The sequence below is a fragment of the Frigoribacterium sp. CFBP 8751 genome (genome assembly GCF_014841545.1).
Taxonomy (GTDB): Bacteria; Actinomycetota; Actinomycetes; order Actinomycetales; family Microbacteriaceae; genus Frigoribacterium.
In genome coordinates this window covers 846,117-958,641 of the sequence record NZ_JACYUB010000001.1, presented here as the reverse complement: position 1 = coordinate 958,641, position 112,525 = coordinate 846,117, and the positions used below count along the sequence as shown (strand labels likewise).

The following is a 112,525-nucleotide window of genomic DNA, read 5'->3' as shown; positions in this document are numbered from 1 at the left end:
GGCGACCGGGTCAAGATCGCCAACCAGGCGCAGCTCGTCAACGTCATCGCGCCGATCCGCAGCGAGGCCGGCGGGCCCGCGTGGCGCCAGTCGATCTTCTGGCCGTTCGCCCGCATGGCGGCGCTCGCGACCGGGCAGATCCTGCGCACCCTCGTCACGAGCGACAAGGTCGACACCGAGAAGTACGGCGACGCCGACCTGGTCGACGTCAGCGCGACCTACGACGAGGAGGCCGGCACGGTCGCGTTCTTCCTCGCGAACCGCGGTCTCGACGAGGCCGCCGACGTCGAGGTCGCCCTGCGCGGCTTCAGCGGCGGACGCGTCACCCGCGCCGAGGTCCTGGCCGTCCCCGAGGGCGGCGACCGCTTCTCGTCCAACACCGAGCAGGCGCAAGACACCGTGGGGCTCGTCCCGCTGACCGGCGTCACGGTCGACGGCGGCATCGCGCGCCTGCGCCTGCCCGCCCTGTCGTGGGCGGTCGTCGAGCTCGAGGTCGGCAAGGCCTGACCCACCGCTCGACCGCAGGAGGCGCGGTGCCGGTCACGACCGGCACCGCCCCTCCTGCGTCCGGTCGCGTCGGGCGCACGGCTCGTCCGCGAGCCCTCGGCTCAGCCGCCGACCTCACGCCCAGCAGCCCGGGCCCGGCTCAGCCGCGGGGCTTGAAGAGGCGAGCGATGCTGTCGCGCACCGACTCCTCGATGGTGTCGGTGAAGCCGTTCGAGAAGCCGAGGGCGTCGTTCGGGGCCGACGCGGCCGTCATCGACTCGACGACGCGCTGACCGTGGTGGGCGCGCGCCTCGCGAACCGACGCGAAACCGAGGCCGAGGTCGGTCGCGGCCCGGGCCAGCAGCCCTTCGCGGTCGTCGTCGGTGCTCGTCTGCGCCTCGGCGAGCGCGAGCACCGAGAGGTCGTCCACGCCGTCGGCCACCCATCGCGCGGCGCGCCCCGGGAGCACCCCGGACGGCAACAGGCCGAGCCGGCGCTGAGCCTCGCTGTCGCGGATCTCGGCGCGGGCGACGGACGGGTCACGGGGCGTCGGGTCGAGGGTCACGACGACCACGATACCCGCGGGCATCCGCGGCGGCTGCCCCGCCTTCGGGTCGTGCGCTCAGCTGAACAGCCGTGTGGGCGTCGAGAGGTCGAGCTCGCTCACGCGCGCTTCCTCCCCCGACGGACCGTCGCCCGCGCCACCGTCGTCGAGGCTCCGCTCGATGCGCCCCTTCTCGGCGATGCTCGACCGGATCAGGGGCAGGCCGCGCTGGATCGCGTGACGGATGCGCTCCTGCAGCAGCGGGGCCGTGACCGCGTACTTCTCCGCGCCCCCGGTCGCCGTGAAGTCGGTCGTGTGCGCGTACACGCCGAGCGGCAGCGTGAGGGCCTGGAAGAACCCGAACAACGGTCGCAACGAGTGCTCGATGATCAGCGCGTGGCGCTCGCTGCCGCCCGTCGCGGCGAGCAGCACGGGCACGTCGACGAGCGCGTACTGCTCGACGAAGTCGAAGAGGTGCTTGAAGAGCCCGGTGAAGGAGGCGCGGTAGACGGGCGAGGCGACGATCAGCAGGTCGGCGGTCTCGATGGCGACCAGCTCGCGCTCGACCCGCTCGTCGAGCTGGTCGCGGGTGAGCGCGCCGGCGAACAGGGGCCCGAGTTCGCTGACCCGGATCACGTGCGCCTCGATCGGCAGGACGTCGCCCAGCGCCGTGACGATCTCGTGCACGAGGGCGTCGGTCTTGGACGGCGTGCTGAGGGTGCCCGACACGGCGACGACCCGCAGGGGCCGGGTCGGACGCGGGGACGCGGGGGTCGGAGGCAGCGTGGAAGTCATCCCGTCCATGCTGCGCCCGAGGCCGACGTAACACAGGGTGTGTGACGGATCGTGACGTGCGACAGTGTCCCGGTGACACATCGACCACTCCAGGAGGGGTTCGACCAGGCCGCCCACGGCTTCGACCCCGCACGACCCGATTCCGACCTCGCCGCCTCGTTCGGGCTGGCCGCCGACGTCTACGAGAGGGGTCGCCCGTCGTACCCCCTCGAGGCCGTCGACTGGCTGCTGCCCGAGGGCGCCTGTCACGTGGTCGACCTGGGGGCCGGCACGGGCAAGCTGACCCGCCTGCTGCTCGACCGCGCTCCGTCGGTCACGGCCGTCGAGCCCTCGCCCGGCATGCGCGCCACCCTCGAGCAGGTCGTCCCCGGGGCGACGTCGGTCGCGGGGGCCGCCGAGAGCATCCCCCTCGGGGACGACTCGGTCGACGCCGTCCTCGTGGCGCAGGCCTGGCACTGGGTCGACACGGACCGGGCCGTGCCCGAGATCGCCCGCGTGCTCCGCCCCGGCGGCACGCTCGGCCTGATCTGGAACATCCGCGACGAGTCGGTGCCGTGGATCGCGGAGCTCAGCCGGGTGATGCACCAGCCGCGCGAGCGCGACATGGGGTCGGACGCCCCGGTCGTCGGTGCACCCTTCGGCACCGTCGAGCGACACGACGTCGCCTGGGTGCACGAGCTGGGTCGCGACGAGTTCCTCGCCATGATCGCGTCGCGCAGCTACGTCATCACGCTCTCGCCCGACGACCGCGCGGCCCTGCTGGGCGACGTCGAGCGGCTGCTCGACACCCACCCCGACACCCGCGGCGTCGAGCTCATCCGCCTGCCCTACGTGGCGCGGTGCTCGCGGGCCGTCCTGCCCTCGTAGGTCGCGCCTCCTCCGCCCATCCCCACCCCGGGGCCCGCCTCGTCGTCCCCGGACGCGGGCGGGCCTGCAGGGCACGGGCAGCACGCACGAATAGGGTCGGGTCATGGACCAGGAGGCGCGGCTCGTCACGGTCGACCACGCCTGGTCGGGCCGGTGGTCCGGTCGCAGCCTGTTGCGGCTCGACGCCTACGGCGTCGTCTTCGCCGGGTCGGCCGACGCGCACGACGCCGACACCCTGGCCGGTGCCGAGCTGCCGCACGTGCCGGGCACCGTGCTCGCCCCCTTCACCGACTCGCACGTCCACCTCGGCCTGGTCGACGCCGCGCAGCTTCCCGTCGGCGGCATCTCGCGGGTCGTCGACCTCGGGTGGGACCCGGCGATCGCGCAGGGCTGGCTCGGCCGGTCCGGGCGGGACGGCTGGCCCGAGGTGACCATCGCCGGCGGGCTGATCACCGCACCGGGCGGGTACCCGAGCCGGGCGGGCTGGGCGCCGCCCCGCGCCTCCCTCGCGGCGGGCGGCCTCCGTGCCTCGACCCGGCTGCGCCGCGCGGCCCGGCTCGTCGAACGGCAGCACGCCCTCGGCGCCTCGATCGTCAAGGTCGCCCTGAACTCCGACGTCGGCCCCGTCCTCGACGACGCGACGCTGGGCGCCGTCGTCGACGCCGCGCACGGACTCGACCTGCTCGTGGTGGCCCACGTCCAGGGCATCGGCCAGGCAGCACGCGCGGCCGACGCCGGGGTCGACCGGCTCGCCCACACCCCCTTCAGCGAACGGCTCGACGACGACCTGATCGCCCGGCTGGCCGCCTCGACGACGTGGGTGAGCACGCTGGACATCCACGGCCACGGTCTCGGTGGGGTCGCGCACGAGACGGCGGTCGACAACCTCTCGCGGTTCCGTGCCGCGGGGGGCCGGGTGCTCTACGGCACCGACCTCGGCAACGGCGACCTGCCGCTCGGCGTGAACGAGCGCGAGCTGCGTGCCATGGGTCGGGCCGGCTTCGGGCTGGCGGGACTGCTCGACGCCCTCGCCCCCGACGTCGCCGAGCCGGCCGGCGGCGCACGCCTGCCGTTCACCCGCGTGACCTGGATCGCCGACGCGCCCCGCGCCTCCGCGTCCTCCGACGAACGGGCCGCCTGGCTCGCCCGTGCGACCGCACTGACCGCCGACGAGCTGCTCGCCGTCGCCCTCGAGGAGAAGACCCGATGACCGATCCGCTCGCCTACCCCGTCGACTCCACCGACCCCGACGAGCAGGCCTCGGCGCATCCGGCCGGCCCGCTCGACGCCGCCGACCCGCTGGCGTCGTTCGTCGACCGGTTCGTGCCGGCCGTCGACGTGGTCTCGTACCTCGACGGCAACTCGCTCGGGCGGCCCGTGACCGCCACGCTGTCGCGACTGTCCGAGTTCGTCGAAGGCGCCTGGGGCACGCGGTTGATCCGCTCGTGGGACGAACGCTGGATGGCCCTGCCGACCGAGCTCGGTGACCGCATCGCGGCGGCCTGCCTCGGTGCCGCCCCGGGTCAGACGGTCGTGGCCGACTCGACGACCGTGCTGCTCTACAAGGCGATCCGCGCGGGTCTGCGGGCCCGGCCCGACCGCCACGAGATCGTCATCGACGACGACCAGTTCCCGACCGACCGCTTCGTCGTCGAGGGCATCGCCCGCGAGCACGGGGCCACGATCCGCTGGATCTCCGTCGACAAGGCGACGGGCGTGACCGTGTCGCAGGTGCGCGACGTCGTGGGGCCCGACACCGCCCTGCTGCTGGTGAACCACGTGTCGTACCGATCGGGCTGGTTGGTCGACCTGCCCGCGATCACGACGCTCGTGCACGAGGCGGGCGGGCTCGTGCTGGCCGACCTCTGCCACAGCGTCGGCGTCGTGCCGATGCAGCTCGACGAGTGGGGCGTCGACCTCGCCGTCGGCTGCACCTACAAGTACCTGAACGGTGGGCCGGGTGCCCCCGCGTTCGTGTACGCCCGCGCCTCGCTGCTGCCCGAGCTCGACCAGCCGATCCAGGGGTGGATGGGCGCGGCCGACGTGTTCGCCATGGCCGACGGGTACGAGGCGGCGGCCGGCATCCGGCGCTTCGTCAGCGGGACTCCCCCGGTGATGGGCATGCTCGCGATGCACGACATGCTCGACCTGATCGACGAGGCCGGCATCGACGCGATCCGGTCGAAGTCACTCGCCCTGACCGACTACGCGTTCGACCTCGTCGACGCCTGGCTCGTGCCGCTCGGGGTGACCGTGGCGACGCCCCGGGCCGCGACAGAACGCGGCAGCCACGTCACGATCACGCACGAGTCGTTCCGCGGGATCGTGGCCCGCCTCTGGGACGCCGGCGTCGTGCCCGACTTCCGCAACCCCGACGCCCTGCGCATCGGACTGTCGCCGCTCAGCACCTCGTTCGCCGAGGTGCGCATCGGCATCGCCGCGATCCGGGCGGCGTTGCTCGCCGACTGAGCACGCACCCGGCACACCGCCGAGTGGGCAGGACACCGCGGCACGAGGCGGTGCCTTGTCCAGTTCCGCGTGCTCTCGCGGACGGACGCCCCCGGCGCCGGGTGGGCGCAGTCAACCGGGCCCTGCGCCTTTCGCCCGCCCCGCGCCCGTGCCCGCCCTCGTGCCGAACCCGACCGCCCCGCGCCCGCCCCCGCGCCGAACCCGACCACCCCGCGCCCGCCCCCGCGTACCGCGCCGAACCCGACCGCCCCACGCCCGCCCCCGCGCCGAACCCGACCGCCCCACGCCCGCCCCCGCGCCGAACCCGACCGCCCCACGCCCGCCCCCGCGCCGAATCCGACCGCACCACGCCCGCCCCCCGCCCGCGTCCCGCGCGCCGAACCCGACCGCCCCACGCCCGCCCCCGCGCCGAACCCGACCGCCCCGCGCCCGCGTACCGCGCCGAACCCGACATCCAGCGTGGACGAAAACGTTTGCGGCCGAAGATGAGCAGCGTGTCGTCCCTCGACGGTCGCGAATTGCACACCGGAGCAGAGCGAGGACGAGCGGACGCAGAACAGGCGCCGCCCGGGGTGGGCGACGCCTGCTGCGTGGTGCGGGGGTGGGTTAGAAGTCCCAGTCCTCGTCTTCGGTGTTGACGGCCTTGCCGATGACGTACGACGAGCCCGACCCCGAGAAGAAGTCGTGGTTCTCGTCGGCGTTCGGCGAGAGCGCGGACAGGATAGCCGGGTTCACGTCGGTCGTCTCTTTGGGGAACATCGGCTCGTAACCGAGGTTCATCAGCGCCTTGTTGGCGTTGTAGTGCAAGAACTTCTTGACGTCCTCGCTGAGGCCGACGCCGTCGTAGAGGTCTTGCGTGTACTGGATCTCGTTCTCGTACAGCTCGAAGAGCAGGTTGAACGTGTAGTCCTTGATCTCTTGCTTGCGCTCGTCGGACGCGCCCTCGAGACCCTTCTGGAACTTGTAGCCGATGTAGTACCCGTGCACGGCCTCGTCGCGGATGATGAGGCGGATCAGGTCGGCCGTGTTGGTCAGCTTGGCGCGCGACGACCAGTACATCGGCAGGTAGAAGCCGCTGTAGAACAGGAAGGACTCGAGCAGCGTCGAGGCGACCTTGCGCTTCAGCGGGTCGTCGCCCGTGTAGTAGTCGAGGACGATCTGGGCCTTCTTCTGCAGGTTGACGTTCTCGGTCGACCAGCGGAAGGCGTCGTCGATCTCGGGGGTCGACGCGAGGGTCGAGAAGATCGACGAGTAGCTCTTGGCGTGCACCGACTCCATGAACGCGATGTTCGTGTAGACGGCCTCTTCGTGCGGGGTGATCGCGTCGGGGATCAGGCTGATCGCGCCGACGGTGCCCTGGATGGTGTCGAGCAGCGTCAGGCCGGTGAAGACCCGCATCGTCATCTGCTGCTCTTCGGGGGTCAACGTGTTCCACGACTGGACGTCGTTCGACAGCGGGATCTTCTCGGGCAGCCAGAAGTTGTTGACCAGCCGGTTCCAGACCTCGACGTCCTTGTCGTCGTGGATGCGGTTCCAGTTGATCGCACTGACCGACGAGATCAGCGGGACCGACTTGCCGGTGGCGTGCACCGGATCGGTGATGGTCATGACGTGCCTTTCAGAGGGAAGAGCGTGAGTTCAGGAGGCGCGGGCCGGTCGTCGAGACCGGCCCGCGCCGGGTGGCGCAAGGACTCGGGGCGCAGGGCCTAGAGCATGCAGCTGACGCAGCCGTCGACCTCGGTGCCCTCGAGTGCGAGCTGGCGGAGACGGATGTAGTAGATCGTCTTGATGCCCTTGCGCCATGCGTAGATCTGCGCCTTGTTGATGTCGCGCGTGCTGGCGGTGTCTTTGAAGAAGAGCGTGAGCGACAGGCCCTGGTCGACGTGCTGCGTCGCCGCGGCGTAGGTGTCGATGATCTTCTCGGGCCCGATCTCGTACGCGTCGGTGTAGTACTCGAGGTTGTCGTTCGTCATGAACGGCGCCGGGTAGTACACGCGGCCGAGCTTGCCCTCTTTGCGGATCTCGATCTTCGACGCGATCGGGTGGATCGACGAGGTCGAGTGGTTGATGTACGAGATCGACCCGGTCGGCGGCACGGCCTGGAGGTTCTGGTTGTAGATGCCGTGCTGCATGATGCTGGCCTTGAGCGCGAGCCAGTCGTCCTGCGTGGGGATCGCGACGCCGGCGTCGGCGAACAGTGCCGCCGCCCGCTCGGTCTCGGGCTTCCACTCGGTCTCGGTGTACTTGTCGAAGAAGGTGCCCGACGCGTAGGTCGAGTCCTCGAAGCCCCCGAAGGTGACGCCACGCTCGATCGCGATGGTGTTCGAGGCGCGCAGGGCGTGGAACAGCACCGTGTAGAAGTAGATGTTCGTGAAGTCGATCGCCTCGGGCGTGCCGTAGTGCACACGCTCGCGGGCCAGGTAGCCGTGCAGGTTCATCTGGCCGAGGCCGATGGCGTGCGACTGGTCGTTGCCGACCTCGATCGAGCGGACCGACGTGATGTGGCTCATGTCGCTGACGGCGCTGAGGCCGCGGATCGCGGTCTCGACGGTCTTGCCGAGGTCGGGCGCGTCCATCGAGAGGGCGATGTTCATCGAGCCGAGGTTGCAGCTGATGTCCTTGCCGATCTCGTTGTACGAGAGGTCTTCGTTGAACGTGGTGGGCGTGTTGACCTGCAGGATCTCGGAGCACAGGTTCGACATGTTGATGCGGCCCTTGATCGGGTTCGCCTTGTTCACCGTGTCTTCGAACACGATGTAGGGGTAGCCCGACTCGAACTGGATCTCGGCGATCGTCTGGAAGAAGTCGCGCGCCTTGATCTTGGTCTTCTTGATGCGCGAGTCGGCCACCATCTCGCGGTACTTCTCGCTGATCGCCACGTCGCCGAAGGGGACGCCGTAGACCTTCTCGACGTCGTACGGCGAGAAGAGGTACATGTCCTCGTTGTTCTTGGCGAGCTCGAACGTGATGTCGGGCACAACGACGCCGAGGGACAGCGTCTTGATGCGGATCTTCTCGTCGGCGTTCTCGCGCTTGGTGTCGAGGAACCGCATGATGTCGGGGTGGTGTGCGCTGAGGTACACCGCGCCGGCACCCTGACGGGCACCGAGCTGGTTCGCGTAGCTGAAGCTGTCTTCGAGCAGCTTCATGACGGGGATGATGCCGGAGGACTGGTTCTCGATCTGCTTGATCGGCGCGCCGGCCTCGCGGATGTTCGAGAGCGACAGGGCGACGCCGCCACCGCGCTTCGACAGCTGCAACGACGAGTTGATGCCGCGCGAGATCGACTCCATGTTGTCTTCGATGCGCAGCAGGAAGCAGCTGACGAGCTCGCCGCGCTGGGCCTTCGCGGTGTTGAGGAAGGTCGGCGTGGCCGGCTGGAAGCGGCCCGCGATGATCTCTTCGACCAGGTCGACGGCGAGTGCCTCGTCGCCCTGGGCGAGACCGAGGGCGGTCATGACGACTCGGTCTTCGAAGCGCTCGAGGTAGCGCTTGCCGTCGAACGTCTTGAGCGTGTACGAGGTGTAGTACTTGAACGCACCGAGGAAGGTCTGGAACCGGAACTTCTTCGAGTAGGCGAGGTCGTTCAGCTTCTCGATGAACGCGAAGTCGTACCGCTCGATGGTCGCGGCCTCGTAGTACTCGTTCTCGACGAGGTAGTCGAGGCGCTCGCGCAGGTTGTGGAAGAAGACCGTGTTCTGGTTGACGTGCTGCAGGAAGTACTGCTTCGCCGCCTCGCGGTCCTTCTCGAACTGGATCTCGCCGGACGGGCCGTAGAGGTTCAGCATCGCGTTCAGGGAGTGGTAGTCCATCCCCGAGCTGAGCCCTTGCCCCGGTGCGGCGATCACTTCGAGGTCATCGACTGCTGCGTCCAAAATTCTTCCAATCCTGTGTGTACGGCTTGTACGTCGTCTGGTGTTCCGAAGACTTCGAAACGGTAGAGAAGGGGAACGTCACACTTGGCCGAGACGATGTCGCCGGCCAGGCAGTAGCCCTCTCCGAAGTTGGTGTTGCCCGCCGCGATCACGCCTCGGATGAGGCGCCGGTTGCCCTCGTCGTTGAGGAACCGGATGACCTGCTTCGGGACGGCGCCTCGCCCCTCGCCGCCACCGTAGGTCGGCAGGACGAGGACGTAGGGGTCTCGGACGTGGAGCGGCGGCTCGGACGGGAACAGCGGGATGCGCTGGGCCGGCAGACCGAGCTTCTTGACGAAGCGGTCGGTGTTGCCCGAGACGCTCGAGAAGTAGACGAGTTCGTTCGTCACGTCGAGTCATCGCCTCCGAGGTGAGGTGGGGCCGGGCCCCGGGTCACGGTCCTGCTGGTCGGGCGCGGGGCGCCCGGTCGACTAGTCGACCTTGGCGGCCAGGGCGGCGATCTTGTCGGGGCGGAAACCGCTCCAGTGGTCGTCGTCGGCGATGACCACGGGGGCCTGCATGTAGCCGAGGGCGCGGACCTTCTCGAGGGCGGCGTCGTCGGCGGTGACGTCGAGCACGTCGTACTCGATGCCCTTGTTGTCGAGGGCTCGGTAGGTGGCCGTGCACTGGACGCAGGACGGCTTGGTGTAGACGGTGATGGCCATGGGATCCCCTGTGTTCTGGCCGGCCCCTGAGGCCGGATCGGTGGTTCGTGAGCCTCGGGGCGTAGTGCCCGTGGCGACTCTTCGATACTACATCTAGTGGCCCGGAGTTGCCCCCACAACTAGATGCGGTGTTACACGCCTGTAGTTCGTCTCACGGAGTTCTCCACAGGGAACCGCACACGTTTTGCACAGAACGAGGGCGGTTCTCCCCGGTTCTGGGCTGTTCTCCACATGTTCGTCCCCACCACCGACACTCGTCGATCCGTGTCCCCAATTCGGGACCACGGCGTGTCGCGCACCCTGGCCCCACTCGTAGACTTGTCCCCTCGTGAGCACCTATTCGACCCTGCTGAAGACGCCCGGCGTCTCGCGCATCATCGCGGCCCAGCTGACCGCGCGCTTCCCGTTCGGCATGCTGTCGCTCGCGTTCCTGCTGCACGTCGAGCACGTGCACCACTCGTATGCCGCGGCCGGCCTGGTGCTCGCCGCGACGAGCATCGGCCAGGCGATCTCGGGCCCGCTCACCAGCCGCTGGATGGGTCGGTGGGCGATGCGCCCCGTCCTGACCCTGACGCTGATCGTCTGCCTGATCACGATGGTCACCTTCACCCTGTACGACTTCTCGGTGCCGGTGTTCATGGCGCTCGGTTTCGTGACCGGCCTCAGCGTGCCGCCCGTCCAGCCGGCCGTCCGCACCATCTACCCCAAGATGGTCACCTCGAACCAGCTCACTCCCCTCTTCTCGCTCGACGCGTCCGCGCAAGAGATCATCTGGGTGGCCGGCCCGGTCATCACGACCTTCGTCGGAACTCAGATCGGCACCCGAGAGGCCATCTGGCTCGCCGCGGCCTTCCTGGTGGGCGGCGGCATCTGGTTCATCGCGTCGCCCGAGGTCGGACGCGTCCGCATCCCCCGCAGCAAGCGGGCCTTCGGCAAGGTGCTCGCGCGGCCGACCGTGCTGCTCGCGACCGTCGCCGGATTCCTGCTCATCGGTGCCTGCGCCGCGGTCGAGGCGGGAGTCGTCGCGCTCTTCGGCGAGGGCAGCGCCGACTCGGGCATCGCCCTCGCGATCTTCGCCGCGGGGTCGTTGGTCGGTGGCCTCGCCCTCGGGCACGTCCCGGTCGGCCCGTGGGCGCTCGCCCGCCGCATCGCCATCGTCTTCGCGGGCATGACCCTCGCGATCTTCGCGACGGGCCTCTGGCCGATCAGCATCACGCTGCTGATCGCGGGCGTCGGCATCGCCCCCGCCCTCGCCGTGATGTTCGCGATCGTGTCGTCGAGCGTGAAGTTCAGCGACACGGCCGAGGCCTACGGGTGGGCCGGCACGGGCCAGCTGATCGGCTCGGCCCTGGGTTCGGCCATCGCCGGCTTCGCGATCGACCACATCGGCGGCCAGGGCGGACTCATCGTGGCCGCCTGCTTCGCCTTCGTCGGCATGGTCGTCGGCGCCGCGTTCCACAAGGCCCTGCCCGACCTCCGCGGCCGCGACGCGAGTCCCCTGCCCGACACCGAGCCGGTGCCGGTCCAGACGAGCTGACCCGCGCCTCCTCGTCCACGGGGCGACGGGCCAGGCACGCAGCGTTCACCGGACGGTCGCCCGGGCCCGGCGACACGGGTGGGTCGGACGCTGGCAGAGTTGAGGGCATGCCCTCCATCGACGTGCCCCAGATCACCCTCAACGACGGCCGCACGATCCCCCAGCTCGGTCTCGGCGTCTACAAGGTCGCCGACGACGAGGCCGAACGGGTCGTCGAGACCGCCCTCGGCGAGGGCTACCGCCACCTCGACACCGCCGAGTTCTACGCCAACGAGACAGGCGTCGGACGTGCCCTCGCGGCGTCCGGCGTTCCCCGTGACGAGGTCTTCCTCACGACCAAGGTCTGGAACACCGCGCAGGGTTACGACGAGACGCTGCGCTCGTTCGACGAGAGCCTGACGAAGCTCGGCACCGACCACGTCGACCTCTACCTGATCCACTGGCCCGCCCCGAAGCAGGACAAGTACGTCGAGACGTACCGGGCCCTCGAGACGATCCGGGCCGAGGGCCGGGCGCTCTCGATCGGCGTGAGCAACTTCCAGGTCGCCCACCTCGAACGCCTGATGGCCGAGACCGACGTCGTGCCGGCCATCAACCAGGTCGAGGCGCACCCGTGGTTGCAGCAGCACGAGCTGCGCGCCTTCGATGCCGCCCACGGCATCGTCACCGAGGCGTGGTCGCCCCTGGCGCGAGGGCGCATCCTGGACAACGCCGCGCTCGTGCGCATCGGCGCGAAGCACGGGGTCACCCCGGCCCAGGTGACGATCCGCTGGCACCTGCAGCAGGGCCTCGTCGTCATCCCCAAGTCGGTCACGCCGTCGCGCATCCGCGCCAACCTCGACGTCTTCGGCTTCGAACTCGACGCGGGCGACCTCGCCGCCATCGCGGGCATCGAGACCGGCGAGCGCACGGGCTCGCACCCCGACCACATCGGCTGACCCGGTCGACCGCGACACCGCCGCCCGCACCCGACACCGCTGCAGGAGGCGCGGGTCCGGTCGGTCGCGCCCGGCACGTTACCGTGGACCGGCAACCCGTCGACGCAAGGAGCACCCCGCATGACCATCACCGCCGCAGCAGACGGATCGGCCCTCGGCAACCCCGGCCCCGCCGGATGGGCCTGGTACGTCGACGACGAGCGATGGGCCGCCGGCGGCTGGCCACGGGCGACGAACAACCAGGGCGAGCTGACCGCCGTGCTCGAGCTGCTGCGCGCCACCGCCGGCACCGACGACGACCTGCACATCCTCTGCGACAGCCAGTACACGATCAAGGCCTGCACCGAGTGGATGCCCGGCTGGAAGCGCAAGGGCTGGCGGAAGGCCGACGGCAAGCCCGTGCTGAACGTCGAGATCCTGAAGGAGCTCGACGCCGCCCTGGCCGGCCGGAAGGTCCGCTTCGAGTGGGTCCGCGGCCACGTCGGCCACGAGATGAACGAGGCGGCCGACGTGCGGGCCCGGGGCGCGGCCACGGCGTTCCAGAACCGCACCGAGGTGCCGTCCGGGCCCGGGTGGCCGGGAGCACCGGTCGCGACGACCGACCCGATCGCGGCGCCGGCGACCCCGCCCGCGCCTCCTGCGACGCTCTTCTGATCGCGCGACGCACCGCACCGCGAATCGTGCACCGCACCTGATCCGGACGCGGTGCCGTGCACGAAACGCCGTGCCGTGGTGTGCCGTGCCGTGCCGCGGCACGGCGCGGCGCAGCTACATCGAGGGGTGCGTGCTCGACAGTCCGCCGTCGACGACGAACTGCGCGCCCGTCGAGAAGGCCGAATCGTCGCTCGCGAGGTGCAGGGCGAGCCCGGCGACCTCGTCGGGCTTGGCGAGTCGACCCCGCGGGCTCATCGCGCGGAACGCGTCGAGCACCTGCGGCTGGGCCTCGACCTGGCGGCGGAACAGTGCGGTGTCGGTCGGGCCGGGGTGCAGCGAGTTGATGCGGATGTTCCAGCCCTCTTGGGCGGCGTGGGCGGCACTCGACCGGGTGAGACCGACCAGGGCGTGCTTGCTCGCCGTGTAGGCCGCGTCGTCGCCGAAGCCGAGGAAGGACGTCGCCGGGGCCAGGTTGATGATCGACCCGCCCTCGCCGTCGGGGTTCGCGCGCATCTGCTCGATGGCGAAGCGGGTGCCGAGCATGACGCCGGTGACGTTGACCGCGAAGACGCGGTTCCAGCTCTCGAGCTGGGTGACGTCGATCGACTGGCCCGAGACGATGCCGGCGTTGTTCACCAGGACGTCGAGTCGACCGTAGTGCTCGGCGATGCGGTCCATGACACGCTTCCAGTCGCCGCCGTTGGCGACGTCGTGCTGCACGAACTCGGCCCCCGTCTCGGCCGCCACGGCCGCCCCGTCGACGATGTCGGTCGCGACGACCCGGGCCCCCTCGTCGGCGAACCGACGGACGATCGCCTCGCCGATGCCCGAGGCTGCCCCGGTGACGATGGCGACTTTGCCGGACAGACGAGACATGGCGACCTCTTCGTGGTGGAACGCGGGTGGAGCTGGTCGGCTGCCGGGGTGGGGCAGGACCCTACGAGATTACCCCTCGACGGGTGACGGTCGGCTCCGTTCGGAGGCCTGCCCGACGGCCGTGACCGTCACGACGGCCTCGCCCCGCTCGTCGCTCGAGGCGAGGTCGACGACGGCCGAGATGCCGAAGTCGTGGTCGCCCTCGGGATCGGCCAGGATCTGCCGCACCCGCCACACCGTGGGCAGCTGCTCGACCTGCAGCATCTGCGGCCCCCGGGCCTCGGCGTCCGTGCCGATGGAGTCGTACTCGTCGTAGTACCGGTCGAGGGCCTCGCCCCAGCGGTCGGCGTCCCAGCCCGAGCCCGCGTCGAGGGCGCCCAGGGCGTCCGCGTCGTCCCGGGCGGCGAGTTCGACGCGACGGAACAGCTCGTTGCGCACCATGATGCGGAACGCCCGGGCGTTGGCGGTGAGGTTGCGCAGCGTCGGAGGCACGATCTCGTCGTGGGCCTCGACCTCGCGCGGGTTCACCATCTCTTCCCACTCGTCGAGCAGGCTCGAGTCGACCTGCCGCACGAGTTCACCGAGCCACTCGATGACGTCGACCAGCTCGTCGGTCTTCGCCTCGTCGGGCACGGTCTGGCGCAGGGCGCGGAAGGCGTCCGACAGGTAGCGCAGCACGAGGCCCTCGGAGCGGGCCAGCCCGTAGAAGTTCACGAAGTCGCCGAAGGTCATCGCGCGCTCGTACAGGTCGCGCACGACCGACTTGGGGCTGAGCGCGAAGTCGCCGATCCAGGGCTGGGAGGCCGCGTACGTCTCGAACAGGGCCGTCAGCAACTCGTCGAGCGGCTTGGGCCAGGTGACCTCCTCGAGCAGTTCCATGCGCTGGTCGTACTCGATGCCCTCGGACTTCATCGCGGCCACGGCCTCGCCCCGGGCCTTGAACTGCTGTTGCGACAGGATCGGCCGCGGGTCGTCGAGCGTCGCCTCGACCACCGAGACCATGTCGAGCGCGTAGGTGGGCGACTCGACGTCGAGCACCTCGAAGGTCGCCAGGGCGAAGGGCGACAACGGCTGGTTCAGGGCGAAGTTCGCCTGCAGGTCGACCGTCAGGCGGATGGTCGGGGCTCCCCCGTCGGGCGAGGCCTCTTGCACGACGACCTCGGCGGTGCGCAGCGTGCGGTAGATCGAGATGGCCTGCCGCGCCATCGCGTACTGCTTGGCGAGCGGCTCGTGGTTGTCGAAGACCAAGGAGCGCACGTTCGCGAAGACGTCGCCGCCGCGCCCGATGACGTTGAGCAGCATGGCGTGGGTGACCTGCATGTGCGAGGTCAGGGCCTCGGGCTCGGCGGCGATCAGCTTGGTGAAGCTGGGCTCACCCCAGGACACGAACCCGTCGGGCGCCTTCTTGCGGACGATCTTGCGCTTCTTCTTCGGGTCGTCGCCCGCCCGCTCGATCTGCTTGAGGTTGTCGATCTCGTGCTCGGGTGCCTGCAGGGTGACCGTGCCCGACGTGTCGTAGCCCGCGCGACCGGCCCGTCCGGCGATCTGGTGGAACTCGCGTGCGCTCAACTGACGCATGCGGGTGCCGTCGAACTTGGTCAGCGCCGTCAACAGCACCGTGCGGATCGGGACGTTGATGCCGACGCCGAGGGTGTCGGTGCCGCAGATGACCCGCAGCAGGCCGCGTTGCGCGAGTTGCTCGACCAGGCGACGGTACTTGGGCAGCATGCCCGCGTGGTGCACGCCGATGCCCGAACGCACGAGACGGTTCAGCGTCTTGCCGAAGCCCGTGCTGAACCGGAACCCGCCGATCAGCTCGGCGATCTCGTCCCGTTGCTCACGGCTGGCGACCTTGATGCTCGAGAGCGCCTGCGCCCGCTCGAGCGCCGCGGCCTGCGAGAAGTGGACGACGTAGACGGGGGCCTCGCCCGTCGAGAGCAGCTCTTCGACCGTCTCCTGCACGGGTGTCTGCGCGTAGAAGTAGTGCAGCGGCACGGGACGCTCGACGCCGGTGACCCGCGCGACGGGCCGCCCCGTGCGCCGCGCGAGGTCGTCCGTGATGCGGGTGACGTCGCCGAGGGTCGCCGACATCAGCAGGAACTGCGCGCGCGGCAGCAACAAGAGCGGCACCTGCCAGGCCCACCCGCGCGACTGGTCGCCGTAGAAGTGGAACTCGTCCATGACGACCTGGTCGACGTCCGCGTCGGCCCCGTGCCGCAGAGCCAGGTTCGCGAGGATCTCGGCGGTACAGCAGATGATCGGCGCGTCGGCGTTCACCGACGAGTCGCCGGTCACCATGCCGACGTTCTCGGGCCCGAAGAGCTCGACCAACGCGAAGAACTTCTCGCTGACCAGCGCCTTGATCGGGGCCGTGTAGTACGACCGTCCACCCTGGCTCAGGGCGACGAAGTGGGCGCCGGCCGCGACGAGCGACTTGCCGGTGCCCGTCGGCGTGCTGAGGATCACCGACGCGCCTCCGACGAGCTCCATCATCGCTTCGTCCTGCGCCGGGTAGAGGGGCAGCCCGCGCGACTCGGCCCACTCGGCGAAGGCCGTGTACGCCGTGTCGGCGTCGTACGAACCGGCGCCCGGCGTCGACGGGAGCAGGGCGGCGAGGGGGGCGACGGGAGCGGGCGACATGATGAGTCAACCCTGCACCATCGACCGGGCCGCCGGCGACGATCACAGGCGGGTCGTCCGGCCGCGGGGGCGGGACGGCGCCCCCGCGACCGGCCCCCTGCCTCGTGCCCTGAACCTCCACGAGGTGAGGGGATCTCAAGTAAATCACGAGGAGGCGCGGTGCGCGACCCGGAGGAGGCGCGCTCCACGACGACGGCAGGGAACAGGCACGAGAAGAGGGCACGCCCCGGTCGACGAGCAGAACTCGGACCAGGGCGTGCCCACCGGACCCACGGCCGAGAACCTCACGAAGTCGGATCAGGAGACCACGCTGCGTTCGACGGCCGCTTGTCGGGAACGGGCGCCCCGGTAACCAGCCGGTGAGCGCACTACACCGTACCTCGGACAGCCCCCGCGGGGGTGGGTGACTTCCAGGTGATTGGAAGACCTCGTAATCCGGATGAAACACCCGACGGCTACGGTCGCGGATGAACCACTTGGTTCACATCTCACGACGGGAGCCCCGATGACCCGCACCACGTCGCTCGCCCCGGTCGAACGCTCGGCGTTCGCCGCCTTCCCGAGCGGGGTCGCCGCGCTCGCCGCCACCGGGATCGACGGCCCGGACGGCATGGTCGTCTCGAGCTTCACGGTCGGGGCGTCCTTCGACCCGCCGATGGTGACCTTCGCCGCACGTCAGGACTCGGCGACGTGGGCCCGCCTGCGCACGGCACCGAGCCTCGGCGTCTCGGTGCTCGCCGCCGACCAGGGTCTGCTCTGTCGCCAGCTCTCGTCTCGCACCCGGGCCGCCCGCTTCGCCGACGTCGACCACGTCGTCACCGACGACGGGGCCGTCCTGGTGTCGGGCACCCCGTTGCGGCTCGAGTGCGTCGTGCACCGCGAGGTGCCGGCCGGAGACCACGTGGTCGTCATCTTGCAGGTGCTCGGTGCCGAGGTCGACGACACGGCGGCACCGCTCGTCTACCACGGCACCGCCTTCCACTCGTTGCAGCCGATCGGCTGACGGGCCGAGGGGCCGACGGCTCAGGCGATGCGCCCAGGGCCTCCGAGCAGACCGTCGACCTGGTCGACGGCGCCTTCGACGGCGGCCTCGTCGGCCGGGGACTCGCCGTTCAACTCGACCTCGTCGGGGCTGTCGCCGTGAACGGCGGCCGGGTCGGTGCGCGCGTCGGCGTCGTGGTCAGCGGGGTTCGTGGGCGTGCTCATGGGGGCCTCTCTCGGGGGCCGACGCTCGACCCCGGTGCGCCCGAACCTACCCCGGCACCTCCGAGACGGCTCCCAGCGCGTCGGGACCGGCACCGCGCCTCCCGGGAGTCGAGAGGGAGTCGGGAGGGAGTCGGGAGACAGTCGAGCCGACCACCCGCGTCCGACCACGGACGGCCGCCGACTAGTAGAAACGAGGGAGGCGCGCAGCCCCATCCCCGCACCTCCAGACCCGCCGGGCGCCCGGCAGAAAGGGCCGACGATGTCGTCTCCCCGCACCCCCACCACCCGTGTCGCCGTCACCGGCGGCAGCGGCAAGCTCGGCCGTGCCGTCGTGCGCGACCTCGCCGAGCACGGCTACGAGGTCGTCCTGCTCGACCGCGTGCCCAGCCCCGACCCCGTCGAGGGCGTCGTCTTCGTCAAGGTCGACCTGACCGACTACGGCCAGGTCGCCCAGGCCCTCACGAGCGTCGACGACCGGTACGACCACATCGACGCCGTCGTGCACCTCGGCGCGATCCCGGCCCCGGGCCTCGTGCCGAACGCCGCCCTCTTCACGAACAACGTGACCTCCAGCTACAACGTGTTCGCCGCCGCCCGCGCCGCGAAGATCCGCAACGTGGTCTGGGCCTCGAGCGAGACCCTGCTGGGCATCCCGTTCGACATCGACCCGCCCTACCTGCCGCTCGACGAGGAGTACCCCGTGCGACCCGAGTCGTCGTACTCGCTCGGCAAGGCCGTCGAGGAAGAGATGGCGCGGCACTTCACGCGCTGGGACCGTCAGCTCAAGCTGATCGGCCTGCGGTTCTCGAACGTGATGGACGACGGCGACTACTCGGAGTACCCCTTCGACGAGACGCCCGAGAAGCGCACCTTCAACCTGTTCTCGTACATCGACGCCCGCGACGGCGCCCAGGCCGTGCGGAAGGCGCTCGAGAGCGACCTCGTCGGCTTCGAGGCGTTCATCATCGCGGCGTCCGACACCGTGATGAACACGCCGACGGCCGTGCTCGCCGAGCAGTACTGGCCGCAGGTCGAGAAGCGCCGGGCCGTCGAGGGCGTCGAGCCGCTGCTCAGCAGCGACAAGGCCCGCGACCTGCTCGGCTTCGTGCCCGAGTTCTCGTGGCGCGAGTGGGGCGAGCGCACGGGCAACCACCGCGGCTGACGCTCGCCGCCCGCACCGCCGACCCGCGCCTCCTGATCCCCCGGACCAGGAGGCGCGGGTCGCGTCACGGGGCGCGCCTCACCCCTCGAGCACCACCGTCGCCTCGAGCGGCAGCTCGGCCACCGACGAGCCGACGTGCAGCGTGAACGCACCCGGCTCGTGGGCCCAGGACCCGTCGCGCCAATCGGCGAAGGCCCGGGCCGGGACGGTCACCTCGACACGGCTCGTCCCCCCGGCCGGCACGACGACCGGCGCGAATGCGACCAGCCAGAGCACCGGACGGTCGACCACGGAGTCGGGGCGCGAGGCGTAGACCTGGACCACGTGCTTGCCCTCGCGAGCGCCCGTGTTGGCGACGTCGACGGCCACCTGCACCGCGCCTCCCGCGGTGACCGACGGGGTCGTGTCGAGGCCCGACAGCGACCAGGTCGTGTAGCCGAGACCGTGCCCGAACGGGTAGGCCGGCGTCGTCCCGGCCTTGAGCCAGGCGCGGTAGCCGATGTGGATGCCCTCGTCGTAGACGACCTCGCCGTCGACGGGGGTGACGTCGATGACGGGCACGTCCGCCTGGGTGGCGGGCCAGGTCGTGGGGAGGCGGCCGCCGGGCTCGACGGCACCGGTGAGGACGTCGCCGAGCGCGTGGCCGTACTCCTGACCGCCGAACCAGGTGAGGAAGAGCGCGTCGACCTCGTCACGCCAGGGCATGGTGACCGGCGAGCCCGCGTTGACGACGACGACCGTCGTCGCGGCGGCCGCGGCCACGCGCGAGACGAGCTCGTCCTGACGGCCGGGCAGGCCGAGCGAGGTGCGGTCGAAACCCTCGGACTCGACCTTGCTGTTCGTGCCCACCACGACGATCGTCAGGTCGGCGGCCGCCGCGGCCGCGACGGCCTCGTCGATCAGCCCGGCCGGGTCGCCGTCGTCGGGCTCGATGCCGAAGGTGTAGCTCAGGGCTCCGCCGAGTGCGCTCGCCCCGATGGTGTGGTCGACGACGACGTCGATCGGCCGCCCCTCGACGACCGCCACGGCGGCCGACTGCGACGGCGGCGCGAGGAACGCCGCACCGAGGTCGTCGCCGACGGCCTCGCTCGTGCCGTCGAGCACGACCTCGCCGTCGACCCGGATGACCGAGTGGCCGACCGAGGCCACGCCGAGCAGGATCTCGCCCGTGACCTCGGGCGTGTACCGGGTCGAGAACCGCACGGTGTCGCTGCGCTCGACGGGTGCGTCGCCACCGAACCAGACGAGCGCGGTGGCCCTGCGGTCCTCGGCGAACAGTTCGTCGTCGCCCGAGCGGAACGACACGCGCACGCCGGGTTCGCCCGTCTCGGGGTTGGTGATGCGGTCGAGGGGCAGCTCGGCCACCCCTTCTTGCACGACGGCACCGACCGAGTACGTCACGGCCGCGTCGGGGAAGGCCTCCTCGATGCCCTCGACGGGCGTGACGACCTTCTCGGGCAGCACGGTGGCGCTGCCGCCGCCCTGGGTGCGGGCGAAGCGGGCGTTGTGGCCGACGACCGCGATCGACCGGACGGTCGAGGGGTCGACCGGCACCGCGCCTCCTCGGTCGTGGGCCAGGACGGTGCCGGCGGCCGCGGCCTCGCGGACGAACGCGATGCCGTCCTCGACGGTGGTCGGCGTCGCGGCCACGGGCTCGAAGCCCTCGAGGGCGCCGACGCGGGCGGCGAGCTGCAGCAGGCGCAGCACCTTGCGGTCGATCGCGTCCTCGGACACCTCGCCCGCGCGCACGGCGGCGACGAGGGCGTCGCCCCAGGGGCCGTCCGGGCCGGGCATCACCAGGTCTTGCGAGTGCTTCGCGCTCTCGACGCTGCGGACGCCCGTCCAGTCGCTGACCACGACGCCGTCGAAGCCCCACTCGCTGTTCAGCGGGGTCTCGAGCAGCTCGTTCTCGGTCGCCGTGACGCCGTTGATCGAGTTGTACGACGACATGACCAGCCAGGCGTGCGCCTCGGTGACGGCCTTCTCGAACGCCAGCAGGTAGAGCTCGCGCAGGGCCCGGTCGCCCACCACGGTGCTCGCGGTGAAGCGGTCGGTCTCGTAGTCGTTGGCGACGTAGTGCTTGGGCGTCGCGCCGACGCCGTTGTCCTGCACGCCGTGGACGTACGCCGCGGCGAGCTCGGCGGTGAGCACGGGGTCCTCGCTGAACGCCTCGAAGTGCCGACCGCCGAGGGGCGACCGGTGCAGGTTGATGGTCGGGCCGAGCACGACGTCGACGCCCTTCCGGCGCGCCTCGACGGCGGCCGCGGCACCGTAGCGGCGGGCCAGGTCGGGGTCCCAGGACGACGACAAGGAGGAGGCGCTGGGCAGGTTCAGAGACGGCGAGCGTTCGTCCCACACCTCGCCGCGCACCCCGCTGGGGCCGTCGCTGACCAGGATGCGCCGCAGGCCGATCTTGTCGTTCGGGTGGGTCGTCCAGAAGTCGCGGCCGGTGAGCAGCTGCACCTTCTCGTCGAGGGTGAGCCGCCTGAGGAGCTCGGTGAGTCGTGCCTGGTCGTGTCGTGTATGGTCGTCGGCCGCGTCGCCGTCGCTGTGGAGGGTCATGACGTGACGCTACCAGCGAAAACCGAGCGACGGTGGGTTTCGGGGCGGACCCGTGACGGTCGCGCTAGCCTGACCGCATGGCACAACGGGGTTCGTACGCGAAGGGTGTGGCCAAGCGGACGGAGATCCTCGACACGGCGCTCGACGTGGTCGCCCGCAACGGCTTCCGCGGCACGTCGGTGAAGGAACTCGCCGACTCGGTCGGCCTCAGCCAGGCCGGGCTGCTGCACTACTTCGACAGCAAGGACGAGCTGTTCACGGCCATCCTCCGTCGACGCGACGAGGTCGACCTCGCCCTCGCCGACCCCCACGCGGACATCGTCGAGCAGTTGATCACCGTCATCCGGCACAACGCCGACGTGCCCGGGCTGGTCCAGCTGTTCGCCAGCATGTCGACGGCCGCGACGAGCGACCCGAGCCACGCCGCCCACGCGTACTTCGTCGAGCGGTACGCGTCGATCCGAGCCCAGGTCGCCGCGGCGATCACGCTCCGACAGGAGCGGGGAGATGTGCCGTCGGGCGTCGACCCCACCCGCCTCGCGACCGTGCTGCTCGCGGTCAGCGACGGCATGCAGATCCAGTGGATGCTCGACCCCGCCACCGACATGGCCGAACACGTCGAACTCGTCTGGCGCCTGGCGCTGGCCGCGGTGGCGACCCCGGCCTGACCCCGTCCGGCCGGCGCCCGGGACGGCACACGCCCGACCGACTCAGGCCCGCAGCATGCCCGTCGTCACCAGTTCGCGGACCTGCGGCAACAGCTCCGACCGCAACGCGGCCTCGTCCGCCCCGAGCAGCTGGGCGAGAGCGCCGACGATCGCGCCGACGCTGAGCTCGCCGTCGCAGGCGCCGACCAGCGCCGACAGGGCCGTGCCCGAGTCGACCGTCCGGGCGAAGCCGCCGCCCTGTCTCAACGAGATGACCGTGGGGTCGTCGTTGCCGGGCCAGTAGTGTCGCTCCTCGGTGACGTCCCCCGCGACGACCAGTCGGCGCGCGGCCAGCTGCTCGTCGTCGAGGTCGCGCAGCAGCTCGATCGCGTCGAGCGTGCCGAGCAGGTGGGCGCCGAGACCGACGTCGTTCTGACCGAGACCGCCCAGGAGGCGCTCCGTGCGCACCACGGGCCGGCTCGCGTCGTCCACGGGCCGCCGCACCGTCAGGTAGCCGAAGCCGACCTCGACGACGCTGCGGGCCTCGAAGTCGCCGAGCCACGCCTCATAGAGGCGCTCGAAGTCCGCGGAGCCGGGACGGGTGCCGCCGTCTCGGATCCAGGTCTCGGAGTACGCGGTCGGGTCCTGCACCTCGCGCTCGACGACCCAGACGTCGACGGGCACGCCACCACGGGCCGCCCAGTCGGCGACCGAGTACGCCCCCTTCTTGCCGGCGACCGCACCCGCGCCTCCGGACTCCCAGTTGCCCAGCAGCTGGGCGACGCCGCCCGGTGCGAGGTGGCGCCCGAGGCCCTCGACGACCGAGGCGACGAGGTCGTCGCCGACCATGCCGCCGTCGCGGTACTCGTACTCGGGCACGCCCTCGGCCCGCGGCGTGATGACGAACGGCGGGTTCGAGACGATGTGGTCGAAGGCCTCGCCGGCGACGGGCTCGAACAGGCTGCCGAGGCGCAGCTCGATGCCGTCGACCAGGTTGAGCGCGGCGTTGAACGCGGCGTAGTCGAGGGCGCGCTGCGAGATGTCGGTGGCCACGACGTGCCGCGCGTGCCGGGCCGCGTGGAGGGCCTGGATGCCACAGCCCGTGCCGAGGTCGAGCGCCCGGTCGACCTGGCGCGAGATCATCAGGCCGGCGAGCGTGGCCGAGGCTCCCCCGACGCCGAGCACGTGGTCCTCTCGTAGAGCCCCCTCGACGACGAGCTCGCCGAGGTCGGAGGCGATCCACCAGCTCGCCTCGCCCGAGGCGTCGACGAAGGCGTACGGGCGGAGGTCGACGAGCGCACGGACCGAGTCGCCCTCGCTCGCCACGAGCCCGAGGGCGGCCGCACCTTCGACGCCGATGGTCGGCAAGGCGTCGACGACCGCGTCGACGTCCTGCGGGTAGCCGAGCACGAACAGCGACGCGAGCGTGGCGGCCGGACGCAGCGACTCGTCGCGCGCGGCACTGCGGGCGAGGGCACGACGGGCGGCGACCCGCTCGCCGCGGAAGAGTGCGGCACCGGCCTGCGAACCCCAGGCGTCGGCTCCCTGCAGCCGCTCGACCGTGAACCCGGACGACGCCAGGTCGGCCCTCAGCCGTGCGAGCGCCTCGGGATCGATCGAGAGGTGGGGCGTCGAGTCGTCGGTGGGGGTCGTCGGAGGCACCCGACCATCATGGTGCAGGAGGCGCGGCGCCGGTCACCGGGACGCCACGGAGCCCCCGTCGTGGGACGACGGGGGCTCCGGCCGGTGGACGCGGGACGGGTCAGCTGGTGAAGACCACGTCGTCGTAGTCGAACGACGGCGACATCTGGAAGACGATCTGGTCGGCGTCGGCCACCGAGAACACGATGCGGTAGGTGATGGTCTGGCCGGCCGGGACGACCGTCGTGGGCGAGCTCTCGATGTCGGAGTCGTAGACCTTGCTGGCCTCGACGCCGCCCGAGGTGGCCGTCTCGTAGGGCATCGGCTCGAAGTTCGCGTCGGTGCCGTTCTCGATCGTCACCGTGAAGACCACGGAGGCCGCCTGGTCGGCGCCGCTCGAGTACTCGCCGGGCGTGTACGCCTCGGGGGCCGAGACCGTCACGGCGACGCCGTCGTCGTAGGTGAAGGTGTCGCCGAAGGCGTTGTTCTCGGCCGAGGCGTCGCTGTCGGCCGAACCGGAGTCACCCGAGTCGATCGAGCCGCTCGTGGGCAGGGAGTCGTTGACGGCCTGGACGGAGGCGAGCCCGATGACGAGTCCGACGATCACGACGGCGAGGCCGATGAGCACGCCGAGGCCCGACACGATGGTGCCGATCAGGGCGAGCATGCGCGCGCCCTTCTTCTTCACGAGCGCGATGATGCCGAGCACGAGGCCGACGATCGCGAGGATCACGCCGAACCCGATGAACGACAGCAACAGCCCGACGCCACCGACGACGATCGACGCGATGCCGAGCCCGTTGCCGCCCTGCGGCGACTGCGGGGGCGCGCCGTAGGCCGGAGCTCCGGTCGGGGCGGCACCGTAGGGCGCCTGCTGGCCGCCGTACGGCTGCTGCGACTGCCCACCGTAGGGCTGCTGCGGGGCACCGTAGGCAGGCTGGGGTGCACTCGGCGGGGGCGTCGTGCCGTACGTCGGCTGCGGAGGCACGGGTGCCGACGGAGGAGGCGTCTGGTCGCCGCGTCCGTTCTCGTCGCGGGGGTCACGGGGTTCGTCGGACGAACCGTAGGGCGGCTGCGGAGTGCTCATGAGGCAAGCATGTCGTGACTTCGGGGATCCGACGGGCCGAACAGGCTGTGCGACCGGTTTTCGTTACCGATCTGTCGTATTTGATTCACCCTGCGCAACCTCTCGGCGGTCACGCGCCCCTCAGGGTCGATCAGGCCGGCAGCACCGAGATCTCGAACTCGCCGTACATGTGGGCTGCGTCGCGCAGGTGGTGCAGCGCCTCCTCGGCCTCGGATCGGGAGTGGTACGGCCCCCGGGCCGGCGCGCCGGGCAGGGCGCGGGCGTACGAGTACTGCAGGTACCAGACGGGGTGATCGTGTTCGTCGTGCTGCACGATGCTGACTGCGAGGGACATGCCCGGATGCTACGACCGCCCCGCCCCTGCCGCGCCCGCTCACAGCGGATACATCAGGTCGCGGGCCGCGGCGCCGAGGCGAGACCCCAGGAAGTCGCCGAGACCACCGGACGCGTCACGGGGTCTCGGCGAGGTCGTGGGGTCTCGGCGAGATCGTGGGGTCTCGGCGGCAGCCGGCACGAGAAAGGCCCGGGTCGTGATCGACCCGGGCCTGATGTGGTGGAGCTAAGGGGATTCGAACCCCTGACCTTCTCATTGCGAACGAGACGCGCTACCAACTGCGCCATAGCCCCAGAAACTGCTCTGCCACGATAGCACCTCGTCGACCACCGGAAGAACCCGGGCCGGGCGCTCCGGGGGTCAGACGGCGCGACGGCGCTGCAGCGCCTCGTCGAGCGAGAAGTCCGACTGCGGCAGGTCGTCGATGATGCCCATGCGGGCGAAGCGACTCGGGGGGCGAGGGGGTGCGACCGGCTCGACCCGCGCCTCCTCGGCGGGGACGGCGGGAGCCGCGACGGGGGCAGGAGGCGCGGTGCGGGCCACGGACGCGCGTCGCGTCGACTGCAGCGCGGCCTCGGCCCGGGCGGCCTCGCGCAGGGCGTCGTGCTGCGCGGAACGCAGCGACTCGACCGAGCGCCGGGAGTCCTGCTGCATCACGGCTGCCGCGTCCTCCGCCGACGCGGCGTCCGCCGACGTGGCGGGGGCGGGACGCTGTCGCCCGCGTCGCAGGTAGAGGGGCTTCGGGACGGGCACGGGCGTCCACAGCCGGGACTCGGCCGAGGCCTCGTCGTCGCGGACGACGACACCGTCGCCCATGACGCCCGAGAAGTCCTTCAGCGGCTGCGCCACGGGTGCGACGACCGCCCGGCGAGCGCGCGCACGCGACACGGCGGCCAGCTGCGTCAGCATCGCGACCGCGCCGGCACCGAAGACGAGGCCGGCGACGACCACCACCCACGACGACGTCAGACCCGCGGCGACGCCGCCGACGACGGCGACGACGCTGACGGCGAGCACCACGGTCGAGACCAGGCGCGAGCGCCGGAGCCGACGGGCGGCGAGGGCGGGATCGCGGTCGGCGGCCCGCAGCACGGGGGCGGCCGCGGCGAGCTCGCGGGTGACGGCACGCTGCCGCGCCGCCTCGTGCGCACGCCTCAGGGCCTCGCGCCGCGCCTCCTCGTGTCGCAGGATCTTCTGCGCGTCGGCGACCGAGCGGGCGTTCGCCTCGATGCGCACCTCGTCGGGGACCTCGGCCGTCTGGGCGAGGATGCGCAGGGTCTGCTGCAGCCGCACGGCGTTGCGTTCGGTCGCGAGGTACTCGCGTCGACGCTGCCAGGTGGGCACGAGGTAGACGAGCCAGAGCGCGGCGACGAGAGCGAGGACGACGCCTCCACCCCACGACTCGATGTTCATGGTGACCAAGGTATGAGCGGGCGGGCCCCGGAGGCCGCTGATCGACAGGTGTGTCCGCGTGTCGCGGGACGGATCCGCTTCGCGGCCCGACGGAGGACCCGAGCGGGCGGAGTCGCTACAGCGGCAGCGTGCGTCCGGCCTCGGCCAGGGCGTCGGCCGGCACGCTGCCCTGCCCGACCGGCACGGTTCCCGTGGTCCAGCGACGCAGGACCCCCTCGGGCACCTCTTCGGCGACCAACGCGAAGCAGAAGTGGTCGCGCCACGACCCGTTGATGTGGATGTACCGCCGCCGCAGACCCTCGTAGCGGAAGCCCAGCTTCTCGACGACGCGCAGGCTGGGGGCGTTCTCGGGCCGGATGCAGATCTCCATGCGGTGGAGCCCCAGCGCCCGGAAGCAGTGGTCGGTCGCGAGGGCCACCGCGATCGGCGTCGCGTTGTGGCCCGCCGCCGCCTGGGTCACCCAGTAGCCGATGGTGGCCGAGCCGAGCGAGCCGTAGGCGATGCCCGAGACGTTGAGCTGGCCGACGAACCGGCCGTCGAGCTCGATGGCGAAGGGCAGACCGAGCCCCGCCCGGGCGTTGGTCTGCAGCGACCGGATGCTGCCGCGCACGTCGTGGCTGGTGAAGCCGTTCGGGTTGGTGGCCTCCCACTGCCGCAGCCACGACCTGTTCTCCATCAGGGCCTGGTCGAGGTCGCGGGTGTCACGGAGACGGAGGGGGCGGATGGTCACCGCCCCCTCCGTCAGCGTGGGGATGTTCGTCACGGAACGTGTCGCCTGCTTACTTCTCGAGCCCGGCGGTGAACTCTTGCAACCACGGGCGCAGTTCGCCACCGATGTCGTCCCGGTCGGAGGCGAGCTGCACGATGGCCTTGATGTAGTCGAGCTTGTCACCGGTGTCGTAGCGACGGCCACGGAACACGACGCCGTACACGCCGCCGGTCCACTCTTCGGCGCCGGCCATCTTCATCAGGGCGTCGGTCAGCTGGATCTCGCCGCCCTTGCCCGGCTCCTGCTTCTCGAGGACGTCGAAGACCTCGGGGCGGATGACGTAGCGGCCGATGATCGCCAGGTTCGAGGGCGACTCGCCCTGTGCCGGCTTCTCGACGAGGCCGGTGACCTTGACGACGTCGTCCTCGTCGGTCTTCTCGACCGTGGCGATGCCGTAGAGGTGGGTCTGCGAGGGGTCGACCTCGAGCAGGGCGATGACGGTGGCGTTCTTCTGCCCCTGCACCTCGACCATGCGCGTGAGCAGCGGGTCGCGGGCGTCGATGATGTCGTCACCGAGCAGGACGGCGAACGGCTCGCGCCCGACGTGCATCTTGGCGCGGAGCACCGCGTGGCCGAGGCCGAGCGGGTCGCCCTGACGCACGTAGTGCATGTCGGCGAGGTCGGTCGACTGGTTGACCTTGGCGAGCTTGTCGTGGTCGCCCTTCTTCTTCAGCGTCTCTTCGAGCTCGCTGACGTGGTCGAAGTGGTTCTCGAGCGCGTTCTTGTTGCGGCCCGTGATCATCAGGACGTCGGTGAGGCCGGCGTTGACGGCCTCTTCGACGACGTACTGGATCGCCGGCTTGTCGACGACCGGCAGCATCTCCTTCGGCATTGCTTTCGTGGCGGGCAGGAATCGTGTCCCCAGGCCCGCGGCGGGAATGACTGCTTTAGAAATCGTGAAGCCCATGCGGGTCAGCGTATCCATCCCCGACGTTTCGCGGAGGTTAATAGTCGGACGGTTAAGCTCGTCGTCATGACTGACGACGTCGGCAACGCCAAACGCGCCCTGCGAGCCGAGATCCGCCAGAAGCGTCGCACCCTGGGTGCACACGAGAGGGACCAGGCCACCGAGGGCATCACCCGGCACCTCACCGACCTCGCCACGGGTCTGTCGGTGCGCTCGATCGCGGCCTACCTGTCGACCGACGTCGAACCGAACACGCGACCGTTCCTCAACTGGGCCTTCGCGAACGGCGTCCGGGTGCTGTTCCCGATCACCCGGGCCGACGGCCTGCTCGACTGGGCGGTGGGCGACGGCGAGAGCGAGACCCGCGGCCTCTTCGACCTGCCCGAGCCCGTCGGCGAGGTGCTCAGCCCGATGGCGGTCAACGACGTCGACCTGATCGTCGTGCCCGCGGCGTCGATCGACCACGGCGGCATGCGCATGGGCTGGGGCCGGGGCTACTTCGACAAGACCCTCGGCTCGATGGAGCGCCGCCCGCCCGTCTATGCTGTGGTGTTCGACCCCGAGTACGTCGAGTCGGTGCCCCGAGAGCGGCACGACCAGCCCGTCGACGGCGTCGTCACCCCCTCCGGCATCCACGAGTTCTAGACTCGCCTTCCCTCAGGAGCGCCTCCGTGCCCACCTACTCGTACCGCTGCACCGAGTGCGACAACGCGTTCGACATCGTGCAGTCGTTCACCGACGACACCCTCACGGTCTGCCCGGTCTGCGAGGGCAAGCTGCGCAAGGTCTTCAGCCCCGTCGGCGTGACCTTCAACGGGTCGGGCTTCTACCGCACCGACTCGCGCTCGAAGAGCACGTCGGGCTCGGGGTCGTCCGGCTCGGGCGACAAGGGATCGTCGTCCGGCTCGTCCGAGAAGACCTCAGGAGGCGCGAGCGGCTCGTCCTCGTCGGGCACCTCGGGCAGCGGGTCGGGTTCGTCCTCGTCCGGCAGCGGCTCGTCGGGCTCCGGCTCGTCGGGCTCCGGCTCGTCCGGCTCCGGCTCGTCGGGCTCCGGCTCGTCCGGTTCGAGCTCGTCGGGCGGTTCGTCCCGCTCGTCCTGACCGCGCCGAAGGCGACCGACGGGATCACCCGCGCGCGCCTCCGTGGTTTGCTGGACGTCGAGAACCTCATCTCGTCGGATCAGAAGGAGTCGCCCGTGAAGGGTTTCAAAGAGTTCATCCTGCGCGGCAACGTCATCGACCTCGCCGTCGCGGTCGTCATCGGTGCGGCCTTCACGGCCATCGTGACGTCGCTCGTGACCAACGTGTTCAACCCGCTGATCGGTGCCGCGTTCAACGCGACCATGCTCGACGAGGCGCTCATCGTCACCATCCCGACGCTCGACGGCGGCGAGGCCCAGCTGAAGTTCGGCGCCGTCATCGGGTCCGCGATCCAGTTCCTGATCATCGCGGCCGTCGTCTACTTCGTGCTCGTGTTGCCGGTGAACAACCTGCTCAAGCGCACCTTCGCCAAGCAGAAGGCGGAAGAGACCCCGGCCGACGTCCCGCCGACCGACGTCGAACTGCTCAGCGAGATCCGCGACCTGCTGCGTGCCCAGGCCGCACCGGCCGTCGGCGGCGGCTCACACGCCGCACCCGTGCTCGAGTCGCGCGACCCGCACAGCGAGAACGGCCCGCTCGGCAGCCGCTGAGCCTGACGCGACGAACCCGCCACGAGATCTCGTGGCGGGTTCGTCGCGTCACCGTGGACGACGACTCAGCCCCAGTGGGGTGGGACGTCGGCACGCAGTCGCTGGTCGTTCTCGCTCGATCCCTGCCGCGCGGGTTCGGGAGCGGGCGTGGGGTCGCTGCCCGGCACCGGGTCGGTGCTCACGCGACGCCCGGCCCGCCGACGCACCACCAGGGGGCTCGGCTCGGCCGCCTCGAGGGCGTGAGGGGCGTCGCCCTCGGACGCCGCGCCTCCCGGGGTCATCGCCGGTTGACGTGCTGGCTGGCCGACAGGGCCGGCACCTCGTGCGTGTGCGAATCACCGATTCCGAGCACCTCGGCGACGCGCTCGGCGACGGCGTCGGGGTCGGTGAAGAGCTGGAACGCGTGCACGCGGATGTAGTGCCAGCCGAGCCGCCGCAGCACCTCGGGACGCGAGCGCAGCGACTCGCGCAGGCTGGTGCGCGAGAGCGTCGTGTCGGTCTCGATCGTGACGCAGACACCGTCGTGGGCGGCCACGAGACCGAGTTTGCCCCGGTGCCCGAGCGCGACGGGGATGCCCTTGACCTCGAGCCGGCGAGCAAGGTCGACGAGCATGGGCTCACTGTCGTCGGGGACGTGCTCGGCCGACGTCCGGGCCTGCACCTCGGTGAGGATCTCGCTGAGCGCGACCGTCCCGTGGCCCATGCGACTCGAGTCGATGTCGCCCGGTTGGAAGCAGGTGACGATGACCATCGACCGACGCGCCCGCGTCATGGCGACCGCCAGCAGGCGCTCGCCTCCCGGCTGGCCGAGCGGACCGAAGTCGCTCAGCACACGACCGTGCGGGGTGCGGCCGTAGCCGATCGAGAACACGACGTGGTCGCGGCTCTGGGCGACGCTCTGCTCGAGGGTGGCGATCATGAACGGCTCGCTGCGGTCGCCCACGACGAACTCGGTCAGGTCTTTGTGCCCCGAGACGGCGGTCAGCACGGCCTGCTGGACGCGGATGGCGTGCTTGGCCGACGCCGTCAGCACCATGAGCGACTCGCTCGGACGCGTGCGGGCGTGCTCGAGGACGAGGGACACGACGCGGTCGACCTCGGCGTCGACGCTCTCGACGGCGCCGGACTCGGGGTCGGGGACGGCGGTGCCGCCCGAGACGTAGTCGAGCGCGATGCTGCCGTGGCCGAGGAAGCTGCCCGCCCAGGGCAGGGACTCGATGCGCCCGCCGTAGAACCGGCGGTTGACGAGTTCGGCGAGGTCTTCTCCGCCGGCACGGTAGCTGCGCGTGAGGGAGAGCGTGGGCAGCAGGGTCGCGAGGCGCGCCAGGGCGCTCTCGGAGTGCGACGTGGCCAGGGCCTCTTCGTCGGCGTCGACGGGCGGCTTGCCCGGCACGACGCCGATGTCGAACTCGGACGGGGTCTGGGTCACGGGGTCGCCGAAAGCCACGGTCTGCTTGCCGCGGCGGATCGCCCCGACGTTCTCGGCCAGGGTCGTGGCCCCGGCGTCGACGAGCACGACCGTGTCGAACGGCACGGTGTCGGCGATGGTGTGGACCTCGTACGGGGACGCGACCCAGACGGGAGCGACGGCGCGCGACAGGTGCGGGGCCGCGTCGTGCAGCAGACGAGCGGTCAGGTGGCCCTGACGCAGGAGGTTCTTGAGCGCCGACGCCTCGTCGGGCCAGTCGACCAGCCCGATCTTCCAGTTCTCGGCCAGCAGCCACGCGAGCAGCTGGGCGCTGCCCGCGGCGTGGGCCTCGTCGACGAGGCGGAAGTCGGCCTCGAGCCGGTCGAGCATGGCGGTGTTGGCGCCGAGCAGGGCACGGTCGGCCTCGAGCAACGACTCGAGTGCCGAACGCCACCAGGCGAGCTCGAGTTCGGCGGCGACCTGGTGCTCGGGCACGTGGCGGTTGGCCAGGTCGGTGATGAGCGGGGTCAGTTCGAGGTCGCGCAGGGTCGTCATGAGCTCGGTGCGCTCTTGGAGGTTCTGCAGGACGTCGCTCTCGGCGGCGAGGGCCTCGAGCCGCTGCTGCAGCTCGACGATGCCGATCTCGGTCAGCCCGTCGTCGCCCGTCAGGCCGAGGGGGCCGTCGAGTCGTTCGAGGTCTTGCGACACCTGCTGGTGGAGCACGTGCGTGTCGGCGATGCCCGTCGGCACCTCGGGCGGGGTGCCGGCCGACACGTAGCGCTGCCACACGACGCGCTGCTGCTGGATGCGCTGCAGCGCGCCGTGCAGGTCGGCGATGTGGACGCCGGGTCGCACGTACTCGCGGGCGAGCTTCTTGAGTCGACGACGGTTGGCGCTCGACATGTCGGGCGCCTCGCGCTTGGGTGCCGTCGCGGCGACGAGCTCGGCGACCGATCGGTCGAACACCACGGGCATGAACTTGTCGAGGGTGTCGCGGATCTCGGTGAGCAGGCGCAGGTAGACGCCGAGCTCGGAGACGCTCTCGAACGGGCGCATGCGGGTGCTGCCGATGACCTCTTCTGCGCGCTCGAGGAGGCGGGGCAGGTCGCGGTGATGCAGGTTCTTGGCGAGCTGGTGCGCGTCACCGGCCCCGACGCTCTCGGTGAAGCGGGCGCCGTACCAGGGCGAGTCGCCCGGGCCGTACTTGAACTCGCCCAGGTTGGCGGCACCGACCATCGTCTCGGCGACGCGGCCGCGACCGTCGACCATGGCGGCGATGCTGCGCCGGCTAAGGCGGGCGGTGGTCGCCGGGGCCGCGGGCAGCAGGGCCAGCCGCGAGAGCTCGGTGAGGCAGTCGAGGACCGAGACGCCGAGCTCGGGGTCGCGGCGGCTGAGGGCGCCGCGGTAGTCGACGAGCACCTTGCGGAGGCGCACGAGGGCGTCGTCGACTTCTCCCATCTGAGGGTGGGTGGCCTTCTCGTTGCGGGAGATCGACCGGATCACGTCACGGCGCAGGGTGGTCGGGCTGACGGCGACACCCGGCAGGCCGACGTCGGTGAGGCGGCTCGTGATGCCCCGAAGCGTCGCCCGGCGGGCGCTCACCACGAGGACGCGCTTGTTCTGCGACACGAGACGGCCGACCGCGTTGACGATCGTCTGGGTGCCGCCCGTGCCCGGGAGGGTCTTGACGACGACCGAGTTGCCCGCGGCGATCTGCGCCACGACGTTCTCTTGTTCGGGGTCGGCGTCGAGCAACAGGGTGTCGGTCTCGGGGCTGCGCTCGTCCTGCGGCGTCGCCGTGGTGGGTCGGTAGGCCTCTTCGACCTGACGGATGGCCATCGGGTTGCCGGCGAGCGCGTCGAGCACCGGGTGCCCGAGCTCGCGGGCGTCGAGGGCCATCTCGGTCGAGACCTCGGCGAAGGTCGAGACCACGAGTCGCGGCTGGACCGTGAACCACTCGAGGTGGGCGGTCAGCCCGCGGAGGCGGTCGATGACCGGGTTCGGCGTGAACGACCCCTCTCGACTGGCGAGCGAGACGAAGGACTCGGCGTCGAGCGTGATGCCGAACTGGTCGTGCAGGGCGTCGACCAGCGCCGGGTTGAGGAAGGGCTCGCCGAGCAGCTTGACCTCGAAGTCGCGACCGTGGCGCCGGATCGCCAGCGGGCGCAGCAACACGGGGGCCCGGAAGTCTTCTCCGGCGAAGGACCAGGCGGCGACGCCGATGGCCAGGTGCACGGCGTCGATGCCGCGGACCGTGCTCAGCTCGAGCCCCTTCGCGGCGATCTCGCCGGCTGCGGCGCGGGCCGTGCGCAGGGCGAGGTCGTCACGGATCAGGCTGGACAGCAGGGTCGTCTTGCCCGTGATGAACTGGGCGAGGCCACCGGGGTGGGTCGTGCTCAGCTCGATGCGCGACCGCTGCGAGTCGCCGAAGTGCAGCAGCGTCGAGGAGCCGCCCACTCGTCGGAGGGACTCGCGCCAGGTGTTCCAGACGGGCTCGGCCACGTTGCCCAGGGAGTGACCCGGGTGCCCGAGGCTGACGGCGTGGGGTGTGATCACGCCCGTGGGCGCGCCGGTCGGGACGGCGACGGAGTCGTTCTCGTCGTCGTCGTTGTCATGCTGTCTGTCGGCTCGCCACACCCTGACACCTTAAGCGGTCCGCCTCGACAACACCCGGAGGACGGGCGGTTCCGTCGCGAGTCGTCACGCCGGGCCGTCCTCACGTCGGTGGACCCCTCGGCGACACATGATGCCCATCGATGTTGGTGTTACGTCATCCGTCATGATGCGCGACACGATCGGTTACGTGAGTTGTCGTCATAACCGAGCGCTCCCACGTGAACGTACAGTACGGTCATCACGGGGGCTATTCAATGAGCTGACACGACACCGTGTCTCGACACCAGGAGCGCACATGCCTTTCGAACAGAAGTACAGCGACGAGACGCGAGAGAAGTCGCTCGCCCGGGTGCTCGAACGTCGCGAGGCCGAGCCGGGCAACCGGGCGATCATCCGCGAGACGGCGTCCGAGTTCGAGGTCGGCGAGCAGTCCCTGCGCGGATGGATCCGGGCCCACGAGCGGTCGATCACCCCGACGCCGGCACCCGACGACGCGGTCGAGAGGGAACTCGACGTCACCTCGGACGACGACGAGGCCGCCCCCACGACCGCCGCGACCCCCCGCCGGGGTCGGCCCCCGGGTTCGGGGTCGACCGCCACGGCCGAGCGCGTCGCCGAACTCGAGGCCGAGGTCGCCAAGCTGCGCCGCGACCGCGAGGCCCTGAAGGGCGCGATGGCGGTCTTGCTGGCCGACTGACGCGGCACCTGACCCCCGGGCCGTCGCCCGGGAACGACGAGAGCGCCCGACACCGCGACTGCCATCCGGGGCCGGGCGCTCTCGTGTGCTCGGTGCGAGACCGAGACGGACCGGTGCGGCCGCCCGGTCTCGGAGGGGGGACGAGACTCGCGGGCGGCCGCACCGACTCATCCAGTATGTCACGTGGCATTTCACATGTCAAACGGTCGGTGTGACCGCACACGAGGAGGCGCCGGTCGGCTCGGCGACGCGGGTCGCCCCTCGGTCGGGGCGCGGCCCTATGCTGTCGCCACGCAGAGCGCGTGCACCACTTCGTGCAAGGGGACTCCCATGGCAGGCACCTTCGTCATCACCCAGGACACCTCGGGCGAGTACCGCTTCGTCCTGACGGCAGGCAACGGCGAGGTCCTCGCCTCGTCCGGCGGCTACAAGCAGAAGGGCGCGGCGATGAACGGCATCGACGCCCTGCGCCTCACGGCCGTCGACGCCGTGGTCGACGACCGGACGGACGTCCCCGTCCCCGGTCACGCCGACTGACCGCGGCCCCGTCCCTCGGTCACCCGGGGCGGCCGCCGGTGGCGACGGGGCGCGTGGGGTCGTTCGACCAGGCGCTCCACGATCCGGCGAAGAGCACCGGGTCGAACCCGGCGATCGTCGCGGCCAAGGCGTTGTGGGCCGCGGTGATGCCCGAGCCGCAGTAGACGGCCACCGGTGTCGCGGGCGTGACCCCCGCCTCCTCGAACCGGGCGCGCAGCGCGGTGGCGTCGACGAACCGACCCGTGGAGTCGAGGTTGCCCGCCGTCGGCAGGTTGACGGCACCCGGGACGTGACCGGCCCGCGGGTCGACGGGCTCCACGTCGCCGCGGTAGCGCTCGGCGGCCCGACTGTCGACCAGCACACCGGTGCGCGACCACGAGGCGGCCGCGTCGGCGTCGATCACGGGCCACGGATCGTCGCCGAGGGTGACGTCGCCGGGCACGACGTCCGCGTCGCCCTGCTCGAGGGGAAGGCCCGCGTCCGTCCAGGCCGTGAGCCCGCCGTCGAGCAAGCGCACGTCGGCGATGCCCGAGGCCCGCAGGAGCCACCACGCGCGAGCCGCCGACTGCCCGCCGAGGTCGTCGTAGACGACGACGGCATCCCCGTCGCGCAGCCCCCACCGGCGGGCGGCGGCCTGCAGGTCGGCCCGGTCGGGCAGCGGATGCCGCCCCTCGACGGGCGCGCCGTGCCGGGCGAGCTCGGTGTCGAGGTCCACGTAGACCGCGCCGGGCAGGTGCCCCTCGCGGAAGGCGGGGAGGCCGTCCGGGCGGTCGAGCCGCCAGCGGACGTCGAGAAGGCGCACCGCTCCCCCACCCGTGAGGGTCGCGTCGAGCTCGGCAGCGGTCACCAGGGGATGGCTCATGCCGACGAGGCTAACGGGCACCCCACACGTGAGGTCTGCTCGATGTCGAGGGATCGCGCGGACGGGGACCGACCGGTCCCCTAGCGTGAGCCCCATGACCGACCACATCGTCCTCGCCGGAGCCAGCGGCTTCATCGGGCAGCACCTCGCGGCCGCGTTCCGCGCCGAGGGTGCCCGCGTCAGCCTGATCGGTCGCCATGGACCGGACGCGTCGTGGGGCGACACCGCCGGCATCACCGCCCTGCTCGACGGGGCCGACCTCCTCGTCAACCTCGCGGGCAAGAGCGTGAACTGCCGCTACGGCCCCGAGAACCGCGCCGAGATCGTGCGGTCACGCGTCGAGACCACACGCGAACTGAAAGAGGCGGTGCTCGCGTGCGCCGCGCCTCCTCGGGTCTGGATGAACTCGTCGACGGCGACGATCTACCGCCACGCCGAGGACCGCCCGATGACCGAGTCGGGCGGCGAGATCGGCTCGGGGTTCTCGGTCGACGTCGCCACCGCGTGGGAGGCCGAGTTCTTCGCGGGCGAGCTGCCCGCCACCCGTCGCGTCGCCTTGCGCATGGCGATCGTGCTGGGCGACGGCAGCGCACTCGTCCCGCTGATGAACCTCGTGCGGGCGGGCCTCGGCGGGCCGCAGTTGGACGGCCCGTGGCCGGCCACCCGGGCACGGCTCGCGGCCGGGACGTACCACCACGAGGGCCGGGGCGGTGGGCGGCAGAAGTTCAGCTGGATCCACGTCGACGACGTGCTCGGGGCGATCCGGTTCGCCCGCGACGACAAGTCGGTCGCCGGTGTGCTCAACCTGTCGTCGCCGAACCCGAGCGACAACCGCACCGTGATGCGCACCCTGCGCCGCGTGCTCGGCGTGCCGTTCGGCCTGCCCGCCTGGCGGTGGATGCTCGAGCTCGGCACGGCCGTGCTCCGCACGGAGACCGAGCTCGTGCTCAAGAGCCGGTGGGTGCTGCCCGAGCGCCTCGTCGACGGCGGGTACGAGTTCGTCCACCCGCACCTCGACGAGGCCCTGAAGAGCATCGTCGCCGGGAGGCGCGGCGCGGCCTGAGCGCGGACGTCGCGGTCCGCGGGCACCGGGTCAGCGGAGGACGGAGCTGAGCAGCAGGCTCGTCTCGCTGTTGACGACGCCCTCGACGCTGCGGATGCGGGCCAGCACGCGATCGAACTCGCCGAGCGACGACGTGCGCAGCTCGGCGACGAGGTCCCAGCCGCCGTTCGTCGTGTGGAGAGACGCCACCTCGGGGAAGCCCCGCAGCTGCCGGATGACGTGGTCGGTCGACCGCCCCTCGATCTCGATGAAGCCGATGGCACGGATCAGGTCGGGGTCGTCGGCCTCGCGCACCCGCACGGTGTAGCCGAGCACCGTGCCCGTCGCCTCGAGCCGGTCGAGCCGCGAGGTGATCGTCGCCCGCGTCACGCCCAACCGCCGCGCGAGGCTCGCCGCCGACTCGCGCGCGTCGACCCGCAGGGCCGCCAGGAGGCGCCGGTCGAGTTCGTCGAGATCCGCCATGACCCGAAACGTACAGCACGACCGCGCAGAACGCGTGATCGGACGAGCGGAATGGCGCTGGATGGTGATTGTGGCTGCACATCGCCCAGTCCTAACGTGGTGCCACCCGGACGCGACGACCGAGCCGGGCCGAGCAGGAGGAGGTCGCCGTGGTGCGCTTCGTGGACGTGCAGAACATGATCCGATGGGTCACCGACCGCGGGGTCGGCCCGATCACCAGCGGCATGGTGACCGCCCTCGAGCGGGACTTCGCCCGGTGGCCCGCCTTCGACAAGTCGCCCCGCGTCGCCTCCCACAGCCCCATCGGCGTCATCGAGCTGATGCCGGCCAGCGACAGCGAGACCTACGGCTTCAAGTACGTCAACGGCCACCCGTCGAACCCGGGGCGCGGTTACCAGACCGTCACCGCCTTCGGCGTGCTCGCCGACGTCGACACGGGCTACCCGACCTTCCTCGCCGAGATGACGATCCTGACGGCGCTCCGCACCGCCGCCACGAGCGCCATGGCCGCCAAGCGCCTCGCACGGGCCGACTCGCGCGTGCTCGCCCTGATCGGCGCCGGTTCGCAGGCCGAGTTCCAGGCCCTGGCGATGCGCGCCTCCCTCGGACTCGAGACGGTCCGCGTGTTCGACGTCGACCCCCGCGCCACCGCGAAGTTCGTCCGCAACCTCGAGCCGCTCGGCTTCGACATCACGGTGTGCGCGAGCCCCGGCGAGGCGGCCGACGGCGCCGACGTCATCACGACCTGCACGGCCGACAAGCAGAACGCGATCGTGCTGCCCGACGAGGCCGTCCGCCCCGGCGTCCACGTCAACGCGATCGGCGGCGACTGCCCGGGCAAGACCGAGCTCGACCCCGCGACGCTCCGCCGGGCCGACGTCTTCGTCGAGTACCCCGAGCAGACCCGCGTCGAGGGCGAGATCCAGCACCAGCCGGCCGACTTCGCCGTCACCGAACTGTGGCAGGTCGTCGCCGGGCAGCGCCCCGGGCGGACGAGCGACGAGCAGATCACGATCTTCGACTCGGTCGGCTTCGCCATCGAGGACGTCTGCGCCCTCAAGTACCTGCGCGAGGACGTCGTGGGCACGGACTACGCCGTCGAGATCGACCTCGTCGCCGATCCCGACGACCCGAAGGACCTCTTCGGCCTCGTCGCCGCCCGTCGGCCCGTCGGCGTCTGAGGCCCGGACCGCCCCGAACCGCACCCACCGCAGAAGCCGTGCCGAGACCGTCGTGACGACCGTCGCTCCCCCGCCCCGCGCCTCCTCGTCCCCGGCCACCGCCGCGGCGACGTCGGCGGCGTCCCCCGCACTCCGCGCCTCCTCGCGCACCCGAAGCGCCGACGAGGAGGCGCGGACGGCCGTCCAGTCGCCCGCCGCGGTCGTCATGGTGCGGCCGCACCACTTCACGCCGAACCCGCAGACCGCGGCCGACAACGCGTTCCAGACCGACCCGGCCGAGGTGGACGCGACCCGGGCCCAGCTCGCGGCACGTGCGTTCGACGAGGTGACCCGGGCGGCCGAGGCACTGCGCGCGGCGGGCGTCACGGTGCACCTCGTCGACGACGAGCGGACCGACCGGCCCGACGGGGTGTTCCCGAACAACTGGTTCTCGACCCACGACGACGGCCGGGTGGTGCTCTACCCCATGCACTCGCCGAACCGCCGGGGCGAGCGACGGACGGACGTGGTGGACCTGCTGCGCGAGCGGTACCTCGTGACCGAGGTGCTCGACCGTTCGCCGCTCGAACGGCGCGGGATCGTCGTCGAGGGCACCGGGGCGCTCGTCCTCGACCACGTCGGGCGCGTCGCCTACGTCGCGCTCTCGCACCGGGCCGACCGGGCGGCCGTCGCCCTGGTCTGCTCAGACCTCGGACACGAGCCCGTGACCTTCACCGCCACCGACGCGACCGGCGTGCCGATCTACCACACGAACGTCATGATGAGCGTGGCGTCGCGGTTCGCCCTGGTCGGCCTCGAATCGATCGAGTCGACGAGCGAACGGAGGCGCGTGGTCGAGCGCCTGACGGCCTCCGGACGCGAGGTGGTCGCCCTCACCCGCGCCCAGCTCGGCGAGTTCGCCGGCAACGCGCTCGAACTGGCGGGGGCCGACGGACCCGTGCTGGCGATCTCGGCACGCGGCTGGGCGTCCCTCACCCCGTCGCAACGCCGCACCGTGGCGCGGCACGCCCGGCCGCTGCCGCTCGAGGTGCCGACGATCGAGCTCGCCGGCGGGTCCGTGCGCTGCATGCTGGCCGGAGTGCACCTGACGCCCCGGTCGTAGCCGGGGCACCTCCTGCCTCGGTGCCGGCCGGGGCATTGGCCACCCCGGTGACGTGGGGGCGGGCCTTGCACGCACTGCAGCTTCTCAGCACTGTCACGGTCGCTTGAGGGCACGCCCCCAGCGGACCCCCACGTACCGTCTTCTCAGGAGCCTTCTCCGCTGTCCGGCCGCTCGTGCCGCTCAGCCCGACCCGCCTCATCAGCCCGACCCACCCGGAGCATCCCCGTGGACGTCTCACTGACCACCTGGCTCATCACGATCGCCGTCACCATCGCGTTCTTCGTGTTCGAGTTCTTCACCCACGTGCGCAAGCCGCACGAGCCGACGATCGGCGAGTCCGCCCGCTGGTCGGCGTTCTACATCGGTCTCGCGCTGCTGTTCGGCGTCGGCATCGGCTTCGTCAGCGGCTGGGGCTTCGGCGGCGAGTACTTCGCCGGCTACCTCACCGAGAAGGCGTTGTCGATCGACAACCTGTTCGTCTTCCTGCTGATCATGACCGGGTTCGCCGTGCCGCGCATGTACCAGCAGAAGGTGCTGATGATCGGCATCGTCATCGCGCTGATCATGCGTGCGGGCTTCATCGCCGCCGGCGCCGCCCTGATCGAGAACTTCTCGTGGGTCTTCTACCTCTTCGGCGCCCTGCTCTTCGTGCTGGCCTACCAGCAGATCAAGGGCGACCACGGCGGCAACGCGGCCGACAACGCCTTCGTCAAGATCGCCCGCCGCGTGCTGCCCGTCGACGACGAGTTCCACGAGGACAAGTTCACGGTCAAGAAGGGCGGCAAGCGCTTCGTCACGCCGCTGCTGCTCTGCGTCATCGCGATCGGCTTCGTCGACCTGGTGTTCGCCCTCGACTCGATCCCCGCGATCTACGGGCTCACCAACGAGGCCTACATCGTCTTCACCGCCAACGCCTTCGCCCTGATGGGGCTGCGCCAGCTGTACTTCCTGATCGGTGGACTGCTCGAGCGTCTCGTCTACCTGTCGCAGGGTCTCGCGATCATCCTCGCGTTCATCGGCGTGAAGCTCGTCTTCCACGCCCTGCACGTCAACGAGGTGCCGTTCATCAACGGCGGCGAACCGCTGCTCTGGGTGCCCGAGATCCCGATCTGGTTCTCGCTGCTGTTCATCGGCGCCACCATCACGGTCGCCACGATCGCCAGCCTCGCCAAGACCCGCGGCGACGCCCAGAAGGCCAAGCGCGACGAGATCGACGGCGAGAAGGTCACGGTCGCCAAGGACTCGGACGACCCGACCCGCCACTAGGCGGCGGCTCGAACAGCACCGCGTCTCGTGCACCGCACCGCGACTGGTCGGGGTGCGCTGCACGAGACGCGGTGTGGGGTGTCACCCGCGAGCGCGCGGCACCAGGCGCTCGAGCTGGGTGACGTGCCGGGGCTCGAGTTCGTCGAGGGAGTTGACCCCGAGCAGACGCATCGTGCGGGCGATCTCGACCGACAGGATCTCGATCGCCCGGTCGACGCCCTCGCGTCCGCCGGCCATCAGCCCGTACAGGTAGGCCCGGCCGATCAGGGTGAACCGGGCCCCGAGCGCGACCGCGGCGACGATGTCGGCACCCGACATGATGCCCGTGTCGAGATGGACCTCGGTGTCGGCGCCGACCTCCTTCACGACGTCGGGCAGCAGGTGGAACGGGATCGGCGCCCGGTCGAGTTGACGCCCGCCGTGGTTCGACAGGATGAGCGCGTCGACGCCGAGATCGGTCACGCGGCGGGCGTCGTCGACGGTCTGCACGCCCTTGACGACGAGCTTGCCCGGCCACTGTGATTTGATCCAGGCCAGGTCGTCGTAGGTGACCGTCGGGTCGAACATGGTGTTCAGCAGCTCGGCGACCGTGCCCGACCAGCGGTCGAGCGACGCGAACGCGAGCGGCTCGGTCGTGAGGAAGTCCACCCACCACCACGGCCGGGGCAACGCGTCGATGATCGTCTTCGGCGTCAGCGAGGGCGGGATCGTCATGCCGTTGCGCGAATCCCGGAGGCGCGCCCCCGCGACCGGGACGTCCACCGTCACCAGCAGCGTGTCGAACCCGGCCTTCGCCGCCCGGTCGACCAGCGCCATCGATCGGTCGCGGTCCTTCCACATGTACAGCTGGAACCAGTTCCGGCCCCCGGGTGCGGCGGCCGCGACGTCCTCGACGCTCGCCGTGCCCATCGTCGACAGGCTGAACGGGATGCCCGCGGCGGCGGCCGCGGCGGCACCCGCCTTCTCGCCCTCGGTCTGCATCATGCGGGTGAAGCCGGTCGGTGCGATCCCGAACGGCTGCTCGACCCGCCTCCCGAGCACGTCCCACCCGGTGTCCACCGTCGCGACGTCGTGCAGGATCGCCGGGTTGAACTGCACGTCGCGGAACGCCTGTCGTGCGCGTCGCAGCGAGATCTCGGCCTCGGCGCTGCCGTCGGTGTAGTCGAACGCCGCCGTGGGCGTCCGCCGCTTCGCGATGCGCCGGAGGTCCTCGATCGTCAGCGCCTCGCGGAGGCGCTTCGCCTTGAGGTCGAAGGTGGGCTTCTTGAACTGCATGAGCGGCGCGAGGTCGTGGAACTTCGGCAGGCGGCGGTCGACCATGGGGACGGTCCTTCCGGGTCGGTGGGGAGGGAGGAGATCAGGAGGCGCGGGCGGCGGCCGAGGACGCTCCCGACCGCGGGCGGTACGTCACGGGGGCGGACGAAGCGGCCACGAGCGCGCGGAGCGACTCGAGGGAGGACGAGCGGTCGACGAGACCGGCGGCCCGCGCCTGGACGAGTACGTTGCCGAGGGCGGTCGCCTCGACGGGACCGGCGAGCACGGTGCGGCCGGTGCGGTCGGCGGTCAGCTGGCAGAGCAGCTCGTTCTGCGACCCGCCCCCGACGACGTGCACGGTGCGGACCGTGCGGCCCGAGAGCCGCTCGGCGTCCCGGAGGGTCGCCGCGTAGGCCGCCGCGAGAGACTCGAGGATGCTCCGCACCGTCTCGGCCCGGCCCCGCGGGGGCGCGACGTCGTGCTCGACGCACCACGTCTCGATGCGTGCGGGCATGTCGCCGGGCGGCGTGAAGCGGGTGTCGGTGGCGTCGAAGACCGGGACGGGCCGGGTGACGGCGGCCGCCTCGGCGAGGAGGGCGGCGAGGTCGCTGCTACGCTCGGCGGCCGAGGTCCCCGAGCGGCTCCAGGCACGCATCGACTCGCTGAGCAGCCAGAGGCCCGAGACGTTCTTGAGGAAGCGCACGCGGCCGTCGACGCCGCCCTCGTTCGTGAAGCCGGCAGCCCGCACCTCGTCGCCGAGGAGGGGCGACGGCAGCTCGAGACCGACGAGCGACCACGTGCCGCTCGAGACGTAGGCGGCGTCGTCGCCCGCGAGCGGCACGGCGACCACGGCCGAGGCGGTGTCGTGCGAGCCGACGGCCGTGACCCCGAGGGAGGCCGGCGCCCCGATCGCCGCGGCGACCGAGGGCAACAGCGCCCCGAGTGAGGCACCCGGGTCGACGAGGGGTGCGAACAGGTCGGTCGCGAGGCCGAGACGACCGAGCAGCTCGACGTCCCACTCCCCCGTCACGGGCGAGAGCAGCCCCGTCGTCGACGCGTTCGTGCGCTCGGTGACGGCGGTGCCGGTGAGCCACCACGAAACGAGGTCGGGCACGAGCAGGGCCCGATCGGCGGGCTCGAGCACCCCGGCGGCGCGGTCGGCCGCGAGCTGGAAGACCGTGTTGAACGGCAGGTGCTGCAGACCCGTGCGGGCGAAGAGCGCGGCGGGCGGCACGACGGCGTGCACGGCCTCCACGCCGGCCGCCGACCGCTCGTCCCGGTAGTGGTAGGGGGCGCCGAGCAGGCGTCCGTCGCGGAGCAGGCCGTAGTCGACCGCCCACGAGTCGACGCCGACCGAGGCCGTACCGGGTTCGTCGCGGAGTGCCTGCGCGAGCCCCGCGGTGACCGACCGCCAGAGCCCCGTGACGTCCCAGTGCAGACCGACCCGGCCCGCGCCTCCGGCACTCGTGCCCTGACCGACGGGCCGTCCCTCGGGCAGCGTGACCGGCTCGTTCGCGAAGCGGGCGACGTGCTGCAGCCGCACGCTGTCGCGGTCGACGTGGCCGAGCACGACGCGCCCGCTCGTCGCGCCGAGGTCGACCGCGGCGACGACGCCACCCGCGACCGGCCTGGCGGGCCTCATCGCAGACGAGTTCATCGCAGACGCGTTCATCGCAGGAAGGCCGCGGCGACCCCCGCGTCGACCGGCACGTGCAGCCCGGTCGTGTGCGAGAAGTCGCTCGTGCAGATCGCGTAGACGGCGGCGGCGACGTTCTCGGGCACGACCTCGCGCTTGAGGATGGTGCGCTGGGCGTAGAACGCACCCAGATCCTTCTCGTCGACGCCATAGGTCGCCGCACGGTTGGCGCCCCACCCGCTGGCGAAGATGCCCGAGCCGCGCACGACCCCGTCGGGGTTGATGCCGTTCACGCGGATGCCGTGCTCGCCGAGCTCGGCTGCGAGCAACCTGACCTGGTGGGCCTGGTCGGCCTTCGTGGCGCTGTAGGCGATGTTGTTCGGCCCGGCGAAGACCGAGTTCTTCGACGAGATGTAGACGATGTCGCCGCCGAGGCCCTGATCGACGAGCACCCGCGCGGCGTTCTTCGCGACGAGGAACGAGCCCTTCGCCATGACGTCGTGCTGCAGGTCCCAGTCGGCCTCGGTCGTCTCGAACAGCGACTTCGACAGGCTGAGCCCGGCGTTGTTGACCACCAGGTCGAGCCCGCCGAACGCGAGCAGCACCTCGTCGATCGACGCTTTGACCGCGGCCTCGTCGCTGACGTCGGCCGCGACGCCGCGGGCCACGTCGGGGCCGCCGATCTCGGCGGCGGCGGCCTGCGCCGCAGCGAGGTCGAGGTCGGCGACGACGACGCACGCCCCTTCGGCGGCGAGGCGGGTGGCGATGGCCTTGCCGATGCCCGACGCCGCGCCCGTGACCAGCGCGACACGCGTCGCGAGGGGCTTCGGCGCGGGCATCCGCTGCAGCTTCGCCTCTTCGAGGGCCCAGTACTCGATGCGGAACTTCTCGGCCTCGTCGATCGGCGCATAGCTCGAGACGCCCTCGGCGCCGCGCATCACGTTGATCGCGTTGACGTAGAACTCGCCGGCCACGCGGGCGGTCTGGGCGTCCTTGCCGTACGAGAACATGCCGACGCCGGGCACCAGCACGATGAGCGGATCGGCCCCGCGGATGGCCGGGCTGTCGGCCGTCGCGTGGCGGTCGTAGTAGGCCTGGTAGTCGAGGCGGTACCGCTCGTGCAGTTCGCGCAGTCGGACGATCGACTCGTCGATGCCGGCATCGGCGGGCAGGTCGAGCAGCAGCGGCGTGACCTTCGTGCGCAGGAAGTGGTCGGGGCAGCTGGTGCCGAGGGCGGCCAGGCGAGGGTGCTCGGCGCTGGACAGGAAGTCGAGCACCTCGGCACTGTCGGTGAACGAGCCGACCTGGGGCTTGTCGGTCGAGACGAGCCCGCGCAGCACGGGGGCCAGTGCCGCCGCCTTCGCCCGGCGTTCGGCCTGCGGCAACGCGGTGTAGCCGTCGAGCTCGGGGCCGAACGGTTCGGGCCGCGAGTGCCGGTCGAGATGGGCCTGCGCGGTCTCGATGATCCACAGCGAGTTGCGCTCGGCTTCGTCGCTCGTGTCGCCCCACGCGGTGATGCCGTGACCGCCCAGGATGGTGCCCCGCGCCTCCGGGTGGGCTGCCTTGACGGCGGCGATGTCGGCGCCGAGCTGCCAGCCCGGCCGACGCCACGGCACCCAGACGACGGCACCGCCGAAGATCTCGGCGGTCAGGCGCTCGCCGTCGGCGGCGGTCGCGATCGCGATGCCGGCGTCGGGGTGCAGGTGGTCGACGTGGGCCGCGTCGACCAGCCCGTGCATGGCCGTGTCGATCGAGGGTGCCGCGCCGCCCTTGCCGTGCAGGGCGTAGTCGAAGGCGGCCACCATCTCGTCCTCGTGCTCGACCCCGCGGTACACGGTCGCGAGGCCGCGCAGCCGGTCGAGGCGCAGCACCGCGAGACCCGGCTCGGTCAACGTGCCGAGGTCGCCGCCGCTGCCCTTGACCCAGAGCAGCTCGACCGGCTCGCCCGTCGCCGGGTCGGTCGCGGTGCCCTTGGCCGAGGTGTTGCCGCCCGCGTAGTTGGTGTTGACCGGGTCGGCACCGAGGCGGTTGCTGCGTGCGATCAGGTCGGCGGGGGTGGTGGTGCTCGTGGTGGTCATCACTCGTTCTCTCTGGGACGTCGGTGGTCGGTGCGGGGTGCGGCGGCTCAGGTCCAGCTGAGCTGCTTGCCGCCGACGCGCTCGGCGGCGAGGCGTTCGGGCGTGCCGCTCGCGAGGTAGGCGGCCATCGGGTCGCGGGGCAGGCCGCGCGACTCGCGCCAGTCGGCGAGGGCCGGGCGGACGTCGGTGTAGAACGCGTCCATCAGCACGGCGTTCGCGCCGAGCACGTCGTGGGAGGCACGGGCGGAGTCGAGCGCCGGACGGTCGACGAGCAGGGCGCGCGCCGTCATCTCTTGCACGTTCAGGACGCTGCGGATCTGGCCGGGGATCTTGTCCTCGACGTTGTGGCACTGGTCGAGCATGAACTGCACCGGCGAGCCGACGTCGAGTCCGCCGCCGTCGACGACCTCGAACAGGATGCGGAACAGCTGGAACGGGTCGGCCGCCCCGACGATCAGGTCGTCGTCGGCGTAGAAGCGAGAGTTGAAGTCGAACGAGCCGAGCTTGCCGAGGCGCAGCAGCTGCATGACGATGAACTCGATGTTGGTGCCCGGGGCGTGGTGGCCGGTGTCGAGGCAGGTCAGCGCCCGGTCGCCGAGGGCGCTCACCTGGGCGTAGCTCGTGCCCCAGTCGGGCACGTCGGTGTGGTAGAACGCCGGCTCGAAGAACTTGTACTCGAGCACGAGCCGCTGCTCGTCGCCGAGGCCGGCGTAGATCTCGGCGAGCGACTCGGCCAGGTGGTCCTGCCGCTGGCGCAGGCTGTCCTGCCCGGGGTAGTTCGTGCCGTCGGCGAGCCAGATCTTGAGGTCGCGCGAGCCCGTCTCGTGCATGATCTCGAGGCAGCGCAGGTGGTGGTCGACCGCCTTGCGGCGGACGGCCGCGTCGCTGTGCGCCAGGCTGCCGAACTTGTAGGCGTCGTCCTGGAACGTGTTGGAGTTCACCGTGCCGAGCGAGACGCCGAGCCCGGCCGCGTACGAGCGCAGGGCGCCGAAGTCGTCGACCTCGTCCCACGGGATGTGCAGCGCCACGCTCGGTGCCAGGCCGGTGTACTCGTGCACGCGGGCGGCGTCGGCGATCTTCTCCTCGGGCGTGCGCGGGGTGCCCGGCGTGCCGAACACCTTGAACCGCGTGCCCGAGTTGCCGAAGGCCCAGCTGGGCAGCTCGATGGCCTGGCGCTCGAGCGTCGGGGCGATGGACTCGAAGGTGGTCATGATGCTTCTTCCGTCGTGGTGGTGTGCGTGTGCGGGGTGCGGTAGCGGCCACCGCCGGCGAGACCGAGTTGGGCCTCGAGGTTGAAGACCTGCGTCAGCAGCTCGAAGCCCTCGTCGGGCGGGGTGCCGTCGAGCGAGGAGAAGAACTCGGCCATCGAGGCCTGCCAGCGGGCGTTGACGTCGGTGCGGGCCATGGCGGCCTGGGCGGAGTCGAGCGAGAGCGCCTCGACGTAGCCGACCAGCAGCCCGTCGGGTGAGGCGAAGAGCGAGTACGAGTGCCACCCACTGTCGTGCAACGCCTGCAGCATCTCGGGCCAGACCTCGGCGTGACGTCGCGCGTACTCGGTCAGGCGGTCCGGAGACACCTGCAGGCGGAAGGCGTAGCGCTCGTGGCCGTCGGCGGTCATGCCGGCTTCTCCGTCGGTCCGAGGCTGCGGGCGAACCCGTCGGCGTCGTCGAACGGAGCCGAGACGTGCCGGTGATCGATGCCGAGCAGAGAGGCGGCCGCGGCGACCTCGCGGGCGACGTGCCCGACGCAGAGCCCCCAGTGGTGCCCGATGCCGGTGCGCGACCACTGGTCGACCCACTCACCGGGGTCGCCGCCGAAGTCGACGCGCGAGGTCGTGTTGCCGATCGCGAGCAAGGGTCCGGGGACGACCTCGCCCTCGCTCGTGACGAAGGACAGCGCCCCGTCGCGGTCCTGCCCGAGGCCGAACGTCGTGACGGGCCCCGGTTGCACGTCGAACTCGACGCTGACCCCGTAGCCGCGCTTGCCGTGGAAGACGCCGAGACCGCGGAGGATCGGCCGCGACGACGAGATCGCGAGGTGCGCCGGACCGTCGTGCCCCATCTCGACCACGTCGTCGTCGAAGTTGATCGCCTGGATCTCGGTGAACGAGCCGCCGACCCCGAGGGCCTGCGCCGCGAGCATGGCGACCGACGTGCGGAGTTCGTACTCCCCCACCGCGGGCAGCCCGCGGGCGTTGAGCAGGGAGGCCCCGAGGATCATCCCGGCCCCGAGCCGCTCGTGCTGCTCGCCCTCGAGCCCCCGGTGGTAGTAGGCGAGCGAGTCGAGGTCGAAGTCGGCCACCAGCCGGTCGAGCCCGACCGAGACGCGGGCGCCCCAGTCGAAGTCCTCCTGGTCGACCGACGCGTCGACCTCGAACACCTCGCGCGCCAGGCCGACCCGCTCGCGCACCTCGGCGTCGGTGACCGCGTCGACCCGTACCCGCAGGTCGTCGAACTCGAGGACCTCGACGTGCGAGCCGAAATGCGTGGAGAGCAGGGTCAGGTCGGTCGAGACGTCGAGCATGCCCGGGTACAGGTGGCCCATCAGGCCGTGTCGCGCCTCCCGCAGCCGGGCGCGGACGCCGGCGGCGTGCACCCAGCGCTCGATCCGGGCCCAGGCTCGTTCGCTGCGCAGGTGTCCGGTCACCGAGCGGAACTCGATGCCGGCCCGGCGGAACACGTTGGCGACCTCGGGCACCGGGCACTGACCGCAGTAGGCCAGCCAGAGGCCCGTGTCGAAGCGGTCGTGGTCCATCTTCTCGCTCGGCTGCAGGTCGATCGCGAGCACGGGCACACCGGTCCGCTGCGCGATCGGCAACACCATGGACGAGGTCAGGTAGGTGGTGAGGAAGACGACGATCAGGTCGCAGTCGGCCGTGCGCAGCGTGTCGGCCGCGACCCGCGCCTCCTGGGCGTCCGAGATGAATCCGGTGTCGACCACCTCGGCGTCGAGGCCGCCGAAGCGGTCGACGACGTAGCGGGTGGATTCCTGCAACTGGGGCAGCAGCCCGGGGAACTGCGGCCAGTAGGTGCCGAGCCCGCCGGCCACCAGACCCACGCGCGTGCGACGGCGGCGGAAGGGGGGCAGCAGGTCGCCGACCGGCGAGGCGGTGGTGCTCATGGGTGATCGCTCCGATGCGACGGCGCCGAGGAGGCGCGGGTCCGGTGTCGAGGGAGGGTGCCCGGAGGCGGCGGGTCGGGTGGTGACCCCGCCGCCCCGGTCACCGATGACGACTAGAAGTCGTAGTCGTCGATGTTGTCGGCGGTGAACTCGGTCGGCGGTCCGACGATCACGATGCCGTCGGCGCCGACGGTGCGCTCGCCGAGGTCGCCCGCGGTGAACGTGTCACCCTCTTCGCCGGTGATGGTGCCGTCGACGAGTGCCTGTCCGGCGTAGGCCGCGACCTCGCCGAGCTGGGCAGGGTCCCACAGGGCGAACGCCGTGACGGTGCCGTCCTTGACGAACTCGCGCATCTCGTTGGGCAGGCCGAGGCCGGTCAGGGCGACCTTGCCCTTGTACTCGGACGTCGACAGGTAGCGGGCCGTGGCGGCGATGCCGACCGTGGTGGGCGAGATGATGCCCTTCAGGTCGGGGTTGGCCTGCAGCAGGCCCTGCGCCTCCTGGAAGGACTTGGCGTCGTCGTCGTCGCCGTACACGGTGCTCACGATGGTGATGCCCGCGTAGTCGGGGTTGGTGTCGACCTCTTCCTGGATGTACTTGATCCACTCGTTCTGGTTCGTGGCGTTCGCCGTCGCGGAGAGGATCGCGATGTCGCCCTGTCCGCCGATCTGTTCGCTCATCTGACGGATCTGGATGAGGGCGACGTCCTTGGCCTCGACCTGGCTGACGAACACGTCGCGGTAGTCGGGGTTGGTGTCGGAGTCGAACGCGACGATCTTCGCCCCACCGTCACGCGCCTCCTTCAGGGCCGGCCCGACCGCGTCGGGGTCGTTCGCCGCGATGACGATCACGTTCGTGCCCTGCTGCGTCAGCGTGTTGAGGAAGGTCACCTGCGACGAAGCACTGGCCTCGAGCGGACCGACGACGCTGTAGTCGTAGCCGATCGCCTTCGAGGCCTCCTCGCCGCCGCCGAGCACGACGTCGGTGTACGGGTTGTTGAGCTGCTTCGGCACGAACGCGATCGACTCGGTGCCGCCCGAGCCGGAGCCCGAGCTCGCGTCGTCGCTGCCGGCCGTCAGGGCGCAGCCCGAGGCGACGAGCGTGACGGTGGCGAGGGCGGCGACGGTGGCGGCGGCGCGCCTCAGGGTGCGGCCGCGGGGGAAGGTGGGGAACTCCATCGTTCTGTCCTTTGCTGTGGGTGGGAATCGGGTGGCGGTGGGCGGGAGGGAACGGTCAGGAGTGCGCGGCCGAGGCCGCCAGCACGTCCCTGGCTGCTCGTCGCGCCCGGGATCTCTCCCGGGCGACGGCGATCAGGCTCGGGGTGACGACGCTGCCGACGAGCAGCAGACCGGTCACCACGTTGAGGACGACGTCGCTGATGCCGCCGAGCCGCAGCGCGTAGCTGATGCTCGAGATGATCAGCACGCCGGCGACGACGCCCGGGATCGACCCGCGCCCGCCGAAGATCGAGACGCCGCCGAGCAGCACCGCGGCGATGACGGCCAGCTCGATGCCGGTGGCGTTGTCGCTGCGGGCGCTCGAGTAGCGCAGCGTCCAGTAGATGCCGACCAGGGCCGAGACGACGCCGGTGGCGACGAACATCCAGAACTTGGCCCGACCGACGTGGACTCCGACGAAGCTCGCGGCCTCGGTGCTGAAACCGATCGCGGGCAGGGCCCGGCCGAACGAGCTCTTGTGCAGCAGCACCCCGAAGAACACGATGATCGCGAGCACGCCGACCATGACCGTGGGGATGCCCGTGCCGCCGAGCTTCGACGTGAAGAACGACGTGAGGGCGGGCGGGAAGTTCGCGACCGCGTTGTCGCCGATCACCACGAGGGCGAGACCGCGGTAGAGCGCCAGGGTGCCGATCGTCACCGCCAGGCTCGGCAGCCCCACCGTGGTGACGAGGGCACCGTTGACGGCACCGCACACCACGCCGATCAGCACGCAGACGACGAAGATCTCGGGGATGCCCCAGCCCGCGGCCCAGAGCACGCCCATCACGGCACTGGTCAAGCCCGCCGTGCTGGCCACCGAGAGGTCGATCTCGCCGGTGATGATCACGAGGGCCATCGGCATCGCGATCATCAGGATCGGGATCGCGTCGAGCAGCAGGAACCCCGTGGTCTGCACGCTGGCGAACCGCGGCACCGTCAGGGCGCAGACCAGCAGCGTCGCGAGCAGCGCGTAGACCATGATCGCGCCGCGACCGGTCAGCAGCCGACGCCGGCGCAGCACCTTCTCGGCCGCCGACTCGGTGTCTCGCGCACCCGAGGGCGGACGCGACGAGGAGGCGCGGGTGGCGTCGACGGCGGGAGCCCCCGTCACCGCGGCGGTCGTGGTGGTGGTCCGGTCAGGCATTGGTGGCCTCGCTCGTGCGCAGTCGTCGGGCGGTGCGGATCGAGGCGATCCGTTCGACGAGGATGGCGGTCAGGATGAGGATGCCGACGATGGCCTGCTGCCAGAACTTGTCGACGCCCAGGGCGGTGAGGCTGCTCGTGATGGTCGTCAGCAGCACGGCGCCGATCGCCGCACCGACGACGCTGCCCGAGCCGCCGAAGATCGCGATGCCGCCGACGACGGCCGCCGCGACGATGTCGAGTTCGAGGCCCGTACCGGTCGTCGCCCCCACCGAGTTGAAGCGCGAGGCGTAGAGCACGCCCGCCAGTCCGGTCAGCGTGCCGTTCAGCACGAAGGCCGTCAGCACGCGCTTGCTCACCTTGATGCCGAACAGGCGGGCAGCCTGGTCGTCGGAGCCGATCGCGTAGAGGTCGCGGCCGGGGCGGGTGCGAGCCAGGAAGATCGCGACGAGCACGACGACGACCACGGCGATGATCGTGATGATCGGGATGCCCAGCACCGTGTCGACCGACAGACGACCGAAGGCCGCGGGGCGGTCGCCGGCGAAGTACTGCTGCCCGCCGGCCCAGGCGTTGTTGAGGCCGCGGTAGATGTAGAGCATGCCGAGGGTGATCACCAGCGAGGGCACCCGCGCCACCGTCACCAGGAACCCGTTGACGGCCCCGAGCAGGGCACCGATCGCGAGCCCGATGAGGAACACGAACACGAGGGGGATGCCCGGCGCGGCGTTGAACACCGTGCCCGTGGCGAAGGCCACGAGACCGAGGATCGAGCCGACCGAGAGGTCGATGTTGTTCGTGATGATGACGGTGCCGAGACCGACGGCCATGATCACCGTGATCGTCGCGTTGAGCATGAGGTCTTTCACGCCCTGCGGCGACACGAACAGCGGGTTGGCGATCGTCGTGACGATCACCAGCACGATCAGGGCCGAGGCGACGGGCACCTCGCGCTGCTTGACCAACGACGCGAACGGGCTGCGGCCCGTCGTGGGGGCGAGGGCGTGGGACGTGGTCATCGGGCGGCCTCCGTGGTCGGGGTCGGGGTGGCGGTGCCGGTCGGGATGGCGGTGCCGGTCGGGTCGGCGGTGCCGGTCGGGGCGTGCTCGGTCAGGTCGGTCGCACCCGAACCGGTGGCCGCGTGCATCACGCGCTCGGCGGTGGCCTCCGCCCGGTCGAGCGTCGCGGTGAGGCGGCCCTCGTGCATGACGAGCACGCGATCGGCCATGCCGAGCACCTCGGGCAGCTCGGACGAGATCATCAACACGGCGATGCCACGCCCGGCGAGGTCGCTGATGAGCCGGTGCACCTCGCTCTTCGTGCCGACGTCGATGCCGCGGGTCGGCTCGTCGACGATCAGGAAGGTGGGATCGGTCGCCAGCCATTTGGCCAGCACGACCTTCTGTTGGTTGCCGCCCGACAGGGTCGACACGGGCAACTCTTGGCTGCCGGTCTTCACCTGGAGGCGTGACGACCAGTCGGCCGCCGCCTCGCGCTCGCGGCGGGCACTGACGAGGCCGAACCGGCTGAGGGTCTTGCGCAGGGTGAGAGTCGTGTTGCGGCTGACCGACATGTCCATCACGAGCCCCTGCTTGCGGCGGTCCTCGGGCACGAAACCGATCCCGGCCGTGATCGACGCCATCGGGTCGCGCTTCGGCAGCGGACGCCCTGCGATCGTCACGCTGCCCGCGTCGTAGCGGTCGATGCCGAACACGGCCCGGGCGACCTCGGTCCGGCCCGCGCCGACGAGCCCGGCCAGGCCGACGATCTCGCCTGCCCGCACCTCGAACGAGACGTCGTGGAAGACGCCCTGCCGCGTCAGACCGTCGACGCTGACGACGGTGTCGCCGACCCGCGCATCCTGCTTGGGGAAGAGCTGGTCGACGTCGCGCCCGACCATCGCGCGGACGATCTCGGCGGTCGTGACATCGCCGGTGGCGTGCTCCGAGATGAAGGCGCCGTCGCGCATGACCGTGATGCGGTCGCTCAGGCCGAAGACCTCGTCGAAGCGGTGGGAGATGAACAGGATCGCGCTGCCGCGGTCGCGCAGTGCCCGGGCGACGCCGAACAACCGCTCGACCTCGACCCCGCTCAGAGCGGCCGTCGGCTCGTCCATGATCAGCACCTTGGCGTCGAGCGAGATGGCCTTGGCGATCTCGATGATCTGCTGGTCGGCGATCGAGAGGCCCTCGGCGACGCGGTCGGGGTCGATCGGCACGCCGAGACGCTCGAACAGGGCGCGGGCGTCGGCACGCATGGCGGCCCGGTCGATGAACCCGAAGCGCGAGGTGGGCTGGCGCCCGACGAAGATGTTCTCGGCCACGGTCAGGTCGGGGAAGAGCGTGGGCTCCTGGTAGATGACGCTGACGCCCGCAGCCTTGCTCTCGGCCGGGCTGCGGAACACGATCGGGTGCCCGTCGAAGAGGAAGTCACCACTGTCGGGCTGGTGCACGCCGGCGAGGATCTTGACCATCGTCGACTTGCCCGCGCCGTTCTCGCCGACCAGCGCGTTGATCTCGCCGGCCCGGAGCTGCACGCTGCCGCTGGCCAGGGCGACCACGGCACCGAAGGTCTTCCGTGCCCCGCGCAGTTCGAGGACGGGAGCCGTCGGCGAGAAGCCGGGGGGCGTCGGGTCGATCGTCATCGATCGTTCTCCTCATCGAGAAATGAATCGTTTCAAAGTGGGTCGGGGACGACACTAGGGGCAGGGCCGGACGGCGTCAAGCACCAGTTCCGTCACGGGCGCGTCGCACCCCGACGGCGCTGCCCCGACCCGGCGGCACCGCCCGCCCCGACGGCGCCGCCGCCGCCTAGACTCGGCCCGGTCGGCCCGGTGTCGACCCCCCGGCCGTCGGCCGGCGCGAACGGCCACGATCAGGAGGCGCGGGTGGAGTCGGTCAGCATCCGCGACGTCGCGACGACGGCGGGGGTCTCGGTCGGGACCGTGTCGAACGTGCTGAACCACCCGGCCAAGGTGAGCCCGGCCACCGTCGACCGGGTGCACGCGGCCATCGACCAGCTCGGTTTCGTCCGCAACGACGCCGCCCGCCAGCTGAGAGCCGGCGCCAGCCGCGCCGTCGGGCTGATCATCCTCGACGGCAGCAACCCGTTCTTCAGCGACCTGGCACGGGGCGCCGAGACCGCTGCCGAACAGGCCGGTCGGGTCGTACTGCTCGGCAACAGCGACCAGCAAGGACAGCGCGAGGCGCATTACCTCGACCTGTTCGAGCAGAACCGCGTGCTCGGCATCCTCATCTCACCCGTGGGCGACGTGACCGAACGCCTCGCGAGGTTGCGTCGGCGCGGCACGCCCGCCGTCCTCGTCGACCGGCAGGCAGGGCTGACCCCGTTCTCCTCCGTCTCGGTGGACGACGTGCGAGGGGGACACCTCGCCGTCGAGCACCTCGTCGAGATCGGAAGACGGCGTCTCGCGTTCGTGGGTGGGCCCCTCGGCCTGCAACAGGTCGCGGACCGCCTCGACGGCGCCCGGGCGGCCGCGCGGTCGACGGATGCCGAGGTCACCCTCGAGGTCGTCGAGGTGCCCGGCCTCACCGTCGAACACGGGCGGGCCGCAGCCGCCGAGCTGATGGCGAGGCCCAGGACGGAACGCCCGGACGGCATCTTCGCCGCGAACGACCTCGTGGCGATGGGCGTCCTGCAGTCACTCGTGATGCTCGGCGACCTCCGGGTGCCCGGCGACGTGGCACTGATCGGTTACGACGACATCGACTTCGCCCGGGCCGCCGTCGTGCCCCTGAGCTCCATCCGCCAACCCAGCACCCTCATCGGTCGGACCGCCATGGACATCCTCCAGGACGAGATCGACGACCCGACCCGCGAACCACGCCGCGTCGTCTTCGCGCCCGAGCTGGTGGTCCGGGCGAGCACCGTGCCCGGGTCCCCGCCGACGTCCTGACGGCGGGGCCCGACCTCGACCTCGACGGGTCAGGCCGTGCCGACCTCCTCGGCGACCGGGCAGGTCAGCTCGTGGCGCCCGTGCCCGACCTCGAGAACGGTCCCGTCCGGCAACGAGACCTCCCCGGTGGTCCCCACGGGCAGCGTCACCGTCAGGTGGAACGCCTCGCCCGCCAGTCGCCAGGCCGCCGAGACCTCGCCGTACGGCGAGAGGTGTCGGCCGGACGCGTGCGTGAGCCCCCCGCCCGGGCGTGGAGCGAACCTGACGCGTCGCCACCCGGGCGCCGCGGGCGCGAGGCCTGCGACGGTCGCGTGCATCCAGTCGGCCACGGCACCGAGCGCGTAATGGTTGAAGCTCGTCATCTCTCCGGGATTGACCGTTCCGTCGGGCAGCATGCTGTCCCAGCGCTCCCAGATCGTCGTGCCACCCATGTCCACCGTGTACAGCCACGAGGGGCACGAGCGCTCGAGCACCAGGTCGTAGGCCCGGTCCACGTGCCCCGCCCCGGTCAAGGCCGGAGCCACGACGGGTGTCCCCGCGAAACCCGTGGCGATGCGGTTGCCGGCGGCGGTGACGAGCTCGGCGAGACGGTCGCCGGCCGTCCGGGCATCGTCTCCTCGGACGAGCCCGAACTCGAGGGCGAGGCCGAGGGCAGTCTGCGCATCGCTCGTCGTGCGACCCCGGCCGTCGGTGTAGCGACCGACGAACGCGACCCGCACCTCGTCGGCGACGGTGTCGTAGTGGGTCGCGTCGGCGGTCCTCCCGAGGACCCGTGCGGTCATCGCGAGGTGCCGGGTCGACCAATAGAGATAGGCCGTCGCGACCAGGTGGCGGTCGGTCAGCGCGTCGGCCGGGTCGTCCGGAGGCGCAGCGGGGTCGAGCCAGTCGCCGAGTTGGAAGCCCTCGTCCCAGATCCGGTCCTCACCGGCCCTCGAGACGATCAGGTCGACCCAGGCCTTGGCGGAGTCCCACTGGCGAGCCAGTACCCCCGCGTCGCCGAAGCGCTCGTAGAGGGTCCAGGGCGTCAGCACCGCGGCGTCACCCCAGACGGCCCCCGGCTCGATCGGCTCCCACGAGGGGCCGCCGGGGATGCGCGGCACGAACCAGGGCACCGTGCCGTCGGGAAGCTGGTCGACGGCGAGGTCCTGCAGCCAGGAGCCGAGCATGCCCGAGCAGTCGTACAGGAAGGAGGCGGTGGGCGCGAAGACCTGGATGTCACCCGTCCAGCCGAGTCGTTCGTCCCGCTGGGGACAGTCCGTCGGGATGTCGACGAAGTTGCCCCGGGTGCTCCAGAGCACGTTCTCGTGGAGACGTTCGAGACCGGGGTCGGAACACGAGAACCAGCCCGTCCGCTCCATGTCGGTGTGCAGCACGCGGGCGACCACCGCGGTCGGATCGAACTCACCCGGCCAGCCCTCGATCTCGGCGTATCGGAAGCCGTGGACGGTGAAGCGGGGCTCCCAGGTGACCGGCCCGTCACCGCGCAGCGTGACGACGTCCTCGGCGGCGGCCAGCCGCAGGGTGCGTCGGTAGAGCTCCCCGTCCTGCAGCACCTCGGCGTGACGCAGGGTCACGACCCGACCCGCCTCGCCGTCGACCGTGATGCGGAGTCGACCGACGAGGTTCTGCCCGAAGTCGAGCACGACGGTGCCCCGGGGGGTGATCCGGTGCGCCACGGGGGTCAGCTCGTCGGTGCAGCGCACCGGGGGCTGCTCGGGCGCGACGAGAGTCCGGGGGTCGCGCTCCCCCACGGTCACAGGGGTCCATCCCCGGCCGTCGCCCCCGACGGAGGACCATGCGTCATCGTCGAGGCGGAGGTCGTGGCGCTCACCGTCGTAGAGCCCACTGAACGAGATCGGACTCGCTTGCGCCTCCCACCGGTCGTCCGTCGCGACGACCACGCGCCTTCCGTCGGCGAGTTCGACCTCGAGCTGGGCCAGGAACGCGAGATCGGTCCCGTAGAGGTCGTGGTACCCGCCGTTGAAGCCGAGTCGTCCCCGGTACCAGCCGTCGCCGAGCCACGCCCCGAGGACGTTCTCGCCGGCGACCAGGAGGTCGGTGACGTCGTGGGTGCGGTACCGCAGGCGGCTGCCGTAGGAGGTCCATCCCGGCGAGAGTTCGTCCGAGCCGACCCGTGTGCCGTTCAGTTCGGCCTCGAACACACCGTGGGCCGTGGCGTAGAGCCGGGCCGAGACGACATCGCCGTCGAGCTCGAACGAGCGCCGGACCCGGGCGGGCCGCCGGTCGGTACCCGCCTCCTCGTCCCACGAGCCGCCCACCGGCCGGGCCTGCCAGTCGGACGGTGCCAGGAGGCCGGCCTCGAGGGCCGTCGAGGCGCTCCACGGCGACACCGAGCCATCGGCGCCCGAGACCCGGACGCGCACCTGGACACGCTGCCTCGATGCGAGGTCGGCGAAGGGCCAGGGCACGAGCACCTGATCGCGCGTCGAGATGACGGCCGTGGCCACTCGTCGCGCACCGGACTCGAGGGCGATCTCGACGGACTCCTGTCGCCAGCCGGTCGGCCCGTCGAGCTGCCAGCTCAGACGGGGACGCGGAGTGCCGAGACCCAGGGCCTCACGAGTGTGCTCGACGCGGAGGTCGATGACCGTCGTGCTCATCGTCATCCCTTGACCGCCCCTGCGGTCAGACCCTTCTGCACTTGCTTGTTGAGGAACAGGTAGATCACGAGGATCGCCCCGACGTTGAGGCAGATGGCTGCGAAGAGCGGTCCGTACTGCACCGATCCGAACTGGCCCGTGAAGTTCAGCAGGCCGACCTGCAGCGTGCGGAGCGAACCCGAATTGGTGAAGGTCAGCGCGATCAGAAGGTCGTTCCAGAGCATGAAGAACTGCACCAGCCCGACGGTGAAGAGCGCATTCCGCACCATGGGCAGCCCCACGAGGAAGAACGACCGGATGAGTCCGGCGCCGTCGAGGGTCGCTGCCTCGAAGATCTCGCGGGGGACGGCGCGGAAGAACGTCGCCATGAGGAAGACCGCCAGAGGCAGGCTCGTCGCGGTGTACGTGATGAGCAGCGGCCACAGTGTGCCGGTGAGGCCGAGACGGAAGTACGCCGCGAACAGCGGCAACAGGATCATCTGGGTCGGCACCATGATGCCGGCGAGGAACGTGATGAGGATCGCCCCGCGTCCCTTCCACACGAGGACCTCGAGGGCGAAGCCGGCCATCGAGCCGAAGAGCAGCACGAGCAGCAACGACGGGAAGACCGTCAGGACGGAGTTGAGCGCGTACTGCGCGAAGTTGCCCTGAGTCCACGCGAAGACGTAGTTGTCGAGATTCCATTGCCGGGGCAGGGCCCAGACGGGCTGTTCGAGGAACTCGGTCTGCGTCTTGAACGAGCCGAGCAGCATCCAGACGAGCGGCCCCAGGACGATGACGAGGAGGAACGCCACGAGCACGCCGCTGACGACCTGCCCGAGGCGTCGTCGCGGGGCCCGACGCCGACGCGGTGCGGGACGACGGAGGGGCGTGGCCGCGGGAGGGAGGGAGGTGTCGACTGAGGTCATCGGTCAGTCCTTCGTGAGGTCGCGTCGATTGGCGCGGAAGATGAAGACGGTCACCAGCAGCGACACGATCGTGAGCAGGAACGCGACGGTGCTGCCGTAGCCGTACTGGCCGAAACGGAACGACGTGTCGAACATGTAGATCGTCAGGGGGCTGGTCGACGTGCCCGGGCCGCCGTTGGTGAGGGCGAGGATGCTGTCGAAGACCTTCAAGGTGCCGTTGGCGGAGAAGATCAACGACGAGACGAGCACGGGCAGCGAGAGGGGCAGGACGATCCGACGGACCAGGCCGAAGCCGGACGCGCCGTCGATGCGGGCCGACTCGAAGACCTCTTCCGGGATGTCGAGCAGACCGGCGTAGAGGAGGACGCCGTAGAACCCCATCGACCGCCAGACGTCCATGACGATGATGACGAGGAAGGCCGTCCCTCCGTCCCCGAACCAGTCGACCGATGACAGCCCGACCGCTTCGAGAGCGGTGTTGACGAGACCGTTCTGAGGGGCGATCGCGAACATCTGCTGGAAGAGCAGCGCGACGGCGACGGTTGGCAGGACGACGGGGAAGAAGACCAGCGTGCGGACGGCGCTCGACCATCTCCGCAGCACGAAGACGTAGAGCAGCGACAGCAGGTAGCCGAAGCCGACCTGCAACACGGTCATCAGCACGGCGTACCGGATCGTCACGAGCAGGGCGTCTCGGACGCGCGCGTCGGAGACGAGCCGGACGTAGTTGTCGAACCCGGAGAACGTGAACCCCGTGATGGCGTTGCCGGTGGTGAAGGTGTAACCGAACGAGGCGACGATCGGGACGAGCATGACGACGGAATAGATGAGCAGGGCGGGACCGATGAGGATCAGGGTCGCGCGCCGGTCGCCGAGCAGGGGATTCATGAGTGGCCTTCGGGACGAGGGGCGGATCGGGTCGGGCGCGACGGGACGGGGACGCGGCCGACGCGCCCCCGTTCCGTCGGGACGTCAGCCCAGGTCGCCCTGGACGAGCGTCATGAACTCCTCGGCCGTGATGGCGCCGGTGACGAGCTGCGCCGCGTTCTGCTGGGAGGTGGTCGTCGCCTGCGTGCTGAAGTACGCCTCGAACCACGGGATGGTGGTGTCGGTCGCCGCGATCCGGTCACGGACCTCGGTCGTCAGCGCGTTGCTCGCAGCGTCGCCCGAGACGGTGAAACCCGAGATCCGGCTGCTGTCCTCGAGTGCCACCTGACCGTAGTTCTCGGCGATGCAGGCGATCCACGCCTTGCTGTCGTCGTTCAGCACGCTCGGGTTGACGGTGAACGGCAGACCGACGTTGGCCACGAGCTGGCTGCTGTCCCCGTCGCCGCCGTCGACGTCGGGGAACGGGAGGTAGCCGATGGAGTCCTCGCCGATCTGGTTCGCCGTGTCGTCGGCGAAGTTGCTCAGGACCCAGCTACCCATGTAGAGCATGGGCGAGCTGCCGTTGAGGAACTGGTTGATCGACGTGTCGTAGTCGATCGAGCCGACGCCCTCGCCGAAGTAACCGGAGGCACCGAGGTCGGCGACCTGTTGGGCAGCGGCGACGTATTCGGGGTCGGTGAGCTCGGCGTCGCCGTCGGCGACGGCCTGCAGGGCGTCGGGTCCGAGCTCGCGCTCGATGAGGTTGCCGACCAGGCGGGTCAGCGGCCAGCCCTGCTCGCCACTCGCGGCGAAGGGGGTCAGACCGGCGTCCTGGAAGGTGCCGGCCGCGGCGACGACGTCGTCCCAGCTCTCGGGGACGCCCACACCGTTCTCTGTGAACAGGTCCTTGTTGTACCAGATGCCCTCGATGTTGTACTCGGTCGGCAGTACCAGGAACTCACCGTCGTAGAGCGACTCGACGGTCGACCGCGCGGCGGGCTCGATCGAGTCGGCCACGCCCAGCTCGTCGAAGAGCTCGTCGAAGTGGGCGACGAAGCCGGCGTCGTCGAGCTGCTGGACGAGCTCGTTCGTGTCGACGGCGTACATGACGGGCAGTCCGCCCTGTCCGGCGAGGAGCTGGACCTGCTGGTTCAGGTTGGTCTGCGGAACGGTCTCGACCTTGAGCGGCATGGCCTCGTTCTCCGCCGCGCAGGCGCCGCCGGCGAGAGTCTGAAGCGTTGCAGGGACGACCTCGTTCTCGACATTGCCGAGGACGGTGAACTCGGTGGCGGCCTGACCCGATCCTCCACCGGAACATGCGGCGAGACCAGCGATGGTGAGGCTGGCGACGGCGAAGGCGGCAGCACGGCGTGAGGTGCGGGACATCATTCCTCCTTGAATGGTGAGCGCTTCAAATAGTTGAAGCGCTTCATAATCAACCGAGAGGTTCGCGCTTGTCAACCGCGAGTTCCGTCGAGCCGAGAGCTAAGCTCGACGACACCATGAGCACCTCGTCCCCTCCGTCGTCGCGACGCCCCCCGGTCATGGCGGACGTCGCGCGGCTGGCGGGTGTGTCTCTCGGCACCGTGTCGAACGTGATCAACTCCCCGTCGAGGGTCAAGCCGATCACCCGGCGGCGCGTCGAGGACGCCATCGATTCGCTCGGGTTCGTCCCGAACAGCTCGGCTCGCACCCTCGCGGCCGGACGGGGCACCCTGGTCGGCTTCGTCGCCGTCGACCTGGGCAACTCGTACTTCCTCGACATCGCCCGCGGTGTCGAACGCGAGGCGGATCTCAGCGGCCAGGCCGTCCTGCTGGGCAACTCCGACGTCGACATCGACAAACAGACGGGCTACCTCCACCTCTTCGAACGCGCCCAGGCGGCAGGCATCGTGCTCGCGCCCTTCGACGGCCCGTTGGACGAGGCGCGCAGGCTGCGTCGCCGGGGCCTGCGCGTCGTCTACGTCAACTGGCCCGGCGAGGCCGACGAGAGTTGTGGCGTGGTCGTGGACGAAGTGCTCGGCGGTCGACTCGCGGCGCGACACCTCATCGAGCAAGGACGTCGAGACCTCGCCTTCGTCGGGGGGCCGCTCGACTTGACGGCAGTCAGACACCGGTTCGAGGGCGCCTCCGCGGCCGCCCGTGAGGCCCGGGTCCCCCTTCGACTCCTGCCGACGACGGCGCTCACCGTCCGCGCAGGCCTCGCCGTCGGTGACGACCTGCTCGCGCAGGGTGCCCCACCCAGGCCTGACGGCATCGTCGCCGCGTCCGACGCCCTGGCGTCCGGGATCGTGCAGTCACTTCTGCTCGGTGGCGTGCGAGTACCCGCCGACGTCTCGATCACGGGCTACGACGACAACCACTTCGCGCAGAGCACGGCGATGCCCTTGACGACCGTCGGACAGCCAGGGGTCGAGATGGGCGTCCAGGCGATGCGCCTGCTTCGCGACGAGCTCGAGAACCCGCAGACCCATCATCACGTGTCACGCATCCTGCCGCCCCGACTGATACCCCGCGAGAGCTCCCACCACGGCTGAGCACGACTGCGGCGGAGACGCCCTCGAGACCCTCGTCATGCACGGCACCGCGTCCCCACGACGCGGAGCCCCGGCCCCGTCACCCGCTGATCACAGGCGACGGGAGTCGTCGGGCCCGGCGAGACGTCACGACGTGCCGCTCAGGTGTGGACGTGAGCGGCCTGTCGTGACACCTCGGCGGGCGTGCGGGCGGCTACGCGGCCTCGAGCCGGGCGCGCAGGGCGGCCAGCTCGTGGCGCAGCGCGTCCGGCAGGGTCGAGCCGAAGCGGTCGAAGAACTCGTCGGTGAGGTCGCACTCGGCGAGCCACGCGTCCGTGGGCACCGCGAACGACTCGGCCAGCGCCTCCTCGGTGAGGTCGAGGCCGGTCAGGTCGAGGGCTCCCGGTGCGGGGGCGAGGCCGAGCGGCGTCTCGACGGCGTCGGCGGTGCCCGCCAGGCGACCGGCGATCCAGGCGATCACCCGCGAGTTCTCGCCGAAGCCGGGCCAGAGGAACGAGCCGTCGGCACCCTTGCGGAACCAGTTGACCTGGAACACCTGCGGCGCCCGATCGCCGAGCTCCGCCCCGAGCCGCAGCCAGTGCGCGAAGTAGTCGCCCATGTCGTAGCCGCAGAACGGCAGCATGGCGAACGGGTCGCGCCGCAGCTCGCCGACGACGCCCTCGGCCGCCGCGGTCTGCTCGGACGCCACCGTCGCGCCCACGAACACGCCGTGCCGCCACGACCGCGCCTCGGTCACCAGCGGCACGTTCGTCGCCCGTCGCCCGCCGAAGACGATCGCGTCGAGCGGCACGCCCTCGAACGCGTCCCAGTCGGGACTGAGCGAGGGGCACTGTTCGGCCGGCGCGGTGAAGCGCGAGTTCGGGTGGGCGGCCGGGGACGAGGAGGCGCGGGTCCAGTCGTTCCCCTGCCAGTCGGTCAGGTGCGCGGGCGCCTCGTCGGTCAGCCCCTCCCACCAGACGTCGCCGTCGTCGGTCAGCGCCACGTTCGTGAAGATCGTGTTCGCGTGCAGGGTGCGGACGGCGACGGGGTTCGACGCCTCACCCGTGCCGGGGGCCACCCCGAAGAAGCCGGTCTCGGGGTTCATCGCCCACAGACGGCCGTCGGCGCCGGGCTTCATCCAGGTGATGTCGTCGCCGAGGGTCTCGACCCGCCAGCCGGGCAGGGTGGGCTGCATCATCGCGAGGTTGGTCTTGCCGCAGGCCGAGGGGAACGCGGCGGCGACGTGGACGGCCCGACCCTCGGGGCTGGTCACCTTGATCAGCAGCATGTGCTCGGCCAGCCAGCCGTCGTCGCGCCCCATCGTCGACGCGATGCGCAGCGCGAAGCACTTCTTGGCCAGCAGCGCGTTGCCGCCGTAGCCCGAGCCGAACGACCAGATCTCGCGCGTCTCGGGGAACTGGGTGATGTACTTCGTCTCGTTGCACGGCCACACCACGTCGTCCCGCGCGGTGCCGTCGGCGTCGCGCAGGGGGTAGCCGACGCTGTGCACGCCGCGCACGAACGGCACGTCTCCGTCGGCACCGCCGAACGCGGCCAGCGGCTCGGAACCGACGCGCGCCATGATGCGCAGGTTGAGCACGGCGTAGGCCGAGTCGGTCAGCTGCACGCCGAGCTGCGACAACGGGCCGCCGACCGGGCCCATGCTGAACGGCACGACGAACATCGTGCGTCCGCGCATCGAGCCGGCGAAGAACGGCCGGAGCTCGCGCCTCATGGCCCCGGCCTCGCGCCAGTTGTTGGTGGGGCCGGCGCCCGCGGGATCGGTCGTGCAGATGAAGGTGCGGTCCTCGACGCGGGCGACGTCACCGGGGTCGGTCCGGGCGAGGTGGCTGCCGGGACGCAGGTCGGGGTTCAGCGGGATCAGCGCCCCGGTCGCGACGAGGTCGGCCGTCAGCCGCTCGGCCTCGGCGTCCGAGCCGTCGATCCACTGCACACCGTCGGGCTCGAGCAGGTCGACCTGCTCGGCGACCCACGCGACCAGGGTGCGGGGAGCCCACGACGGGGCGGGCACGTGGCGTCGCCGCGCGGCCCGTGCCCAGTCGGTCGTGGGTGCCGGAGGCAGAGCCGAGGAGGCGCGGGTCGCGTCGCCGAGGACGCCGGGGTCGAGGGGTCGGGTGGTGATCATCGCGTGGCCTCCAGGGTCAGGTCGAGCAGGTCGTCGGTCGGTGCTGAGGTGGCGCGGGTCGGACGAGGCAGGGACGGGGGCGTTCCTCCGGCGAGGTGCTCGAGCAGGCGGACGACCTGGCAGCTGTAGCCGAACTCGTTGTCGTACCAGACGTAGAGCACGACCCGGCGGCCCGAGCCGTGGTCGCCCGCCCCGTCGCCGTCACCGTCCCCGTCCCCGGACACCACCGTCGCGAGCCCGTCCACGACGCCCGCGTGGCGCGAGCCGACGAAGTCCGTCGACGCGACCTCGGGCGACTCGACGTAGTCGATCTGGCGGCGCAGGGGCGAGTCGAGCGAGGCCCGACGCAGGTGCGCGTTGAGCTCGGCACGGTCGACGGGCGTCCTCAGCCGCAGGTTGAGCACCGCGACCGAGACGTCCGCCGTGGGCACGCGGATCGCGCTTCCGGTCAGGCGCCCGGCGAGCTGCGGCAACGCCTTGGCGACGGCCTTCGCCGCTCCCGTCTCGGTCAGCACCATGTTGAGCGACGCCGACCGACCCCGCCGGTCGCCGGGGTGGAAGTTGTCCGTCAGGTTCTGGTCGTTCGTCACCGCGTGCACGGTCTCGACGTGTCCCGACTCGACGCCCCAGCGGTCGTCGAGCACGGCCAGCACCGGCGTGATCGCGTTCGTCGTGCAGGACGCCGCGGCGACCACGACGTCGTCGCCCGCCGTCTCGTGGTTCACGCCGAACACGACGTTCGGGATCGCGCCCTTCCCGGGGGCCGTGAGCAGCACGCGTGACGTGCCCCGCGCCTCCAGGTGTCGTCGCAGCGACGGCTCGTCGCGCCACCGGCCCGTGTTGTCGACGACGATCGCGTCGCGGATTCCGAACCGCTCGTAGTCGACCGTCGCGGGGTCGTCCGAGTAGATCACCTGGATCGTCGTGCCGTTCGCCACGATCGTGTCGGCCGTCTCGTCGACGACGATCGTGCCCGCGAACGGGCCGTGGATCGAGTCGCGCCGCAGCAAGCTGGCCCGCTTGACGAGGTCGTCGGCCGCCCCCCGACGCACGACGACCGCCCGGAGCCGCGCACCGCCGCGCTCGACGGCGTGCTCGATCAGCAGCCGTGCGACGAGCCGACCGATGCGGCCGAAGCCGTAGAGCACGACGTCGCGGGGCGGGGGCCCACCGTCGCCGCGGCGTCCGACCACCTCGGCGAGTTCGACGTTCACGACGTCGACGAGCGACCTCTCGGGCTGCTCGACGAGGGCGGCCCGGTGCCGGGCGCTCAGCCGGGCGAGGTCGATCGACGCCGGGCCGAGCTCGAGGCCGTCGAGCAGCTGCAGCACCTTCAGGGTCTCGACGGGATCGAGAACGTGGTCGTCGAGCTGGCGGGCGAAACGGTGCAGCTTGAGCACGCCGACCGGCGACCGGTCGAGGAGGCTGCGTCCGTGGATCGACACGACCACGCCGTCTCGACGCCACAGCCGACCGATCACCGGGATCATCGCCTCGGCGAGCGCCACGCGCCCGGCCCACTCGTCCTGGCGGTCGTCGTACCGGGCGGTGGTGTCGTCGAGCGGTTCCGTCGCGGCGGTGGGGGCCGATGCCATGATCTCTTCTCTCGTCGTCGAAAGGGGTGTTTCTCCACGATGAACGCCCACACCCTTGATCTGCAGATGCCCGATGCGTAAAGATCGGGTGTTCTTTCGCTCTCGTCAAAGACGACCTCCCGAGAGGGGTGCCCCGTGGTCGACGCCGACCCCCTGCTGCTCGGCCAGGCGGTGCGGCACGCCCGCACGACCCGGGGCCTGACCCTCGATCAGCTCGCGGCTCGGGTCGAGGTCAGCGCCAGTCAGCTCTCGCTCGTCGAGACGGGTCGTCGCGAGCCCAAGATCGGTCTGGTCCGAGCGCTGTCGGACGCCCTCGACGTGCCCCTCGCGACGTTGCTGGCCGCCGAGCCCCCGAGCGAGCGGGCGGCCCTCGAGATCGAGCTGGCGCAGGCGCAGCGCGGGTCGCTGTACCGCTCTCTCGGCCTGCCCGACGTGAAGGCGAACAAGGGCATGAGCACGCCGGTGCTGCAGACGATCCTCGGGCTGCACCGCGAGCTCGCCCGTCGGCACAGCGAGGCCAGCGCCACCCCCGAGGAGGCGCGGCGGGCGAACACCGAGCTGCGGCTCTGGATGCGCGGGCGTGACTCCCACCTGCCCTACGTCGAGGAGGCGGCGGCCGACCTGCTCGGCACCGTGGGCCACACCTCGGGCGCCCTGTCGCACAGCAGCGTGAGCCGCATGGCCCGGAGCCTCGGGCTCGAGATCATGCACGTCTCGGACCTGCCGCACTCGGCCCGCTCGGTGATCGACCTGGCCAACGGGCGCATCTATCTGCCACCCGCCTCGATCCCGGGCGGTCACGGCCTGCGGGCGCTGGCCCTGCAGGCGATGGCGCACCGTCTGCTCGGCCACGAACGACCCTCGACCTACGCCGAGTTCCTCAAGCAGCGGCTCGAGATCAACTACTTCTCGTCGGCCTGCCTCATGCCGCTCAGGGCAGCGGTCGAGTCACTGCAGAAGGCCAAGGCACAGCGCGACCTCTCGGTCGAGGACTTCCGCGACGGCTTCGGCGTCACCCACGAGGCGGCGGCGATGCGCATGAGCAACCTGCTGACGTCGCACCTCGGCATCCGCATGCACTTCCTGCGGGTGACGGGCGACGGAGCGATCGCCAAGGCGGCCGAGAACGACGGGCTGCCCCTGCCGACCGACGTCACCGGGGCCGTCGAGGGCCAGCTGGTCTGCCGGCACTGGGCCGCCCGCACGGCCTTCGCCCGGACGAACCGCACCACCGAGCACTACCAGTACGACGACACCCCGGCCGGCACCTTCTGGTCGGCGTCGCAGACCGGCACGTCCGAGCACGACGAGTTCTCGATCACGGTGGGCGTGCCGTTCGCCGACGCGAAGTGGTTCCGCGGACGCGACACCGAGCGTCGCGAGACCTCGACCTGCCCGGACGAGTCGTGCTGCCGTCGTCCCCCGGCAGGGCTCACGGCGAGGTGGCGCGACGCGGCCTGGCCCAGCGCCCGCCTGCACGCGCACGTGCTGGCACCGTTGCCGTCCGGCACCTTCCCCGGCGTCGAGGACACCGAGGTCTACGAGTTCCTCGACCGGCATGCCGGCTGAGACGCTGGCGCTGCTGCTCGGCCGATGGGCCGTCACGCGCGACATCGACGACCACCGCACCGGCGAGCACGCCCGGTTCGACGGGACGGCGACCATCGAGGAGGCGCGGGCGGGTTCCGACCTCGTGGCGACCTACGACGAGGCCGGCGAGCTCGTCGTGGCCGACCGGCGGACACCCGCCACCCGGCGGCTCGGCTATGCGTCCCGGGGTGACGGGTCGCTCGACGTGCGCTTCGCCGACGGCCGGCACTTCGTCGACCTCGACCTGCGGTCGGGGGCCTGGGAGGCGCACCACCCGTGCGCCCCGGACAGCTACCTGGTCGAGACCCGGGTGCTCTCGCCGACGTCGTTCGAGGAGCGGTGGACCGTGCGCGGCCCGGCGAAGTCGTACGACGCGCTCACGACGTACGAGCGCGTCGCCGGGCATCCCGCCACGAAGTGAACGACCCGCCACACGTTCGCGTGGCGGGTTGTTCACTTCGTGGCGGGGTGGAGGGTCGGCGCGTGGCGCGGCGCGGAGGCGCGTGGCGGGGCGACGCGATGCCGGGCTAGAGCTTGGCGGCGAGCTCGGCGTCGGTCGGCTCGACCAGGTGGCTGCCGTCGGGGAAGACCACGACCGGGATCTGCGTGCGACCGCTGACGGCGTAGGCACGATCGGCACCGTCGGCGACGGCCTCGAGGTCGACGTAGTCGTAGGCCACACCCTCGCGGTCGAGCAGCGCCTTCGAGCGGCGGCAGTCACGGCACCACTCGGCGCCGAACATCAGGATGCGGTCGGGGGCGGTGTCGGTGCTCATGGCGACCAGGGTACGCGCGGTGACGGGGCGCGGGCACGCCACCCGCGCCTCCTCGTCCCCGACGGGCAGCGGCGAGCGCCCGCTCGCCGCGAGCGAACGTCGTTCGGTTTCTCGTTCGGGGGCCTTGCGAGCCCCCGGGGGTGGCATGTCACACTGGATGAGCGCCCTCGTCGTGGAGTGGCAATCCCCCAATCCACCCGCCAGCAGCATGGCCCGCGACGAGTGTGCTGCATCGTGCAGACCGGGGTCGACCACGAGTCGGCCGCCGACGTCCACGGTGCCCCCGACGAGATCATCGTCATGCGCACGCGCCACGGGCCCGGAGGCAATCCCGTGACCGACACCCTTCAGCGCCCGCCCGAGACCTCGAGCACGCCCGCCGTGCGCACGCCTTCCGTGCGCACGCCCGCCGCCGCGTCTCCCCCGCGCTCGTCGTCGACGCCTGCGCGCGACACCCGCCCCACGCCCCAGCCGCACCGCCTGACCCCCTCGGGCGTCGTCGGCATCGCCGTGCTCGGCCTCGCGACGTTCTTCGCCATCACGACCGAGTTGAGCCCGGTCGGCCTGCTCTCGACGATGAGCACCGACCTCGGCGTGAGCGAGGCGCGCATGGGCGTCGTCGTCACGGTCTACGCCGTGGCCGTCGCCGCGCTCGCCCTGCCGCTCACCTGGGCCACCGCCCGCTTCCCCCGCAAGGCCGTGCTCGTCACGACCCTGGTCGGCTACACGGCCTCGAACCTGATGGTCGCGCTCGCCCCGAGCTTCGGCGTGCTGCTGACCGGCCGCGTGGTCGGCGGCATCGCACACGCCCTGTTCTTCTCGGTGGCGTCGGCCTACGCGACGCGCATCGTGCCGCCGCGCCTGGCAGGCCGGGCGATCGCGTTCGTCTACTCGGGCAGCTCGCTGGGCTTCGTCGTGGGCGTGCCGCTCGCGACGACGGTCGGCGACCAGCTCGGCTGGCGTCCCGCCGTGGGCGCGGTCGCCGTCGCCACCGCGGTGCTGGCCGTCGTGGCCGCGCTGTTCCTGCCGCACGTCCAGGGCGAATCGTCGCCGCACGTCGGCTCGGTGCGGTCGTGGGCGCGCTCGGGGCTGCTCGCCGTGGTCGTGGCCGACCTCATGCTCTTCGCCGGCCACTACGTCGTCTACACCTTCATCGGCCCGTACCTGACCGGGGCTGGCCTCGGCGAGGACCTCGTCGGCGGCGCCCTGCTCGTGCTCGGCGGCACGGGCGTGGTCGGCCTGCTCGCGGCCGGCGCGTTCGTCGACCGGGCGCCTCGGCAGACCCTGATCGTCGCGGTCGCGGTGATGATCGGCGCCCTCGCGGCCCTGCCGTTGGTGCACGGCTCGCTCGTCGGCACCTTCGTCGTCGCCGGCCTGTGGATGGCCGCGAACGGCACGACCGGCACCCTCTTCATGGCCGCCGCGATCCGCACGGGCGGTGTCAGCCCCGACATCGCCGGCGCGCTGATCAACGCCGGCTCGAACGTCGGCATCGCCGCGGGTGCCGCGATCGGCGGGCAGGTCTACGGGATGTCGGGCCTCGCCACGGTGCCGTTCGCGGCCGCGTCGATCGTCGCGATCAGCCTCGTCGTGATCGTCGCGGGCCGACGCGGGTTCCCGCTGACCGGTCACGCCCAGGCGAACCTGTCGACCTCGTCGCTCGCGGTGATCACCTCGTCGGTCGCGGTCGTCACGACGTCGATCCCGACCGTCGGCCAGGGCCGCCGCGGGCGTCGCCCCCGCCGCTAGGACACCAGGAGGCGCGGGTCGCGTCCTCGGCACCGCGACCCGCCCTCGACCCGCCCCTTTGTACCCCGATGTCCCCCACAAGGCGGACGAGATCACCCCTGCTCTGGGGACTCCACTCGACAGGCAAGAAGCTTTATTGTCGAAACATCCACTTCCGTGGAGCCCCCGTTCCCGTCGGGGGCGACACGCGGGCGCCTGAACCCCCGCGTGTCGAGCAGGACCGACGTCCGACCGGATCCGACCCGGCCGGACGCCCCCACCTGAGGACATCACCAGCCCATGTCGCTTCTCCGCGCCTCCGTGCGCCCCCGCCGTCGTGCCCTCTCGTTCGCGGCCTTCGCCACCGCCTCCGTGCTCGCGGCCGTCGCCGTGACGCAGGCCGTCGCGCCGGCACCGGCGCACGCCGCCGCAGCGCTCTCGTGCGACCAGAACACCATCTACGCGACGGCCGGCCAGGGCCAGTTCGTCGCCATCAACGTCGCGGCCAATACGGTGTCCGACGTGATCGCCGGCACGGCGAACCCGTTCTCGCCGGCCAACAACGGTCTCGGCGTCGGGCGGAACGGCCTCGACGCCTACGCCTTCACCAACGGCACGGCCAACAACTCGAACGGCAACACGCTCGCGCGCTACGACTCGGCGGCCGGGGCCGTCTCGACCGTCGCCGACGCGAACCCCTCGGGCGCACCCGCATCGACCCTGCGGGGCGCCGTCAACCCGGTGACCGGGATCTACTACTACGCAACCGGTGGCGACCCGGCCACGATCTCGGCGTACAACCCCAAGACCGGTGACAAGATCGGCGTCGTCGGCCGCATCCCCGGCCTGCAGGCCGGCAACGGCGACTTCGCCTTCAGCACGCAGGGGCTGCTCTTCGTCGTGGCGAGCAACGCGGTCTACCGACTGAACGACGAGACGATCCCGACCACGGCCGGCACCACGTCCCTCGCCGCCACCAAGCTGACCGACCTGCCCACAGGCACCAACAGCCCCGGCATCGCCTTCTCGTCCGACGGCTACCTCTACGTCTCGTCCGGCATGCAGATCATCAAGCTCGACTCGAGCTCGGGTGCCGAGGTCAGTCGCATGACGACCCCGGCCATCAGCAACATCACCTCGTACTCCGACCTCGCGAGCTGCAACTACGCCAACACCCTGACCGGCAAGGCGGATGTCAAGGGCCGCTGGAAGTCCGGCGACCAGTTCGCGCTCAAGGTCGACGGCGGCAACCTGTCAACGCCCTCCACCGCGACGACGTCCGGCAACGCGACCGGGGTCCAGGCCCAGAAGGCCGGCGCCGCGCTCGCGATCCCGGCCCGCACGTACACCGTCTCGCAGACGGCGGGCAACAGCACGACCCGCCTCGCCGACTACTCGACCACCTACCGGTGCGCGAACGTCAACGACGACGCGACCGTCGCCTCGGGCTCCGGCGACACCGCGCAGTTCTCGTTCCCCGCCGCGACCAGCGCCGACGGCACCGACGTCGTCTGCACCTTCGTCAACACCGTCTCGGCGATCTCGGCCGCAGCCTCCGACGACACCGGGACCACCGCCTCCGGAACCCCCCTGACCGTCGGCGCGCCCGGCGTCCTCGCCGACGACGCGGGCACCGACCTGACCGTGACGTCGAACACGCAGCCGGCGCACGGGCAGGCCACCGTCGCGGCCGACGGCTCGTACGTCTACACGCCCGCGAAGGGCTTCTCGGGCACCGACACCTTCCAGTACACGACGACCGACGGAGGCGGTGGCACGTCGACCTCGACGGTCACGATCACCGTCACCCCGGCGAGCAGCGACGACGTCGCGACCGCTCGTGCCGGCCAGGCACTCGTGGTCGACGCGGCCTCGGGCGTGCTGGCGAACGACTCGGGCACCGGTCTGACCGCCGCTGTGGCGACCGGACCCTCGCACGGCTCCCTCGTGCTCGGGCGCGACGGTTCGTTCCGGTACGTCCCGGCGGACGGCTTCTCGGGCACCGACACCTTCACCTACACGGCGACGGACTCCGAGGGCGCGAGCACCACGAGCACGGTGACCGTCACCGTGCTGCCCACCGCCGTCGACGACACGGCGAGCGCGGTCGCGGGGACCCCGACGACCATCGCCGGCAGCGCCCTGACCGCGAACGACGACGGCACCGGCCTGACGGTCACCGCCGTCTCGACGCCGGGTCACGGCACCGCGTCGGTCACCCCCGCGGGCGACGTGCTCTACACGCCGGCTGACGACTTCTCGGGCACCGACACCGTCGACTACACCGTCACTGACGGCACGGGCGGCACCGACACCGGCACGGTCACCGTGACCGTCGCGCCGCGCGCCTCGGCCGACACCGCCGACGCCGTCGCGGGCTCGCCCCTCGACGTGCCCGCCGGGCGTGGCCTGCTCGGCAACGACGGGGGCAGCGGTCCCCTCGAGGCGGCGCTCGCCACGGGCCCGACGAACGGCACCGTCGTCAGCAACCCCGACGGCTCGTACGTCTACACGCCGGCGAAGGGCTTCTCGGGCACCGACACCTTCACCTACACGCTGACCGACGCGAACGGCGTGACGAGCACCGGGACCGTCACCGTCGCCGTCGCCCCGAAGGCCGTCGACGACACCGTCACCGTCGTCGCGGGTGGCACCGCGCACGTCGACGGACCCGGAGTCCTCGGCAACGACCTCGGCACGGGCCTCAGCGCCGTGATCACGACCGGACCGCAGCACGGCACCGCGAGCATCGCCCCGAACGGCGAGTTCGACTACACGCCGACACCCGGCTTCTCGGGCACCGACACGGTGACGTACGAAGTCACCGACGCCGCCGGCCGCACCGCGACGGCGACGGTGACGATCACCGTCGAGCCCGTGGCCGTCGACGACCAGGCGACCACGCCGAACGGCACCACGGTGACCACGACCGCCTCGGCCGGACTACTCGCCAACGACCTCGGCACCGGGCTGCGCGTGACCGACCACGGCACCCCCGCGCACGGCACCGTGACCGTCGACGCCGACGGCACCTGGAGCTACACACCGGACGCCGGCACCTCGGGCACCGACTCGTTCGAGTACCGGGTGACGGACGCCGCGGGGCAGACCGCGACGGCTCGCGCCTGGGTCATCGTCGGCGACCTGGCCATGGCCGACCAGGGCACCGCGACCGCCGGCCGCGACCTGACCGTGCCGGCGAAGGCCGGCCTGCTCTCGAACGACCGCGGCACCGGCCTGACGGCCGTGCTGGACGGAGCCCCGCGTCACGGCGACGTGACCGTCGCGAAGGACGGCTCGTACGTCTACACCCCGGCGAAGGGCTTCTCGGGCACCGACGACTTCACGTACACCGCGACCGACGCCGAGAAGCAGACGAGCACGGGCATCGTGACGATCGTGGTCCTGCCCGACGCCGTCGACGACACGACCTCGACGAAGGCCGGCACGACGGTCACCGTCGCGGCGCCCGGCGTGCTCGGCAACGACCTCGGCACCGACCTGCGAGCCGAGATCGTCGATGCCCCGGCCCACGGCACCGCCACGATCGCCGCCGGCGGCACGACCAGCTACACGCCCGTCGACGGCTTCTCGGGCACCGACCAGCTGACCTACCGCGCCACCGACGCGTCCGGCGGATCGGATGTCGCCACGGTGACGATCCACGTCGGACCGATCGTCGTCGACGACTCCCCCGCCGGAGGCACGACCGCCGACCAGCCCCTCGTGGTGGACGCCGACCACGGCGTGCTCGCGAACGACAAGGGCACCGGGCTGACCGCCGCCGTCACCGACCAGCCGAAGGCGGGCACGGTCACGATGGCACCCGACGGCTCGTACACCTACACGCCGAAGCCCGGCACCTCGGGCACCGACTCGTTCGGCTACGAGGTCACGGACGGCAACGGTCAGACCGGCACGGGCACCGTCACGATCGTGGTCAGCCCCAAGGCCACCCCCGACGTCGCCACGGTCGCCGCCGGTGACCGCGTCACGGTCGCCGCACCGGGTGTGCTCGGCAACGACGTCGGATCCGGCCTGACGGTCACCGCGGTGACCCCGGCCGCGCACGGCACGGCCACGATCACGCCCGACGGCACCGTCGACTACACGCCGGCCCCCGGCTTCTCGGGCACCGACGTCGTCACGTACACGGTCACCGACCGGGACGGCGGCACCGCCACGACGACGGTCACCGTCTCCGTGACGCCCCGCGCCCTCGACGACCGCTTCTCGACGCCTGCCGGCACCGCGCTCTCGGTGCCCGCCCCGGGCCTCCTGGTGAACGACCTCGGCAGCGGCCTGACCGTGACGGGCGTCGGCACCCCGGCGCACGGCACCATCGACACCCGGCCGAACGGGTCGTTCGTCTACACGCCGGTCACCGGCTTCTCGGGCACCGACCGGGTGACGTACACCGCGACCGACTCGTCGGGCACCGCGACAAAGGCCACCGCGACGATCGTCGTCGGCGCCCTGGCCGTCGACGACACCGGCAGCACGCGCGCCGGCACCCCGCTGACCGTCGACGCCGCGCACGGCGTGCTCTCGAACGACTCGGGCAGCTCGCTGACCGCGACGCTCGACGGGGCGCCGACGCACGGCACGGTCGAGCTCGCTCGCGACGGCTCGTACGTCTACACGGCGAAGTCCGGTTTCTCGGGCACCGACGTGTTCACCTACACGGCGACCGACGGTGAAGGACAGACCCGCACGGGCACCGTCACCATCACGGTGCTGCCGACGGCGGTCGACGACGCGGCCTCGACGCCGGCCGACACGACGCTGACCGTCGACGCCCCGGGCGTGCTGGGCAACGACCTCGGCACGGGCCTCCGCGTCACCTCGACGGGCCCCGCCGCTCACGGCACGGTCACGATCGACCCCAGCGGTCGCCTGGTCTACACGCCGACCGCCGGCTACTCGGGGAAGGACGCCGTGACCTACACGGTCGCCGACCGTGACGGCGGCACCGCGACCGCCACGGTCACCATCACCGTGCGCGTCAAGGCCGTGGCCGACTCCGGCAGGACGATCGCCGGCAAGCGACTCGTCTCGGGCAGGGTCGGCGGCGTGATGCGCAACGACGACGGTTCGGCCCTCTGGGTCGCCCTGGCGTCCGAGCCGTCGCACGGCACCGTGGCGCTCGACCTCGACGGGTCGTACGACTACATGCCCCACGCCGGCTTCGTCGGGGTCGACACCTTCGACTACACGGCGACCGACGAGGCCGGACAGACCGCCCGCGCCACCGTGGACATCACGGTGCTGGGCGCGGCCGTCGCGGTCGACGACGAGCAGCGCGGCACGACCGACCACGCGGTCACCGTCGACGTCACGGCGAACGACACCCCCACCGAGGGTGCGACCTTCGACCGCGGCACCGTCGTGATCGTCGATCCGGCGACCGGTGACGGGGTCAGCACGCTGGCCGTGCCCGACCAGGGCACCTGGACGGTCGTCGACGGCTCCGTGGTCTTCACCCCCGCGAAGGGCTTCGACTCGAAGGCGTCGGTGCAGTACCGCGTGACCGACACGGCCGGCGAGACGGTCCAGGCGGTCGTCACGGTGTCGTTCCCGATGATCCTGTCGGCGACTCAGCTGGCCTTCACCGGCAGCGCGTCGGTGCTCGGCATCGCCGCCATGGCCCTGCTCGGGGTCGCGCTCGGCCTGGCGCTCTCGCGTCGCGGCCGTCGCGTGGTCGGCCCGATCCGAGGCCGTCGCCGGGCCGAGTAGCCCCCGACGTGCCGACGTCCCCGTCCGCCCGCCCCTCCTGCCGAGGGGACGGGCAGGCGGGGACGTCGGTCGTGCAGGAGGCGCGGTGCCGGTCCCCTCGGACGGCGACGTGTGTGAGCACGACTCGCGTCGGACACGCCGCGGGGACGCGAACGAGTGCGCCACGATCCTGCGCGGTCGGCCCAGGCGGTTCCACGATTCCGACCTCCACGTGAGTGGCTTACGAGAAAGTGCGTACCTGCCGACGACGGGGCCTCCTGCGATGCTGCGATCACCCGCCGACCACACGAGCAGGAGAACACCATGACGAACGACCCGACCACGCGCAACCCCTCCCGTCGCCTCGCCCGCGGCACGGCCGTCCTCGCCGGAGTAGCCCTCCTCACCGGACTCGGCGTCGCCACGCCGGCATCCGCTGCTCCTGGGACGACACCGAAGCCGACCGTGACAGCCGCCCCGGACCGACGGGACACCACCACCGAACACCGCAACGCCTGCGCCGTGCGGACGCTCATCACCACGACCTTCGCCGATCCCGAAAGCACGTCCTCCCAGCAGCTCGCGGCGAGATCCGTCTCACCGAGCGCCGTCGCGCACGGAGCAGGGACCACCGCCGGGCCGGAGGGACTCCTCGCCCAGTTCTCGGCGGACCGCACGCGCGTCCCGGGGGCCCACGCCGTGATCAAGCGCGTCGCAGCCGACGGCGACCTCGTCGCGGTGCACTGGCAGATCACGCCGGACCCGCGCGACGAACGACGCGGCGACGCCGCCGTCGACCTGTTCCGCCTCGAGCACGGCCGGATCGTCGAGCGCTGGTCGCTCGAGCAGCCCGTTCCGACCGGCACACCGGCCAGCGGGAACACGAACACCATGTTCAGCGACCTCTACCGGCCGGCACGTCCGACCGCCGCGCCGTCGGAACGCCAGGAAGAACGCAATCGCGTCCTGGCCGTGTCGGCGTACGACACGCTGTTCCGGGACCACGACCCGTCGATCCTCGACCGCGCCTTCGACCCCGCGTACCTGCAGCACAACCCGGTCGCTCCGAACGGGACCGCGGCGCTGAAGCGGCTGTTCGGCAGCGGCGCGCCGTTCCCGGCGCAGCAGTCCGTCATCTCGCTCTCCGACGGCGACATCGTGTGGACCTTCTCCCAGGCGGTCGGCGCGAAGCCCGGGGACCCGCTGCTCGCCGCCGACCTGTTCCGCGTCGACGACGGCCTCATCCGCGAGCACTGGGACGTGGTCCCCACCGACTAGTCGCCCGAGGGAGCGTCGCGCACCGGGCGTGCGGCCTCGCGTCGGGTGCGGCTCCGATGCCAGGTGAGGGCACTCGCCGCGAGCACGCCCCCCACGACGGCCCCGATGGTGTTGGTGATCCAGTCACTCGTGTCACAGGCCCGACCGATCACCACCACCAGCGCCTGGATCGCCTCGACGGCACCCGACAGCGCGACGGCACCGAGCACCGCCGCCACCGGTCGTCGCCAGAGCACCCCCGCGAGGAACGAGACCGGAACGAACAGGAGGATGTTCGCAGTCGACTCCCCCGCAGTGGGTGCGAGGTACGGCAGGCCCGGGTTGCACGTGATGCTCGGGTATGGCGCGCCGTCCGGGTACAGCGTGAGCCCCATGACGGTGAGTACCGCCAGGCCGAGGAGAGCGCCGGTCGTCCGTGGGCGTCCCGCGAGCCACACTCCGACGAACGGACCGGCGACCACGACGCCGATCAGGACCGAGAAGGCGAGCCACGGCACCAGGGCCAGCACGGTCGAGAGCACGGACCGAGACTAGGACACGTCGGATCAGCTGAGCGCGGGGCGGGACGGAGCCGCGGTGGAACCTCGGTACGGCTCGGTGTCCCCGAGGGCCGCTCTCAGGATCACCGGCCGGGACGGAACGAGGGGGCCGGATGACGGACGCGGCGTCGGTGACGTCGAGCACGCACGTGACGTGGGGGCCCCGCGAGCTAGGCGCGATGCGGCGGTCTCGCCGCCCTCGTCTTCGACGGCTCGGGACGGTCGGTGGCCCAGTCCACGTGCGTGCCGGAACCTCCGGGGAGGTGGGTCGCAGGGTCGTGGTCGGGCTCTGCTTCGGGATAGAGACCGCGGCCTGACGACGCACTCGCGTAGAGCGCCGCGAGCCAGGTGGGGTTGATGTCGACCGTTCGACTGCCGGCGAACTTGAACCGGAGGCTGATCTGCGGAGAGAGCCAGACGGTCGACCGGCCGTCGCCGGTCTCGATCGGTTCCTTCCACGAGAACATGAACGACTCGTTCTGACGGAACTTGTTGACGATGACGATCTGGAGGTGGGCGAGGAGGCGGTCCTCGACCTTGAACTCGAGGACGTCGCCGTCGTAGACGATGTATCCCATGGCTGCTCCGAGACGGAGAACGCCCGACGGTGCTGACAGCAGGGTCTGGGCTGTGGTGGTGTGCGGATCTCACTGCGCACTGCGCCGGCCGTCTTCGCGGCGCCACACGTGGTGACGAGACCACATCGGTGATGCGTCCGCTCGGCTCTCCTCGAGACCTGACACTAGACCGCTGCCGGGGGAAGGGCGACAGGGTCCCGACCCGAACGGGACCCTGTCGCCGGCAGCTCACACCGAACCCGACGGGTGCAGCCGCTCACTTGAGGACCTGAACCACCCTCAAGGCACGTCGAGCCTGCTCCTCGGCCCGTGATCCACGACAGATATGGACATAAGCCGAACCTTTTGGTACCAGCGGTGCTCGAGGGAGCAGCGTCACACGCGGTCCGCTTCCCCTCTACTGTTCATCCCGAGGACGAGACTCGTCTCCAGGGAAGGAACGAGCGATGAGCGAACGACGTCGGCGAGAACTGGGCGAGTCGGACGAACCCCTCGAGGACGAACTCGACGAATCGTTCGACGCAACCGTGGAAGAGGGTGCCGAACGCCTGCACCGCACACTCCGCACCACGCTCATCACGGGCTTCTTCGGAGGCCTCGAGGTCGGTCTGGGCATCATGGCGATGCTCGCCGTGCTGACCGAGACGGGCAGCCACCTTCTGGCGGGCCTGGCGTTCAGCATCGGGTTCCTCGCCCTGCTCCTGGCGCACTCGGAGCTCTTCACCGAGAACTTCCTCCTGCCGATCGCCGCACTCGCGGCGAAGGAGGGCACGTTCCTGCAACTCCTCAAGCTCTGGGGCGCCACGTTGGTCGCCAACCTCGCCGGCGGGTGGATCTTCATGTGGCTCGTCGTCCAGGCCTTCCCCGAATGGCACACGACCCTCGACGAGTCGGCTCACCACTTCGTGGACGCTCCGTTCTCATTGCAGACCGTGATCCTGGCCGTCCTCGGCGGCAGCACGATCACGCTGATGACCCGCATGCAGCACGGAACCACCTCCGAGCCCGCGAAGATCGCGGCCGCCGTCGCCGGGGCCTTCCTCTTGGCCGGTCTGCAGCTGTTCCACTCGATCCTCGATTCGCTCCTCATCTTCGGGGCCATCCAGGCGGGCAGTGACGTCACCTACGCCCAGTGGGCAGGGTGGTTCGGCTACACGCTGCTCTTCAACATCCTCGGGGGGCTCGTGCTCGTCACCTCGCTGCGGCTGCTCCGCACGAAGGAGCTCTTCTCGAAGGCGCGGGACGAGAACGAGTAGGGAGGCGCCGGGGCGCGGATTCTCCTCGGCCGGACCTCGCCGTCGCACCGGACCGTGACGGCGCGCTCGACCGTCGCGCACCTCCTTGAACCATCTCGGCACTCGACGTACGGTGAAAGTGCCGATGACGTCGAGGGAGTGAGCATGGACGAGGACACGGAACACCCGAGAGGTCGACTCCGACTGCAACGACCGACCTTTCGCGGGTCCTCCGTCGGCTGGGGAATCGGTGCGTTCTTCTGGCTCGTCTGCGCGGTCCAGGCTCTGGTCGGGGTGGTGCAGAACGGGGGCACGTCCGTCGTCGGGGCCCTGGTCCTGGCCGGGCTGACCGTCCTGGCGGCGGTCTGCATCATCGGCACGGTCGCGACGATCCGGCACCCCCGTCCGGCACCGCCCGCCACGGACGCCTGACGGGTTCCCCGCGGTTCTGCGGGACGAGCGACTTACTGCCTGTCGGCTGTCGGCTGTCGGCTGTCGGTGGATCGAGGGTGCTGCCGACACGTGGTCGATGCTCCGATCAGCGGAATGTCGGGGCAACCGACGCACTCTGTCGGCCCGGCACGACCTGTTCTCCCCCGGTCAGCGTGTCGTCCTGGTCGGCGATCGGATCGAGACGGGGAGCCAAGCGATCGCCGCCACCGCCCCTCCGACTCACCGGAACACAGCCCGGCAGGCGATCGACCACCGGACGCCGCGTCGCTGATGGACAGCGAGTTCTCCTCTGTGGGGTGATCGCTGCTCAGTGCCCGAGCAGCATGTCGTTGCGGGCCCGGATCTGTTCGTCGGTAGCGGGGAAGTAGCTGCTGACGCCGAAGTGTTCGGCGTCGTGCTGGATCTTCTCGACGATCGGCCGGAGTGCGCGTTCGTACTCGACGAACGCCTGCTCGACGTCGCCGTCAGCAGCTCGGAAAGCGTCGTGGAGGGCAGTGGCGCCGATGATGGCGAATGATCCACCCATGCCCGCGGCAGGTGATGCGCAGTAGCCGGCGTCGCCGACGAGCGCGATGCGTCCGGACGTCCACGCCGGCATCTTGATCTGACTGAGCTTGTCGAAGTAGAAGGTGTCGACGTTGACCGCCTCGTCGATGTGGTCTGAGAACGGTGCGCCAGCCTGCAGCAGGTGCTCTCGGAGGATGCGCTTCTGCTGGTCGACGTCGTGGTGGTCGTAGGGGATCTCGTGCTCGGATCGGAAGCCGAGCACGAGGTCGGTCGTGGTGTCGTAGGAGTTCACCAGCATCGTCACGCCGGGCGCGTTGGTGATCTGGGTCGTCTGGCGGTCGATGACGAGGTGGTCGAGGGTGGCGACGGAGAAGTACGTCTGCAGGAAGTGGGTGTGGAGCGCTTCCTGGCCAAAGCGCAGTCGTCGCACCGCCGAGTGGTTGCCGTCGCACCCGATCACCATCGTGAAGTCCCGCTCTGTGCCGTTGCGGAAGACCACGTGGACACTGTCCTCGTCGGGCTCGGTCAGCGACCTGATGGAGTTGCCCCACAGCATCTCGACTTCCCCCTCCGTCGCGGCGGCGAGGATGTCGAGCAGATCGTCTCGGTGGATCTCGTAGCCGTCGCCGGCCGAGTCGTCCGTAGGCGGTTCCGGGTCCATCCGCGCGATGAGTTCTCCCTCCGGTGTCGTGAACTTGGTCACGCGAGGAACGAGCGCCTTCGCTCGGATCTCCTCGAGCAGGCCCATCCGTTCCACGATCGCGATGGTGTCGTCGCGGATGTCGACGGGGGTGCCGCCGCGCTTCAACCCGGATCCGCTCTCGACGATCGTGACCTCGTAACCGAGCCGACGCATCCACAACGCTGTCGCGAGACCCGCGAAGCTCGCTCCCGAGATCAACACCTGTTCCTGCGTGCGCGTGTTCATCGATCGTCCTCGTTTCCCGGCTCCTGCCGAACTTATAGTTACCCAAACATTCTGGTGAGGCCGACAGTAGCAGAAACTTTGGGTCACTTTATGTTTCGTGGCAGACTGGTGCCATGGAGCAAGCGAGCATGGGTGCCGGATCAGGGCTCCGAGAACGCAAGAAGCGAGAGACCCGCGAGCGTCTGGGCGATGTGGCGGCTCGGCTCTTCGCGGAGCACGGGTACGACGAGGTGTCCGTCGCGGACATCGCGGTCGCCGCGGGCGTGTCGGAGCCGACGGTCTACAACTACTTCCCGACCAAGCCCGACCTCGTCTTCGACCGAGCAGACGACGTGCTCGAGAAGATCCGGGGTGCGATCTCCCGGCGAGACCCCCAGCAGTCACCCGCCGATGCCCTGCGCTCCCTCATCCTCGAGGACATCGATCGGTACGTCGAGGACGACGAGGGATTGGCCAAGGGCGAGTTCCCCGCGCAGTGTCGGCTCAGTGCGCTGCTCCGACGTCGGGCCCTGGAGTTCTACGACGACGTCACGACCGTGGTGGCAGCTGAACTCGCAGGTACGGGACCGAACGCGATGTCCGAGCGGGCGTACGCGGCCGCGCTCGTCTCGGTGGTGCAGCAGACCACCGCGAGCATCGGCGATGCGGTCCTGTCGGATGCTCATCGGGGAGACACTAGCGAGCGTCTGGACGGCGCGGCCACGGCGACCCTCGACCACTTGTCGACCTGGTGGCACAGGGAGCACGCCACCTGAACGCGTCTCGGCAGACCACCCCTTACCGGGCGGTCGGCACGGAGATGATCCGGTCGAGCCATTCCCCGAGAAGGCGTCGCTCGGGGTCGCTTAGCTGGTTGAGCTCGGGAGCGACGGCGCGGAACGCGACGGCTGCAGCTAAATGACCTGACCGGGCCGCCACAGGCGCATCCGTCAGGATCTGCGCCAGGACGCCCTCGAACACGGCATCCGCCAGCCCGGGATCACGCTCGATAGGAGGCGTGGCAAGGATCGTCGTGATGACGCCCACTCCCGCCGATTGGATGAGTCCGACCGCTCGCGCCTCCGGCACCGCGAGGCGCCCGGCGGCGGCGACCCGGCGGACACGAGCAACAAGGACGTCCTTGCCCAGGCGAGCAGCAGGCGAGCCCGCGACACGACGCGAGTCGCTGAGCAAAGCGAAGAGCGCCGGGTTCTCGAGACCGAACTCGACCTGACGACGCCACCCGTCGCAGAGCTCCTCCACTGGATCGACATCCGCCGCGGCAGCGGCAGCCACGGTCGAGGCCTTGTCCGCGACAAAGGACGCCATGACGTGCTCAGCAACGGCCTCGAGCAAGCCGTCCTTGTCACCGAAAAGCCGGTAGATCGCGGGGGCCTGGACGCCAGCGGCCTGCGCCACGCCCCGCGTCGTAACAGCGCCCGGGCCCTGCTCACGGAGGAACCGGGCAGCGACCTCGACGATGCGCATCCGTGTGTCGACAGGAACGGTTTCGTCAGTCACAGAATCAACGATACCGCCCTCTTGCTATCGGCGTGATTCCGACGATACTCTTGCGAGCGTTCCGCTGATATCTGGTCGCGGTTCGACGAGAGGCTCACCTCCATGATCATCATCACCGGCGCCACGGGCGCCCTGAACGGCTCCACCGTCGAGCACCTCCTGAAAACCCTTCCCGCATCCGAGATCGCCATCGTCGCCCGCGACGCGGCCAAGGCTGTGCACTTCGCGGAGCGCGGAGTCGAGGTGCGGATGGGCGACTACGCCGACCCTGCGTCCCTGCCCGCCGCCTTCGCCGGAGCAGACCAGCTCCTCCTCGTCTCGGCGAGCGACCCGCACGACGACGCCGTCGCACTGCACCGCAACGCCGTCGAAGCAGCAGTGGTTGCCGGTGTCGGCCGGGTCCTCTACACGAGCCACCAGGGAGCGGCACCCGACACCCCCTTCGGACCGGGCCGCGACCACGCGGCCACCGAACGGCTGCTCGCCGAATCGGGACTGGCCTGGACGTCGCTTCGCAACGGCTTCTACGCGCACAGCCTGACCTGGTTCCTCGGCGACTGGCGCGAGACGGGCGTCATCACGGTCCCTGCCGACGGGCCCGTGTCGTGGACCGCCCGGGAAGACGCGGCCGAAGCCGCCGCGCACATCCTGCTCTCGGACGGCGCCTACAACGGGCCGACGACCCTGACCGCCCCCGCGGCTCCCACGTTCGCGGACGTCGCAGCGATCGCTGCCGACGTCGCCGGGCGACCAGTCGAGACCGTGGTGCTCGGGGACGACAACTGGGTCGCACACCAGGTGTCCTCGGGGCAGCCGGAGTTCATGGCACGCTTCATGCTCGACATGTACCGCGCCGCCGCCGGCGGGTTCTTTGCCGGCACCGACCCCTTGCTGGGCAAGGTCCTCAGTCGCGAGCCCGCGTCCGTCCGCGACCTGCTTACTGCGCAGCTCGCGACGACCGGCCACTAAGAAACATCTCGTCCCACAGGCCGATCCTTCACCGGGCACTAGATGCTCGGCCGACATACGGCTACGTTGCGAGGGCAGCCCAGACCCCCGCTGTGAATGGCGGGGTTCCTGGGTTCGCCCGGGTTCCCCGTCATGGATCCCCTATCGGGCATGCAGAAACGATCGTTTGTGACTAGCGCCGACGAACACCACGAGCGGGCCCTGGCCAGATCAGAACCGCTCCCCAACTGAAGATCGCCTTGGTCGGGGAGCAGCCCTTGCTGTCGTACAGCGAACGGGTCAGGCCCGGAGGTCCTTGAGCCACTGCTCGACCGTGCGCGGGCTCAGCCCGAGCTGCTGCTGTGCGCTCGTGGCAGGGTCGATGAGCTCGGAGGGCAGGGTGGCCCGCCACCGGTACGAGGCCACGACAGGGTCCGCTCCGGCTGAGCCGAAGAGGGGCTCGATGACGCGGCCGAAGTCGTCGACGTCCTGCGCCTCGAACCGCACGCTCGTGCCCGAGGCTGCGGCGAAGCCAGCCGCGAGGTCGGAGCCCACGAGGCCGGGCAGCGCACCGACCCCGACGACACCGGTCACGGAGCCGTCCTGCAGCAGTCGCGCGACGACGTCGGCCACGTCGAGGTGCGAGCTCCACGACACGGCGTAGTCGTCACGGATCGGGTAGCGGAGGACGCCCTCCTGCTCCACGCCCGCGGCGACCGGCGGCAGCAGCAGGTTCTCGAGGAAGAGGCGCGGGGCCGCGACGGCGACGGAGACCCCGGTCGCCCGCAGACCGGCAGTGAGGAAGCCGACGGGACTCTCAGCCGCACCGTCGCCCTCCGTCGGGTACCCGCTGGTCGAGACGACCACCCGGGCCGGCCGTGCCTGCTCGACGGCTGCGACGACCGTCCGGGCATGCGCGAGCTGCTGGGCGGCGTCGCCGACCGGAAGGTGCACGAAGACGCCGTCGACGCCCGCGTAGGCCGCCGCGAGGGACGCGACCGACATCAGGTCGACGGCGACGGGCGCGCCGCCTCCCTCATAGGCGGACGGGTCGCGGACCGCCGCGGTGACGGCGGCGCCGGAAGCGAGAAGGGATGCGACGACGGGGGAGCCCTGGGCGCCAGTAGCGCCGTGGATGAGATAGGTCATGAAGCTATCAATGCATCTGGTGCACCAGTTACGTCAACTGCACCAATGGCGTACTGTCCATGTTCATGGCTTTCTGTGGAGAGATCTGGCCCGAGTGCGGCATCGCGAAGTTCCTGACACTGCTCGACGGCCCCTGGGCAACGCTCATCGTGCGAGAGCTCCTCGAGGGCCCGGCTCGTTTCACCGAGCTAAAGGAGGCGCTGCCCGGCATCAGTGCGCACACCCTCACCAACCGCCTCCGGAAGTTCGAGACGTCGGGCCTCGTCACCAGGACGGCGTACTCCGAGATCCCGCCGCGCGTCGTCTACGAGCTCACCCCGACGGGGCAGGGGCTCCGGCCCGTGCTTGAGTCGATGAACGCCTGGGCGCTGTCCGTCCCGCCGACACCCGACGCAGAGATCGAGGTGGTTCCTCGGTAGAGGATCGTCTATCGGGACGCCGCCCTGAGCAGGTTTGCGAGATGGTAGTTCCACCCCTCCTCGTGTGCGGCTCGAAGTCCGTCGCCATCTACGAGCTGCCCAAAACCTCGTTCCGTCAGCGTGACCGTGCTCCGCTCGCCGTCACTACGGATGTCGAAGCGGACCATAAGTGGCGACGGCCATTCCGGCTGCTGCCACACGAAGGCCAGCCGCCTCGGCGGTACTGCTTCCGTCACGCGACCGTCAGCGAAGTGCTCGCGGCCGCCCTCGGTCCAGGTCTCGCGCACGACCGAGCCGACCTCGGGAGTCAGCACCAGCTCAGGCCACCAGGAGTCGCGCTCGTCCGTAAGCGCGCACCACAGTCCCTCCGCGGAGGACACCGATGCGACGGTGATCGACAGCGAGTCAGCGCACATGCTCAGACGCTAGTGCGTCTGCCCAGCACCGGCGCCGATGTGCCGGCCAGCGATCGGCTATCGAGACGCTTCTGCCGCGTTCTGTCTGTTCACAAACCGACCGGCCGGTCGGTTTGCCTGTTATGGTGTGGTCATGGATCGCCGCGCACTCGTCCTTGCCGCCGCCCGCGAGCTCGCGCTCGCACGCGGGGTCATTCCGTCGTTAAACGAGACCGCCGCCGCGGCGGGCGTATCCAAGGGCGGGTTGGTGCACCACTTCCCGACGCGTGCGGCGCTGGTGCAGGGGCTGGCGATGGCAGCGCTCGAGGAGGTCGACACGGCCATGACCGCAGCGGCGGGCGAGGGGAGTGCGGCGGAGACCTGGTTGCGCATGTCGGTCCCCACGGGGGAGGACGTCGCGGTCTTCCGAGCGATGGCCATTGCGCACCGGGCGGTCGAGGCGCCGGGTGATGCGGTGGCGACTGCATCCCAGGAGGCCATAGCCCGATGGGAGGCGATGATCCGCGACGAGGTGGGTGACGCCGGCCGCGCACGGGTGATCCGGCTTGTCGGCGACGGCTTGTTCGCCAACGTCATCGCCGGCATCGAGCCGGCACCCACGGCCGCGGAGCTCGACGCTCTCCTCGGTTCTCTCTTGCCCGCGGGTGGGAGGGGCGGGCGGTGACCGCGCAGCTGCTGCTGGCGATCGCGGGCCTCGCTGCGCTTGACTCGCTGAACCCGGCCACGATCGTCGCGGTGACCTTGATCCTTCTCGCCGCCCCGCGGCGTCCCGCGCTGATGGCACTCGTCACGGTGCTTGGGGCGGCACTCACCGTGTTCGCGGTCGGCGCCGCGCTCTTCCTCGGCGCGGGCGCGGCAGCTGGTGCCGTCGACGGGATTGTGCAGGGTATCCGCTACGTCGCCTTCGCCGCCGCGGGCGTCGTCCTGGTCCGCTCCGGGATACGACGCTTCCACACGCGACCCAGGAAGCCGATCGGGTTGCCATCGTGGTTCACACCCTGGACTGCGCTCCCGTTCGGGGCGCTGCTAACCGGGGCCGACCTACCGAATGCGTTCCCGTACTTCATTGCGATCGAGCGCCTCCTAGACGCGCAGGTCACGCCAGCGGAGGGCCTGCTCGTCCTCGCCGGGTACGCGGTGGTCTACTGCGTCCCGTGCCTCGTATTGCTCTTGGTGGGAAGCCTCGCGCGCCGTCGGACGCGTGCGCTGCTCATGCGTGTCACCGCCCGATTCGGTACCGGCGAGGTGAAGGCGTCCCCCTTCGTCGCGGTCGTGTTGATCCTGCTCGGCGCATTGGTCGCGTCGCTGCCGTTCTGGCTCCTGCGCTGACCGACGTCGAGCAGTGGTCCGGCGGAATCTCCTCGTGTGCGCGCTTGGCTCGTTCACGACGATCATTGGCATGACCCTGATTCTGCCGATCCTTCCTCTCTACGTCCGAGACCTTGGCGTTGGGGATCCGGCCGCGGTAACTCTCTGGTCCGGCATCGCCTACGCCGCGACGTTTCTGACCGCGGCCTTGACAGCACCGCTGTGGGGTTATCTCGGGGACCACTTCGGCCGGAAACCGATGCTGATCCGCGCGAGCCTCGTCATGGCGATCGCGATGTCGCTCATCGGGGTCGCCCAAGACGTCACTCAACTCGTACTGCTGCGGCTGCTGGTCGGCCTCCTCGGCGGCTACGCCTCCGGACCAACCATCCTCGTCGCCGCTCAGACCCCTAAAGGCCGCTCCGCTTGGGCGCTGGGCACCCTCTCCTCCGCCATCATGGCCGGCACCATCGCAGGGCCTCTGATCGGTGGAACCCTCGCGCAGACAATTGGCATTTAAGGGCGTTCCTCGCAACCGGCAAACCAACACGCTCGGCTCGCAGTCGAGTGGGCGGGACAGGGTTTTGGTGTGGCGCTTGATTGCGTGGGTACGGCGAATCTCGGCCCTCATCGCGAGAGCCAGCTCGCTGGGAACTCACTAGTCCTGCCCCGTATGGGTGAGATCAGACGGGTTTAATTGCGCCCATGGCCTCGTCGAGCAGCCTTCCAAAGGATCGGCCACGGTCCGTGGTGATCCATACATCCTTCGCGGCGATCACGCAGGTCAGGGCCGCGCCGGCGATCACCGTCGGGCGCGGGTCGGTGACCGCTAAACGGCCCAGGCGCATCCGTACGATTTCGGCGAGATCGCCCTGGACCCGCGAGATACGCTCGAGCTCGCCCGCACTCAGAGCCGGGTTGTCATGGATGATCTTTTCGATCGCGAGGGCGCGTTCAGCGAGTGTCTCGTCCTCGAAGTGCTCGACGACGACGTCGAATGCCCGCCGTAGCGATTCCCACACCGGCTCGTCGACGGGCCGTGCACCGAGTGCCTGGGCGAGCATCTGCGACCACGCGTCGTACTTGCCCAGCATGACGTCCTCTTTCGAGGTGAAGTAGCGAAAGAACGTTCGCCTGGAGATGCCGGCAGCCGAGACCAGGTCATCGATTGTTGTCTGCTCGTATCCCCTAACCGCGAACAGATCCTGGGCCAGCATCGCCAACTCGGTTTGCATGGCTCGTCGAGCTCTTTCACGCACCGGGATAGGAGTGGACTCGCTCACATGTGCCAGCTTACAAGGCAACGGGCATAGGTGGCACTCAGTGGCACATGTGCCCTACAGTGGCATTTGCCAGACGTTGACCACGAAACATTGGAGCTGCCACATGACCACGCCATGGACTTTGAACGACATCCCACGCCAGGACGGGCGCGTCGCTGTGATCACCGGAGGCAGTAGTGGACTCGGCTTTGAGACCGCCCTCGCCCTCGCGGATCATGGCGCGGCCGTGGTGCTCGCTGTCCGCGACACCACCAAGGGCAAGGAGGCCGCGTCGAGAATCGCCTCCCATGTGCCCAATGCCAAAGTCTCCGTGCAGAACCTGGACCTGGGTTCACTGGAATCCGTGCGCGCAGCGGCCACAGATCTCAGGTCGGCGCACCCGCGGATTGACCTGCTGATCAACAACGCCGGCGTGATGTACACGCCTCAGCAGAAGACAGCCGACGGTTTCGACCTGCAGTTCGGCGTGAACCACCTCGGTCACTTCGCGCTGACCGGGCTGCTGCTCGATCACCTCCTGCCTGTGCCGGGCTCTCGAGTCGTGACGGTGAGCAGCTACGGTCACCGCATTCGCGCGGCTATCTACTTCGACGACCTGCAGTGGGACCGCAGCTACGACCGGGTTGCCGCCTATGGCCAGGCCAAGCTGGCCAACTTGATGTTCACCTACGAGCTGCAGCGCCGCCTCACGGCGTACGGCAGCACTATGGCCGTCGCCGCGCACCCAGGCAACGCTTCCACCGAGTTGACCCAGAACTTGCCTGCTCTCGCGCGGATCGCGTCGGCCGCCGTCAAGCCTTTGCTTGCCCAAAGCGCTGCTGGAGGCGCACTCCCCACACTGCGTGCCGCAACTGATCCAAGCGTGCTCGGCGGCCAGTACTACGGCCCCGACCGCATACGCGAGACCCGAGGACACCCGCAGTTGGTTACATCCAGCGCCGCCTCATACGACCTGACGACACAGCGCCACCTGTGGTCCGTGTCCGAGGAACTCACCGGCGTTACCTTTCCCGCATAACGACTCAACCCCGGAAAAGAGACGCCCTCTATCCAACGACCATGGGCATTCGTTCCTGCAGAACTCCACCTGGCACACAGCCAGGTGGACGATCGACCACCGCCGCCCGATAGCTAACCGCCTATAGGGCGATTAGCCCGCTCTCCCGAGACCGACACCACTACTCACTGACCCCCCGTCTCAGTGCGCGATCCCCTCTCGGGACACGCGCCTGACACACTCGAGGTTGGAAGTCGTCTCGCAATTTCTGGCATTGGAGCGAACCATCGACGCACACGACCTACCCGCGTCACCCGACTGGTCCTTCACCTTTGGAGGCGAGGGCACTGCTCCTGCTGTAAATATCGCTGCCGACGACGCCTTGGCATGACTGGCCTCAGCAACAGAGGATTTACGCCGCAGGAAGAATCCGGCGGCGAGCTTCCCGCCGAGCTGGGTCGCCCTGATCCGCGAGGCGGCAAACGCGGGAGTCTCGGAAGGAGCCATCGCGATTGCGAGCGGACAAAGCCTGGCGTCTGTTCGGAACATCCTCTCTTAGCTTCTGGGTGAGGCCCCCTGGGCCCGCCAGACGATCCCCTACCGGGCGCGTACCTCGAGTCTTGGAGTCTCGCTCACGTGTTCTACCGCGTCATCGACAATATGGGAGACGTGTCGGTCGGCGACCGAGTAGATCGCTTCCCTGCCTACGCGGTTGACCTCGACCAGACCGGCAGCTCGGAGGACGCGCAGGTGCTGCGACACGAGCGGCTGCGCCAGGCCCGACGCCTCGACGAGGGCAGTCACGCCCGAATCGCCATGACCGAGATGGCGGAGGAGTCGGAGTCTCGACGCCGATGAGAGAGCCTTGAACAGCTCCGCTGCGGACTCGAGGGAATCGGTGCTCATGAGCGTCACATTAGCGTCCGCGAATGCGACGAGGGCCCCACCAGATGGTGGGGCCCTTGGTCATGCGGCGCCAGTCAGCGTCGGAAGTTCAGTGCTCGTCGTAGTGGTCGCCGTGCTGGGCGTGCTTGTGGTCACCGTGGACGTAGTCGACATGATCGTCGTGCGTCACGGTCTCATGACCGCACGCCGTGCCGTGCTCGTGCTCGGTGACGGTGTGCTCTGCGTGGACTTCAGTGTCAGCCATGGGTGGCGCCTTTCTCATCGGGTGAATGAGTCCAGCAAAGCAGACGCATGCACACATCGCAATGCATTGATCTAGATGATGATGAGAACCGGAACCAATGCCACGGATCAGCGGCCGCAGAACGCGCCAGCAGTGAAGGTCGTCAGCCCTGACGGGCCTTCCAGCGCGGGTCCTTCTTGTTGATGACGAAGACCCGGCCACGACGGCGCACGACCTGCGATCCAGGGATGGCCTTCAGTGCCTTGAGCGAATTGCGGACCTTCATGACGCCTCCGATTGTTAGTGAGAACAGTTATCAACTAGCGTAGCGGCATGGCCACGCGACCCGCTTCCTCACCCACCTCGCGACACCGGGGCATCGTCCTCGTCGGCGGGCAGGACGCCGCCGAGATCGAACGGATCGCGCAGGTGCTCGCCGGCGATGCGAGTCATCTCGTCACCGTCGGCCCCGACGTGCAGGAGGGAGCCGACGTCGTCCATCAGCTCTCCCTCGACCTGGCGAGATCCGGTGACCGCGTCGACGTCGTCGCCGCCCTCGCCCCGGGCACCCCGTTGCGGGCCTTGGCGCTGTTGCTCGGCGCGCTCGTGGACTCCGACCTGGGCAGGCCGAGCGGAGAGTGTCTGCTGCAGCACGTCGTGGCCGGGGTGAGCGCGACCGATCTCGCCGATCTGGCCTTGCGCGGTGTGGACGACAGGTTCTTCGCCGCGGAACACGTCATCGACCTCGTCGAGCACGCCACCGTCGTCGTGCTCACTGACACTGCAGCGGTGCCCCCACAGGACCTTCAGCTCCTCGAACGGCTGCTCGCCCGGCTCGCACCCGAGACCTCCGTCTGCAAGGCCGAAGAACTCACCTGTGACTCGCTGTCACCACGAGGAGGCGCAGCGCAGCTCGGCGGCGCCGCCGGCTGGATGCAGGCCCTCTCGGAGCACACCCCCGACCACCACGATGACGGGACGATCACCACCTTCGTCTACCGGAACGAGCGCCCCTTCCATCCGGAGCGTCTCGCGGCAGTCGTGGAGCGCACCTTCGCCCCAGGAGCCGTCGGCACGGTGCTCCGGTCACGCGGCTTCACACAGTTCGCCACCCGTAGCGACCGTGTCGGCTCCTGGTCGAGCGTCGGACAGATGCTGAGCCTGGACCCCACGTCACTCCCGTCGTGGCACCCCGACTCACCTCACGGGCAACAGATCGCCTTCTTCGGCCTCGACCTCGACGTCGCCGCCATCCGCCGAGACCTCGACACCTGCCTCCTCACCAACGACGAGCTGCTCAGCGACCCCGCCTCGTGGCGTGACCTGGTTGACCCCTTCCCCGTCTGGGACGGCCACCGACACACCCACTAGCGCCGACCGTAAGCCGATCCCCTATCGGGCACTCCAGCACGCCGGCCTACATCCAGAGGCCGTGTTTAGGGAGCCGTCTCGAGAGTCTCGGCCGTGAGCAGCGCGCGGGCCCCGATGATCTCGACGCCGAGAAGTCGACCCGCTGAGTCGAAGTCGAGCACGATGTCTCCTCTGCCCTCACGCTCCACGACAACCTGCTCGACGGCGTCGCCGTCGGCAACCGACGGCGCCAACTCGAAGTAAGCACAGTCACTGTCCTGGTCGTATGTGAAGCGTTCGTCGAGAGACATGCACTGATCGTTCCATGTAAAGCGCAGACGTCGTAGGAGTCCGCAGACCCATCCCCTATCGGGCGGCCGTCGAAAATGCAGAACATCTGAATTGAACGTAATTGCGTTCTGTGCGGGCAGGATGAGGCTAGCTGTAGGCGCGGAAGTGGAGACGTTGGGGCCGGAATGGCAGCCTCGGCCCCGAGATCGGCCCTGAGAAGTAGTCACCGTGTTCGTCGAGCAAGGTGACGCCTCGCCACGTGCGTCTGATGCTGCCGCCGTAGAGCACGACCTGTTCCATCAGGTCCTTCGCTGCCGCCATGCCGTCATCGTCAGTGCGTCCGGCGCCGAAGGTCCACCAGTGAAGCTGCGAGCCCTCGACCACAACATTGCCGTCATGCCGCACGTGAACGTAGAAGGGCAAAGCGGAACCCCGGTCAGGAACCACCCACACCTCCAGGTCGAACTCAGCGACGGGAGCGTGGACCGTCACCCGGCCGTGAGTGCCGACGACTGCCTCGATCCAGCCTGGCAGGCCCTCTGAGGCGGTCTTGTCGATGGTCATCCTCAGCTGCCGTCGTTCGAGCAGACTGAATGCCCGGCCGACACCGGCTACGTTCCACTCGAGCTCTAGTCTTCGGCCGCCGGCGAATTCGACGACGATCCATTGCTCACCGATGAATGACAGTCCGGGGACTTCCAGAAACGGCAGGCGATCCGTGTCGGGATCGAGCAGGGTCGCGGAGACGTGGTCCGTCCCGAACGTCCTCCTGGCTGCGTCGGTCAGCCGCCCGAATGTGGCTTCGTGATGGGGCGGGATCGGCACGACCTCAGTATGCCGATTCCCGATAGAGACGGCGAGGGCGCTTGACCGAAACTCCAAGTAGAGAGCAAGACCCTACGTCTGCTCAGCTCCCGGTGACCGATCCCCTCTTGGGCGGTCACGTCCGTGTAAGGGTGGGGCTGCCGCGGAAAGGAATGATCATGGCCAGGACGACATGGGCAGAAGCACCGCACACCTTGCGGCGCGCCGTCGAGGATGCACTCGGCGCCGAGGTCACCGAGGCCGTCAGTCAAACCGGCGGCTTCTCCTCCGGGAGTGCTGATCGCCTAGTCCTTGCCGACGGCCGCCGTGTCTTCGCAAAGTCTGTCGAACGTGCCCGCAACGTCGGCACCTACGAGCTGCATCGGCGGGAAGCAGCAATCGTCCGGGACCTTCCCACGTCGGTGTCCGCACCCCGCCTTGTCGGGACCCTCGAGCAAGACGACTGGATCGTCGTGGCTTACGAGGACATCGACGGCCGCCAGCCAGGGGTGGACGACACCACGCTCGTCCTCGATGCGCTCGGAACGCTGCCCCGCATCGAGACGCCCTCGCAGTTGCCCCGACTCTCGGACGAGCTGACATCGGACGCTGCGAGCTGGAACCGTTTGACCACGTCGGGAGCAGTGACCGAACTCGATCCTTGGGTCGGTGCGCACGTCGACCGGCTCCGCCACGTCGCCGCACAACTTCCCAGGGCAGCCGAGGGAGATCACCTCGTGCACCTGGACTGCCGTGCCGACAACCTCCTCATCGACGAGAAGTCACGGGTGTGGCTGGTCGACTGGCCCTGGGCCAGTGTCGGAGCATCCTGGTTCGACTCGGTCACATACCTCCTCGATGTCCTGGTCAACGACGGGGACGCAGACGTCGAAAAGCATCTTGATCACCCTTCTCTCCGAGGTGTGCCGGCAGAGGCTGTCGATGCGGTCCTTGCTGGACTTGCTGGCTCATGGGTCGAGCAACTCCAGGTACCGGCACCCGAGGACATGCCGAACCTAAGGGACTTTCAGCGGCAGGAAGCCGATGCAGCTCTCCTATGGTTGAGGCGCCGCTGGGCTTGAGACGCGCCCGCAGCGCGATCCCCTATCGGGCGCTCCAAGCACGCGCTTCTACAGGGCTGAACGTCGGCGCATGCTCGTGGTTGCATCAGGTTCGCGACCGGTTCGTGCAGCCGCATCAGTCGGCGGCCGCCGACTCCCTTTTCCGTTTCGACGAACGAGTGAGCAGGAGAAAGCATCATGAGCAACACCGTCATCCATGACTTGGTTTCCGAGATGCTGAGTCAGCTTCCGTCCGGTGGAGGCATCGTGGCTGTGGATGGCGATGCTGGCGAGCATCTCTCGGACATGGGCAGTCAGTTAGCTCGGGAGATCAGCGCGAGAGGCCTCACGTCGTCGGTCCGATCATTCACGGGCGCAGACTTCGAGTCTTCACCCGCCGGCACGGACGTGCTGTTGGTCGTCGGCGAAGGCGCGTTGCAGCCTGGCGTCCGGACGCGGTGGAACTGGACTCTGTGGGTCGAAGCCTCCGGGGTGCGTGATCCGGCGAGCAACGACCGCAGTGCGGTGGCGTTCGAGAGCTACCGGTCGCGTGACGAGCCCAAGGGCGCCGCCTCGGCCATCGTCGACGTCAGTGACCCCGAGGCCTATCGCCGTGACTGGAACGACGCCTGTTCGATCTGAGCCACTCCCCCACGCACCCTCGTCGTCCGCGGTCAGGGCAGGGGACGGGGAGGCGCGAGGAGCGTTCCGCGTATGACGCTGCCGTGGAAGGTGCGCACGGCGACCGTGACCCAGGCCCCGACGAGCCCGATGTAGAACACGACCGCCAGTACCTGCAGCGCGACGAGTCCCGTGTGCAGGGCCAGACCGTTCAGGCCTGTCACGCAGGTGCCGACGGGGAAGGTGAACGACCACCAGGTGAGTGAGAACGGGAGCCCCTGGCGGATGGTGCGGCGGGTGATGGCCGATGCCAGTGCCGCCCACATCAGGGCGAATCCCAGAGTGGGCACACCGTAGACGAGCCCGAAGACGAACAGGGCGTGCGAGGTTCCCTGGTCGACGGCGAGGTGGGCGTTGCCACCGAGCAGGTTGGCCGCGGTGATCGACTGCCCCAGGGGGCCGAGGACGATCCAGAGGGTCGGGACCATGCCGGCCGGGCCGATCTTGTGCTGGGCCAGGCGTGACCAGATCAGCGTGATGATCACGATCGACGCCAGCAACGACAACCCGAACATCGCGTAGCACCCCCAGAGCATGTTCTGCCTGGCCTGCCCCGCGGGCAGGAAGGGCAGCAGCAGCGCACCGGTCGAGGCAGACACCATCGGGGGAACCACGGGCATGAGCCAGCCGCCGAACGCACTGTCGGGGGCCGTGTCGTGCCGGGTGAACGTCAGGTACGGGACCGCGATCGCGCTGACGAGGCCGAGCACCGTACCGATGGTCCACAACACCCAGTCGATGCCGACCGCCAGGGGCGTACCGAGGACGTCTCTGCCCAAGAGCAGGGTGCCCGCGCCGACGGTCAGCAGCGCCATGGGCGGTGCCCCGTAGAAGTGCGCCATCACCGGATTGAGTCGATGCCCCCGCGCGGTGGCTCGGTAACGCACCCAGTGCATGACGGTCGCCGTGCTGAGAGCGACCAACAACACGCTGGCCAGTGCCCAGACGATGGTCGCGGCAGGGCGCAGCCCCGGGAACTGCAACGGCAGGGTCGCCGCGGCGTTGGCGACGATGCCGGTCCCCATGATCGACGCGAACCAGTTCGGGGTCAGGTTCGACACGATCTGCCCGCGGTGCTCGAGCTGGCGGAACAGACCGTGCGTGCGGGGAGGGGCGACAGTCGGTGTGATCGCGGCAGGCATGCCTCGATCTTCGTACGTGCGTCCGGCTGCCGATACGGGCGGATGCTTGTGGTGTCACAATCGATCCTTGTGACCGGACTCCCTGTTGATCTCGAGACGCTCCGACTGCTGGAGGCGATCTCGAGATCGGGCAGTCTGGGCCGGGCCGCGACATCGGTGGGCATCAGCCAGCAGGCGGCGTCGTCTCGCATCACGGGCGCCGAGCGGCGGCTGGGTCGTACGTTGCTCGTCCGCTCTCGGGCGGGCTCGGCGCTGACCGAGCACGGACTCCTGGTGTGCGAGTGGGGCCGACCCCTGCTCGAGGCGGCGACCACCTTCGAACGATCGCTGCACACCCTGATGACCGGCGCCTCCGACGCTCTCCTCGTCGCGGCGAGTCAGACGGTGTCAGAGGCGCTGATGCCACGCTGGATGACAGCGGCAGCGGATCGTGTCCGGGTACGCCTGGAATCGGGCAACAGCGACTGGGTCGTCGACGAGGTCCGTTCGGGGCGCGCGCACCTCGGGTTCACGGAGACCCCTGATGAGGCCGACGGGCTCGCCACGACCGTCCTGGGTGTCGACGAACTGCTCGTCGTCGTCTCGCCGAGGCACGCATGGGCATCGAAGTCCGAACCCGTGACGGCAGCGGATCTCGCATCCACACCGCTCGTGTCTCGGGAGTCGGGCTCGGGCACCCGCCGGACCCTCGAGCTCGCCCTGGGGATCGACCCTGCCCTGATGGCAGAACCCGCTGCGCAGTTGTCGTCGACGGGCGCCATCCGGGCGGCCATCGCCGGCGGTGTGGGTCCGGGAGTCATCAGCTCGTTGCTGGTCGAGGACGACCTCCGTGCCGGGCGCCTCGTCACCGTCCCGGCAGCCGTCGACCTGAGGCGCCCGTTCCGCGCCGTGTGGTCGGCCGGTCTGAGCGCCGGGGCGCAGGATCTCCTGGCCGTGATCGCCGCGTCGCAGCACAGCCCCGACTCCTCGCCGAGATGATCAGAGAAGCGAAGCGTGCCGTAGGGCCGTGACGGCCCGCAGGTGCTTCTCGCCGGCGCGGGTGGCGTTCGCCGGCGACAGATGGGGTGCCGCGAGCACGGGCACGACCCTCGCACGCGGTTCCAGGGTGAAGTACCTCATCACGCCCGTCAGGGCCGGAGTGCCGAAGGTCACGATCGCCCGCAGCTGCGGCAGAGAAACGAGCAGCTGAGCCAGGGCAGGGCGTGCCTCGTCGAGATCGGTGACGGTCGGCGCCCGACCAAGGGCCCACGGGACGATGTTCCATCGCAGGTAGACGTTCCTGCCCAGACCCGACTCGATCCGTGCTCGCCTGAACGCAGACGCCGTCGGCCCCGGGTTGTCCTCACTGCTGATCGCGTCCTCGCCCTGCTTGATCGTGGCAGGACCGGGTGATTCCATCAGCACGAGAACTGTCGCCGCCGCTCCTCCACCTGATGGGTCGAAGCCCGGCACGAAGCGCGCACGTCCTGGTCCGGAGCTCCGCCATTCCGATACGAGCTGATCGAGGCCCCTGGGCTGCTGCATCCCTAGACGCTACGACGTTAGGGACCGTTTCCGCCCACGCTCACCGACGACACGGAACGACCACGACGGCGTCCTCTCCGAGTGCGCTCGCCCCACAGCAAGTGATCCAGTGGGGGATCGTCTAACGGGACAGTGTGAAGCGCCGCTCGACTCTGCCCGAGGCATTCCGAACTTTGAGGTCCGAACTGCCCACCCAGCCGGCTTGCTCGTATGTGCGCACGGCCCGCTCGTTGTCCGCGATGACCCACAACTCCAGGTCGACCATCATCTCATCGGCGAATCGACGGATGAAGCTGAGAAGACCACTGCCCACTCCTCGTCCCCAACTGTCGGGATCTACAGCTAGGTAGAGGACTTCCGCGCTCGTCTCCCGAGGCACCAAAACGGCAAAGCCGGCAGCGCCCAAGGCGGTGCGGGCAAGGATGAGCTGCGCGCCTTCACCAGCCAGAGCGGCCTCGATACCGGCCAACTTGTCCTGGGCCGATGCGGCCTCGAGGAGTTCATCCCTCAAGGCGGTGGCGCGCGCCCAGATGCCGGCAGCGATAAGTCTCGCCTCCGGGCTGTCTTCCATCGCGACGACGAACTGCTCGGCCCGCTTCTGTTCACCCTCGTTCCGACTCGTCATCAAGTCATCGTTCCATGCCCAGGTGCCCGACTGACGATCGGCTACTGGGACATACCGATCTCGAGCTTTTGCCCTCTGCGCGTAACCGGTTTTCTGGCGCTACTCATGCAAGGGCCCGGGCGCGGCGAGCAAGTCGGCGGCCTCGGTGGCCATGAGATCCGTCCTCTCTTCTGGTGGTAGCTCGTCGACACCGCTCATGATCAGCAAGGCCTCGACCCCAGGCACCCACGTGTCATCCCTGAATCTGAAACAAAATCCTCGCAAGGCTTCCGAAAGCTGCAGATACCTCTCGTCGCGACCAGCGATCAAGCGCAGACTCTCGACAACAAGAGTTCGCCGGCCAGCCTCGTCATCGTCGGTGGTCAACCCTAGATCGGTGCCGATCGCGAGGAGGTACCGAAGGTTCTCGCTTGCAGGCAGGCTCTTGGACTCGCCAGCAAGAAGGCGAATGTTCAAGCTGTCATGGCCCGCCATCAACCAAGCGACGGCAAGCTCAGGGCCGCACCATTCATCGGCCTCTCGCGTGAGCGCGACGACCAGCAGGATCGCGATCACGTCCCGATCAGTCACCTCAGTTTCCACAAATCCGCCATGGTCGACAGCAGCATTGTCTTCCGCGACCAACGGTCTCGTCCTCGCTCTGACTCGCTTGTGGAACCACATCAGGACTGCTCCCCTCGTTGAACCGCACGATAGACCGTCGAACGCGCGACCCCGAACAGCTCGGCGATCTCGCTCGTGGTGTGGGCGCCGGTGCGGTGCAGCTGCACGAGGTGCTTCTCCTGCGAGGCGGTGAGCTTGGGCTTGCGGCCGCGGAGCTTGCCGGCAGCCTTCGCGATGGCCATCCCCTCCCGGGTTCGGGCACGGATCAGGTCGGCCTCGAACTCGGCCACCATCCCGAGGACGTTGAACAGGAGCCGCCCGACAGGATCGGTGGGGTCGTAGACCGCTCCCCCGAGGTTCAGGGCAACGCCCTTCTCCGTGAGCTCGTCCGCGATCGCTGTCGCATCGCGGAGAGAGCGGGCTAGGCGGTCGAGCTTCGTGACCACGAGCACGTCGCCTGCACGGCACGCGGCCAGTGCTTCCCGGAGACCGGGCCGTGCTCGAGTCGTGCCCGATAAGCCGTGGTCAACATGCACGTGATCATCGCCAACACCAAGCGCCTTGAGACCGTCACGTTGTGCTGCGAGATCCTGTCCCGACGTTGAGACGCGGGCGTATCCGATGAGCATCCGATGACTGTAGCGTTCAGACCCCCGTCACCGGGCATTTTTGCGGGACAGGCATACGCGAATCCGCAGGCCAGGCGCCACTTGACTTCGACGAGCCGAGAACGGCTCAAGTAGGTGTCCCGATGAACGACCGGCTTTCGGTCACCTCGAGATGCGCTTCGCCGAGGCTCATCCGTCGGCTACGAGAAAAGGCACCGAACGATGGCAGGGCGGCATGGGCGCCGCGCGTAGAGAGACGCCCGGGGGCTGGCGGCATGGGACGTCCCGTCGCACACTGGTGCCCAGCGAACGAGAGGACTCGTCATGGGCGACAGCGTGGTCGATCAGTACATCGCGGGGTTCCCGCCCGAGAAGCGCGAAGCGCTCGAGCGGGTGAGGCGGGCCATCCACGCCGGGTGCACCGGCGGCGTCGAGAGCCTCCGGTACGGCATGCCGGCCATCCGTTTCGACGACGGGCAGACGCTCTACTTCGCGGCCTGGACCCGCCACCTCGGCATCTACCCCGTCCCCCGGTTCGACGAAGCCCTCGAAGGCGACGTCTCCCCCCACCGACGCGCCAAGGACACCGTCGCCTTCGGCTGGGGCCGCCCCGTCCCCGACCAACTCGTCGAACGGATCAGCCACGCCATCGCGTGCGGCACGGCGACGACGGTGGACGCGCCTCCTCCGGCTTTCGCGGTCACCCGCTGACGGGCCCCCGCACTCCGCCGACGACCCGCCGCGCCCGCCACCGCTCCTTGCGCCGCGTCGGGTCGCGCCGGCCGACCGCGCGGCCCTCACACCCCGAAAGTCGCTAGCGTCGACGAGAAAAGCTCACCCCGATTCCGAGGAGACCCGACATGACCGACGCCACCCCTTACCCCGGCCCCGGCCCCGGCGCCACCGGCCCCGCCACGACGACGAAGAAGACGATGGGCGTCCTGTCGCTCGTCTTCGGCATCGTCAGCATCGTCTTCTGCTTGTTCCTGCCCGTCCTGTGGATCTTGCTGGCCATCGCGGCCGTCGTGCTCGGCTTCATGTCGCGCAAGCGCGAGCCCGCCGCCCGCACCATGGCGACGGTCGGCATCGTGCTCGGCTTCGTCGGCATCCTGGCCAACATCGGCTCGATGATCGCCGGCGCGCTGATCATGACCCAGGGCCTCTGACCCGCACGACGACCCGGACGAGTGGTCGCCGATCGTCCTCCGCCACCACGGCGAGCACGATCCGCGGCCACTCGTCCGCTGCGTCCGGGCCCGTACCCCGAACCCGCCGCGTCGGCGGAGGCGGTCCGGCGTAGCGTCCAGGGCACCCCAGAACCAGAGAGGACCCCGCATGACCCGCGACCAGTACACCTTCGCCGACCCGCGCACGCTCTACCCCACGATCAGCCCCGAGGTGCAGCACCAGGACGAGCCCGGCCTGCAGTCGCAGATGACTCCCGTCCCCGACCTCGGCGAGGAGACCTACCGCGGCACGGGACGCCTGCAGGGTCGCAAGGCCCTCATCACGGGCGCCGACTCGGGCATCGGCGCCGCCGTCGCAATCGCCTACGCCCGCGAGGGTGCCGACGTCGCCCTGAACTACCTGCCGAGCGAACAGTCCGACGCCGACCACGTCATCGCGCTGATCGAGGCCGCGGGGCAGAAGGCCGTGGCGATCCCCGGGGACCTGACCAGCGCCTCCTTCTGTCGTGAACTCGTCCAGAAGGCGGTCGACGGACTCGGCGGCCTCGACGCCGTCGTCAACGTCGCCGGCAAGCAGGTCTGGCACGAGGACATCGCCGACATCACCGACGAGCAGTTCGACCTGACCTTCCGCACCAACGTCTACGCGCCGTTCTGGATCGTCAAGGCCGCCGTGCCGCACCTCGCCCCCGGCTCGACGATCATCAACACCGCCTCGGCCGAGGCCCACACGCCCGCGCCCGACCGCCTCGACTACGCCGCCACCAAGGGTGCGGTCAACAACCTGTCGAAGGGCATGGCGCAGCAGCTCATCACGAAGGGCATCCGCGTCAACGTCGTCGCGCCCGGCCCGACCTGGACCGTGCTGCAGGTGACCGACGGCGTCGACCCCGAGTCGCTGCCCGAGTTCGGCTCGAGCGAGGCCCCGCTCGGCCGCGCCGGCCAGCCCGCCGAGCAGGCACCCGCCTACGTGTTCCTCGCGTCGGCCGAGTCGAGCTTCGTCGCGGGTGAGACGCTCAACGTCAACGGCGGCATGGTCTCGCCGTAGCCCCCCTCCAGCCAGGAGGAGCAGAAGCCGAGGAGGCGCGGGTCGGCTGCACCGCGCCTCCTGGGTTCTCGGCGTCCCGGCTCTCGCCGGGTCAGGCGGGCAGCGCCGCCGCGAGGTACGGCGCGGTGCGGCTGCCGGCCGCCCCGGCCACTTGCTCGGGCGTGCCGACGGCGAGGACGCGCCCGCCGGCGTCCCCTCCCCCGGGGCCGAGGTCGATCACGTGGTCGGACGCCGCCACGACACCCATGTGGTGCTCGACCACGACGACGGTGTTGCCCGCGTCGACGAGCAGCTGCAGCTGCGTCACGAGCAGCTCGACGTCGGCCGGGTGCAGCCCCGTGGTGGGTTCGTCGAGCAGGTAGAGCGTGTGTCCGGAGCGGGCCCGCTGCAGCTCGGTCGCCAGCTTGATGCGTTGCGCCTCGCCTCCCGACAGCTCGGTCGCCGGCTGACCGAGTCGCAGGTAGCCGAGCCCGACCTGCCGCAACGTCTCGAGGGCCCGGGAGGCGCTGGTCACCTCGGCGAGGAACGTCGCCGCCTCGTCGACCGTCATCGCGAGCACGTCCGCCACGGTCGCGTCGTGCCAGGTGACCTCGAGGGTCTCGGCGTTGTAGCGGGCTCCGTGGCACTCGGGGCAGGGCGAGTAGCTGCCGGGCAGGAAGAGCAGCTCGACCGAGACGAACCCCTCGCCCTGGCAGACCTCGCAGCGGCCCCCGGTGACGTTGAACGAGAAGCGTCCGGCGCCGTAGCCCCGGGCCCGCGCCTCGTCCGTCGCGGCGAAGGCCTGGCGCACGGCGTCGAACAGGCCCGTGTACGTCGCGAGGTTCGACCGCGGGGACCGGCCGATCGGCTTCTGGTCGACCTGCACGACGCGGTCGACCCGCTCGTGGCTCGTCGCCGTCTCGGCCAGCACGCCGCCGACCAGCGTCGACTTGCCCGAGCCCGACACCCCCGTGACCGCGGTCAGCACGCCGAGCGGCAGGTCGACGTCGACGCCGTCGAGGTTGTGCCGGGTGACGCCGCGCAGTTCGAGGGTGGCGGTCGGTTCGCGGCGGACGGGCGCCCCGCCCCGGGCGCGACCGTCGGCGGAGGGGTCGAGGAACCGCCTCGTGACGGAGTCGGCGACCCCGGCGAGCCCGGCGACGGGCCCGCTGTAGAGCACCGCGCCTCCTTGGCTGCCGGCCCCCGGGCCGACGTCGACGACCCAGTCCGCGCGGCGCACGATGCTCATGTCGTGCTCGACGACGAACACCGAGTTGCCGCTGGCCCGCAGCCGTTCGAGCACCTCGACGAGGGACTCGGCGTCGGCGGGGTGCAGGCCGGCGCTCGGCTCGTCGAGCACGTAGACGACGCCGAACAGGCCCGAGCGCAGCTGCGTCGCGATGCGGAGCCGCTGCATCTCGCCCGGCGACAGGGTCGGCGTCGCGCGGCCGAGGCTGAGGTAGCCGAGCCCGAGGTCGTCGAGCACGGTCGTCCGCGCCAGCAGGTCGGCGGCGATGCGGACGGCGACCTCGGTGACCTCGCCCGAGGACGCGTTCGACACAGCGGCCGACGCGCTCGTCAGGGTCGCCGTCGGCCGCAGGACGTCGCCCAGCTCGGCGATCGGCAGGGCGTTCAGCTCGGCGATCGTGCGACCGGCGAAGGTCACGGCGAGCGCCGCCCGGGTGAGGCCACTGCCGCCGCAGAGCGAGCAGGGCCCGCTCTCGACGTACTGCAGCACCTTGGTGCGCTGGGTCTCGCTCTGCGAGTCGGCGAGGGTGTGCATGACGAAGGCGCGGGCGCTCCAGAAGCGGCCCTTGTACGGCTTGGCGACGCGGTCGCGCTGGGGGGTCACCTCGACCACGGGCTGCTCGTCGGTGTAGAGCAGCCAGTCGCGATCGGCCTGCGGCAGGTCACGCCAGGGGCGGTCGATGTCGTAGCCGAGCACGCTCGTGACGTCGCGGAGGTTCTTGCCCTGCCAGGCTCCCGGCCAGGCGGTGATCGCGCCGTCGCGGATGCTCAGGCCGGGGTCGTGGACGGCCGACGCCTCGGTCACCTCGTGCGCGATGCCGAGCCCGTGGCAGCGCGGGCAGGCCCCGGCGACGGTGTTGGGCGAGAACGAGTCCGACTCGAGCCGGTCGGCCCCCGCGGGGTAGCTGCCGGCCCGCGAGTAGAGCATCCGCATCGAGTTCGACAGGGTGGTCAGGGTGCCGACGGTCGACCGCGAGCTCGGGGCGCCGCGGCGCTGCTGCAGGGCGACGGCCGGGGGCAGGCCGGTGATCTCGTCGACGCGCGGGGCGCCGCCCTGGGCGATCAGCCGCCGCGCGTAGGGGGCGACCGACTCGAAGAAGCGGCGCTGCGCCTCGGCGAAGATCGTGCCGAAGGCCAGCGACGACTTGCCCGACCCCGAGACGCCGGTGAAGGCGACGATGCTGTCGCGCGGGACGTCGACGTCGACCGCGCGCAGGTTGTTCTCGCGGGCGCCGCGGACGCGGACGAAACCGCGGGCGTGGACGTCGGCGGGGGTGTCGGCGGGGGTGTCGGTCGCCGGGGTGGGCACGTCGATCGCGGGCGTGGGCACGTCGGGAGGTGCGGTGTCGGGCATTCGGTCGATGCTACGGGTGTCGGCGGTGGTCGGGCCGGGTCGGGCCGGGCCGGGTCGGGCCGGCTCGGCTCGGGCCGGGTCGGGCCGGCTCGGCTCGGGCCGGCCGGAGCGCGAGTGTCGGTGGCCCGTCGTAGCGTGTGCGCGTGCCCGAGCCGATCGCCGCCTGGTGGGCGCGACGCCGGACGTCGCGCGGCCTCGCCGTGCCCTACCCGGTGGGCAGCTATCGCGAGGCCTGGGCGTCGTACCCGGTGCTCGTGAGGCAGTACCGGCCCGAACACAACGGCGGCATCGTGCTCAGCCAGATCCCGCCCGCGGCCGACGTGTGGCTGTGCTGGCTCTGCGACGCGGGCCACGTGTTCGTCGCCACCCCCGACGAACAGCGGCATCGGCCCGGGCGTGAGCGACGCCGATCGTCGTGGTGCCCCGAATGCAGCGAACTCGCCGCGCCGCGCGCGCTGCCGATGCGGCCGCCGATGGCGCCGGCGGCGGTCGTCCGGGCGCAGGCCGAGGGCATGCCGGCGCAGGGCCCGAGCGCACCGGCGCAGGACTCGCCGGCACCGGGTCAGTCCTGGGCGGCACCGGCTCAGGCCTGGGCGGCCCAGAGCGCAGGAGGCGCGGTGCCGACGGCCCCGTCACCCCCGCCCCGGCGTCGCCGCGGCTCGAGCACGGGCCTGCCCTCGACGACTCCGCGCGCGGATGCGAGCCGCAGTCCCGAGCCCTCCCGCGCCTCCCCCATGGAGGGCGCCTCCCCGCCCACCGAGGTCGCCCACACCGAGCGTCCCTCCCCGCCCGTCGAGGCCGCCCGCACCGAGCGCGCGTCTCCGCCGACCCGTGCCTCGCGGCCGACCCGCGCCTCCCGGCCGACCCGCGCCTCCCGGCCGGTGTGTGACAAGACGCCGGCGCTTCCGACGGGTACCCCCTTCGTCAGTGTGTGTGCCCCGAAGCCGGCGTCGGCGGTCGAGGCCGAACTGCGGGCAGAACTGACGGCCCGGCTCGAGTTCGAGCCCGGCCTGAACGCGGTGCGCGTGGGGCGTCCGTTCTTCGACCACGTCGAGGTGTGGCCGGACATCGTGCTGAGCGAACTGCGGGTCGCAATCGAGTACGACTCGACGGGGCGGCACGGGCTCGAACACGTCGGGCACCGCGAGACCGCCGACCGCCGCAAGGACGCCGCACTGCGGGCCGCCGGCTGGGAGGTCGTGCGGCTCCGGACCGGAAAGCTGCCCGCGCTCGGCCCCCACGACCTGCAGCTGTCGGGGCTGACGCGGCAGACGGTGCCCTTGCTGCTCGACGAGCTGCGTGCCATCCGCGGCCCGCTGCTCGTCGACGCCTACCTGCGCCGCTGAGCCCGCGCCCCGGGACGCCCCTGCCCGGAGTCTCCCGACCCGACCGCTCTCGTGCCCCCTGGTGTGCAAATCGCGACAACCCAAGGCAGACAAGCACTCCAGAGGGAATGCTGAGCGGCGTGTCGCACCCGCAGTGTCGGGATTGGTACGCAACCGGCCGGCGCCCCGGTCGGGTTCGGCCCGTCGCCAGCCGGCGCCCCGGTCGGGTTCGGCCCGTCGCCAGCCGGCACCCCGGCCGGGTTCCGCCCGTCGCCAGCCGGCACCCCGGCCGGGTTCCGCCCGTCGCCAGCCGGGCTCAGCCGCGCAGGGCCAGCGCCTCGCTGCGCCAGCGGGCGTAGCGCTGCCACGGGTCGTCGACGCCCTGCGCCAGGCCCGCGACGTGGGCGTCGAGCTCGGCGCTGTGCGCGAACCACTCGGTGCGGCCGAACCGGGACGCCGCGAACTGCCCGTGCCGCCGCCGTTCGACCAGGCGGTCGCCACGCTCGAAGGCCAGCAGCTCGTCGTGCCAGAGCGTGCCCAGCCGCTGTCGGGGGTTCGACGAGGTGCCGATCTTGATGCGGTCGTCGAAGCGGATGTAGTAGACGACGTCGATCCGCACGACCCCGAGCTCGCCGTCAGGCACGTCGCCGTGACGCCACTCGCAGACAGCGCAGAGCCACCCCGACGGCCAGTGCACGCCGAGCCGCGACCCGCAGGCGAGGCAGGGGGACGGCAGCAGGTCGGTCACTCCCTCGCCCGACCCCTCGAGCGAGGCGGCCCAGTCGGCGGCGAGTGCGAGGTGCCGGTCACAGAGCGGCACGGGTGACGACGGGTCGACCGGACGACCGCAGGAGCGGTCGGTCAGCCGACCCGCGCCTCCTCGGCAGGTGTCGTCGGGTCGGGGCGTCGGGCTGGTCACCCCCGCAGGCTAGGTGCGGCCACCGACACCCGGCCGGCCGGGCCCGGCTCAGTCCTGCTCGTGGTCGATGCGCAGCCCGAGCGGGTGCGGCCCGAGCAGCAGCCAGACCGCACCGGCACCGAGCGGGAAGAGGACGGCGGCGACCGTCCAGACCGTGCGCTCGAGTTGCGTCGTGTCGGCGCGACGTCGGACGGCACGCACGATGCTGACGACGATGACGAGGTACACGACGGCCACGACGATCGCCACCACCGCCGGACCCCAGTCACCCCATGTACTCATCCACCCAGCCTAGGGTGCTGACCTCAGCCTGCCTCAGTGACCGCTGAGCCGCGCCAGCACCGCGTCGTAACGCCCCTCGGCCTCGGCGTTGCGCAGGAACTTCACGCGCTCGACCAGGATCTCGTGGGCGTCGGGCTGTGCCTCGAGCAGGGCCATGGTCTCGTCGAGGTACTCGTCGAGCGGCATGGCCGACGGGTCGTCCTGCTGGCCGAGAAGGGTGGTCTGCACGGCCGGCGGCACGAGCTCGACGACCTGCACGCTCGTGTCGGCGAGCTGCACGCGGATGCCCTCGCTGAACGAGTGGATCGCGGCCTTGGTCGCGTTGTAGGTCGGCGTGATCGGCAGCGGCACGCTCGCGAGCCCCGACGACACGGTGACGATCGAGGCGGCGGGCTGCGTCTGCAGGAACGACGTCCACGCGGCGATCAGGCGGATCGGCCCGAGCAGGTTCGTCGTGACGATCGCCTCGGCGGTCGGGAGGAAGTCGCCGGTCGTGACGTCCTCGGTCTGCATGATGCCGGCCATCGCGATGACGACGTTCGTCTCGGGCCAACGACGCTGCACCTCGGCCGAGACGTCGACGACGGCCTGCGGGTCGGTGGTGTCGAGCTCGACGGCCTCGAGGCCGGGGTGGTCGCGGACGATCTCGTCGAGCAGGGCCCGCCGTCGGCCCGCCACGACGACGGTGTTGCCGGCGGCCTGCAGGCGCAGGGCGAGGCCCAGGCCGATGCCGGACGTGGCGCCGGGGATGAACACGGTGTTGCCGCTGATCTTCACGGTTGCTCCTTCGGGTGTGCCGCGCTCGGCGCGGCCGGTGGTGGTCGTCGCACCGACGTCGGTCGGGGGGACGACCACCACTCTGACCCGGGGAGGCGCGGTGCGGCAGAGAGCGCTCGTCCAGGGATCGGCGCTCCCTGGTTGGCGGGTGCCGCGGCTGACAGCATGGGGCCATGGACCGCGCCGACCTCGCCGACTTCCTCCGCCACCGCCGAGAGGCCCTGCGACCGTCCGACGTGGGGCTGCCCGAGGGCGTGCGGCGACGGACCGCCGGGTTGCGTCGTGAAGAGGTGGCGGGGCTCGTCGGCATGTCGACCGACTACTACGCGCGGCTCGAGCAGCAGCGTGGCCCGCAGCCGTCCGAGCAGATGCTCGTCGCCCTCACCAGGGGGCTGCGACTGAGCCTCGACGAGCGCGACCACCTCTACCGCCTGACCGGCCACCACCCCCCTCGCCGGACGCGCGGCGGCGACCACGTCAGTCCCGCGTTGCGGCGGGTGCTCGACCGGTTGGTCGACACCCCCGCGCTCGTCCTCAGCGACCTGGCCGAGACGCTCGCACAGAACCGCCTCGCGGTCGCCCTGCTCGGCGACCAGATGCGGCACGAGGGGCTGGCCCGCAGCGCGTTCCACCGGTGGTTCACCGACCCGGCCGAGCGCGCCTCCTACCCGGTCGAGGACCACGCGCACCAGCTCGAGCTGCAGGCCTCCGGGCTGCGGGCGGCGCTCAGCATGGCGGGCGGCGGAGGCCGACCGCGAGAACTCGTGGAGGCGCTGCTCGCGTCGAGCGAGGAGTTCGCGACGATCTGGGCTCGGCACGCCGTGCACCAACGCTTCGACGACCGCAAGACGCTGCTCCACCCCGAGCTCGGCCGGATCGAGGTCGACTGCCAGGCGCTCTTCACCGAGGACCAGTCGCAGACGCTGCTCGTGCTGACGGCGACGCCCGGGTCCGACGACGACGCCAAGCTGCGGTTGCTCGACGTGATCGGCGTGGGGCGGTTCGCCGAGCACGGCTGAGGGCAGGGCGCGACGCACCCGCACCCGCACCCGCAGCCGCAGCCGCAGCCGCAGCCGCACCCGAAGCCACAGCCGCACACGCACCGCACCGCCCACGCACCCGCGAAGATGGACGCACGCACGACGACGTGACCCCGAGGAGAACGCATGCCCCCGCAAAGCCCGAGCACCGCGACATTCCCCGCCTCGACGGCCGTCCCGTTGCGCGGCGGGCCGACCCTGCGCTGGGGCGTGATCGGCCCGGGCGAGATCGCCGGCGACTTCACCGACGCCCTTCATGCGCACACCGACCAGCGCGTGGTCGCCGTGGCCTCGCGCAGCCTCGACCGGGCCGAGGCGTTCGCCCGCACCCACGGCGTCGACACCGCGTACGGCGACCAGGAGGCGCTGGTCACCTCCCCCGACGTCGACGTCGTTTACGTGGCCACGCCCCACAGCCGGCACCTGCCGGACGCCTTGACCGCGATCCGTGCCGGCAAGCACGTCCTGATCGAGAAGCCGATGGCGACCAGCACGGCCGAGGCCGACGAGATCGTGGCCGCGGCGAGCGCCGCGGGCGTCCTCGCGATGGAGGCACTCTGGACGCGCTACCTGCCGCACACCACCGTCATCGCCGCGCTGCTCGACGACGGGGCGATCGGCGACGTGCGGCTCGCGACCGCCGACGTCGCCTGGGCCAACGACCTCTCGGCCGGCGGACGCATGACCGACCCGGCCCTCGGCGGCGGCGCGCTGCTCGACATCGGCGTCTACGCGTTCTGGTTCACCCAGTTCGCGACCGGCCACCCCGTCGAATGGCACGCCACCGGCTCGACCCGGGCCGACGGCGTCGACCTCGACGCGGCCGTCGTCACCCGCACGGCCGACGGGGTGCTCGCCACCGCGGCGACGAGCCTGCTCACGACGTCGCCCGGGCTCGGCACGATCTCGGGAACGACCGGGTCGATCCGCACCCTGCAGAACCTCGTCTTCCCCGCGACGTTCGAGCTGACGACCGATGCCGGGTCAGCGGTCTGGAGCGACCCGACCGTCCCGACCGGCCGCCAGGGGCTCGCCTACCAGGCGACGGCCCTCGCGTCCTTCGTGGACGCCGGGTTGCGCGACTCGCCCCTGCACTCCCTGGCCGACTCGAGGTCGCTGCTCGCGACGATCGAGGCGACCCGCGCCTCCTTGACCGTCGTCTGAGCCCGGGAGACATCACGAGTCGCGGCTCACGGCGCGAGGGGAGCGGCACGTCGTGACATCTCGACGGACGAGAGCAGGAGGCGCGGGTCGGCCCGGCAGCGAGGCGCGGGTCAGCTCGCGACCGGCGGCACCGACGCGACGGCGATGTCGTGGCCGTCCGCGGCTCGGATCTCGACCGACGCGACGTCGGACCGCAGCACGGCGGCGTTCAGCCGGCAGTCGACGCGCACGTCGGACCCGAGGAACGCACCGGACTCGTATTCACGTCCGTCGTCCCCGACCACCACGACCGTGAACGCCGAGCCCGTCGGCAGGCCGTCGATGCTGAGGACGGTCTCGGTGCCCCAGGTGTGGGCGACGAGATCTCCGTCGAGGTCGACCCCGGCGGGCTGACCGACGAAGTCCACGTGCTCGACGGCGCCGAGGGTGCCGGCCGGGCCGGCCACCACCGTGTCGCGAGGTGTCGCGAGCAGGACTCCACCCCCGGCCCCGATCGCCAGGCACGCCGCGGCGGCGACGGCGATCAGCAGCGGACGACGACCCCGGCCCGACCGGGCCGTGGCGACGTGCGGACCGATGTGCGTGACCGCCGGGTCGTCTCCGATCCGTCCGACGGCGTCGACGCGCTCGCGCAGTCCGTCGCTCGGGGCGACATCGTCCCACCGGCCGAAGTCCGACAGCCCTCCGACGACGACGCCCAGCGACGCCAACTCGGCGTCGATGGACGGATCGGCGGCCCGCAGCGCGTCGAACTCGACGCGCTCGCTCGGCGAGAGGTCGTCTGCGAGCGCCGCGGCCGTCAACTCGTCGCGACGGGCGCCGGCGCCCCCGGTATCGGGGGCGCCCCCGATGCCGTCGGCGCCCCCGATGCCGTCGATGCCCCCGGTACCGGCGTCGTCACCGGCCCCCACCCCTGGCGTGCGGTCAGTCATCGGTCGTCTCCTGGTCGTCGAGGTGGGTGCGGAGGGCACGCAGCGCGTGGAACACGCGGGTGCGGAGGGTCGCGACGGGCACGCCCGTGCGCTCGGAGACCTCGCGGTAGGTCAGGCCCTCGAGGTGGACGGCCACGACGGCCGCCCGGTGGTCGTCGCTCAGGCGGGCGAGCCCCTCGGCCATGCCCAGGCGCTCGAGCGGGTCGGCGACGGTCGCCACGGGGTCGGGTGCGTGCTCGAGCGGCACGACCGACGGCGTGCGCGTGCGTGCCCGGTACACGTCGAGCACGACGCGGCGTTCGATCGCGAACAGCCAGGTGCGGACGCTGCCGCGGTCGGCGTCGAACGAGTCGCGGGCGCGCCAGGCCCGCACGAAGGTCTCTTGCACGCAGTCCTCGGCGAGCGCCCGGTCGCGGAGGGCGTTGACGGCGAAACCGAGCAGCGACGAGCCGTGTTCGACGAACGCGGCCCGGACGTCGAGACCGGACGACCCCTCGCTCATCGGGCTCCGATCTGCGACGCGGCCCGGGACGGGCCCCGCGCGACCCATGACGGCGATCATCCGCCTGCCCTCCAGCCTATCCACGCCGTTCGCGGATGCCGACGGGGTCTACGTCCGCTGCGCCTCCGGTGTTCACCGCACCGCCGAGAAAACTTTCTCGGCACCGGGTGAACGCATCGAGGCCCGACGACGTAGGCCCTGTCGAGCGGCACCCGCCCGGGCGCCGCCCCGTCGAGAGGACCCGGAGCATGCCGAAGATGACGCGCACGACCAAGAAGACCGCCATCCGCACCCTGACGATCGGTGGTGCCGCCGCGACCGCCGTCACCCTGTTCGGCGTGACGCCCGCGTTCGCCGAGACCGAGGTGCCCGAACCGTCGACCTTCACGAGCGCCTACACGGTGATGGCGACGCCCGACCAGGTCATCAACAACGACGGGGTCGCCACCCCGGGCGAGCCCGGTGCGACGGGGACGTTCGACTTCCGCGTCAACAGCGACACCGAGGTGATCTGCTACGACATCACCCTGCGCGGCGTGACCGGCGACTACCAGAGCCCGGCCAAGACCGCGACGCACATCCACGAGGCGGCCCAGGGCCAGGCCGGTCCGCCGCGCATCGCGTTCCCGAACCCGGTCGACCGCGGTGACGGCACGCGCACGAGCAGCGGCTGCCTGCAGGGGCCCTTCACGACCGGCGTCATGAGCCCCGCCGGCGCCGACACGGGCACCGGCTTCAGCCTGAAGCAGCTCGAGGCGAACCCGGCCGGCTTCACGGGCGACTCGCACACGGCCTCGTTCGCGGCCGGCGTCGTCCGCGGCCAGCTGACGCAGGTGCCCGTCGGCGGCGTCGACACCGGACTCGGAGGCGCAGCCACCGAGGGCGCGTCGGCCGGCGGTCTCGGCCTCGCGGCGGGCGGTGCCGGAGCCCTCGCCCTGCTCGGTGCGGGTGCGTACGTCCTGACCCGTCGTCAGCGCGCGGCCCGGGCCTGACGTGCTCCGCTCCCTGACCCCGGCGGTCGTCGTCGCCGTCGTGCTGGCCCTGACCGGGTGCGCGGCGCCCGGGGCGGCCGCACCGACGGCGGCGCCGGCCCCGGGGGCGGGGGCGAGCGCCCCGGCGACCGTGGCTCCGTCGGCGGCCGGCACCGCGCCTCCTGCGGTGGGCGGGGTCGACGGCAGCGACGGGGTCGTCGGCGAGGGGGTCGCTCCGGCGGCCGTCTCGGTGCCCGCCATCGGACTCGACGCCCCGCTGATCGGCCTCGGCATCGCCGACGACGGCGCCATGGAGGTGCCCGTCGACGCGGACGACGTCGGCTGGTTCACCGGCGGCGGCAAGCCGGGCGGGCGCGGGCCGACCGTGATCGCCGCCCACGTCGACTCGGCGTCGGGCCCCGCGGTCTTCGCCCGGCTCGACGAGCTCGTCGTCGGCGACCGGGTCGACGTGACCACGGTCGACGGGGGCGTCGTGAGCTACGCCGTCACCGAGGTCGTCGACGTGCCGAAGGCCGAGTTCCCGACCACCCGCGTCTTCGGCGCGCAGCCGACCGACCGACTGCGGTTGATCACCTGCGGCGGCGTGTTCGACCG

The 112,525-nt window shown here is 70.7% G+C and carries 107 protein-coding genes and 1 tRNA gene (2 of these 108 only partly in view); 47 read left to right on the top strand and 61 right to left on the bottom strand.

The features are described 5' to 3' along the window. Positions 1-507 carry the 3' portion of an arabinosylfuranosidase ArfA gene (gene arfA, locus IFT88_RS04655; RefSeq protein ID WP_192119110.1) on the top strand. Its footprint begins 1,029 nt before the window's first position, so 507 of the gene's 1,536 nt are visible here — the last part of the coding sequence; the start codon falls outside the window, past its left edge; the stop codon is at positions 505-507. 139 nt (positions 508-646) lie between these two features. On the opposite strand, the gene IFT88_RS04650 is transcribed toward arfA, so the two are convergent. Together IFT88_RS04650 and msuE are read right to left on the bottom strand one after the other, a co-directional pair. After that, the gene (locus IFT88_RS04650; protein WP_137847233.1) at positions 647-1,051 is read right to left on the bottom strand and encodes a hypothetical protein; all 405 of its coding nucleotides are present in this window, start codon (positions 1,049-1,051) and stop codon (positions 647-649) included. 57 nt (positions 1,052-1,108) lie between these two features. Beyond that, positions 1,109-1,825, bottom strand: coding sequence for an FMN reductase (gene msuE / locus IFT88_RS04645; RefSeq protein ID WP_082059808.1), 717 nt, complete (start codon positions 1,823-1,825; stop codon positions 1,109-1,111). 72 nt (positions 1,826-1,897) lie between these two features. On the opposite strand from msuE, the gene IFT88_RS04640 reads away from it, so the two are divergent. The 3 genes from IFT88_RS04640 (at position 1,898) to IFT88_RS04630 (ending at position 5,161) form a co-directional block, all read left to right on the top strand. Beyond that, on the top strand, positions 1,898-2,692 hold the full coding sequence (locus IFT88_RS04640; protein WP_192119108.1) for a methyltransferase domain-containing protein: 795 nt from the start codon (positions 1,898-1,900) through the stop codon (positions 2,690-2,692). Positions 2,693-2,795: 103 nt separating this feature from the next. Continuing rightward, a complete protein-coding gene (locus IFT88_RS04635) occupies positions 2,796-3,902 on the top strand; it encodes an amidohydrolase family protein (protein WP_192119106.1) in 1,107 nt (368 codons plus the stop codon). Further along, positions 3,899-5,161 carry a kynureninase gene (locus tag IFT88_RS04630; RefSeq protein ID WP_192119104.1) on the top strand — a complete coding sequence of 421 codons (1,263 nt, stop codon included), beginning with the start codon at positions 3,899-3,901 and terminating at the stop codon, positions 5,159-5,161. The genes IFT88_RS04635 and IFT88_RS04630 overlap by 4 nt, the downstream gene beginning before the upstream one ends. 606 nt (positions 5,162-5,767) lie before the next feature. Here the strand turns inward: IFT88_RS04630 and nrdF are convergent. The 4 genes from nrdF to nrdH form a co-directional block, all read right to left on the bottom strand. Continuing rightward, positions 5,768-6,769 carry a class 1b ribonucleoside-diphosphate reductase subunit beta gene (nrdF, locus tag IFT88_RS04625; RefSeq protein WP_043596546.1) on the bottom strand — a complete coding sequence of 334 codons (1,002 nt, stop codon included), beginning with the start codon at positions 6,767-6,769 and terminating at the stop codon, positions 5,768-5,770. 98 nt (positions 6,770-6,867) lie between these two features. After that, on the bottom strand, positions 6,868-8,973 hold the full coding sequence (nrdE, locus tag IFT88_RS04620) for a class 1b ribonucleoside-diphosphate reductase subunit alpha (protein WP_043596574.1): 2,106 nt from the start codon (positions 8,971-8,973) through the stop codon (positions 6,868-6,870). A 32-nt stretch (positions 8,974-9,005) separates the two neighbouring features. Further along, entirely contained in the window at positions 9,006-9,425 is a 420-nt protein-coding gene (gene nrdI / locus IFT88_RS04615; RefSeq protein ID WP_043596547.1) for a class Ib ribonucleoside-diphosphate reductase assembly flavoprotein NrdI, read from the bottom strand. An 81-nt stretch (positions 9,426-9,506) separates the two neighbouring features. Further along, positions 9,507-9,740, bottom strand: a complete 234-nt coding sequence (gene nrdH, locus IFT88_RS04610) for a glutaredoxin-like protein NrdH (protein ID WP_043596549.1) — start codon at positions 9,738-9,740, stop codon at positions 9,507-9,509. Positions 9,741-10,068: 328 nt separating this feature from the next. Here nrdH and IFT88_RS04605 point away from each other — a divergent pair, with 328 nt between their 5' ends. From IFT88_RS04605 to IFT88_RS04595, 3 genes are all read left to right on the top strand, one after another. Next, positions 10,069-11,277 carry an MFS transporter gene (locus tag IFT88_RS04605; RefSeq protein ID WP_192119102.1) on the top strand — a complete coding sequence of 403 codons (1,209 nt, stop codon included), beginning with the start codon at positions 10,069-10,071 and terminating at the stop codon, positions 11,275-11,277. 107 nt (positions 11,278-11,384) lie between these two features. After that, positions 11,385-12,215, top strand: a complete 831-nt coding sequence (locus IFT88_RS04600; protein WP_192119100.1) for an aldo/keto reductase — start codon at positions 11,385-11,387, stop codon at positions 12,213-12,215. Positions 12,216-12,335: 120 nt separating this feature from the next. Then, positions 12,336-12,869: a ribonuclease H family protein gene (locus tag IFT88_RS04595; RefSeq protein WP_043596554.1), complete on the top strand. Its 534-nt coding sequence runs from the start codon at positions 12,336-12,338 to the stop codon at positions 12,867-12,869. A gap of 114 nt (positions 12,870-12,983) precedes the next feature. Here IFT88_RS04595 and IFT88_RS04590 read toward each other — a convergent pair whose 3' ends face one another. After that, positions 12,984-13,745: an SDR family NAD(P)-dependent oxidoreductase gene (locus tag IFT88_RS04590; RefSeq protein WP_043596555.1), complete on the bottom strand. Its 762-nt coding sequence runs from the start codon at positions 13,743-13,745 to the stop codon at positions 12,984-12,986. 69 nt (positions 13,746-13,814) lie between these two features. Beyond that, positions 13,815-16,385, bottom strand: a complete 2,571-nt coding sequence (locus tag IFT88_RS04585; protein ID WP_192119098.1) for a DEAD/DEAH box helicase — start codon at positions 16,383-16,385, stop codon at positions 13,815-13,817. Positions 16,386-16,890: 505 nt separating this feature from the next. On the opposite strand from IFT88_RS04585, the gene IFT88_RS04580 reads away from it, so the two are divergent. Further along, a complete protein-coding gene (locus tag IFT88_RS04580) occupies positions 16,891-17,388 on the top strand; it encodes a flavin reductase family protein (RefSeq protein WP_137847911.1) in 498 nt (165 codons plus the stop codon). A gap of 20 nt (positions 17,389-17,408) precedes the next feature. Here IFT88_RS04580 and IFT88_RS04575 read toward each other — a convergent pair whose 3' ends face one another. Beyond that, entirely contained in the window at positions 17,409-17,591 is a 183-nt protein-coding gene (locus IFT88_RS04575) for a hypothetical protein (RefSeq protein ID WP_056229048.1), read from the bottom strand. 259 nt (positions 17,592-17,850) lie between these two features. Between IFT88_RS04575 and IFT88_RS04570 the strand changes: the two genes are divergently transcribed. Further along, complete coding sequence (locus IFT88_RS04570) at positions 17,851-18,753, top strand: NAD-dependent epimerase/dehydratase family protein (protein ID WP_043596559.1); 903 nt, start codon at positions 17,851-17,853, stop codon at positions 18,751-18,753. A gap of 78 nt (positions 18,754-18,831) precedes the next feature. On the opposite strand, the gene IFT88_RS04565 is transcribed toward IFT88_RS04570, so the two are convergent. Next, a complete protein-coding gene (locus IFT88_RS04565; protein WP_192119096.1) occupies positions 18,832-21,315 on the bottom strand; it encodes a beta-glucosidase family protein in 2,484 nt (827 codons plus the stop codon). A gap of 77 nt (positions 21,316-21,392) precedes the next feature. Here IFT88_RS04565 and IFT88_RS04560 point away from each other — a divergent pair, with 77 nt between their 5' ends. After that, the gene (locus IFT88_RS04560; RefSeq protein WP_192119094.1) at positions 21,393-21,983 is read left to right on the top strand and encodes a TetR/AcrR family transcriptional regulator; all 591 of its coding nucleotides are present in this window, start codon (positions 21,393-21,395) and stop codon (positions 21,981-21,983) included. A 42-nt stretch (positions 21,984-22,025) separates the two neighbouring features. Here the strand turns inward: IFT88_RS04560 and IFT88_RS04555 are convergent, their stop codons facing one another. The 7 genes from IFT88_RS04555 to galU form a co-directional block, all read right to left on the bottom strand. Further along, on the bottom strand, positions 22,026-23,624 hold the full coding sequence (locus tag IFT88_RS04555; protein ID WP_446718817.1) for a DUF7059 domain-containing protein: 1,599 nt from the start codon (positions 23,622-23,624) through the stop codon (positions 22,026-22,028). A 100-nt stretch (positions 23,625-23,724) separates the two neighbouring features. Then, positions 23,725-24,690 carry a DUF4190 domain-containing protein gene (locus IFT88_RS04550; protein WP_043596562.1) on the bottom strand — a complete coding sequence of 322 codons (966 nt, stop codon included), beginning with the start codon at positions 24,688-24,690 and terminating at the stop codon, positions 23,725-23,727. A gap of 130 nt (positions 24,691-24,820) precedes the next feature. Continuing rightward, positions 24,821-25,024, bottom strand: a complete 204-nt coding sequence (locus tag IFT88_RS04545; protein WP_043596564.1) for a hypothetical protein — start codon at positions 25,022-25,024, stop codon at positions 24,821-24,823. 217 nt (positions 25,025-25,241) lie between these two features. After that, positions 25,242-25,317, bottom strand: a tRNA-Ala gene (locus IFT88_RS04540). A 67-nt stretch (positions 25,318-25,384) separates the two neighbouring features. After that, positions 25,385-26,437 carry a hypothetical protein gene (locus tag IFT88_RS04535; RefSeq protein ID WP_192119092.1) on the bottom strand — a complete coding sequence of 351 codons (1,053 nt, stop codon included), beginning with the start codon at positions 26,435-26,437 and terminating at the stop codon, positions 25,385-25,387. A gap of 115 nt (positions 26,438-26,552) precedes the next feature. Beyond that, the gene (locus tag IFT88_RS04530) at positions 26,553-27,200 is read right to left on the bottom strand and encodes a GNAT family N-acetyltransferase (protein WP_056229038.1); all 648 of its coding nucleotides are present in this window, start codon (positions 27,198-27,200) and stop codon (positions 26,553-26,555) included. Positions 27,201-27,216: 16 nt separating this feature from the next. Then, complete coding sequence (gene galU / locus IFT88_RS04525) at positions 27,217-28,131, bottom strand: UTP--glucose-1-phosphate uridylyltransferase GalU (RefSeq protein WP_369700709.1); 915 nt, start codon at positions 28,129-28,131, stop codon at positions 27,217-27,219. Positions 28,132-28,179: 48 nt separating this feature from the next. Here galU and IFT88_RS04520 point away from each other — a divergent pair, with 48 nt between their 5' ends. The 3 genes from IFT88_RS04520 to mscL all read left to right on the top strand — a co-directional run bounded on the left by IFT88_RS04520 (position 28,180) and on the right by mscL (position 29,803). Beyond that, positions 28,180-28,758 carry a 5-formyltetrahydrofolate cyclo-ligase gene (locus tag IFT88_RS04520; RefSeq protein ID WP_043596571.1) on the top strand — a complete coding sequence of 193 codons (579 nt, stop codon included), beginning with the start codon at positions 28,180-28,182 and terminating at the stop codon, positions 28,756-28,758. A 26-nt stretch (positions 28,759-28,784) separates the two neighbouring features. Next, the gene (locus IFT88_RS04515) at positions 28,785-29,213 is read left to right on the top strand and encodes an FmdB family zinc ribbon protein (protein ID WP_192119090.1); all 429 of its coding nucleotides are present in this window, start codon (positions 28,785-28,787) and stop codon (positions 29,211-29,213) included. Between the two features lie 95 nt (positions 29,214-29,308). Continuing rightward, positions 29,309-29,803 carry a large conductance mechanosensitive channel protein MscL gene (gene mscL, locus IFT88_RS04510; RefSeq protein ID WP_137847320.1) on the top strand — a complete coding sequence of 165 codons (495 nt, stop codon included), beginning with the start codon at positions 29,309-29,311 and terminating at the stop codon, positions 29,801-29,803. A 65-nt stretch (positions 29,804-29,868) separates the two neighbouring features. Here mscL and IFT88_RS04505 read toward each other — a convergent pair whose 3' ends face one another. Together IFT88_RS04505 and IFT88_RS04500 are read right to left on the bottom strand one after the other, a co-directional pair. After that, on the bottom strand, positions 29,869-30,084 hold the full coding sequence (locus IFT88_RS04505; RefSeq protein ID WP_162235887.1) for a hypothetical protein: 216 nt from the start codon (positions 30,082-30,084) through the stop codon (positions 29,869-29,871). Continuing rightward, entirely contained in the window at positions 30,081-33,848 is a 3,768-nt protein-coding gene (locus tag IFT88_RS04500) for an AAA family ATPase (protein WP_192119088.1), read from the bottom strand. Before IFT88_RS04500 ends, IFT88_RS04505 begins: the two co-directional genes overlap by 4 nt. Positions 33,849-34,122: 274 nt before the next feature. On the opposite strand from IFT88_RS04500, the gene IFT88_RS04495 reads away from it, so the two are divergent. Beyond that, positions 34,123-34,524, top strand: coding sequence for a hypothetical protein (locus IFT88_RS04495; RefSeq protein WP_192119086.1), 402 nt, complete (start codon positions 34,123-34,125; stop codon positions 34,522-34,524). Between the two features lie 330 nt (positions 34,525-34,854). Further along, positions 34,855-35,061, top strand: a complete 207-nt coding sequence (locus IFT88_RS04490; RefSeq protein ID WP_192119084.1) for a YegP family protein — start codon at positions 34,855-34,857, stop codon at positions 35,059-35,061. 19 nt (positions 35,062-35,080) lie between these two features. Here IFT88_RS04490 and IFT88_RS04485 read toward each other — a convergent pair whose 3' ends face one another. Continuing rightward, positions 35,081-35,923: a sulfurtransferase gene (locus IFT88_RS04485; RefSeq protein WP_192119082.1), complete on the bottom strand. Its 843-nt coding sequence runs from the start codon at positions 35,921-35,923 to the stop codon at positions 35,081-35,083. 94 nt (positions 35,924-36,017) lie between these two features. On the opposite strand from IFT88_RS04485, the gene IFT88_RS04480 reads away from it, so the two are divergent. Next, on the top strand, positions 36,018-36,986 hold the full coding sequence (locus IFT88_RS04480) for an epimerase (RefSeq protein WP_192119080.1): 969 nt from the start codon (positions 36,018-36,020) through the stop codon (positions 36,984-36,986). Between the two features lie 30 nt (positions 36,987-37,016). Here IFT88_RS04480 and IFT88_RS04475 read toward each other — a convergent pair whose 3' ends face one another. Further along, on the bottom strand, positions 37,017-37,448 hold the full coding sequence (locus tag IFT88_RS04475) for an Lrp/AsnC family transcriptional regulator (RefSeq protein ID WP_054146944.1): 432 nt from the start codon (positions 37,446-37,448) through the stop codon (positions 37,017-37,019). Between the two features lie 149 nt (positions 37,449-37,597). Here IFT88_RS04475 and IFT88_RS04470 point away from each other — a divergent pair, with 149 nt between their 5' ends. The 3 genes from IFT88_RS04470 (at position 37,598) to IFT88_RS04460 (ending at position 40,997) form a co-directional block, all read left to right on the top strand. Beyond that, entirely contained in the window at positions 37,598-38,629 is a 1,032-nt protein-coding gene (locus IFT88_RS04470; protein WP_043594752.1) for an ornithine cyclodeaminase, read from the top strand. A gap of 52 nt (positions 38,630-38,681) precedes the next feature. Further along, positions 38,682-39,731, top strand: coding sequence for a citrulline utilization hydrolase CtlX (ctlX, locus tag IFT88_RS04465; protein ID WP_199858878.1), 1,050 nt, complete (start codon positions 38,682-38,684; stop codon positions 39,729-39,731). Between the two features lie 225 nt (positions 39,732-39,956). Next, the gene (locus IFT88_RS04460) at positions 39,957-40,997 is read left to right on the top strand and encodes a TerC family protein (RefSeq protein WP_043594751.1); all 1,041 of its coding nucleotides are present in this window, start codon (positions 39,957-39,959) and stop codon (positions 40,995-40,997) included. Positions 40,998-41,078: 81 nt separating this feature from the next. Here IFT88_RS04460 and IFT88_RS04455 read toward each other — a convergent pair whose 3' ends face one another. The 10 genes from IFT88_RS04455 to IFT88_RS04410 all read right to left on the bottom strand — a co-directional run bounded on the left by IFT88_RS04455 (position 41,079) and on the right by IFT88_RS04410 (position 54,092). After that, entirely contained in the window at positions 41,079-42,317 is a 1,239-nt protein-coding gene (locus IFT88_RS04455; RefSeq protein WP_043594750.1) for an alpha-hydroxy acid oxidase, read from the bottom strand. 37 nt (positions 42,318-42,354) lie between these two features. Further along, a complete protein-coding gene (locus tag IFT88_RS04450) occupies positions 42,355-43,893 on the bottom strand; it encodes a rhamnulokinase (protein ID WP_249408746.1) in 1,539 nt (512 codons plus the stop codon). Positions 43,894-43,919: 26 nt separating this feature from the next. Next, entirely contained in the window at positions 43,920-45,965 is a 2,046-nt protein-coding gene (locus IFT88_RS04445; RefSeq protein WP_043594748.1) for a bifunctional rhamnulose-1-phosphate aldolase/short-chain dehydrogenase, read from the bottom strand. 47 nt (positions 45,966-46,012) lie between these two features. Next, positions 46,013-47,176, bottom strand: a complete 1,164-nt coding sequence (gene rhaI, locus IFT88_RS04440) for an L-rhamnose isomerase (RefSeq protein ID WP_043594746.1) — start codon at positions 47,174-47,176, stop codon at positions 46,013-46,015. Then, complete coding sequence (locus tag IFT88_RS04435; protein ID WP_043594745.1) at positions 47,173-47,583, bottom strand: L-rhamnose mutarotase; 411 nt, start codon at positions 47,581-47,583, stop codon at positions 47,173-47,175. The genes rhaI and IFT88_RS04435 overlap by 4 nt, the downstream gene beginning before the upstream one ends. Beyond that, positions 47,580-49,085 carry an L-fucose/L-arabinose isomerase family protein gene (locus IFT88_RS04430; protein ID WP_082059928.1) on the bottom strand — a complete coding sequence of 502 codons (1,506 nt, stop codon included), beginning with the start codon at positions 49,083-49,085 and terminating at the stop codon, positions 47,580-47,582. Before IFT88_RS04430 ends, IFT88_RS04435 begins: the two co-directional genes overlap by 4 nt. A gap of 113 nt (positions 49,086-49,198) precedes the next feature. After that, positions 49,199-50,263, bottom strand: a complete 1,065-nt coding sequence (rhaS, locus tag IFT88_RS04425) for a rhamnose ABC transporter substrate-binding protein (protein WP_043594744.1) — start codon at positions 50,261-50,263, stop codon at positions 49,199-49,201. A gap of 55 nt (positions 50,264-50,318) precedes the next feature. After that, on the bottom strand, positions 50,319-51,449 hold the full coding sequence (locus IFT88_RS04420) for an ABC transporter permease (protein WP_192119076.1): 1,131 nt from the start codon (positions 51,447-51,449) through the stop codon (positions 50,319-50,321). Further along, complete coding sequence (locus tag IFT88_RS04415; RefSeq protein ID WP_043594742.1) at positions 51,442-52,467, bottom strand: ABC transporter permease; 1,026 nt, start codon at positions 52,465-52,467, stop codon at positions 51,442-51,444. Before IFT88_RS04415 ends, IFT88_RS04420 begins: the two co-directional genes overlap by 8 nt. Continuing rightward, a complete protein-coding gene (locus tag IFT88_RS04410; protein ID WP_192119074.1) occupies positions 52,464-54,092 on the bottom strand; it encodes a sugar ABC transporter ATP-binding protein in 1,629 nt (542 codons plus the stop codon). The genes IFT88_RS04415 and IFT88_RS04410 overlap by 4 nt, the downstream gene beginning before the upstream one ends. A 243-nt stretch (positions 54,093-54,335) precedes the next feature. On the opposite strand from IFT88_RS04410, the gene IFT88_RS04405 reads away from it, so the two are divergent. Further along, positions 54,336-55,364: a substrate-binding domain-containing protein gene (locus IFT88_RS04405; protein WP_192119072.1), complete on the top strand. Its 1,029-nt coding sequence runs from the start codon at positions 54,336-54,338 to the stop codon at positions 55,362-55,364. A 29-nt stretch (positions 55,365-55,393) separates the two neighbouring features. Here IFT88_RS04405 and IFT88_RS04400 read toward each other — a convergent pair whose 3' ends face one another. The 4 genes from IFT88_RS04400 to IFT88_RS04385 form a co-directional block, all read right to left on the bottom strand. Continuing rightward, complete coding sequence (locus tag IFT88_RS04400) at positions 55,394-57,985, bottom strand: glycoside hydrolase family 78 protein (protein ID WP_043594741.1); 2,592 nt, start codon at positions 57,983-57,985, stop codon at positions 55,394-55,396. Between the two features lie 2 nt (positions 57,986-57,987). Then, the gene (locus IFT88_RS04395; protein ID WP_055974396.1) at positions 57,988-58,893 is read right to left on the bottom strand and encodes a carbohydrate ABC transporter permease; all 906 of its coding nucleotides are present in this window, start codon (positions 58,891-58,893) and stop codon (positions 57,988-57,990) included. Between the two features lie 3 nt (positions 58,894-58,896). Continuing rightward, positions 58,897-59,781, bottom strand: a complete 885-nt coding sequence (locus tag IFT88_RS04390) for a carbohydrate ABC transporter permease (protein WP_043594739.1) — start codon at positions 59,779-59,781, stop codon at positions 58,897-58,899. 84 nt (positions 59,782-59,865) lie between these two features. Beyond that, positions 59,866-61,146, bottom strand: coding sequence for an ABC transporter substrate-binding protein (locus tag IFT88_RS04385; RefSeq protein WP_249408745.1), 1,281 nt, complete (start codon positions 61,144-61,146; stop codon positions 59,866-59,868). Positions 61,147-61,262: 116 nt separating this feature from the next. Between IFT88_RS04385 and IFT88_RS04380 the strand changes: the two genes are divergently transcribed. Then, positions 61,263-62,297, top strand: a complete 1,035-nt coding sequence (locus IFT88_RS04380) for a LacI family DNA-binding transcriptional regulator (RefSeq protein WP_192119067.1) — start codon at positions 61,263-61,265, stop codon at positions 62,295-62,297. A 193-nt stretch (positions 62,298-62,490) separates the two neighbouring features. On the opposite strand, the gene IFT88_RS04375 is transcribed toward IFT88_RS04380, so the two are convergent. Together IFT88_RS04375 and IFT88_RS04370 are read right to left on the bottom strand one after the other, a co-directional pair. Then, a complete protein-coding gene (locus tag IFT88_RS04375) occupies positions 62,491-64,422 on the bottom strand; it encodes a phosphoenolpyruvate carboxykinase (GTP) (protein WP_192119066.1) in 1,932 nt (643 codons plus the stop codon). Continuing rightward, complete coding sequence (locus IFT88_RS04370; protein ID WP_192119063.1) at positions 64,419-66,017, bottom strand: glyceraldehyde-3-phosphate dehydrogenase; 1,599 nt, start codon at positions 66,015-66,017, stop codon at positions 64,419-64,421. The genes IFT88_RS04375 and IFT88_RS04370 overlap by 4 nt, the downstream gene beginning before the upstream one ends. A gap of 135 nt (positions 66,018-66,152) precedes the next feature. Between IFT88_RS04370 and IFT88_RS04365 the strand changes: the two genes are divergently transcribed. Together IFT88_RS04365 and IFT88_RS04360 are read left to right on the top strand one after the other, a co-directional pair. Continuing rightward, entirely contained in the window at positions 66,153-67,586 is a 1,434-nt protein-coding gene (locus IFT88_RS04365) for a helix-turn-helix domain-containing protein (RefSeq protein WP_192119061.1), read from the top strand. Next, complete coding sequence (locus IFT88_RS04360; protein WP_192119059.1) at positions 67,576-68,028, top strand: DUF6314 family protein; 453 nt, start codon at positions 67,576-67,578, stop codon at positions 68,026-68,028. The genes IFT88_RS04365 and IFT88_RS04360 overlap by 11 nt, the downstream gene beginning before the upstream one ends. 106 nt (positions 68,029-68,134) lie before the next feature. On the opposite strand, the gene IFT88_RS04355 is transcribed toward IFT88_RS04360, so the two are convergent. Then, positions 68,135-68,383, bottom strand: a complete 249-nt coding sequence (locus tag IFT88_RS04355; protein WP_043594734.1) for a glutaredoxin family protein — start codon at positions 68,381-68,383, stop codon at positions 68,135-68,137. A 234-nt stretch (positions 68,384-68,617) separates the two neighbouring features. Here IFT88_RS04355 and IFT88_RS04350 point away from each other — a divergent pair, with 234 nt between their 5' ends. From IFT88_RS04350 to IFT88_RS04340, 3 genes are all read left to right on the top strand, one after another. After that, positions 68,618-70,132 carry an MFS transporter gene (locus tag IFT88_RS04350; RefSeq protein WP_192119057.1) on the top strand — a complete coding sequence of 505 codons (1,515 nt, stop codon included), beginning with the start codon at positions 68,618-68,620 and terminating at the stop codon, positions 70,130-70,132. 279 nt (positions 70,133-70,411) lie between these two features. Then, positions 70,412-75,847 carry a beta strand repeat-containing protein gene (locus IFT88_RS04345; RefSeq protein ID WP_192119055.1) on the top strand — a complete coding sequence of 1,812 codons (5,436 nt, stop codon included), beginning with the start codon at positions 70,412-70,414 and terminating at the stop codon, positions 75,845-75,847. A 303-nt stretch (positions 75,848-76,150) separates the two neighbouring features. After that, complete coding sequence (locus tag IFT88_RS04340; protein WP_192119054.1) at positions 76,151-77,104, top strand: nuclear transport factor 2 family protein; 954 nt, start codon at positions 76,151-76,153, stop codon at positions 77,102-77,104. Here IFT88_RS04340 and IFT88_RS04335 read toward each other — a convergent pair. Further along, positions 77,101-77,625 carry a VanZ family protein gene (locus tag IFT88_RS04335; RefSeq protein WP_052505213.1) on the bottom strand — a complete coding sequence of 175 codons (525 nt, stop codon included), beginning with the start codon at positions 77,623-77,625 and terminating at the stop codon, positions 77,101-77,103. The two genes, IFT88_RS04340 and IFT88_RS04335, sit on opposite strands and share 4 nt — an antisense overlap. Positions 77,626-77,813: 188 nt before the next feature. Next, entirely contained in the window at positions 77,814-78,221 is a 408-nt protein-coding gene (locus tag IFT88_RS04330) for a DUF7882 family protein (protein WP_192119052.1), read from the bottom strand. A 446-nt stretch (positions 78,222-78,667) separates the two neighbouring features. Here IFT88_RS04330 and IFT88_RS04325 point away from each other — a divergent pair, with 446 nt between their 5' ends. Next, positions 78,668-79,477, top strand: a complete 810-nt coding sequence (locus tag IFT88_RS04325) for a formate/nitrite transporter family protein (protein WP_043594732.1) — start codon at positions 78,668-78,670, stop codon at positions 79,475-79,477. A gap of 144 nt (positions 79,478-79,621) precedes the next feature. Continuing rightward, positions 79,622-79,888, top strand: a complete 267-nt coding sequence (locus IFT88_RS04320; RefSeq protein ID WP_043594730.1) for a hypothetical protein — start codon at positions 79,622-79,624, stop codon at positions 79,886-79,888. Positions 79,889-80,216: 328 nt separating this feature from the next. Here the strand turns inward: IFT88_RS04320 and IFT88_RS04315 are convergent, their stop codons facing one another. Continuing rightward, positions 80,217-81,344, bottom strand: a complete 1,128-nt coding sequence (locus tag IFT88_RS04315) for an FAD-dependent monooxygenase (protein ID WP_192119050.1) — start codon at positions 81,342-81,344, stop codon at positions 80,217-80,219. A gap of 113 nt (positions 81,345-81,457) precedes the next feature. Here IFT88_RS04315 and IFT88_RS04310 point away from each other — a divergent pair, with 113 nt between their 5' ends. Next, positions 81,458-82,099: a TetR/AcrR family transcriptional regulator gene (locus IFT88_RS04310; RefSeq protein WP_199858877.1), complete on the top strand. Its 642-nt coding sequence runs from the start codon at positions 81,458-81,460 to the stop codon at positions 82,097-82,099. A gap of 22 nt (positions 82,100-82,121) precedes the next feature. Here the strand turns inward: IFT88_RS04310 and IFT88_RS04305 are convergent, their stop codons facing one another. Continuing rightward, entirely contained in the window at positions 82,122-82,811 is a 690-nt protein-coding gene (locus IFT88_RS04305; RefSeq protein ID WP_043594728.1) for a TetR/AcrR family transcriptional regulator, read from the bottom strand. A 135-nt stretch (positions 82,812-82,946) separates the two neighbouring features. Between IFT88_RS04305 and IFT88_RS04300 the strand changes: the two genes are divergently transcribed. Beyond that, positions 82,947-83,813 (top strand): NAD(P)H-binding protein, encoded by an 867-nt coding sequence (locus IFT88_RS04300; protein ID WP_192119048.1) that lies wholly within the window; start codon positions 82,947-82,949, stop codon positions 83,811-83,813. A gap of 279 nt (positions 83,814-84,092) precedes the next feature. On the opposite strand, the gene IFT88_RS04295 is transcribed toward IFT88_RS04300, so the two are convergent. After that, positions 84,093-84,941 (bottom strand): SDR family oxidoreductase, encoded by an 849-nt coding sequence (locus tag IFT88_RS04295; protein WP_043595604.1) that lies wholly within the window; start codon positions 84,939-84,941, stop codon positions 84,093-84,095. Positions 84,942-85,006: 65 nt separating this feature from the next. On the opposite strand from IFT88_RS04295, the gene IFT88_RS04290 reads away from it, so the two are divergent. After that, complete coding sequence (locus tag IFT88_RS04290) at positions 85,007-85,360, top strand: winged helix-turn-helix transcriptional regulator (RefSeq protein ID WP_043595645.1); 354 nt, start codon at positions 85,007-85,009, stop codon at positions 85,358-85,360. An 8-nt stretch (positions 85,361-85,368) separates the two neighbouring features. Here IFT88_RS04290 and IFT88_RS04285 read toward each other — a convergent pair whose 3' ends face one another. Next, entirely contained in the window at positions 85,369-85,776 is a 408-nt protein-coding gene (locus IFT88_RS04285) for an SRPBCC family protein (RefSeq protein ID WP_052505308.1), read from the bottom strand. Positions 85,777-85,909: 133 nt separating this feature from the next. On the opposite strand from IFT88_RS04285, the gene IFT88_RS04280 reads away from it, so the two are divergent. The 3 genes from IFT88_RS04280 to IFT88_RS04270 are packed head-to-tail and all read left to right on the top strand — an operon-like array spanning position 85,910 to position 87,604. After that, entirely contained in the window at positions 85,910-86,440 is a 531-nt protein-coding gene (locus IFT88_RS04280; protein WP_157485535.1) for a TetR/AcrR family transcriptional regulator, read from the top strand. Continuing rightward, a complete protein-coding gene (locus IFT88_RS04275; RefSeq protein ID WP_043595608.1) occupies positions 86,437-87,105 on the top strand; it encodes a GAP family protein in 669 nt (222 codons plus the stop codon). The genes IFT88_RS04280 and IFT88_RS04275 overlap by 4 nt, the downstream gene beginning before the upstream one ends. Positions 87,106-87,118: 13 nt before the next feature. After that, positions 87,119-87,604 carry an MFS transporter gene (locus IFT88_RS04270; RefSeq protein WP_192119046.1) on the top strand — a complete coding sequence of 162 codons (486 nt, stop codon included), beginning with the start codon at positions 87,119-87,121 and terminating at the stop codon, positions 87,602-87,604. Between the two features lie 163 nt (positions 87,605-87,767). Here IFT88_RS04270 and IFT88_RS04265 read toward each other — a convergent pair whose 3' ends face one another. Beyond that, entirely contained in the window at positions 87,768-88,367 is a 600-nt protein-coding gene (locus IFT88_RS04265) for an acyl-CoA-like ligand-binding transcription factor (RefSeq protein WP_157485537.1), read from the bottom strand. Between the two features lie 103 nt (positions 88,368-88,470). Here IFT88_RS04265 and IFT88_RS04260 point away from each other — a divergent pair, with 103 nt between their 5' ends. Then, the gene (locus IFT88_RS04260) at positions 88,471-89,385 is read left to right on the top strand and encodes an SDR family NAD(P)-dependent oxidoreductase (RefSeq protein ID WP_043595611.1); all 915 of its coding nucleotides are present in this window, start codon (positions 88,471-88,473) and stop codon (positions 89,383-89,385) included. Positions 89,386-89,961: 576 nt separating this feature from the next. Here the strand turns inward: IFT88_RS04260 and IFT88_RS04255 are convergent. From IFT88_RS04255 to ykgO, 3 genes are all read right to left on the bottom strand, one after another. Beyond that, positions 89,962-90,270: an ArsR/SmtB family transcription factor gene (locus IFT88_RS04255; RefSeq protein ID WP_192119045.1), complete on the bottom strand. Its 309-nt coding sequence runs from the start codon at positions 90,268-90,270 to the stop codon at positions 89,962-89,964. Positions 90,271-90,358: 88 nt separating this feature from the next. After that, the gene (locus IFT88_RS04250; protein WP_192043113.1) at positions 90,359-90,514 is read right to left on the bottom strand and encodes a zinc transporter permease; all 156 of its coding nucleotides are present in this window, start codon (positions 90,512-90,514) and stop codon (positions 90,359-90,361) included. A gap of 142 nt (positions 90,515-90,656) precedes the next feature. Continuing rightward, on the bottom strand, positions 90,657-90,779 hold the full coding sequence (gene ykgO / locus IFT88_RS04245; RefSeq protein ID WP_055795327.1) for a type B 50S ribosomal protein L36: 123 nt from the start codon (positions 90,777-90,779) through the stop codon (positions 90,657-90,659). 47 nt (positions 90,780-90,826) lie between these two features. On the opposite strand from ykgO, the gene IFT88_RS04240 reads away from it, so the two are divergent. Beyond that, positions 90,827-91,864 carry a GTP-binding protein gene (locus IFT88_RS04240; RefSeq protein WP_192119043.1) on the top strand — a complete coding sequence of 346 codons (1,038 nt, stop codon included), beginning with the start codon at positions 90,827-90,829 and terminating at the stop codon, positions 91,862-91,864. Positions 91,865-91,929: 65 nt separating this feature from the next. Here IFT88_RS04240 and IFT88_RS04235 read toward each other — a convergent pair whose 3' ends face one another. After that, entirely contained in the window at positions 91,930-92,154 is a 225-nt protein-coding gene (locus IFT88_RS04235; protein ID WP_192119040.1) for a DUF2283 domain-containing protein, read from the bottom strand. A gap of 127 nt (positions 92,155-92,281) precedes the next feature. Beyond that, positions 92,282-92,959 (bottom strand): hypothetical protein, encoded by a 678-nt coding sequence (locus IFT88_RS04230; RefSeq protein ID WP_192119038.1) that lies wholly within the window; start codon positions 92,957-92,959, stop codon positions 92,282-92,284. Positions 92,960-93,051: 92 nt separating this feature from the next. Between IFT88_RS04230 and IFT88_RS04225 the strand changes: the two genes are divergently transcribed. Both IFT88_RS04225 and IFT88_RS04220 read left to right on the top strand, forming a co-directional pair. Beyond that, on the top strand, positions 93,052-94,020 hold the full coding sequence (locus tag IFT88_RS04225; RefSeq protein WP_207110894.1) for a phosphotransferase: 969 nt from the start codon (positions 93,052-93,054) through the stop codon (positions 94,018-94,020). Between the two features lie 177 nt (positions 94,021-94,197). After that, entirely contained in the window at positions 94,198-94,641 is a 444-nt protein-coding gene (locus IFT88_RS04220; protein WP_054145818.1) for a hypothetical protein, read from the top strand. A gap of 32 nt (positions 94,642-94,673) precedes the next feature. On the opposite strand, the gene IFT88_RS04215 is transcribed toward IFT88_RS04220, so the two are convergent. After that, complete coding sequence (locus IFT88_RS04215; protein ID WP_043594582.1) at positions 94,674-95,822, bottom strand: TDT family transporter; 1,149 nt, start codon at positions 95,820-95,822, stop codon at positions 94,674-94,676. A gap of 69 nt (positions 95,823-95,891) precedes the next feature. On the opposite strand from IFT88_RS04215, the gene IFT88_RS04210 reads away from it, so the two are divergent. Continuing rightward, on the top strand, positions 95,892-96,800 hold the full coding sequence (locus IFT88_RS04210) for a LysR family transcriptional regulator (RefSeq protein WP_159825012.1): 909 nt from the start codon (positions 95,892-95,894) through the stop codon (positions 96,798-96,800). On the opposite strand, the gene IFT88_RS04205 is transcribed toward IFT88_RS04210, so the two are convergent. The 4 genes from IFT88_RS04205 to IFT88_RS04190 all read right to left on the bottom strand — a co-directional run bounded on the left by IFT88_RS04205 (position 96,801) and on the right by IFT88_RS04190 (position 99,203). Next, complete coding sequence (locus IFT88_RS04205; RefSeq protein WP_192119034.1) at positions 96,801-97,220, bottom strand: uracil-DNA glycosylase; 420 nt, start codon at positions 97,218-97,220, stop codon at positions 96,801-96,803. A 247-nt stretch (positions 97,221-97,467) separates the two neighbouring features. Then, positions 97,468-97,971: a GNAT family N-acetyltransferase gene (locus IFT88_RS04200; RefSeq protein WP_192119032.1), complete on the bottom strand. Its 504-nt coding sequence runs from the start codon at positions 97,969-97,971 to the stop codon at positions 97,468-97,470. A gap of 99 nt (positions 97,972-98,070) precedes the next feature. Next, positions 98,071-98,595: a hypothetical protein gene (locus IFT88_RS04195; protein WP_192119030.1), complete on the bottom strand. Its 525-nt coding sequence runs from the start codon at positions 98,593-98,595 to the stop codon at positions 98,071-98,073. A gap of 38 nt (positions 98,596-98,633) precedes the next feature. Beyond that, positions 98,634-99,203, bottom strand: a complete 570-nt coding sequence (locus IFT88_RS04190) for a recombinase family protein (RefSeq protein WP_192119028.1) — start codon at positions 99,201-99,203, stop codon at positions 98,634-98,636. Between the two features lie 303 nt (positions 99,204-99,506). Between IFT88_RS04190 and IFT88_RS04185 the strand changes: the two genes are divergently transcribed. The 3 genes from IFT88_RS04185 (at position 99,507) to IFT88_RS04175 (ending at position 101,417) form a co-directional block, all read left to right on the top strand. Next, positions 99,507-99,893 (top strand): iron chaperone, encoded by a 387-nt coding sequence (locus IFT88_RS04185; RefSeq protein WP_192119026.1) that lies wholly within the window; start codon positions 99,507-99,509, stop codon positions 99,891-99,893. A gap of 149 nt (positions 99,894-100,042) precedes the next feature. Continuing rightward, positions 100,043-100,348, top strand: coding sequence for a DUF4190 domain-containing protein (locus IFT88_RS04180; protein WP_043594720.1), 306 nt, complete (start codon positions 100,043-100,045; stop codon positions 100,346-100,348). Between the two features lie 169 nt (positions 100,349-100,517). Further along, positions 100,518-101,417 (top strand): SDR family oxidoreductase, encoded by a 900-nt coding sequence (locus tag IFT88_RS04175; protein WP_137847289.1) that lies wholly within the window; start codon positions 100,518-100,520, stop codon positions 101,415-101,417. Between the two features lie 91 nt (positions 101,418-101,508). Here IFT88_RS04175 and IFT88_RS04170 read toward each other — a convergent pair whose 3' ends face one another. Beyond that, the gene (locus IFT88_RS04170) at positions 101,509-103,998 is read right to left on the bottom strand and encodes an ATP-binding cassette domain-containing protein (protein WP_192119024.1); all 2,490 of its coding nucleotides are present in this window, start codon (positions 103,996-103,998) and stop codon (positions 101,509-101,511) included. A gap of 143 nt (positions 103,999-104,141) precedes the next feature. On the opposite strand from IFT88_RS04170, the gene IFT88_RS04165 reads away from it, so the two are divergent. Continuing rightward, positions 104,142-105,344: a hypothetical protein gene (locus IFT88_RS04165; protein ID WP_192119022.1), complete on the top strand. Its 1,203-nt coding sequence runs from the start codon at positions 104,142-104,144 to the stop codon at positions 105,342-105,344. A gap of 295 nt (positions 105,345-105,639) precedes the next feature. On the opposite strand, the gene IFT88_RS04160 is transcribed toward IFT88_RS04165, so the two are convergent. From IFT88_RS04160 to IFT88_RS04150, 3 genes are read right to left on the bottom strand one after another with little or no spacing between them, the layout of a single operon-like run. Further along, complete coding sequence (locus tag IFT88_RS04160; protein ID WP_446718816.1) at positions 105,640-106,242, bottom strand: GIY-YIG nuclease family protein; 603 nt, start codon at positions 106,240-106,242, stop codon at positions 105,640-105,642. Between the two features lie 48 nt (positions 106,243-106,290). After that, positions 106,291-106,524, bottom strand: a complete 234-nt coding sequence (locus IFT88_RS04155; protein WP_137848241.1) for a PLDc N-terminal domain-containing protein — start codon at positions 106,522-106,524, stop codon at positions 106,291-106,293. A 33-nt stretch (positions 106,525-106,557) separates the two neighbouring features. Beyond that, entirely contained in the window at positions 106,558-107,301 is a 744-nt protein-coding gene (locus IFT88_RS04150; RefSeq protein WP_043594766.1) for an SDR family oxidoreductase, read from the bottom strand. 173 nt (positions 107,302-107,474) lie between these two features. Between IFT88_RS04150 and IFT88_RS04145 the strand changes: the two genes are divergently transcribed. Together IFT88_RS04145 and IFT88_RS04140 are read left to right on the top strand one after the other, a co-directional pair. Next, positions 107,475-108,320 carry a helix-turn-helix transcriptional regulator gene (locus IFT88_RS04145; protein ID WP_192119020.1) on the top strand — a complete coding sequence of 282 codons (846 nt, stop codon included), beginning with the start codon at positions 107,475-107,477 and terminating at the stop codon, positions 108,318-108,320. Between the two features lie 147 nt (positions 108,321-108,467). Next, positions 108,468-109,505 (top strand): Gfo/Idh/MocA family protein, encoded by a 1,038-nt coding sequence (locus tag IFT88_RS04140; RefSeq protein ID WP_192119018.1) that lies wholly within the window; start codon positions 108,468-108,470, stop codon positions 109,503-109,505. Between the two features lie 110 nt (positions 109,506-109,615). Here IFT88_RS04140 and IFT88_RS04135 read toward each other — a convergent pair whose 3' ends face one another. Together IFT88_RS04135 and IFT88_RS04130 are read right to left on the bottom strand one after the other, a co-directional pair. Then, a complete protein-coding gene (locus IFT88_RS04135) occupies positions 109,616-110,437 on the bottom strand; it encodes a hypothetical protein (RefSeq protein ID WP_192119016.1) in 822 nt (273 codons plus the stop codon). After that, positions 110,430-110,999 carry an RNA polymerase sigma factor gene (locus IFT88_RS04130; protein WP_249408743.1) on the bottom strand — a complete coding sequence of 190 codons (570 nt, stop codon included), beginning with the start codon at positions 110,997-110,999 and terminating at the stop codon, positions 110,430-110,432. Before IFT88_RS04130 ends, IFT88_RS04135 begins: the two co-directional genes overlap by 8 nt. A gap of 188 nt (positions 111,000-111,187) precedes the next feature. On the opposite strand from IFT88_RS04130, the gene IFT88_RS04125 reads away from it, so the two are divergent. Together IFT88_RS04125 and IFT88_RS04120 are read left to right on the top strand one after the other, a co-directional pair. Next, on the top strand, positions 111,188-111,931 hold the full coding sequence (locus IFT88_RS04125) for a CHRD domain-containing protein (RefSeq protein WP_249408742.1): 744 nt from the start codon (positions 111,188-111,190) through the stop codon (positions 111,929-111,931). A gap of 1 nt (position 111,932) precedes the next feature. Continuing rightward, positions 111,933-112,525 carry the 5' portion of a class F sortase gene (locus IFT88_RS04120; protein ID WP_342212063.1) on the top strand. Its footprint extends 55 nt past the window's final position, so 593 of the gene's 648 nt are visible here — the first part of the coding sequence; the start codon lies at positions 111,933-111,935; the stop codon falls past the right edge of the window.

Excerpts from the sequence above, each read along its gene's own strand:
- msuE (WP_082059808.1), bottom strand. The coding sequence starts at position 1,825 with ATGACTTCCACGCTGCCTCCGACCCCCGCGTCCCCGCGTCCGACCCGG.
- IFT88_RS04635 (WP_192119106.1), top strand. The coding sequence starts at position 2,796 with ATGGACCAGGAGGCGCGGCTCGTCACGGTCGACCACGCCTGGTCGGGC.
- IFT88_RS04630 (WP_192119104.1), top strand. The coding sequence starts at position 3,899 with ATGACCGATCCGCTCGCCTACCCCGTCGACTCCACCGACCCCGACGAG.
- nrdF (WP_043596546.1), bottom strand. The coding sequence starts at position 6,769 with ATGACCATCACCGATCCGGTGCACGCCACCGGCAAGTCGGTCCCGCTG.
- nrdE (WP_043596574.1), bottom strand. The coding sequence starts at position 8,973 with ATGGACTACCACTCCCTGAACGCGATGCTGAACCTCTACGGCCCGTCC.
- nrdH (WP_043596549.1), bottom strand. The coding sequence starts at position 9,740 with ATGGCCATCACCGTCTACACCAAGCCGTCCTGCGTCCAGTGCACGGCC.
- IFT88_RS04600 (WP_192119100.1), top strand. The coding sequence starts at position 11,385 with ATGCCCTCCATCGACGTGCCCCAGATCACCCTCAACGACGGCCGCACG.
- IFT88_RS04595 (WP_043596554.1), top strand. The coding sequence starts at position 12,336 with ATGACCATCACCGCCGCAGCAGACGGATCGGCCCTCGGCAACCCCGGC.
- IFT88_RS04590 (WP_043596555.1), bottom strand. The coding sequence starts at position 13,745 with ATGTCTCGTCTGTCCGGCAAAGTCGCCATCGTCACCGGGGCAGCCTCG.
- IFT88_RS04585 (WP_192119098.1), bottom strand. The coding sequence starts at position 16,385 with ATGTCGCCCGCTCCCGTCGCCCCCCTCGCCGCCCTGCTCCCGTCGACG.
- IFT88_RS04580 (WP_137847911.1), top strand. The coding sequence starts at position 16,891 with ATGACCCGCACCACGTCGCTCGCCCCGGTCGAACGCTCGGCGTTCGCC.
- IFT88_RS04575 (WP_056229048.1), bottom strand. The coding sequence starts at position 17,591 with ATGAGCACGCCCACGAACCCCGCTGACCACGACGCCGACGCGCGCACC.
- IFT88_RS04570 (WP_043596559.1), top strand. The coding sequence starts at position 17,851 with ATGTCGTCTCCCCGCACCCCCACCACCCGTGTCGCCGTCACCGGCGGC.
- IFT88_RS04565 (WP_192119096.1), bottom strand. The coding sequence starts at position 21,315 with ATGACCCTCCACAGCGACGGCGACGCGGCCGACGACCATACACGACAC.
- IFT88_RS04560 (WP_192119094.1), top strand. The coding sequence starts at position 21,393 with ATGGCACAACGGGGTTCGTACGCGAAGGGTGTGGCCAAGCGGACGGAG.
- IFT88_RS04550 (WP_043596562.1), bottom strand. The coding sequence starts at position 24,690 with ATGAGCACTCCGCAGCCGCCCTACGGTTCGTCCGACGAACCCCGTGAC.
- IFT88_RS04545 (WP_043596564.1), bottom strand. The coding sequence starts at position 25,024 with ATGTCCCTCGCAGTCAGCATCGTGCAGCACGACGAACACGATCACCCC.
- IFT88_RS04535 (WP_192119092.1), bottom strand. The coding sequence starts at position 26,437 with ATGAACATCGAGTCGTGGGGTGGAGGCGTCGTCCTCGCTCTCGTCGCC.
- galU (WP_369700709.1), bottom strand. The coding sequence starts at position 28,131 with ATGGATACGCTGACCCGCATGGGCTTCACGATTTCTAAAGCAGTCATT.
- IFT88_RS04520 (WP_043596571.1), top strand. The coding sequence starts at position 28,180 with ATGACTGACGACGTCGGCAACGCCAAACGCGCCCTGCGAGCCGAGATC.
- IFT88_RS04505 (WP_162235887.1), bottom strand. The coding sequence starts at position 30,084 with ATGACCCCGGGAGGCGCGGCGTCCGAGGGCGACGCCCCTCACGCCCTC.
- IFT88_RS04495 (WP_192119086.1), top strand. The coding sequence starts at position 34,123 with ATGCCTTTCGAACAGAAGTACAGCGACGAGACGCGAGAGAAGTCGCTC.
- IFT88_RS04490 (WP_192119084.1), top strand. The coding sequence starts at position 34,855 with ATGGCAGGCACCTTCGTCATCACCCAGGACACCTCGGGCGAGTACCGC.
- IFT88_RS04485 (WP_192119082.1), bottom strand. The coding sequence starts at position 35,923 with ATGAGCCATCCCCTGGTGACCGCTGCCGAGCTCGACGCGACCCTCACG.
- IFT88_RS04480 (WP_192119080.1), top strand. The coding sequence starts at position 36,018 with ATGACCGACCACATCGTCCTCGCCGGAGCCAGCGGCTTCATCGGGCAG.
- IFT88_RS04475 (WP_054146944.1), bottom strand. The coding sequence starts at position 37,448 with ATGGCGGATCTCGACGAACTCGACCGGCGCCTCCTGGCGGCCCTGCGG.
- IFT88_RS04455 (WP_043594750.1), bottom strand. The coding sequence starts at position 42,317 with ATGGTCGACCGCCGCCTGCCGAAGTTCCACGACCTCGCGCCGCTCATG.
- IFT88_RS04450 (WP_249408746.1), bottom strand. The coding sequence starts at position 43,893 with ATGAGGCCCGCCAGGCCGGTCGCGGGTGGCGTCGTCGCCGCGGTCGAC.
- IFT88_RS04445 (WP_043594748.1), bottom strand. The coding sequence starts at position 45,965 with ATGACCACCACGAGCACCACCACCCCCGCCGACCTGATCGCACGCAGC.
- rhaI (WP_043594746.1), bottom strand. The coding sequence starts at position 47,176 with ATGACCACCTTCGAGTCCATCGCCCCGACGCTCGAGCGCCAGGCCATC.
- IFT88_RS04435 (WP_043594745.1), bottom strand. The coding sequence starts at position 47,583 with ATGACCGCCGACGGCCACGAGCGCTACGCCTTCCGCCTGCAGGTGTCT.
- IFT88_RS04430 (WP_082059928.1), bottom strand. The coding sequence starts at position 49,085 with ATGAGCACCACCGCCTCGCCGGTCGGCGACCTGCTGCCCCCCTTCCGC.
- rhaS (WP_043594744.1), bottom strand. The coding sequence starts at position 50,263 with ATGGAGTTCCCCACCTTCCCCCGCGGCCGCACCCTGAGGCGCGCCGCC.
- IFT88_RS04420 (WP_192119076.1), bottom strand. The coding sequence starts at position 51,449 with ATGCCTGACCGGACCACCACCACGACCGCCGCGGTGACGGGGGCTCCC.
- IFT88_RS04415 (WP_043594742.1), bottom strand. The coding sequence starts at position 52,467 with ATGACCACGTCCCACGCCCTCGCCCCCACGACGGGCCGCAGCCCGTTC.
- IFT88_RS04410 (WP_192119074.1), bottom strand. The coding sequence starts at position 54,092 with ATGACGATCGACCCGACGCCCCCCGGCTTCTCGCCGACGGCTCCCGTC.
- IFT88_RS04400 (WP_043594741.1), bottom strand. The coding sequence starts at position 57,985 with ATGAGCACGACGGTCATCGACCTCCGCGTCGAGCACACTCGTGAGGCC.
- IFT88_RS04395 (WP_055974396.1), bottom strand. The coding sequence starts at position 58,893 with ATGACCTCAGTCGACACCTCCCTCCCTCCCGCGGCCACGCCCCTCCGT.
- IFT88_RS04390 (WP_043594739.1), bottom strand. The coding sequence starts at position 59,781 with ATGAATCCCCTGCTCGGCGACCGGCGCGCGACCCTGATCCTCATCGGT.
- IFT88_RS04385 (WP_249408745.1), bottom strand. The coding sequence starts at position 61,146 with ATGTCCCGCACCTCACGCCGTGCTGCCGCCTTCGCCGTCGCCAGCCTC.
- IFT88_RS04380 (WP_192119067.1), top strand. The coding sequence starts at position 61,263 with ATGAGCACCTCGTCCCCTCCGTCGTCGCGACGCCCCCCGGTCATGGCG.
- IFT88_RS04375 (WP_192119066.1), bottom strand. The coding sequence starts at position 64,422 with ATGATCACCACCCGACCCCTCGACCCCGGCGTCCTCGGCGACGCGACC.
- IFT88_RS04370 (WP_192119063.1), bottom strand. The coding sequence starts at position 66,017 with ATGGCATCGGCCCCCACCGCCGCGACGGAACCGCTCGACGACACCACC.
- IFT88_RS04360 (WP_192119059.1), top strand. The coding sequence starts at position 67,576 with ATGCCGGCTGAGACGCTGGCGCTGCTGCTCGGCCGATGGGCCGTCACG.
- IFT88_RS04355 (WP_043594734.1), bottom strand. The coding sequence starts at position 68,383 with ATGAGCACCGACACCGCCCCCGACCGCATCCTGATGTTCGGCGCCGAG.
- IFT88_RS04345 (WP_192119055.1), top strand. The coding sequence starts at position 70,412 with ATGTCGCTTCTCCGCGCCTCCGTGCGCCCCCGCCGTCGTGCCCTCTCG.
- IFT88_RS04340 (WP_192119054.1), top strand. The coding sequence starts at position 76,151 with ATGACGAACGACCCGACCACGCGCAACCCCTCCCGTCGCCTCGCCCGC.
- IFT88_RS04330 (WP_192119052.1), bottom strand. The coding sequence starts at position 78,221 with ATGGGATACATCGTCTACGACGGCGACGTCCTCGAGTTCAAGGTCGAG.
- IFT88_RS04325 (WP_043594732.1), top strand. The coding sequence starts at position 78,668 with ATGAGCGAACGACGTCGGCGAGAACTGGGCGAGTCGGACGAACCCCTC.
- IFT88_RS04320 (WP_043594730.1), top strand. The coding sequence starts at position 79,622 with ATGGACGAGGACACGGAACACCCGAGAGGTCGACTCCGACTGCAACGA.
- IFT88_RS04315 (WP_192119050.1), bottom strand. The coding sequence starts at position 81,344 with ATGAACACGCGCACGCAGGAACAGGTGTTGATCTCGGGAGCGAGCTTC.
- IFT88_RS04310 (WP_199858877.1), top strand. The coding sequence starts at position 81,458 with ATGGAGCAAGCGAGCATGGGTGCCGGATCAGGGCTCCGAGAACGCAAG.
- IFT88_RS04305 (WP_043594728.1), bottom strand. The coding sequence starts at position 82,811 with ATGCGCATCGTCGAGGTCGCTGCCCGGTTCCTCCGTGAGCAGGGCCCG.
- IFT88_RS04300 (WP_192119048.1), top strand. The coding sequence starts at position 82,947 with ATGATCATCATCACCGGCGCCACGGGCGCCCTGAACGGCTCCACCGTC.
- IFT88_RS04295 (WP_043595604.1), bottom strand. The coding sequence starts at position 84,941 with ATGACCTATCTCATCCACGGCGCTACTGGCGCCCAGGGCTCCCCCGTC.
- IFT88_RS04290 (WP_043595645.1), top strand. The coding sequence starts at position 85,007 with ATGGCTTTCTGTGGAGAGATCTGGCCCGAGTGCGGCATCGCGAAGTTC.
- IFT88_RS04285 (WP_052505308.1), bottom strand. The coding sequence starts at position 85,776 with ATGTGCGCTGACTCGCTGTCGATCACCGTCGCATCGGTGTCCTCCGCG.
- IFT88_RS04280 (WP_157485535.1), top strand. The coding sequence starts at position 85,910 with ATGGATCGCCGCGCACTCGTCCTTGCCGCCGCCCGCGAGCTCGCGCTC.
- IFT88_RS04260 (WP_043595611.1), top strand. The coding sequence starts at position 88,471 with ATGACCACGCCATGGACTTTGAACGACATCCCACGCCAGGACGGGCGC.
- IFT88_RS04255 (WP_192119045.1), bottom strand. The coding sequence starts at position 90,270 with ATGAGCACCGATTCCCTCGAGTCCGCAGCGGAGCTGTTCAAGGCTCTC.
- IFT88_RS04250 (WP_192043113.1), bottom strand. The coding sequence starts at position 90,514 with ATGGCTGACACTGAAGTCCACGCAGAGCACACCGTCACCGAGCACGAG.
- ykgO (WP_055795327.1), bottom strand. The coding sequence starts at position 90,779 with ATGAAGGTCCGCAATTCGCTCAAGGCACTGAAGGCCATCCCTGGATCG.
- IFT88_RS04240 (WP_192119043.1), top strand. The coding sequence starts at position 90,827 with ATGGCCACGCGACCCGCTTCCTCACCCACCTCGCGACACCGGGGCATC.
- IFT88_RS04235 (WP_192119040.1), bottom strand. The coding sequence starts at position 92,154 with ATGTCTCTCGACGAACGCTTCACATACGACCAGGACAGTGACTGTGCT.
- IFT88_RS04220 (WP_054145818.1), top strand. The coding sequence starts at position 94,198 with ATGAGCAACACCGTCATCCATGACTTGGTTTCCGAGATGCTGAGTCAG.
- IFT88_RS04215 (WP_043594582.1), bottom strand. The coding sequence starts at position 95,822 with ATGCCTGCCGCGATCACACCGACTGTCGCCCCTCCCCGCACGCACGGT.
- IFT88_RS04205 (WP_192119034.1), bottom strand. The coding sequence starts at position 97,220 with ATGGAATCACCCGGTCCTGCCACGATCAAGCAGGGCGAGGACGCGATC.
- IFT88_RS04200 (WP_192119032.1), bottom strand. The coding sequence starts at position 97,971 with ATGACGAGTCGGAACGAGGGTGAACAGAAGCGGGCCGAGCAGTTCGTC.
- IFT88_RS04190 (WP_192119028.1), bottom strand. The coding sequence starts at position 99,203 with ATGCTCATCGGATACGCCCGCGTCTCAACGTCGGGACAGGATCTCGCA.
- IFT88_RS04185 (WP_192119026.1), top strand. The coding sequence starts at position 99,507 with ATGGGCGACAGCGTGGTCGATCAGTACATCGCGGGGTTCCCGCCCGAG.
- IFT88_RS04180 (WP_043594720.1), top strand. The coding sequence starts at position 100,043 with ATGACCGACGCCACCCCTTACCCCGGCCCCGGCCCCGGCGCCACCGGC.
- IFT88_RS04175 (WP_137847289.1), top strand. The coding sequence starts at position 100,518 with ATGACCCGCGACCAGTACACCTTCGCCGACCCGCGCACGCTCTACCCC.
- IFT88_RS04170 (WP_192119024.1), bottom strand. The coding sequence starts at position 103,998 with ATGCCCGACACCGCACCTCCCGACGTGCCCACGCCCGCGATCGACGTG.
- IFT88_RS04155 (WP_137848241.1), bottom strand. The coding sequence starts at position 106,524 with ATGAGTACATGGGGTGACTGGGGTCCGGCGGTGGTGGCGATCGTCGTG.
- IFT88_RS04145 (WP_192119020.1), top strand. The coding sequence starts at position 107,475 with ATGGACCGCGCCGACCTCGCCGACTTCCTCCGCCACCGCCGAGAGGCC.
- IFT88_RS04140 (WP_192119018.1), top strand. The coding sequence starts at position 108,468 with ATGCCCCCGCAAAGCCCGAGCACCGCGACATTCCCCGCCTCGACGGCC.
- IFT88_RS04135 (WP_192119016.1), bottom strand. The coding sequence starts at position 110,437 with ATGACTGACCGCACGCCAGGGGTGGGGGCCGGTGACGACGCCGGTACC.
- IFT88_RS04130 (WP_249408743.1), bottom strand. The coding sequence starts at position 110,999 with ATGATCGCCGTCATGGGTCGCGCGGGGCCCGTCCCGGGCCGCGTCGCA.
- IFT88_RS04125 (WP_249408742.1), top strand. The coding sequence starts at position 111,188 with ATGCCGAAGATGACGCGCACGACCAAGAAGACCGCCATCCGCACCCTG.